This window comes from Streptomyces sp. NPDC086147 (assembly GCF_040702165.1).
Classification (GTDB): domain Bacteria; phylum Actinomycetota; class Actinomycetes; order Streptomycetales; family Streptomycetaceae; genus Streptomyces.
In genome coordinates this window covers 846,034-958,947 of the sequence record NZ_JBFBJO010000001.1, presented here as the reverse complement: position 1 = coordinate 958,947, position 112,914 = coordinate 846,034, and the positions used below count along the sequence as shown (strand labels likewise).

Annotated in this window: 105 protein-coding genes, 5 tRNA genes, 2 pseudogenes and 1 riboswitch (2 of these 113 cut by a window edge); of the genes and pseudogenes, 29 read left to right on the top strand and 83 right to left on the bottom strand. The window is 72.1% G+C overall.

Features of this window, described 5'->3' with window-relative positions:
• From AB0398_RS04530 to AB0398_RS04500, 7 genes are all read right to left on the bottom strand, one after another.
• Window positions 1–479 carry the 5' portion of a hypothetical protein gene (locus AB0398_RS04530; RefSeq protein WP_366372258.1) on the bottom strand. The gene continues 1 nt to the left of window position 1, outside the view, so the window shows 479 of its 480 coding nt (coding positions 1–479); it begins with the start codon at window positions 477–479; only part of the stop codon is in view: it crosses the left edge, with 2 bases visible at window positions 1–2.
• 128 nt (window positions 480–607) lie between these two features.
• On the bottom strand, window positions 608–2,026 hold the full coding sequence (locus AB0398_RS04525) for an FAD-binding oxidoreductase (protein ID WP_366372257.1): 1,419 nt from the start codon (window positions 2,024–2,026) through the stop codon (window positions 608–610).
• A gap of 36 nt (window positions 2,027–2,062) precedes the next feature.
• Complete coding sequence (locus AB0398_RS04520; RefSeq protein WP_366372256.1) at window positions 2,063–2,860, bottom strand: ABC transporter permease; 798 nt, start codon at window positions 2,858–2,860, stop codon at window positions 2,063–2,065.
• Window positions 2,860–3,792, bottom strand: coding sequence for an ABC transporter permease (locus tag AB0398_RS04515; protein WP_366372255.1), 933 nt, complete (start codon window positions 3,790–3,792; stop codon window positions 2,860–2,862). The genes AB0398_RS04520 and AB0398_RS04515 overlap by 1 nt, the downstream gene beginning before the upstream one ends.
• The gene (locus AB0398_RS04510) at window positions 3,789–4,976 is read right to left on the bottom strand and encodes an ABC transporter ATP-binding protein (RefSeq protein WP_366372254.1); all 1,188 of its coding nucleotides are present in this window, start codon (window positions 4,974–4,976) and stop codon (window positions 3,789–3,791) included. Before AB0398_RS04510 ends, AB0398_RS04515 begins: the two co-directional genes overlap by 4 nt.
• A 44-nt stretch (window positions 4,977–5,020) precedes the next feature.
• Window positions 5,021–6,268 (bottom strand): spermidine/putrescine ABC transporter substrate-binding protein, encoded by a 1,248-nt coding sequence (locus tag AB0398_RS04505; protein ID WP_366372253.1) that lies wholly within the window; start codon window positions 6,266–6,268, stop codon window positions 5,021–5,023.
• A gap of 49 nt (window positions 6,269–6,317) precedes the next feature.
• Window positions 6,318–7,832: a gamma-aminobutyraldehyde dehydrogenase gene (locus AB0398_RS04500; RefSeq protein WP_366372252.1), complete on the bottom strand. Its 1,515-nt coding sequence runs from the start codon at window positions 7,830–7,832 to the stop codon at window positions 6,318–6,320.
• Window positions 7,833–8,007: 175 nt separating this feature from the next.
• Here AB0398_RS04500 and AB0398_RS04495 point away from each other — a divergent pair, with 175 nt between their 5' ends.
• Window positions 8,008–8,556, top strand: a complete 549-nt coding sequence (locus AB0398_RS04495) for an NADAR family protein (RefSeq protein ID WP_366372251.1) — start codon at window positions 8,008–8,010, stop codon at window positions 8,554–8,556.
• A 98-nt stretch (window positions 8,557–8,654) separates the two neighbouring features.
• Here AB0398_RS04495 and AB0398_RS04490 read toward each other — a convergent pair whose 3' ends face one another.
• Complete coding sequence (locus AB0398_RS04490) at window positions 8,655–9,368, bottom strand: DUF4190 domain-containing protein (protein WP_366372250.1); 714 nt, start codon at window positions 9,366–9,368, stop codon at window positions 8,655–8,657.
• Between the two features lie 75 nt (window positions 9,369–9,443).
• On the opposite strand from AB0398_RS04490, the gene AB0398_RS04485 reads away from it, so the two are divergent.
• The 3 genes from AB0398_RS04485 to AB0398_RS04475 all read left to right on the top strand — a co-directional run bounded on the left by AB0398_RS04485 (window position 9,444) and on the right by AB0398_RS04475 (window position 12,038).
• Window positions 9,444–10,475, top strand: a complete 1,032-nt coding sequence (locus AB0398_RS04485) for an adenosine deaminase (protein WP_366372249.1) — start codon at window positions 9,444–9,446, stop codon at window positions 10,473–10,475.
• A 71-nt stretch (window positions 10,476–10,546) separates the two neighbouring features.
• On the top strand, window positions 10,547–11,233 hold the full coding sequence (locus AB0398_RS04480) for a glycerophosphodiester phosphodiesterase (RefSeq protein WP_366372248.1): 687 nt from the start codon (window positions 10,547–10,549) through the stop codon (window positions 11,231–11,233).
• A 1-nt stretch (window position 11,234) separates the two neighbouring features.
• A complete protein-coding gene (locus AB0398_RS04475; RefSeq protein WP_366372247.1) occupies window positions 11,235–12,038 on the top strand; it encodes an SAM-dependent methyltransferase in 804 nt (267 codons plus the stop codon).
• 28 nt (window positions 12,039–12,066) lie between these two features.
• Here the strand turns inward: AB0398_RS04475 and AB0398_RS04470 are convergent, their stop codons facing one another.
• Window positions 12,067–12,717, bottom strand: a complete 651-nt coding sequence (locus AB0398_RS04470) for a nitroreductase family protein (RefSeq protein ID WP_366372246.1) — start codon at window positions 12,715–12,717, stop codon at window positions 12,067–12,069.
• A gap of 73 nt (window positions 12,718–12,790) precedes the next feature.
• Here AB0398_RS04470 and AB0398_RS04465 point away from each other — a divergent pair, with 73 nt between their 5' ends.
• Window positions 12,791–13,477: an IclR family transcriptional regulator C-terminal domain-containing protein gene (locus tag AB0398_RS04465; protein WP_366372245.1), complete on the top strand. Its 687-nt coding sequence runs from the start codon at window positions 12,791–12,793 to the stop codon at window positions 13,475–13,477.
• Here AB0398_RS04465 and AB0398_RS04460 read toward each other — a convergent pair.
• The 3 genes from AB0398_RS04460 to AB0398_RS04450 form a co-directional block, all read right to left on the bottom strand.
• Window positions 13,434–13,979: a hypothetical protein gene (locus AB0398_RS04460; protein ID WP_366372244.1), complete on the bottom strand. Its 546-nt coding sequence runs from the start codon at window positions 13,977–13,979 to the stop codon at window positions 13,434–13,436. The two genes, AB0398_RS04465 and AB0398_RS04460, sit on opposite strands and share 44 nt — an antisense overlap.
• Before the next feature lie 176 nt (window positions 13,980–14,155).
• Window positions 14,156–15,322, bottom strand: coding sequence for an extracellular solute-binding protein (locus tag AB0398_RS04455; protein WP_366372360.1), 1,167 nt, complete (start codon window positions 15,320–15,322; stop codon window positions 14,156–14,158).
• A 145-nt stretch (window positions 15,323–15,467) separates the two neighbouring features.
• The gene (locus AB0398_RS04450; protein ID WP_366372243.1) at window positions 15,468–16,904 is read right to left on the bottom strand and encodes a gamma-aminobutyraldehyde dehydrogenase; all 1,437 of its coding nucleotides are present in this window, start codon (window positions 16,902–16,904) and stop codon (window positions 15,468–15,470) included.
• A 205-nt stretch (window positions 16,905–17,109) separates the two neighbouring features.
• Between AB0398_RS04450 and AB0398_RS04445 the strand changes: the two genes are divergently transcribed.
• The 4 genes from AB0398_RS04445 (at window position 17,110) to AB0398_RS04430 (ending at window position 21,040) form a co-directional block, all read left to right on the top strand.
• The gene (locus AB0398_RS04445; protein WP_366372242.1) at window positions 17,110–17,601 is read left to right on the top strand and encodes an Lrp/AsnC family transcriptional regulator; all 492 of its coding nucleotides are present in this window, start codon (window positions 17,110–17,112) and stop codon (window positions 17,599–17,601) included.
• Window positions 17,586–18,965, top strand: coding sequence for an aspartate aminotransferase family protein (locus AB0398_RS04440; RefSeq protein WP_199837082.1), 1,380 nt, complete (start codon window positions 17,586–17,588; stop codon window positions 18,963–18,965). The genes AB0398_RS04445 and AB0398_RS04440 overlap by 16 nt, the downstream gene beginning before the upstream one ends.
• A 213-nt stretch (window positions 18,966–19,178) precedes the next feature.
• A complete protein-coding gene (locus AB0398_RS04435) occupies window positions 19,179–19,907 on the top strand; it encodes an ATP-binding cassette domain-containing protein (protein ID WP_366372241.1) in 729 nt (242 codons plus the stop codon).
• Window positions 19,889–21,040: a hypothetical protein gene (locus AB0398_RS04430; protein WP_366372240.1), complete on the top strand. Its 1,152-nt coding sequence runs from the start codon at window positions 19,889–19,891 to the stop codon at window positions 21,038–21,040. Before AB0398_RS04435 ends, AB0398_RS04430 begins: the two co-directional genes overlap by 19 nt.
• Before the next feature lie 25 nt (window positions 21,041–21,065).
• On the opposite strand, the gene AB0398_RS04425 is transcribed toward AB0398_RS04430, so the two are convergent.
• The 10 genes from AB0398_RS04425 to rpsB all read right to left on the bottom strand — a co-directional run bounded on the left by AB0398_RS04425 (window position 21,066) and on the right by rpsB (window position 31,538).
• Window positions 21,066–21,713, bottom strand: coding sequence for a dihydrofolate reductase family protein (locus tag AB0398_RS04425; protein ID WP_366372239.1), 648 nt, complete (start codon window positions 21,711–21,713; stop codon window positions 21,066–21,068).
• Between the two features lie 96 nt (window positions 21,714–21,809).
• Window positions 21,810–22,838, bottom strand: a complete 1,029-nt coding sequence (locus AB0398_RS04420; protein ID WP_366372238.1) for an ABC transporter ATP-binding protein — start codon at window positions 22,836–22,838, stop codon at window positions 21,810–21,812.
• Window positions 22,838–24,451, bottom strand: coding sequence for an iron ABC transporter permease (locus tag AB0398_RS04415; RefSeq protein WP_366372237.1), 1,614 nt, complete (start codon window positions 24,449–24,451; stop codon window positions 22,838–22,840). The genes AB0398_RS04420 and AB0398_RS04415 overlap by 1 nt, the downstream gene beginning before the upstream one ends.
• Window positions 24,452–24,489: 38 nt before the next feature.
• Window positions 24,490–25,584, bottom strand: coding sequence for a thiamine ABC transporter substrate-binding protein (locus tag AB0398_RS04410; protein ID WP_366372236.1), 1,095 nt, complete (start codon window positions 25,582–25,584; stop codon window positions 24,490–24,492).
• Window positions 25,585–25,665: 81 nt separating this feature from the next.
• A riboswitch (TPP riboswitch) is annotated at window positions 25,666–25,776 on the bottom strand.
• Between the two features lie 29 nt (window positions 25,777–25,805).
• A complete protein-coding gene (gene rlmN, locus AB0398_RS04405) occupies window positions 25,806–26,912 on the bottom strand; it encodes a 23S rRNA (adenine(2503)-C(2))-methyltransferase RlmN (RefSeq protein ID WP_056566000.1) in 1,107 nt (368 codons plus the stop codon).
• A gap of 80 nt (window positions 26,913–26,992) precedes the next feature.
• Window positions 26,993–28,096: a phosphatidate cytidylyltransferase gene (locus AB0398_RS04400; protein ID WP_366372235.1), complete on the bottom strand. Its 1,104-nt coding sequence runs from the start codon at window positions 28,094–28,096 to the stop codon at window positions 26,993–26,995.
• Window positions 28,096–28,653 (bottom strand): ribosome recycling factor, encoded by a 558-nt coding sequence (gene frr / locus AB0398_RS04395; RefSeq protein WP_053646719.1) that lies wholly within the window; start codon window positions 28,651–28,653, stop codon window positions 28,096–28,098. The genes AB0398_RS04400 and frr overlap by 1 nt, the downstream gene beginning before the upstream one ends.
• A gap of 93 nt (window positions 28,654–28,746) precedes the next feature.
• A complete protein-coding gene (pyrH, locus tag AB0398_RS04390) occupies window positions 28,747–29,511 on the bottom strand; it encodes a UMP kinase (RefSeq protein WP_030217948.1) in 765 nt (254 codons plus the stop codon).
• A gap of 163 nt (window positions 29,512–29,674) precedes the next feature.
• A complete protein-coding gene (tsf, locus tag AB0398_RS04385) occupies window positions 29,675–30,511 on the bottom strand; it encodes a translation elongation factor Ts (RefSeq protein ID WP_366372234.1) in 837 nt (278 codons plus the stop codon).
• 109 nt (window positions 30,512–30,620) lie between these two features.
• Window positions 30,621–31,538, bottom strand: coding sequence for a 30S ribosomal protein S2 (rpsB, locus tag AB0398_RS04380; RefSeq protein ID WP_366372233.1), 918 nt, complete (start codon window positions 31,536–31,538; stop codon window positions 30,621–30,623).
• Between the two features lie 253 nt (window positions 31,539–31,791).
• Between rpsB and AB0398_RS04375 the strand changes: the two genes are divergently transcribed.
• Window positions 31,792–32,256, top strand: coding sequence for a M23 family metallopeptidase (locus AB0398_RS04375; RefSeq protein ID WP_366372232.1), 465 nt, complete (start codon window positions 31,792–31,794; stop codon window positions 32,254–32,256).
• 131 nt (window positions 32,257–32,387) lie between these two features.
• On the opposite strand, the gene AB0398_RS04370 is transcribed toward AB0398_RS04375, so the two are convergent.
• The 17 genes and pseudogenes from AB0398_RS04370 to AB0398_RS04290 form a co-directional block, all read right to left on the bottom strand.
• Complete coding sequence (locus AB0398_RS04370; protein ID WP_366372359.1) at window positions 32,388–32,954, bottom strand: helix-turn-helix domain-containing protein; 567 nt, start codon at window positions 32,952–32,954, stop codon at window positions 32,388–32,390.
• Window positions 32,955–33,007: 53 nt separating this feature from the next.
• Window positions 33,008–33,844: an RNA polymerase sigma factor WhiG gene (gene whiG, locus AB0398_RS04365; protein WP_030223055.1), complete on the bottom strand. Its 837-nt coding sequence runs from the start codon at window positions 33,842–33,844 to the stop codon at window positions 33,008–33,010.
• A gap of 245 nt (window positions 33,845–34,089) precedes the next feature.
• Window positions 34,090–35,448, bottom strand: a complete 1,359-nt coding sequence (dprA, locus tag AB0398_RS04360) for a DNA-processing protein DprA (RefSeq protein WP_366372231.1) — start codon at window positions 35,446–35,448, stop codon at window positions 34,090–34,092.
• Window positions 35,445–37,058 carry a YifB family Mg chelatase-like AAA ATPase gene (locus AB0398_RS04355; protein ID WP_366372230.1) on the bottom strand — a complete coding sequence of 538 codons (1,614 nt, stop codon included), beginning with the start codon at window positions 37,056–37,058 and terminating at the stop codon, window positions 35,445–35,447. Before AB0398_RS04355 ends, dprA begins: the two co-directional genes overlap by 4 nt.
• Before the next feature lies 1 nt (window position 37,059).
• Window positions 37,060–37,422 (bottom strand): annotated as a pseudogene (locus AB0398_RS04350) (YraN family protein); the annotation flags it as partial.
• Window positions 37,423–37,689: 267 nt separating this feature from the next.
• Window positions 37,690–37,998: a DUF2469 domain-containing protein gene (locus AB0398_RS04345; RefSeq protein WP_005311352.1), complete on the bottom strand. Its 309-nt coding sequence runs from the start codon at window positions 37,996–37,998 to the stop codon at window positions 37,690–37,692.
• Window positions 37,999–38,053: 55 nt separating this feature from the next.
• The gene (locus AB0398_RS04340) at window positions 38,054–38,611 is read right to left on the bottom strand and encodes an NUDIX hydrolase (protein ID WP_366372229.1); all 558 of its coding nucleotides are present in this window, start codon (window positions 38,609–38,611) and stop codon (window positions 38,054–38,056) included.
• Window positions 38,608–39,402, bottom strand: a complete 795-nt coding sequence (gene lepB / locus AB0398_RS04335) for a signal peptidase I (protein ID WP_366372228.1) — start codon at window positions 39,400–39,402, stop codon at window positions 38,608–38,610. The genes AB0398_RS04340 and lepB (AB0398_RS04335) overlap by 4 nt, the downstream gene beginning before the upstream one ends.
• Window positions 39,403–39,455: 53 nt before the next feature.
• Window positions 39,456–40,376, bottom strand: coding sequence for a signal peptidase I (gene lepB, locus AB0398_RS04330; protein WP_366372358.1), 921 nt, complete (start codon window positions 40,374–40,376; stop codon window positions 39,456–39,458).
• A pseudogene (lepB, locus tag AB0398_RS04325) lies at window positions 40,345–41,329 on the bottom strand (signal peptidase I). The gene lepB (AB0398_RS04330) and the pseudogene lepB (AB0398_RS04325) overlap by 32 nt, the downstream one beginning before the upstream one ends.
• Entirely contained in the window at window positions 41,322–42,269 is a 948-nt protein-coding gene (gene lepB, locus AB0398_RS04320; protein ID WP_366372227.1) for a signal peptidase I, read from the bottom strand. The pseudogene lepB (AB0398_RS04325) and the gene lepB (AB0398_RS04320) overlap by 8 nt, the downstream one beginning before the upstream one ends.
• A 69-nt stretch (window positions 42,270–42,338) precedes the next feature.
• Window positions 42,339–42,689 (bottom strand): 50S ribosomal protein L19, encoded by a 351-nt coding sequence (rplS, locus tag AB0398_RS04315; RefSeq protein WP_030223083.1) that lies wholly within the window; start codon window positions 42,687–42,689, stop codon window positions 42,339–42,341.
• Window positions 42,690–42,817: 128 nt separating this feature from the next.
• Complete coding sequence (gene trmD / locus AB0398_RS04310; protein WP_366372226.1) at window positions 42,818–43,639, bottom strand: tRNA (guanosine(37)-N1)-methyltransferase TrmD; 822 nt, start codon at window positions 43,637–43,639, stop codon at window positions 42,818–42,820.
• Entirely contained in the window at window positions 43,636–44,232 is a 597-nt protein-coding gene (gene rimM / locus AB0398_RS04305; protein ID WP_366372225.1) for a ribosome maturation factor RimM, read from the bottom strand. Before rimM ends, trmD begins: the two co-directional genes overlap by 4 nt.
• Window positions 44,233–44,340: 108 nt before the next feature.
• A complete protein-coding gene (locus AB0398_RS04300) occupies window positions 44,341–44,580 on the bottom strand; it encodes an RNA-binding protein (RefSeq protein ID WP_020868149.1) in 240 nt (79 codons plus the stop codon).
• A 2-nt stretch (window positions 44,581–44,582) separates the two neighbouring features.
• Complete coding sequence (gene rpsP / locus AB0398_RS04295) at window positions 44,583–45,026, bottom strand: 30S ribosomal protein S16 (protein ID WP_366372224.1); 444 nt, start codon at window positions 45,024–45,026, stop codon at window positions 44,583–44,585.
• 154 nt (window positions 45,027–45,180) lie between these two features.
• Window positions 45,181–45,774 (bottom strand): hypothetical protein, encoded by a 594-nt coding sequence (locus tag AB0398_RS04290; protein ID WP_030223094.1) that lies wholly within the window; start codon window positions 45,772–45,774, stop codon window positions 45,181–45,183.
• Between the two features lie 476 nt (window positions 45,775–46,250).
• On the opposite strand from AB0398_RS04290, the gene AB0398_RS04285 reads away from it, so the two are divergent.
• Window positions 46,251–46,982 (top strand): methyltransferase domain-containing protein, encoded by a 732-nt coding sequence (locus AB0398_RS04285; protein ID WP_366372223.1) that lies wholly within the window; start codon window positions 46,251–46,253, stop codon window positions 46,980–46,982.
• Window positions 46,983–47,039: 57 nt separating this feature from the next.
• On the opposite strand, the gene ftsH is transcribed toward AB0398_RS04285, so the two are convergent.
• From ftsH to AB0398_RS04255, 6 genes are all read right to left on the bottom strand, one after another.
• The gene (ftsH, locus tag AB0398_RS04280; RefSeq protein WP_366372222.1) at window positions 47,040–48,998 is read right to left on the bottom strand and encodes an ATP-dependent zinc metalloprotease FtsH; all 1,959 of its coding nucleotides are present in this window, start codon (window positions 48,996–48,998) and stop codon (window positions 47,040–47,042) included.
• Between the two features lie 133 nt (window positions 48,999–49,131).
• On the bottom strand, window positions 49,132–50,685 hold the full coding sequence (ffh, locus tag AB0398_RS04275) for a signal recognition particle protein (RefSeq protein ID WP_366372221.1): 1,554 nt from the start codon (window positions 50,683–50,685) through the stop codon (window positions 49,132–49,134).
• Between the two features lie 132 nt (window positions 50,686–50,817).
• Complete coding sequence (locus tag AB0398_RS04270; RefSeq protein WP_366372220.1) at window positions 50,818–53,286, bottom strand: [protein-PII] uridylyltransferase; 2,469 nt, start codon at window positions 53,284–53,286, stop codon at window positions 50,818–50,820.
• 20 nt (window positions 53,287–53,306) lie between these two features.
• A complete protein-coding gene (locus AB0398_RS04265) occupies window positions 53,307–53,645 on the bottom strand; it encodes a P-II family nitrogen regulator (RefSeq protein ID WP_053644524.1) in 339 nt (112 codons plus the stop codon).
• Window positions 53,642–54,991, bottom strand: coding sequence for an ammonium transporter (locus AB0398_RS04260; RefSeq protein ID WP_366372219.1), 1,350 nt, complete (start codon window positions 54,989–54,991; stop codon window positions 53,642–53,644). The genes AB0398_RS04265 and AB0398_RS04260 overlap by 4 nt, the downstream gene beginning before the upstream one ends.
• 364 nt (window positions 54,992–55,355) lie before the next feature.
• Entirely contained in the window at window positions 55,356–56,831 is a 1,476-nt protein-coding gene (locus AB0398_RS04255) for a hypothetical protein (protein ID WP_366372218.1), read from the bottom strand.
• Between the two features lie 425 nt (window positions 56,832–57,256).
• Between AB0398_RS04255 and AB0398_RS04250 the strand changes: the two genes are divergently transcribed.
• Entirely contained in the window at window positions 57,257–57,910 is a 654-nt protein-coding gene (locus AB0398_RS04250; RefSeq protein WP_366372217.1) for a bifunctional DNA primase/polymerase, read from the top strand.
• A gap of 91 nt (window positions 57,911–58,001) precedes the next feature.
• On the opposite strand, the gene ftsY is transcribed toward AB0398_RS04250, so the two are convergent.
• From ftsY to AB0398_RS04220, 6 genes are all read right to left on the bottom strand, one after another.
• Entirely contained in the window at window positions 58,002–59,228 is a 1,227-nt protein-coding gene (gene ftsY, locus AB0398_RS04245) for a signal recognition particle-docking protein FtsY (RefSeq protein WP_366372216.1), read from the bottom strand.
• A gap of 212 nt (window positions 59,229–59,440) precedes the next feature.
• On the bottom strand, window positions 59,441–60,874 hold the full coding sequence (locus tag AB0398_RS04240) for a sugar porter family MFS transporter (RefSeq protein WP_366372215.1): 1,434 nt from the start codon (window positions 60,872–60,874) through the stop codon (window positions 59,441–59,443).
• 226 nt (window positions 60,875–61,100) lie between these two features.
• On the bottom strand, window positions 61,101–64,679 hold the full coding sequence (gene smc, locus AB0398_RS04235) for a chromosome segregation protein SMC (RefSeq protein WP_366372214.1): 3,579 nt from the start codon (window positions 64,677–64,679) through the stop codon (window positions 61,101–61,103).
• A 234-nt stretch (window positions 64,680–64,913) separates the two neighbouring features.
• Complete coding sequence (locus AB0398_RS04230; protein WP_053644539.1) at window positions 64,914–65,132, bottom strand: hypothetical protein; 219 nt, start codon at window positions 65,130–65,132, stop codon at window positions 64,914–64,916.
• A 387-nt stretch (window positions 65,133–65,519) separates the two neighbouring features.
• Window positions 65,520–65,801, bottom strand: a complete 282-nt coding sequence (locus tag AB0398_RS04225; RefSeq protein WP_366372213.1) for an acylphosphatase — start codon at window positions 65,799–65,801, stop codon at window positions 65,520–65,522.
• A 226-nt stretch (window positions 65,802–66,027) separates the two neighbouring features.
• Window positions 66,028–66,558: a hypothetical protein gene (locus tag AB0398_RS04220; protein ID WP_366372212.1), complete on the bottom strand. Its 531-nt coding sequence runs from the start codon at window positions 66,556–66,558 to the stop codon at window positions 66,028–66,030.
• 10 nt (window positions 66,559–66,568) lie between these two features.
• On the opposite strand from AB0398_RS04220, the gene AB0398_RS04215 reads away from it, so the two are divergent.
• The gene (locus AB0398_RS04215) at window positions 66,569–67,018 is read left to right on the top strand and encodes a CAP domain-containing protein (protein ID WP_366372211.1); all 450 of its coding nucleotides are present in this window, start codon (window positions 66,569–66,571) and stop codon (window positions 67,016–67,018) included.
• A 19-nt stretch (window positions 67,019–67,037) separates the two neighbouring features.
• Here the strand turns inward: AB0398_RS04215 and mutM are convergent, their stop codons facing one another.
• The 9 genes from mutM to AB0398_RS04170 all read right to left on the bottom strand — a co-directional run bounded on the left by mutM (window position 67,038) and on the right by AB0398_RS04170 (window position 76,234).
• Window positions 67,038–67,901: a bifunctional DNA-formamidopyrimidine glycosylase/DNA-(apurinic or apyrimidinic site) lyase gene (mutM, locus tag AB0398_RS04210; protein WP_366372210.1), complete on the bottom strand. Its 864-nt coding sequence runs from the start codon at window positions 67,899–67,901 to the stop codon at window positions 67,038–67,040.
• A gap of 148 nt (window positions 67,902–68,049) precedes the next feature.
• Window positions 68,050–68,856, bottom strand: coding sequence for a ribonuclease III (rnc, locus tag AB0398_RS04205; protein WP_366372209.1), 807 nt, complete (start codon window positions 68,854–68,856; stop codon window positions 68,050–68,052).
• Window positions 68,857–68,876: 20 nt separating this feature from the next.
• Window positions 68,877–69,050 carry a 50S ribosomal protein L32 gene (gene rpmF, locus AB0398_RS04200; protein WP_015036448.1) on the bottom strand — a complete coding sequence of 58 codons (174 nt, stop codon included), beginning with the start codon at window positions 69,048–69,050 and terminating at the stop codon, window positions 68,877–68,879.
• Window positions 69,051–69,052: 2 nt separating this feature from the next.
• The gene (locus AB0398_RS04195) at window positions 69,053–69,706 is read right to left on the bottom strand and encodes a DUF177 domain-containing protein (protein WP_366372357.1); all 654 of its coding nucleotides are present in this window, start codon (window positions 69,704–69,706) and stop codon (window positions 69,053–69,055) included.
• A gap of 150 nt (window positions 69,707–69,856) precedes the next feature.
• Window positions 69,857–70,930 (bottom strand): cell division initiation protein, encoded by a 1,074-nt coding sequence (locus AB0398_RS04190; RefSeq protein WP_366372208.1) that lies wholly within the window; start codon window positions 70,928–70,930, stop codon window positions 69,857–69,859.
• A gap of 110 nt (window positions 70,931–71,040) precedes the next feature.
• Complete coding sequence (gene coaD, locus AB0398_RS04185) at window positions 71,041–71,520, bottom strand: pantetheine-phosphate adenylyltransferase (protein WP_366372356.1); 480 nt, start codon at window positions 71,518–71,520, stop codon at window positions 71,041–71,043.
• 26 nt (window positions 71,521–71,546) lie between these two features.
• Window positions 71,547–72,131, bottom strand: coding sequence for a 16S rRNA (guanine(966)-N(2))-methyltransferase RsmD (rsmD, locus tag AB0398_RS04180; RefSeq protein ID WP_366372207.1), 585 nt, complete (start codon window positions 72,129–72,131; stop codon window positions 71,547–71,549).
• Between the two features lie 69 nt (window positions 72,132–72,200).
• Entirely contained in the window at window positions 72,201–74,393 is a 2,193-nt protein-coding gene (recG, locus tag AB0398_RS04175; RefSeq protein WP_366372206.1) for an ATP-dependent DNA helicase RecG, read from the bottom strand.
• Window positions 74,394–74,452: 59 nt separating this feature from the next.
• Window positions 74,453–76,234, bottom strand: coding sequence for a DAK2 domain-containing protein (locus AB0398_RS04170; RefSeq protein WP_366372205.1), 1,782 nt, complete (start codon window positions 76,232–76,234; stop codon window positions 74,453–74,455).
• 237 nt (window positions 76,235–76,471) lie between these two features.
• On the opposite strand from AB0398_RS04170, the gene rpmB reads away from it, so the two are divergent.
• Window positions 76,472–76,657: a 50S ribosomal protein L28 gene (rpmB, locus tag AB0398_RS04165; protein WP_003957616.1), complete on the top strand. Its 186-nt coding sequence runs from the start codon at window positions 76,472–76,474 to the stop codon at window positions 76,655–76,657.
• 151 nt (window positions 76,658–76,808) lie between these two features.
• On the opposite strand, the gene thiD is transcribed toward rpmB, so the two are convergent.
• Entirely contained in the window at window positions 76,809–77,606 is a 798-nt protein-coding gene (gene thiD / locus AB0398_RS04160) for a bifunctional hydroxymethylpyrimidine kinase/phosphomethylpyrimidine kinase (RefSeq protein WP_366372204.1), read from the bottom strand.
• Entirely contained in the window at window positions 77,603–78,565 is a 963-nt protein-coding gene (locus AB0398_RS04155) for a thiamine-phosphate kinase (RefSeq protein ID WP_030220601.1), read from the bottom strand. The genes thiD and AB0398_RS04155 overlap by 4 nt, the downstream gene beginning before the upstream one ends.
• A gap of 233 nt (window positions 78,566–78,798) precedes the next feature.
• On the opposite strand from AB0398_RS04155, the gene AB0398_RS04150 reads away from it, so the two are divergent.
• Both AB0398_RS04150 and AB0398_RS04145 read left to right on the top strand, forming a co-directional pair.
• The gene (locus AB0398_RS04150; RefSeq protein WP_366372203.1) at window positions 78,799–79,032 is read left to right on the top strand and encodes an Lrp/AsnC ligand binding domain-containing protein; all 234 of its coding nucleotides are present in this window, start codon (window positions 78,799–78,801) and stop codon (window positions 79,030–79,032) included.
• Between the two features lie 23 nt (window positions 79,033–79,055).
• Window positions 79,056–79,550, top strand: coding sequence for a DUF3515 domain-containing protein (locus AB0398_RS04145; protein WP_366372355.1), 495 nt, complete (start codon window positions 79,056–79,058; stop codon window positions 79,548–79,550).
• A gap of 55 nt (window positions 79,551–79,605) precedes the next feature.
• Here AB0398_RS04145 and AB0398_RS04140 read toward each other — a convergent pair whose 3' ends face one another.
• The 3 genes from AB0398_RS04140 to AB0398_RS04130 form a co-directional block, all read right to left on the bottom strand.
• Window positions 79,606–80,745 carry a D-alanine--D-alanine ligase family protein gene (locus AB0398_RS04140; protein ID WP_366372202.1) on the bottom strand — a complete coding sequence of 380 codons (1,140 nt, stop codon included), beginning with the start codon at window positions 80,743–80,745 and terminating at the stop codon, window positions 79,606–79,608.
• A gap of 82 nt (window positions 80,746–80,827) precedes the next feature.
• A complete protein-coding gene (locus tag AB0398_RS04135; protein ID WP_366372201.1) occupies window positions 80,828–81,829 on the bottom strand; it encodes an NAD(P)H-dependent glycerol-3-phosphate dehydrogenase in 1,002 nt (333 codons plus the stop codon).
• Entirely contained in the window at window positions 81,826–82,578 is a 753-nt protein-coding gene (locus tag AB0398_RS04130) for a lysophospholipid acyltransferase family protein (RefSeq protein ID WP_366372200.1), read from the bottom strand. The genes AB0398_RS04135 and AB0398_RS04130 overlap by 4 nt, the downstream gene beginning before the upstream one ends.
• 126 nt (window positions 82,579–82,704) lie before the next feature.
• On the opposite strand from AB0398_RS04130, the gene cofC reads away from it, so the two are divergent.
• A complete protein-coding gene (gene cofC, locus AB0398_RS04125) occupies window positions 82,705–83,352 on the top strand; it encodes a 2-phospho-L-lactate guanylyltransferase (RefSeq protein ID WP_366372199.1) in 648 nt (215 codons plus the stop codon).
• A gap of 10 nt (window positions 83,353–83,362) precedes the next feature.
• Window positions 83,363–83,572: a hypothetical protein gene (locus AB0398_RS04120; RefSeq protein WP_366372198.1), complete on the top strand. Its 210-nt coding sequence runs from the start codon at window positions 83,363–83,365 to the stop codon at window positions 83,570–83,572.
• A gap of 175 nt (window positions 83,573–83,747) precedes the next feature.
• Here AB0398_RS04120 and AB0398_RS04115 read toward each other — a convergent pair whose 3' ends face one another.
• The 4 genes from AB0398_RS04115 to leuC all read right to left on the bottom strand — a co-directional run bounded on the left by AB0398_RS04115 (window position 83,748) and on the right by leuC (window position 86,952).
• Window positions 83,748–84,452, bottom strand: coding sequence for an HU family DNA-binding protein (locus tag AB0398_RS04115; protein WP_366372197.1), 705 nt, complete (start codon window positions 84,450–84,452; stop codon window positions 83,748–83,750).
• A 143-nt stretch (window positions 84,453–84,595) separates the two neighbouring features.
• Window positions 84,596–84,823: a hypothetical protein gene (locus AB0398_RS04110; RefSeq protein WP_015036430.1), complete on the bottom strand. Its 228-nt coding sequence runs from the start codon at window positions 84,821–84,823 to the stop codon at window positions 84,596–84,598.
• Between the two features lie 104 nt (window positions 84,824–84,927).
• On the bottom strand, window positions 84,928–85,521 hold the full coding sequence (gene leuD, locus AB0398_RS04105) for a 3-isopropylmalate dehydratase small subunit (protein ID WP_366372196.1): 594 nt from the start codon (window positions 85,519–85,521) through the stop codon (window positions 84,928–84,930).
• 6 nt (window positions 85,522–85,527) lie between these two features.
• Window positions 85,528–86,952 (bottom strand): 3-isopropylmalate dehydratase large subunit, encoded by a 1,425-nt coding sequence (leuC, locus tag AB0398_RS04100; RefSeq protein WP_366372195.1) that lies wholly within the window; start codon window positions 86,950–86,952, stop codon window positions 85,528–85,530.
• A gap of 140 nt (window positions 86,953–87,092) precedes the next feature.
• Here leuC and ndgR point away from each other — a divergent pair, with 140 nt between their 5' ends.
• Window positions 87,093–87,809: an IclR family transcriptional regulator NdgR gene (ndgR, locus tag AB0398_RS04095; RefSeq protein WP_005311436.1), complete on the top strand. Its 717-nt coding sequence runs from the start codon at window positions 87,093–87,095 to the stop codon at window positions 87,807–87,809.
• A gap of 131 nt (window positions 87,810–87,940) precedes the next feature.
• Here the strand turns inward: ndgR and AB0398_RS04090 are convergent.
• The 9 genes from AB0398_RS04090 to AB0398_RS04050 all read right to left on the bottom strand — a co-directional run bounded on the left by AB0398_RS04090 (window position 87,941) and on the right by AB0398_RS04050 (window position 92,018).
• A tRNA-Glu gene (locus tag AB0398_RS04090) sits at window positions 87,941–88,013 on the bottom strand.
• Window positions 88,014–88,052: 39 nt separating this feature from the next.
• Window positions 88,053–88,124: transfer RNA gene (locus AB0398_RS04085), tRNA-Gln, on the bottom strand.
• A gap of 14 nt (window positions 88,125–88,138) precedes the next feature.
• Window positions 88,139–88,211, bottom strand: a tRNA-Glu gene (locus AB0398_RS04080).
• An 84-nt stretch (window positions 88,212–88,295) separates the two neighbouring features.
• A tRNA-Glu gene (locus AB0398_RS04075) sits at window positions 88,296–88,368 on the bottom strand.
• Between the two features lie 42 nt (window positions 88,369–88,410).
• Window positions 88,411–88,482, bottom strand: a tRNA-Gln gene (locus AB0398_RS04070).
• Window positions 88,483–88,574: 92 nt separating this feature from the next.
• Window positions 88,575–89,297 (bottom strand): HAD family hydrolase, encoded by a 723-nt coding sequence (locus tag AB0398_RS04065; RefSeq protein WP_366372194.1) that lies wholly within the window; start codon window positions 89,295–89,297, stop codon window positions 88,575–88,577.
• Between the two features lie 87 nt (window positions 89,298–89,384).
• A complete protein-coding gene (gene gltX / locus AB0398_RS04060) occupies window positions 89,385–90,857 on the bottom strand; it encodes a glutamate--tRNA ligase (protein WP_366372193.1) in 1,473 nt (490 codons plus the stop codon).
• Window positions 90,850–91,653 carry a fumarylacetoacetate hydrolase family protein gene (locus AB0398_RS04055; protein WP_366372192.1) on the bottom strand — a complete coding sequence of 268 codons (804 nt, stop codon included), beginning with the start codon at window positions 91,651–91,653 and terminating at the stop codon, window positions 90,850–90,852. The genes gltX and AB0398_RS04055 overlap by 8 nt, the downstream gene beginning before the upstream one ends.
• A gap of 161 nt (window positions 91,654–91,814) precedes the next feature.
• Window positions 91,815–92,018 carry a hypothetical protein gene (locus tag AB0398_RS04050; protein WP_366372191.1) on the bottom strand — a complete coding sequence of 68 codons (204 nt, stop codon included), beginning with the start codon at window positions 92,016–92,018 and terminating at the stop codon, window positions 91,815–91,817.
• 571 nt (window positions 92,019–92,589) lie between these two features.
• On the opposite strand from AB0398_RS04050, the gene AB0398_RS04045 reads away from it, so the two are divergent.
• The 8 genes from AB0398_RS04045 (at window position 92,590) to AB0398_RS04010 (ending at window position 103,240) form a co-directional block, all read left to right on the top strand.
• A complete protein-coding gene (locus AB0398_RS04045; RefSeq protein WP_366372190.1) occupies window positions 92,590–96,429 on the top strand; it encodes a nitrate- and nitrite sensing domain-containing protein in 3,840 nt (1,279 codons plus the stop codon).
• 9 nt (window positions 96,430–96,438) lie between these two features.
• Window positions 96,439–96,852 (top strand): roadblock/LC7 domain-containing protein, encoded by a 414-nt coding sequence (locus AB0398_RS04040; RefSeq protein WP_053644606.1) that lies wholly within the window; start codon window positions 96,439–96,441, stop codon window positions 96,850–96,852.
• 165 nt (window positions 96,853–97,017) lie between these two features.
• Window positions 97,018–97,422 (top strand): DUF742 domain-containing protein, encoded by a 405-nt coding sequence (locus AB0398_RS04035; RefSeq protein WP_121834079.1) that lies wholly within the window; start codon window positions 97,018–97,020, stop codon window positions 97,420–97,422.
• Complete coding sequence (locus AB0398_RS04030; protein WP_161374012.1) at window positions 97,403–97,984, top strand: ATP/GTP-binding protein; 582 nt, start codon at window positions 97,403–97,405, stop codon at window positions 97,982–97,984. The genes AB0398_RS04035 and AB0398_RS04030 overlap by 20 nt, the downstream gene beginning before the upstream one ends.
• Before the next feature lie 339 nt (window positions 97,985–98,323).
• Complete coding sequence (locus AB0398_RS04025) at window positions 98,324–101,602, top strand: nitrate- and nitrite sensing domain-containing protein (RefSeq protein ID WP_366372189.1); 3,279 nt, start codon at window positions 98,324–98,326, stop codon at window positions 101,600–101,602.
• Between the two features lie 7 nt (window positions 101,603–101,609).
• Complete coding sequence (locus tag AB0398_RS04020) at window positions 101,610–102,023, top strand: roadblock/LC7 domain-containing protein (protein ID WP_026057603.1); 414 nt, start codon at window positions 101,610–101,612, stop codon at window positions 102,021–102,023.
• Between the two features lie 106 nt (window positions 102,024–102,129).
• Entirely contained in the window at window positions 102,130–102,678 is a 549-nt protein-coding gene (locus tag AB0398_RS04015) for a DUF742 domain-containing protein (RefSeq protein ID WP_366372188.1), read from the top strand.
• Window positions 102,659–103,240 carry an ATP/GTP-binding protein gene (locus AB0398_RS04010; protein WP_015036414.1) on the top strand — a complete coding sequence of 194 codons (582 nt, stop codon included), beginning with the start codon at window positions 102,659–102,661 and terminating at the stop codon, window positions 103,238–103,240. Before AB0398_RS04015 ends, AB0398_RS04010 begins: the two co-directional genes overlap by 20 nt.
• 164 nt (window positions 103,241–103,404) lie before the next feature.
• On the opposite strand, the gene AB0398_RS04005 is transcribed toward AB0398_RS04010, so the two are convergent.
• The 3 genes from AB0398_RS04005 to AB0398_RS03995 form a co-directional block, all read right to left on the bottom strand.
• A complete protein-coding gene (locus tag AB0398_RS04005; RefSeq protein ID WP_161374056.1) occupies window positions 103,405–103,608 on the bottom strand; it encodes an acyl-CoA carboxylase subunit epsilon in 204 nt (67 codons plus the stop codon).
• Window positions 103,609–103,624: 16 nt separating this feature from the next.
• The gene (locus AB0398_RS04000) at window positions 103,625–105,208 is read right to left on the bottom strand and encodes an acyl-CoA carboxylase subunit beta (RefSeq protein WP_366372187.1); all 1,584 of its coding nucleotides are present in this window, start codon (window positions 105,206–105,208) and stop codon (window positions 103,625–103,627) included.
• Between the two features lie 259 nt (window positions 105,209–105,467).
• Window positions 105,468–109,358, bottom strand: a complete 3,891-nt coding sequence (locus tag AB0398_RS03995; protein WP_366372186.1) for an endo-alpha-N-acetylgalactosaminidase family protein — start codon at window positions 109,356–109,358, stop codon at window positions 105,468–105,470.
• Window positions 109,359–109,636: 278 nt separating this feature from the next.
• Here AB0398_RS03995 and AB0398_RS03990 point away from each other — a divergent pair, with 278 nt between their 5' ends.
• Window positions 109,637–110,248 carry a YceI family protein gene (locus AB0398_RS03990; RefSeq protein WP_366372185.1) on the top strand — a complete coding sequence of 204 codons (612 nt, stop codon included), beginning with the start codon at window positions 109,637–109,639 and terminating at the stop codon, window positions 110,246–110,248.
• A gap of 106 nt (window positions 110,249–110,354) precedes the next feature.
• On the opposite strand, the gene AB0398_RS03985 is transcribed toward AB0398_RS03990, so the two are convergent.
• Entirely contained in the window at window positions 110,355–111,512 is a 1,158-nt protein-coding gene (locus AB0398_RS03985; RefSeq protein ID WP_366372184.1) for a serine hydrolase domain-containing protein, read from the bottom strand.
• 168 nt (window positions 111,513–111,680) lie between these two features.
• On the opposite strand from AB0398_RS03985, the gene dnaN reads away from it, so the two are divergent.
• On the top strand, window positions 111,681–112,784 hold the full coding sequence (gene dnaN, locus AB0398_RS03980) for a DNA polymerase III subunit beta (protein WP_366372183.1): 1,104 nt from the start codon (window positions 111,681–111,683) through the stop codon (window positions 112,782–112,784).
• Window positions 112,785–112,837: 53 nt separating this feature from the next.
• On the opposite strand, the gene AB0398_RS03975 is transcribed toward dnaN, so the two are convergent.
• Window positions 112,838–112,914: the 3' end of a hypothetical protein gene (locus AB0398_RS03975; protein WP_366372182.1), read on the bottom strand. Its footprint extends 1,270 nt past the window's final position; the window shows 77 of its 1,347 coding nt (coding positions 1,271–1,347); the start codon falls outside the window, past its right edge; its stop codon occupies window positions 112,838–112,840.

Here is a 112,914-nt window from a genome sequence, read left to right as displayed (position 1 = left end):
CAGCCCCCGTCCACCACCCCCTCCCCCCGGGCCAGTCGGCCCGCCGCCTCGTGCATCGCCAGCTCCAGGAGCGGGGCGTCGGTGAGGGTTCCGGTGCCGTCCGGGACCACCAGCCAGCGCACCGCGCCGGACGCCCGGCCCGGGTGCGGGACGACGATCCAGGTCCCGGCGCCCGCGCTGCGAATCCCGGTGCCGAGCCAGCGGGCGGCGGTGCCCGGCGGGACGAAGAAGCCCATCCGGGCGTCGCCGAAGTCGGCCAGGACCGGACCAGGCCGGCCCACCAGGCGGGTCAGCACGTCGAGCGTGGGATAGCCGAGTCCGGCCGGCAGGATCAGCACGTCCCACCGCACGCCGGCGGGCAGCAGCGCGACCCCGTGCGGACCGCGCTCCCACTCCCAGCGGCACGCGTCGGGATCGGGCGCGGCCGAGAGCAGCCACTCCACCGCACTCCTGGCGCCCGTGGCCCCCGTACCAGTCATCGCGACCTCCTCCTTCCGTGTGGACACGGTGTCCACACGGAGAGAGCGCGGAGGGCGGCTTCTCTTACGCGGCTTCGACTACCCGCTGGTTGTGACGTACGTCACCCGGACGCGCGTCACGCGAGCGGTCAGCTGTCGAAGCCCAGGCCCAGGCGGTCCATCGCCTTCAGCCACAGGTTCCGCCGGCCGCCGTTCTCGTCGGCGCGGGCGAGGGACCACTTGGTGAGGCCGATGCCGGCCCAGGCGACCGGCTCGGGCGGGAACGGCAGCGGCTTGGAGCGGACCATCTCCAGGTCGGTGCGCTCGGTGCGCTCCCCCGCGAGCAGGTCGAGCATCACGTCGGCGCCGAAGCGGGTGGCGCCGACGCCGAGGCCGGTGAACCCGGCCGCGTACGCCACCTTCCCCTTGTGCGCCGTGCCGAAGAAGGCCGAGAAGCGGGAGCAGGTGTCGATCGCGCCGCCCCAGGCGTGGCTGAAGCGGAGCCCTTCGAGCTGCGGGAAGCAGTGGAAGAAGTGCTCGGCCAGCTTGAGGTACGTCTCCGGGCGGTGGTCCCGCTCGGCGCTGACCCTGCCGCCGAAGGGGTAGATCGCGTCGTAGCCGCCCCACAGGATCCGGTGGTCGGCGGTGATCCGGAAGTAGTGGAACTGGTTGGCGGAGTCACCGAGCCCCTGCCGGTTCTTCCAGCCGATCGAGGCGAGCTGCTCGGCGCTGAGCGGCTCGGTCGTCAGGGCGTAGTCGTAGACCGGGACCGTGTAGGCCCGGACCCGCTTGACCAGGGACGGGAAGACGTTGGTGCCGAGCGCGACCCGGCGGGCGAGGACCTTGCCGTACGGGGTGCGCACGCCCGTGCCGGCGCCGACGGAGACCAGGTCCAGGCCGGGGGTGTTCTCGTAGATCCGGACGCCCAGGCCCAGACAGGCCCGCTTGAGGCCCCAGGCCAGCTTGGCGGGGTTCAGCATGGCGACGCCGCGGCGGTCCCAGAGGCCGCCGAGGAAGGTCGGCGAGTCGACCTCGGCGCGCACCGCGTCCCGGTCGAGGAGGTCGACGCCGTCGGCGAGGCCGAGCCGGTCGAGCTCCCCGTACACCTGGTGGAGCTCCTCCACCTGGTACGGCTCGGTGGCCACGTCGATCTCGCCGGTGCGCTCGAAGTCGCAGTCCAGGGAGTAGCGGGCGACGGCCTCCTCGATGGCGTCGAGGTTCCGCTCGCCCAGCTCCTCCAGCTTCTCCAGCTCGCCCGGCCAGCGGGCGAGCCCGTTGCCGAAGCCGTGGGTGAGGGAGGCCGCGCAGAAGCCCCCGTTGCGGCCCGAGGCGGCCCAGCCCACCTCGCGCCCCTCGATCAGGACGACGTCCCGGGAGGGGTCGCGCTCCTTGGCGAGGAGCGCGGTCCACAGTCCGCTGTAGCCGCCGCCGACCACGAGGAGGTCGCACTTCTCGGTGCCGGTGAGGGCGGGCAGGGCTCCGGGCTTGCCGGGGTCTTCCAGCCAGAAGGGGACGGGCTGGGCGTCGGAGAGAGATTGGGCGGCGAGACGCATGGCGACTGGGGCCATGGTTTCCAACTCCTTCGGTGCCTGGGCGGCCTTCGCTCAGGCTGTTGCTGTTTTCTTGCGCCGGTTCGTAATGATTTGCCCGGCCACGACCACCAGTACCGCGAGGACGAACATCGCGGTGCCGATGACGTTGATCTGAACGGGTGTGCCACGCTGCGCCGAGCCCCAGACAAACATGGGGAAGGTGACCGTGGAGGGTCCCGCGTTGAAGTTGGTGATGATGAAGTCGTCGAACGAGAGCGCGAAGGCGAGCAGCGCGCCGGCGGCGATGCCGGGGGCGGCGATCGGCAGGGTGACGCGCAGGAAGGTCTGCGCGGGCCCCGCGTAGAGGTCGCGGGCGGCCTCCTCGAGACGCGGGTCCATGGACATGACCCTGGCCTTGACCGCCGTCACGACGAACGACAGGCAGAAGGTGATGTGGGCGATCAGGACCGTCCAGAAGCCCAGCTCGATCCCCATGTTGAGGAAGAGGGTGAGCAGCGAGGCGGCCATGACGACCTCGGGCATCGCCATCGGCAGGAAGATCAGCGAGTTGATCGCGCCGCGCGCCCGGAAGCGGTAGCGGACCAGCGCGAAGGCGATCGCCGTGCCGAGGACGACGGCGCCGAGGGTGGCCCAGGCGGCGAGCTGCAGCGAGAGCGACAGCGACTGGCACATGTCGGCGACGCCGCAGGGGTCCTTCCAGGCGTCCAGGGAGAACTTCTGCCAGGAGTAGTTGAAGCGCCCGTTCGGCTTGTTGAACGAGAACGCCATCACGACGAGGTTCGGCAGGATCATGTACGCGAGCGTCAGCAGGCCCGCGACGACGACGAGATTCTTGCGGATCCAGCGCATCAGACGAGGTCCTCCGTTCCGGCGCGGCGGATGTAGACGGTGACCATGACCAGGACGATCGCCATGAGGATGAAGGAGAGCGCGGCGGCCGTCGGGTAGTCGAGGACCCGCAGGAACTGCGACTGGATGACGTTGCCGACCATCTTGGTGTCGGTCGAGCCGAGCAGTTCGGAGTTCACGTAGTCGCCGCTCGCCGGGATGAAGGTGAGCAGGGTGCCGGAGACGACGCCGGGCATCGACAGCGGGAAGGTCACCTTGCGGAAGGTGGTGGCCGGGGAGGCGTACAGGTCCTGCGCGGCCTCGTGGAGCCGCCCGTCGATCCTCTCCAGGGAGGTGTAGAGGGGCAGGATCATGAAGGGCAGGAAGTTGTACGTGAGGCCGCAGACGACCGCCATCGGGGTAGCGAGCACCCGGTCGCCCTCGGTCCAGCCGAGCCAGCTCGTCACGTCGAGGACGTGCAGCGCGTTCAGCGCGTCGACCACGACGCTGTCGTCCGCCAGGATCGTCTTCCACGCCAGGGTCCGGATGAGGAAGCTGGTGAAGAAGGGGGCGATGACCAGGACGAGGATCAGATTGCGCCAGCGGCCGGCCCGGAAGGCGATCAGGTACGCGAGCGGGTAGCCGAGGAGCAGGCAGAGGACGGTCGCGGTCCCGGCGTAGAGCAGGGAGCGGACGAACTGCGGCCAGTACTCCTGGAGGGCCTCCCAGTAGGTCTGGAAGTGCCAGGTGACCTGGAAGCCGGCTTCGAGGGAGCCGGTCTGGACCGAGGTGGAGGCCTGGTAGACCAGCGGCAGCGCGAAGAAGACGAGCAGCCAGACGATGCCGGGGAGCAGCAGCCAGTAGGGGACGAGCCGCTTGCGGGTGGGGGGCTTGCGCAGAACCGGTTCCTCCACCGATTCGGGCGCCTCTTTCGTCAGGGTCGGGGCGCTCATCCGGCGTCCTCCACGCTCTCCACACCGGCGTCGCCCACTGTCCCCGCAAGCAGGGACTGGTCCGCGTCGAGCCCGAACGTGTGGGCCGGGTTCCAGTGCAGGACCACCTCGGCGCCCGGGACGAGCCGGGTGTCGCGCTCGATGTTCTGCTCGTACACCTGGAGTTCCGCGCCCGCCGGGCTGTTCACCACGTACTGGGTGGAGACCCCGATGAAGGAGGAGTCGGCGATCCGGCCGGTGACGCGGTTGCGGCCGTCGGCTATCGCGCCGGCGTCGTCCGCGTGCGTGAGGGAGATCTTCTCGGGGCGGACGCCCACCAGCAGCCTGCCGCCCGCGCGGACGGCGGGGGTACAGCGGTCGCCGGGGACCCGGAGCTTGCCGCCGCCCGCCGCGACGAGCACCTCGGAACCGGTCTCCAGGACCTCGGCCCCGATGAGGTTGGAGGTGCCGAGGAAGTTGGCGACGAAGGTGGTCCGCGGGTTCTCGTACAGGTCGGCGGGGGCGCCGAGCTGCTCGACCCGGCCGCCGTTCATCACCGCGACCTGGTCGGCCATGGTCATGGCCTCCTCCTGGTCGTGGGTGACGTGCACGAAGGTGATGCCGACCTCGGTCTGGATCCGCTTGAGCTCCAGCTGCATCTGGCGGCGCAGCTTGAGGTCGAGGGCGCCGAGCGGCTCGTCGAGGAGGAGGACCTGCGGGTGGTTGATGAGGGCGCGGGCCACGGCGACGCGCTGCTGCTGGCCGCCGGAGAGCTGGTGCGGCTTGTGGCGGGCCTTGTCGCCGAGCTGGACGAGCTCCAGCATCTCGTCGACCTGCTTCTTCACCGACTTGATGCCCCGGCGGCGCAGGCCGAAGGCGATGTTCTCGGTGATGTCCATGTGCGGGAAGAGCGCGTAGGACTGGAAGACGGTGTTGACCGGCCGCTTGTAGGGCGGGAGGTCGGTGACGTCGGTGTCGCCGAGGAAGACGGTGCCGGTGCTGGGGTCCTCCAGGCCGGCGATCATGCGCAGGGTGGTGGTCTTGCCGCAGCCGGAGGCGCCGAGGAGGGCGAAGAAGGAGCCCTGCGGGACGGTCAGGTCGAGCGGGTGGACGGCGGTGAAGGAGCCGTACGTCTTGCTGATCCCGGTGAGACGGACGTCGCCGCCGCCCGTGTTCTTTCCGGTGTGAGCAGTCTTGTCAGTCATGGGTCGTGGTCCCAGGGGAGTGAGAGGGGTGGACGAGGCCGGACTCAGGCGCCGATGAGCTTGGCGAACTTCTCCTCGTACGCCGTCTCCTCCGCGCCGGTGAGCGAGCGGAACGCGCGCGACTTCTTCGCCATGGCCTTGTCGGGGAGGATCAGCGTGTTGTCCGCGAGTTCGGGGTCGATCCTGGCGAGCTCGTCCTTCACCCCGTCGACGGGGCAGACGTAGTTGATGTACGCGGCGAGCTGCGCGGCGACGGGGAGCTCGTAGTAGTGGTCGATGAGCTTCTCGGCGTTGGACTTGTGCCGGGACTGCGCGGGGACGAGCAGGTTGTCGGTGGAGGTGATGTAGCCGGCCGCCGGTATGGCGTAGCGGATGTCGGGGTTGTCCGCCTGGAGCTGGATGACGTCGCCGGCCCAGGCGAGACAGGCGGCTATGTCGCCCTTGTCGAGGTCGGAGGTGTAGTCGTTGCCGGTGAAGCGGCGTATCTGCTTCTTGTCGACGCCCTTCTGGAGGCGTCCGACCGCCGCGTCGAAGTCGGCGTCCGTGAAGGCGCCCGGGTCCTTGCCGAGGTCGAGCAGGGTCATGCCGACGGTGTCGCGCATCTCGGTGAGGAAGCCGACCCGGCCCTTGAGCGAGGGGTCGTCCAGGAGCTGGGTGACCGAGTCGACCTTCTTCCCGCCGGTCGCCTTCACGTTGTACGCGATGACGGTGGAGATGCCGGTCCAGGGATACGAGTGGGCGCGGCCCGGGTCCCAGTCGGGGTTGCGGAACTGGGCGGAGAGGTTGGTGTAGGCGTGGGGGAGGTTCGAGGGGTCGAGCTTCTGCACCCAGCCGAGCCGGATCATCCGGGCGGCGAGCCAGTCGGTGACGCATATGAGGTCGCGGCCGGTGTCCTGGCCGGCGGCGAGCTGCGGCTTGATCTTGCCGAAGAACTCGACGTTGTCGTTGATGTCCTCGGTGTACTTGACCTTGATCCCGGTGCGCTTCTCGAACGCCTCCAGGGTGGGGCGGGACTTCTCGTCCTCGCTGACGTCCATGTACTCGGTCCAGTTGGAGAAGGCGACCGTCTTCTCCTTGGCCGAGTCGTCGGTGGAGGCGGTGCCCTGGCCCTCCCGCTTGGCGGGCGGGATGCCGCAGGCGCTCAGGGACGCGAGGCCGCCGGCGGTGAGCGCGCCGACGCCGCCCGCGCGCAGCACCGAACGGCGGCTGAGAGTGCCCCGGCCGCTCGTCATGCTGCGGCGTATCGCCGCGAGCTGCGCGGCGGACAGGCGGTCGGGCTCGTACTGCTCCATGCGCTGTGCCCTTTCGGGAGGGTTGCGTCGCCGGTCGGGCGACGGTCGGCTATCGGTCCCCGAAGATCGTGCGGTGCCAGTCCTTCGCGGCGACCGCGGTGTTGTCGTACATGACGTGCTTGACCTGCGTGTACTCCTCGAAGGAGTACACCGACATGTCCTTCCCGTAGCCCGAGGCCCGGGTTCCCCCGTGGGGCATCTCGCTGATGATCGGGATGTGGTCGTTGACCCAGACGCAGCCGGCCTTGATCTCCCGGGTGGCCCGTCCCGTCCGGTAGACGTCGCGGCTCCAGGCGGAGGCGGCGAGGCCGTAGGGGGTGTCGTTGGCGAGCCGGATGCCCTCGTCGTCGGTGTCGAAGGGCAGGGCCACCAGGACCGGGCCGAAGATCTCCGACTGCACGACCTCGCTGTCCTGCGCGGCGCCGGTGATCAGGGTCGGTCGATAGTACGCACCGTCCTTCAGGTCCCCGCCGGGTGCTTCGCCGCCGGTGACGACGGTGGCGTAGCCGCGGGCGCGGTCGACGAAGCCGGCGACCCGGTCGCGCTGGGCGTGGCTGATCAGCGGGCCGAGGTCGGTGTCCGGGGCGAAGGGGTCGCCGAGCCGTACGGACTCCATGAGGGCGGCGACGCGGGCGGTGAAGGCGTCGAAGAGCGGGCGCTGGACGTACGCGCGCGTGGCGGCGGTGCAGTCCTGGCCGCTGTTGATGAGGGAGGCGGCGACGGCGCCGTGGGCGGCGGCCTCCAGGTCGGCGTCGTCGAAGACGACGAAGGGGGCCTTGCCGCCGAGTTCGAGGTGGAGGCGCTTGACGGTGGCGGTGGCGATCTCGGCGACCCGCCTGCCGACCGGGGTGGAGCCGGTGAAGGAGGTCATGACGACGTCGGGGTGGCCGACGAGGTGCTCGCCGACGGTCCGGCCGGCGCCGTTGACGATGTTGATCACGCCGTCGGGGATGCCGGCGTCGGTCGCGGCCTGCGCGAACATCAGGGAGGTGAGCGGGGTGAGTTCGGCGGGCTTCAGGACGATCGTGTTGCCGGCGGCGATCGCCGGGAGGATCTTCCAGGCGGCCATCTGGAGGGGGTAGTTCCAGGGGGCGATGGAGCCGACGACGCCGAGGGGCTCGCGCCGTACGTAGGAGGTGTGGTCGCCGGAGTACTCGGCGGCGGCCTGGCCCTGGAGGTGGCGGGCGGCCCCGGCGAAGAAGGCGGTGTTGTCGACCGTGCCGGGCACGTCGAACTCGGTGGTGAGCTTGAGCGGCTTGCCGCACTGGAGGGACTCGGCGCGGGCGAAGTCCTCGGCCCGCTCGGCGAGGACGCCGGCGAAGCGGTGCAGGGCGTCGGAGCGCTCGCCGGGGGTGGCGCCCGCCCAGCCCGGGAAGGCGGCCTTGGCGGCGGCGACGGCCGCGTCCACGTCGGCGGTGGAGGCGAGCGCGTAGGTGTAGACGGTCTTCCCGGTCGCCGGGTCGATCACATGGTGGTCCTCGCCGGACGTTCCGGGGCGGAGCTCGCCGCCGATGTACTGTGCGCCGTCCGCGAAGCGGTCCGTCACCTGGAAGCGGTTGCCCATGACGCTCTCCGTTGTCCCAGCTCGAATTGAGTGCCGATCCTGACAGAGGGACGACTACCCAACAAGTGATTCCGTTGTTGCCTTTTGGTTACGCGACGGATTCGGTCGACCATGTGTCGAGGCCGCCGGAAAATCTCCGTACGGAGTGTCCGTGGCGAATGCCAGACTCGCATGCATGAGCGCGATCGAGGAGCTGACACAGCAGGTCAGCAGGGGTGACAGGGTGAAGTGGCTGCACTTCTGGGGTCACCGTCCGCACCCGGACGGGCACCTTTCGGCGAGCTGTCTGAGCCAGTGGTGGCCCTCCCCCTTCACGGTCGACGGGGTGGCCTACGCGACCGCCGAGCACTGGATGATGGCGGCCAAGGCCCGGCTCTTCGGGGACGCGGACGCCGAGCGGGCCGCACTGGCCGCCCGCACCCCGGCGGAGGCCAAGAACGCGGGCCGGCTGGTGCGGGACTTCGACGACGCGGTGTGGACGCGGGAGCGGTTCGGGATCGTCGTCGAGGGCAGCGTCCACAAGTTCTCGTCGAGCGACGCCCTGCGCGCGTATCTGCTCGGCACCGGTGACCGCGTTCTGGTGGAGGCCAGTCCGGTGGACCGGATCTGGGGCATCGGACTCGCCGCGACCGACCCCGGCGCCCACGACCCGGCCCGCTGGCGCGGCCTCAACCTCCTGGGCTTCGCCCTCATGGAGGCGCGGGAGCGGCTCCGGAACTCCTGACGCCTGAGAAGGGGAAGGGCTACGGGACTTCTGACACCCAAGGAGAAGGGCCCCGTACCGGAAGCCGGTGCGGGGCCCTCGTCCGTATGTACGGGTCCTCAGCGGGTGATCTCCAGCACCAGGGACGACGCGAACGGGTCCTCGTCGTAGCTGCCGGAGTCCTCCAAGGTCGAGGGGTCCTGGTTGATCGCCCAGATGAGGAAGCCGAGGAAGACCGCGCCGATCAGGGTGCCGATGGCGCCGAGCACGATGCCGGCGACCGCCATGCCCCGGTTCGTCGCCTCGCCCCGGCCCGCCTTCTTCACCCCGATGATGCCGAGGATCAGGGCCAGGATGCCGAGGAGCGCCCCCAGGCCGTACAGGCAGAAGCCCGCGACCGAGATGATGCCGAGCACCATCGCCGCCGTGCCCATGCCGTTGGAGGGGGGCTGCTGCCAGCCGGGCTGGCCGCCGTATCCCGGGTATCCGGGGTAGCCGTACCCGGAGGTCGTCATGGGCGTCGGGGCGCCGGGGGCCGCCGGGTAGCCGTAGCTCCCGGCGGAGGTGTCGGCCGGGTGGCCGTAGCCCCCGGAGGTGTCCGCCGGATAGCCGTACGCGCCGGGCGCCGCCGGGCCGCCGGGCGCGACCGGGGGCGGCGGGACGTCGCCGCCGGGGCCGGGCGCCGCCGGCATGGACGTGACGGTCTGCTGGTCGTGCACCGGCGGGGGCGACGGCGCCGCCGGCTTGCTCAGTTCCACCCCGTCGCGGTTCGGCGGAGCCCACGGGTCCGCCGGGTCGTAACCGCCCGGCTGCTGGTCTCGGTTGTCAGACATGGGCCTCCCCCATCGTGGTCACGTCATGCTACGGCCTCACTCCTGCGGGGGAACCGTCCGGCCTACGATGACCCGATGACCGATCTGCACCCCTTCATCGCGGGCCTCCCCAAGGCCGAGCTGCACGTCCACCACGTGGGCTCCGCCTCCCCCCGGATCGTCGCCGAGCTCGCGGCCCGCCACCCGGACTCCAAGGTCCCCACGGACCCGGAGGCCCTGGCCGACTACTTCACGTTCACCGACTTCGCGCACTTCATCGACGTCTACCTGTCGGTCGTCGACCTGGTCCGCACCCCCGAGGACGTCCGGCTGCTGACCTTCGAGGTCGCCCGGGACATGGCCCGGCAGAACATCCGCTACGCCGAGCTGACCATCACCCCCTACTCCTCCACCCGCCGCGGCATCGACGAGAACGCGTTCATGGACGCGATCGAGGACGCCCGCAAGGCGGCCGAGGCCGAGTTCGGCACGGTCCTGCGCTGGTGCTTCGACATCCCCGGCGAGGCCGGGCTCGAAGCCGCCGAGGAGACCGCGCGGCTCGCCACGACCGAGGGGCTGCGCCCGGAGGGCCTGGTCTCCTTCGGCCTCGGCGGCCCGGAGATCGGGGTCCCGCGCCCGCAGTTCAAGCCGTACTTCGACCGGGCCCGGGCGGCCGGCCTGCGCTCCGTCCCGCACGCGGGCGAGACGACCGGCCCGGAGACCGTCTGGGACGCGATCCGCGACCTGGGCGCCGAGCGCATCGGCCACGGCACCAGCTCCGTCCGGGACCCGGAGCTCCTGGCGTACCTGGCCGAGCACCGGATCGCCCTGGAGGTCTGCCCGACCTCCAACATCGCCACCCGGGCCGTCGCCACCCTGGACGAGCACCCGATCCGGCGGATGGTGGACGCGGGGGTCCTCGTCACCGTCAACAGCGACGACCCGCCGATGTTCGGCACCGACCTGAACAACGAGTACGCGGTCGCCGCCCGGCTCCTCGACCTCGACGAGCGCGGTCTCGCCGCCCTCGCGAAGAACGCCGTGGAGGCCTCCTTCCTGGACGAGGCGGGCAAGGCCCGGATCGCCGCCGAGATCGACGCGTACACCGAGGGCTGGACGGCGCGCTGAAGCGCTGACGACACGGGCCGTCGGCCCCCGCGCCGACGACACCGGCGGCCGTCCCCGGCCACAATGGCCCCATGCGATCCGTCACTGTCGTAGGTCACCGCGGCGACCCGTACCGCTTCCGCGAGAACACGCTCCGTTCGGTCTCCTCGGCGATCGAACGGGGCGCGGACGCGGTCGAGGTCGACGTCCGGCTGACGAGGGACGGGGTGCCCGTCCTCCTCCACGACGACACCCTCAAGCGCCTGTGGGGCCCGGACCGGGCGCTCTCCGCGCTCACGCACGCGCAGGTGGAGGAGGTGACGGCGGGCGGGGTGCCGACCCTGCGGGAGGCGCTGCTCGCCGCCGGGGACCACCGGCTGATGCTGGACCTGCCGGGCGGGAACGAGCACTCGGTCCGGAAGATCGTCGGCACGGTCCGCGAGTGCGGGGCCGGGGAGCGGGTCTACTACTGCGCCGGGACCGTCGCCATGCTCCAGGTGCGGGCCGCCGACCCGGCCGCCGAGATCGCCCTGACCTGGACCTCGCTCGCCCCGCCCCGGCCGGTGCTCCTCGACGCCGTGCGCCCGCGCTGGCTCAACTACCGCTTCGGCCTGGTGAGTCGGGAGCTGGGCGAGCGGGTGCACCGGGACGGGCTGCTCCTGTCGGCCTGGACGGCGGACACGAAGCGCACGATGCGTAAGCTGATCATGAACGGGGCGGACGCGATCACCACGAACCGCGTCGACGCCCTCGCCGCCGTCCTGCGAGAGGACTCCTGAGGTGAACGACAGCGTGCACGACAACGTCAACGACCGGATCCGCACCGACATCGCCCACAACGCGCGCGTGTGGAACTACTGGCTGGGCGGCAAGGACAACTACCCGGTGGACCGCGCGGTCGGCGCGCAGGTCACCGGCTTCTACCCGAGCATCGGCGAAGTGGCGCGCGCGGACCGGGCGTTCCTCGGCCGGGCGGTGACCCATCTGGCCGCCGAGGAGGGCGTCCGGCAGTTCCTGGACATCGGCACCGGCCTGCCGACCGCCGACAACACCCACGAGGTGGCGCAGCGGGCCGCCCCCGGCGCCCGGATCGTCTACGTCGACAACGACCCGATCGTCCTCACCCACGCCCGCGCGCTCCTGACGAGCGCGCCGGAGGGCGTCACCGAGTACGTCGACGCCGACGCGCACGACCCGGAGCGGATCCTCGCGGCGGCCTCGGCCACCCTGGACCTCTCCCGCCCGGTCGCGGTGATGATGCTCGGCATCCTCAACTTCGTGATGGACACGGACGAGGCCCGCTCCATCGTGCGGACCCTGATGGCCGCCGTCCCCTCCGGCAGCTTCCTGGTCCTCACCCACCCCACCCTGGAGCCGGAGCTCGGCGGCGAGGGCAACAAGGCCGCGATGGCCTTCTGGAACGAGAACGCGACCCCGCCGATCACCGCCCGCACCCGCGCCGAGTTCGCCTCCTTCCTGGACGGCCTCGACCTCCTCGCCCCGGGCATCGTCTCCTGCTCCCGCTGGCGCTCCGAGGAGGGCGACGTGGTGGCGCAGCTCGGCGCGGTGGGCCGCAAGCCGTAGGGGTGCGAGGGGGCCGCGGACGGCCCCGTCACCACCCGTCCCAGTGGAGGACCCGCTCGCGCGGGATGCGCCGGGCGGGCCGGAAGTCGGTGCCGATCGTGTACGCGACGGGGATGAACGCGGCCTGCATGACCTCCTCGTACGGGATGCCGAGGAAGCGGGCGAACTCCCGTTCCAGGGGCAGGTTCCCGGTGGTCCACACGGTGCCGAGGCCGCGCTCGCGGGCGGCGAGCATGAAGCTCCAGGCGGCGGGCAGGATCGAGCCCCAGGTGCCGGCCTGGTGGATGACGGAGGCGCCCTCGGTCCGCCCCTCGACGCAGGGGATGACGTAGGCGGGCACCTCGTGCAGGTGCCGGTGCAGGTGGCCGACGCCCGAGTACACCCGGTCCATCACGCCGGGCGCGACCTCGGCCCGGCGCACGTCCCGGTCCGGCAGCGGCTGGTGGGCGCCGGGCACGGCGAGGGAGGCCCGCCACAGGTCGGCGAGGACGGCGCGGCGGGCCGGGTCGGTGACGATGACGAAGTGCCAGCGCTGCCGGTTGCGGCCGGTGGGGGCCTGGACGGCGAGGTCGACGCACTCCTCCAGGAGCGCCCGGGGCACGGACCGGGTGAGGTCGAGCCGGTGGCGGACGGCGCGGGTGGTGGAGAGCAGGGTGTCGGAAGCGAGACCGAGGTTCATGCGTTGAGCCTCGTAGGGCTTCCGTACGGGCGGGAAGTCCGGGCTTCCACTGAGTGAAAGGCACGGCGACGGCATGGGCGAGAGCGTGGCGGGTCGGCTCTTCTCGGTCCTCGACGCCTTCGACGGCGGGGACCCGGTGGCGCTCAGGCTCACCGACATCGCGGCGCGGACGGGGCTCCCGGCCCCGACGGCGCTGCGCATGGTGCGGGAGCTGGTGGCCTGGGGCGGTCTGGAGCGGGGCGCGGACGGCACGTACCGGCTGGGGCTCCGGCTGCGGGCGCTGGGCGCTGCGGCGCCCTGTCCGCGCGGACTCCTGGACGCGGCGCTGCCCGCGCTGCGGGCCCTGGGGGCGCGGACGGGCGGTCACGCGGACGTGGCGGTGCTCCAGGGTCCGCCGGCCGGCGGGGTGCTGTGCCTGGTGAGCGGGGAGCGGCTGCCGGCCCACGCGACGGCGTACGGGAAGGTGCTGCTCGCCGCTCCCCCGCCGAACCTCCCCCGCCTCACCCGCCACACGGTCGTGGTGCCGGGGGTTCTGGCCGGGCAGCTGGAGCGGGTCCGCGCGACGGGCCTCGCGGTCTGCGCCGAGGAGCACCGCCTGGGCGAGGTGACGGTGGCGGCCCCGCTGCGCGGTCCGGCCGGGACGGTCGCCGCGCTCGGCGTGACCGTCCCCACCGGCGTACCCCTGGACCGGGTGGTGGCGGCGGTCCGCGCGGCGGCTACGCGGGTACGGCCTCCGGAGCCGCCGTCGCCGTCGCCGTGACGGCCTCCAGACGCTTGATCAGGCGCCGTACGAGGAGCAACGGCAGGATCCCGAAGACGCCGAAGGACATGTCGACGACCGACCACCAGAAGGGGATGTCGCGGATCGGGCCGCAGATCAGGGCGAGCGGGACGATGCCGACGCAGGCGATCATGCCGAACTCGACGACCCAGACGTTGCGGACGGGGTCGCGCCAGACGCCGTGGAAGGCGACGGCGATGACGAGGTGGGCGAAGGCCAGCCAGTCGTTGCCGTAGAGAAGGTAGGGGGCGTCCCGGTCGGCGGCCTCCAGGCCGCCCCGCACCCGGTGGATCCACTCGGCGAGCCCGGGGAGCGCGTCGGCGACGGGCGCGACCCAGCCGGTCAGGGCCGAGTCGAGGAGGCGGAGTTCGGTGACGAGCGGGAAGGCGGTGAGCCCGCTCAGGACCAGACAGACGACGAAGAGGACCAGCCAGGTGCGGATGCGCTTGAGAAGGGCTCTCGGCCCGTTCGTGTCGCTCATGGGGACAGCGTACGCCCGATCTGAACGTGTTCAAAAGTCGGGGGGCCGCTTTTTGGAACACGTTCAAAAAGCATGGGCGCCCGGCGACGGCGGCGCCCGTCACCCCCACGACCACGAGGGGAAAACCCTTACGTGGCGAGGAAGTCGAGGCGCGCGCCCGTCATGCCCGGACCGGCTCAGAGCCCCACGATCGCGTTCCACTTCTTCGCGAAGGTGAGGCGCTCCTCGGCGGTGACGTCCCGGGCGATGGCGAGCCGGCTCCGCATGGCCGGGTCCGGGAAGATCAGCGGGTCCTCGGCGAGCGCGGCGAGCTCCTCGTCGCCGGAGTCCGCGAGGACCCGCTGCGCGGCCGGCACGGGACAGACGTAGTTGACCCAGGCGGCGAGTTCGGCGGCGACCTCGGGCTCGTAGTAGTGGTCGACCAGCTTCTCGGCGTTGGACTTGTGCCGGGCGAGGTCGGGGACCATGAGGGACTCGGCCCAGAGCTCGGCGCCCTCCTCGGGGACGACGAACTCGATGTCCGGGTTGTCGGCCCGCAGCTGGATGACGTCGCCGGAGTACGCCTGGCAGGCCAGGACGTCGCCGGAGGAGAGGTCCTTGATGTAGTCGTTGCCGGTGAAGCGGCGGATGTGCTTGGCGCGGACGAGCCGCTCGATCCGCTCGCACAGGGCGTGGAAGTCGTCCTCCTTCCAGCGGGTCACGTCGACGCCCTCGCCCATCATCAGCAGGGCGAAGGACTCGTCGAGCCCGGACAGCAGGGTGACCTTCCCGCGCAGGTCGTCGGCCCACAGCTCCTTCACGGAGCGCAGCTCCCGGCCCAGCTTGCGGCGGTTGTAGGCGATGCCGGTGATGCCGGACTGCCAGGGGACGGTGTGCAGCCGGCCGGGGTCGAAGGCGGGCGAGCGCAGCTGCGGGTCGAGGTGGGCCGCGACGTTCGGCTGGGCGGCGCGGTCCATCTCCTGGACCCAGCCGAGCCGGACGAAGCGGGCGGCCATCCAGTCGCTGAGGACGATCAGGTCCCGTCCGGGGTCCTGGTGGTTCATCAGGGAGGGGCCGATCTTCCCGAAGAACTCGTCGTTGTCGTTGATCTCCTCGGTGTAGCGGACGGATATCCCGGTCCGCTTCCGGAAGGCGTCCAGGGTGGGGCGGCGGGACTCGTCGTCCTCGTCGGTGTCGATGTAGAGCGGCCAGTTGGCGAAGTCGAGGAACCGGTCGCGGGCCGAGAGGTCCCGGGCGGCGGCCCGGTCGCCCTCCTCCACGAAGGCGGCGGGCACCCCGCACCCGGCGAGCAGGGCGGCGGTCCCGGCACCGCCGATGCCGCGCAGCAGGGACCGGCGGGACATGTTCTTCCTGGCTGTCGCTCTCATCCGGGCAGCATCCCGGCCGGTCGCCGTCCACGGCAATGGACGCTCCGTCCGGGCGACGCGGCGCGGCCCCGACACCCTGTCGAGCGGGGTGTCGGGGCCGCGTGGCGGGCCGGTCGGCGGATCAGCCGAGGGAGGTCATGACGTGCTTGATCCGGGTGTAGTCCTCGAAGCCGTAGCCGGAGAGGTCCTTGCCGTAGCCGGACTTCTTGAAGCCGCCGTGGGGCATCTCGGCGACCAGCGGGATGTGGGTGTTGATCCACACGCAGCCGAAGTCGAGGGACTTGGACATGCGCATCGCGCGCGCGTGGTCCTTGGTCCAGACGGAGGACGCGAGGGCGTACTCGACGCCGTTGGCGTACTCCAGGGCCTGGGCCTCGTCCGTGAAGGACTGGACGGTGATGACCGGGCCGAAGACCTCGTTCTGGACGATCTCGTCGTCCTGCTTGAGGCCGGAGACGACGGTCGGGGCGTAGAAGTAGCCCTTGTCGCCGACGCGCCGGCCGCCGGCCTCGACCTTGGCGTGGGCCGGGAGGCGGTCGATGAAGCCGGAGACCTGCTTGAGCTGGTTGGCGTTGTTGAGCGGGCCGTACAGCACGTCCTCGTCGTCCGGCTGCCCGGTCTTGGTCGCGGCGGCGGCCTTGGCGAGGGCGGAGACGAACTCGTCGTGGATCGACTCGTGGACGAGGACGCGGGTGGCGGCCGTACAGTCCTGGCCCGCGTTGAAGAAGCCGGCCAGGGAGATGTCCTCGACGGCCTTCTCGATGTCGACGTCCTCGAAGACGACGACGGGGGCCTTGCCGCCCAGCTCCAGGTGGACGCGCTTGACGTCCTTGGCGGCCGACTCGGCGACCTGCATGCCGGCACGGACGGAGCCGGTGATGGAGGCCATGGCGGGGGTCGGGTGCTCGACCATCGCGCGGCCGGTGTCGCGGTCGCCGCAGACGACGTTGAAGACGCCCTTGGGGACGATCTGCCCGATGATCTCGGCCATCAGGACGGTCGACGCGGGGGTCGTATCCGAGGGCTTGAGGACGACGGTGTTGCCCGCGGCGAGGGCCGGGGCGAACTTCCAGACGCCCATCATCATCGGGTAGTTCCAGGGCGCGACCTGGGCGCAGACGCCGACGGGCTCGCGGCGGACGATGGAGGTGAGGCCCTCCATGTACTCGCCGGCCGAGCGGCCCTCCAGGAGCCGGGCGGCACCCGCGAAGAAGCGGATCTGGTCCACCATCGGCGGGATCTCCTCGCTCGCGGTGAGGGCGATCGGCTTGCCGGTGTTCTCGACCTCGGCGGCGATCAGGTCCTCGGCGCGCTCCTCGAAGGCGTCCGCGATCTTGAGGAGTACCTTCTGGCGCTCGGCCGGAGTGGTGTCGCGCCAGGCGGGGAAGGCGGCCGCGGCGGCCTCCATGGCGGCGTCGACGTCGGCCTGGCCGGAGAGCGGGGAGGTCGCGTACGCCTCGCCGGTGGCCGGGTTGATCACGTCGATCGTGCGGCCGTCGGCCGCGTCGCGGAACTCCCCGTTGATGTAGTTACGCAGCCGGCGCAGCTCGGTGGTCACTTGCCACCCCTCCTGTCACGTTCTGACTTCGCACGTCCTCGTGCGCTGTCCCGATGGGTGAGACACCCCAGCCTAATCGCTCGGCTGACGGTTTCAACAGGCCCGACCCCCCACAACTTCGGATTCGGTGAGATCAGGAGCCTTTAACAACGAATTACATCGCTCCCGGGTTGCGAAACCGACGAGTCTCGGTGCAGAGTGAGGTGTGGCCAGTCGAAGCGCAGACTCCAGAACCGGAACCGGTTCGTCCCCGACGATCGACGCCGTCTCCCTGGCGATCATCGAACAGCTCCAGGAGGACGGTCGCCGTCCCTACGCGGCGATCGGCAAGGCCGTCGGCCTCTCCGAGGCCGCCGTGCGGCAGCGCGTCCAGAAGCTGCTCGACCAGGGCGTCATGCAGATCGTCGCCGTCACCGACCCGCTCACCGTGGGCTTCCGGCGGCAGGCGATGGTCGGCATCAACGTCGAGGGCGACCTCGATCCGGTTGCGGAGGCGCTGACGTCCATGGCCGAATGCGAGTACGTGGTGATGACCGCGGGCTCCTTCGACCTCATGGTGGAGATCGTCTGCGAGGACGACGACCACCTGCTGGATGTGATCAACAAGCGCATCCGCACCCTCCCCGGCGTGCGCTCCACCGAGAGCTTCGTCTACCTCAAGCTCAAGAAGCAGACCTATATGTGGGGAACCCGATAGCCGTGAGCAAGGACCTCTCCAAGACCGCGTACGACCACCTGTGGATGCACTTCACCCGCATGTCGTCGTACGAGAACTCGCCCGTTCCCACCATCGTGCGTGGTGAGGGCACCTACATCTTCGACGACAAGGGCAAGCGCTACCTCGACGGCCTCGCGGGCCTCTTCGTGGTCAACGCCGGACACGGCCGCAAGGAGCTGGCCGAGGTCGCGTACAAGCAGGCCCAGGAGCTCGCGTTCTTCCCCGTGTGGTCGTACGCGCACCCCAAGGCCGTCGAGCTGGCCGAGCGCCTCGCGGACTACGCCCCGGGCGACCTGAACAAGGTCTTCTTCACCACCGGTGGCGGAGAGGCCGTCGAGACCGCCTGGAAGCTCGCCAAGCAGTACTTCAAGCTGCAGGGCAAGCACACCAAGTACAAGGTCATCTCGCGCGCCGTCGCCTACCACGGCACCCCGCAGGGCGCCCTGTCCATCACCGGTCTGCCGGCCCTCAAGGCCCCCTTCGAGCCGCTGGTCCCCGGCGCGCACAAGGTGCCGAACACCAACATCTACCGCGCCCCGATCCACGGCGACGACCCCGAGGCCTTCGGCCGCTGGGCCGCCGACCAGATCGAGCAGCAGATCCTCTTCGAGGGCCCCGAGACCGTCGCGGCCGTCTTCCTGGAGCCGGTGCAGAACGCCGGCGGCTGCTTCCCGCCGCCGCCCGGGTACTTCCAGCGGGTCCGCGAGATCTGCGACCAGTACGACGTGCTGCTCGTCTCCGACGAGACGATCTGCGCCTTCGGCCGCCTCGGCACGATGTTCGCCTGCGACAAGTTCGGCTACGTCCCGGACATGATCACCTGCGCCAAGGGCATGACCTCGGGCTACTCCCCGATCGGCGCCTGCATCGTCTCCGACCGCATCGCGGAGCCGTTCTACAAGGGCGACAACACCTTCCTGCACGGCTACACCTTCGGCGGCCACCCGGTGTCGTCGGCGGTCGCCATCGCCAACCTCGACATCTTCGACAAGGAGGGCCTCAACCAGCACGTCCTGGACAACGAGGACGCCTTCTTCTCGACGCTGAAGAAGCTGCACGACCTGCCGATCGTCGGCGACGTCCGCGGCAACGGCTTCTTCTACGGCATCGAGCTCGTCAAGGACAAGGTCACCAAGGAGTCCTTCACGGACGAGGAGACCGAGCGCGTCCTGTACGGCTTCCTGTCCAAGGCGCTGTTCGAGAACGGCCTGTACTGCCGTGCCGACGACCGCGGCGACCCGGTCATCCAGCTGGCCCCGCCGCTGATCGCCGACCAGGGCACCTTCGACGAGATCGAAGGCATCCTGCGCTCGGTGCTCACCGAGGCGTGGACCAAGCTGTAGCGGGACCTCACGCCGCCCTCACGGCGTGACACCACGGCCCGGGTCTGCCCGCCATCCGAGTGGATGGCGGCGGCCCGGGCCGTGTGCTGTCCCTACGAACCGATCCGAATACTTACGGTGCCGAGTGACCGACAGGCCCGCCCTTCGTTCACCCGTACGGGGGAAACCCCCTCCGCGCGGGGGACACAGATCGGATCGACAGAGGTGTACGCCATGGCCCCACCGGACAACGACGTGCTCTGGGCGCGTTCCCTGCACTGCTCCCTGGGCGGCTCGGAGGCCCTCAGCGGCGTCTCCCTCGGCGTCCGCGAGGGCGAGATCCTCGCCCTGACCGGCCCCCGGGGCAGCGGCAAGACCACCCTCCTGCGCTGTCTCTCCGGCCAGCTCGTCCCCCGGGAGGGCGAGGTCTGGTTCAACAGCGGCCCCGTGCACACCCTGGGCCCCGCCCAGCGCGAACGGCTCCGCCGCGAGCGCTTCGGCTGGATCGGCCCCGAGCCCGACCTCGTCCCCGAACTCACCGGCTGGGAGAACACCGCCCTGCCCCTGCTGCTGCGCGGGGTCTCCCGCCGCGCCGCGAAGACCGCGGCCCTGGAGTGGCTGGACCGGCTCGACGCCGGGGCCTGCGCCCGCAAGCGCCCGGGCGCCCTCACCCGGTCGCAGGGCCAGCGGATCGCCGTCGCCCGCGCCCTCGTCACCACTCCCCCGGTGCTCTTCGCCGACGAGCCCACCGCCTGCCTGCACCGCGCCGACGGCGCCCAGGTGCTGCGCACCCTGACGGCCGCCGCCCGCTCGCACGGCATCACCATGCTGCTCGCCACCCACGACGCCGAGGTCGCGGCGCTCGCCGACCGGACGGTCGCGCTCCTCGACGGGCGCCGGGCCGGCACCGTACCCCCGGCGACCGGGGCGGAGGGCGTCGCCGCGTGCTCGCTCTCCGTCTGACCCGGGGCACCCACCCCCTCGTCCTGGCGCGCCGGCTGCTCGTCGCCGCCGCCTCCGCCGGGGTGGGCTTCCTCCTGCTCTGCACCCTCGGCCACGCCCTCGGGCACCCGGAACAGGCCTCGGCGCTCCGGCTCCTCTGGTGCGTCCTGCCGCTCGCCGCCACCGTCCAGTTCGCGGTCGCGGTGGCCCGGACCGACCCCAGCACCCGGCCGCGCCCCGGACTCTCCGCGATCGGCGTCGGACCGGCCCGGCTCACCCTGCTCGCCGCCGCCTCGACGGCCGTCACCTGCACGCTCGGCTCGGCGGTCGCGCTCCTGCTCTACCTGCACCTGCGCGGCGACCTCACGGGCCTGCCCTTCGACGGGGCGGCCTCCGGGCTGCTCGCCGCCGACCAGCCGGTGCCGCTCGCGGCCGTCCTCACCCTGCTCGCGGCCGTCCCCATGACCGCCTCCGCGGCCGCGGCCCTGGCCCTGCGCCCGCGCCCCGCGCCACCCGCGGAGGACGTCGAGGGCGAGGACGAGGGCATGCCGTCCGGACTGCCGTGGGGCGTCGCCCTGGTCGCGATCGGCCTCGCGGTCGAGACGTACGCGGGCCGGGGCGGCGGCGGGGACGGCCTCCCGCTGCCGGGCCGCTTCGACGGCGGCCCGGCGGCCGTCCTGGCCGGCTGGGTCCTCACCGCGATCGGCCTCGCGACGGCGGGCCCCGCCCTCGTGCACGGCTGCGGACGCCTCCTCCAGGCGGTCCGCCCGGGTGCCGTCCGGCTGCTCGCGGGCCGCGTCCTGATGACCGAGTCCCGCCGCATCGGCCGGCCGCTCGGCGTGGTCTGCGCGGTGCTCTCCGGCCTGCTCGCGGCGGCCTCGCTGTACGGGTCGGACAAGGGCTCCGACGCCTTCGGACCGCTCACCGGCCTGGGCGCCACCCTGATCCTGGCCTGCACCTGCGCCACGCTCCTGACCGCGGCCCTGGAGTCCCGGCAGGGCCGCGCCCCGGTCACCGGGTCCCTCCTCCAGGTCGGCGCCCCGCCCGCGACCCTCCGCACGGCGGCCCTCGTGCGCACCGGCGTCCTGCTCGCCGTCTTCCTCCCGCTGACGTGGGCGGTGGCGGAACTGGCGGCGCTGCCCCTCAAGGGCTGACGGAGGAACGGTCCGGGCCCCGCGCTCACCTCCGCCAGAACAGGTGGTGCGTGACCGTGCCGCCCGGGCTGGGCACGACGTCGCGGTGGTAGCGGTCGAGGAGTTCGTCGGACGACTCCCAGAGCCGCGATCCGCCGCCGAGCGCCACTGGCGAGACGGCGACGTGCAGGGTGTCGACCAGACCGGCGTCGAGGAACGCGCGGACGGTGGCGGCCCCGCCGCCGAGCCGCACGTCCTTGCCGTCCGCCGCCTCCCGCGCGGTCGCGAGGGCGGTGGCCGGGTCGGCGTCGAGGAAGTGGAACGTGGTGTCGCCGAGCGCGATCGAGGGGCGCGGGTGGTGGGTCAGGACGAACACCGGGGTGTGGAACGGCGGCTCGTCGCCCCACCAGCCGCGCCACTCGTGGTCCCGCCAGGGCCCGCGCTGGGGCCCGAACTTGTTGCGGCCCATGATCTCGGCGCCGATGTTCCGCCCGTAGTCCCGCGTCAGGTAGTCGTCGAGACCCCGGCTGCCGCCGGGGTCGGTGCGCCGGGGCCAGCTCGCCGTGGCACCGGCCCAGGCGAACATCGCCTCCGGATCCGCGTGCCCGAAGGGCCGTTCGAGGGTCTGGCCCTCCCCGGCGCCGTACCCGTCGGACGAGACGTTGAAGTTCTGGACTCTGAGCAGCTGGGCCATGGTGGTTCCTCCCGTGCGGGACGTGCGTGCGGCGAAGACGCCGTACGCACGGGAGACTCCCCCGGCGGGCGGAACTCATCGCGCCCGCGAGGCTCGCTACGGCGTGTCGTCGCCCAGCACCACCACGTCCTCCGTCCGGAAGGCGACGCCCGTCTCCGCGCCCTCCTCCGGCGCGTCCCGCAGCGGCAGCTCGGCCTCAAGGTGCGGGCCGTCGGCCGGGCGGAGCCGTACGACGACGTGGCTGCCCCGGAAGGTCCGGGACTCCACCGTCCAGACCGGCCCGTCGCCGGCGGGGACCGGACGCACCCCGCCGGGGCGCACCAGGAGCCGCCGCTCGCCCTGCGGGGAGCCCTCCGGCACCGGCACCCTCCCCCAGGCGGTCTCCGCGACCGTCCCGGTGACCCGGGCGGCCACCACGTTGTCGAAGCCGAGGAAGCGGGCGACGAACTCGGAGGCCGGGCGGCGCCACACCTCGACGGGCGTCCCCGACTGGGCGATCCGCCCGTCCCGCATGACCACGACCCGGTCGGCGAGCGCGAAGGCCTCGCCCTGGTCGTGGGTGACGGCGAGGACCGTCGTCCCGAGCCGCCCGAAGAGCTGCCGCAGCTCCACCACGAGCCGCTCCCGCAGGCCCCGGTCGAGCTGGCCGAGCGGCTCGTCGAGCATGAGGAGCCGGGGCCGGGGCGCGAGCGCCCGGGCCAGCGCCACCCGCTGCTGCTCGCCGCCGGAGAGCGCGGCGACGGACCGCCCCCCGGCGCCCGGCAGGCCGACGAGGTCGAGCAGCTCCCGCACCCGCTCGGTCCGCTCGGCCTTCCCGTCCCCCCGCATCCGCAGGCCGAAGGCGACGTTGCCGCCGACGTCCCGCTGCGGGAAGAGCTGGTGGTCCTGGAACATCAGCCCGACGCCCCGCCGGTGCGTCGGCACCCCGGTCTGGTCGGCGCCGTCGAGGAGCACCCGGCCGCCGTCGAGCGGCTGGAGGCCCGCGACGGCCCGCAGCAGCGTGGACTTGCCGCTGCCGCTGGGGCCGAGCACGCACACGGTCTCGTGGTCGGCGACCTCAAGGTCCACGGCGTCGAGCACGGCCCGCGCCCCGAACCGTACGGTCGCCCCGTCGAGTCTCAGCATCAGAACTCCCCGGAGGTCCGGTCGGTGCGGAGCCGTTCGAGCAGCAGCAGGGACACCGCGCACACCACCATCAGAATCGTCGAGAGGGCCATCGCCTGGCCGTAGTTGAGCTCGCCGGGCCGGCCGAGCAGCCGGGCCACCGCGACCGGCAGCGTCGGGCTGTCGGGCCGGGCGATGAACACGGTCGCGCCGAACTCGCCGAGCGAGACCGCGAACGCGAACCCGGCCGCGATGAGCAGCGCCCGCCGCACCAGCGGCAGGTCCACCTCCCGCCAGGCCCGCCACGGGGAGGCGCCGAGCACGGCCGCCGCCTCCCGCAGCCGCTCGTCGACCGCGCGCAGGACCGGCAGCATCGTCCGGACGACGAAGGGGACGCCGACGAGGGCCTGCGCGAGCGGGACGAGGATCCAGCTGGCCCGCAGGTCGAGCGGCGGCTCGTCGAGCGTGATGAGGAAGCCGAAGCCGACGGTGACGGCGGAAACCCCCAGCGGCAGCATCAGCAGCGCGTCGAAGCCCCGGACGAGCCGTCCGGCCCGCCGGGTGAGCGCCGCCGCCGCGAGGCCGCCGATCACGACGGCGACGGCGGTGGCGGCCACCGCGTACCGCAGCGAGTTCCCGATCGCCTCCAGCGGCGGCACCAGGAAGGTCCCGCTCTCGTCGAGCGAGCCGAGCGCCCGGTAGTAGCCGAGCCCGTACCCCCCGGGACCGGCGAACGACCGCTCCACGAGCACGCCGAGCGGCAGCAGGATCAGCAGGGCCACCGAGAGGAGGACGCCGCCGAGCAGCGCCCACTGCCCGGCGCCGCGCGGCCGGCGCGCGGTCCGCTCCGGCGGTACGAGCCGCAGCGCGGCCTCCCGCCGCCGTACCGTCCACGCGTGCACAGCGAGGATCGCGCCGACCGCGACGAACTGCACCAGGGTCAGCACCGCCGCCGTCGACAGGTCGAGCAGCCGGGCGGTCTGCCGGTAGATCTCCGCCTCCAGGGTCGTGTACGCGTCCCCGCCGAGGATCTGCACGACGCCGAAGGAGGTGAAGGTGAAGAGGAAGACCATCAGGGACGCCGCCGACACGGCCGGGACGAGCGCGGGCAGCGTCACCGTCCGCCAGGCCGTGAAGCGCGAGGCGCCGAGGACCCGGGCGGCCTCCTCCTGGCGCGGGTCGAGCTGCGACCAGAGGCCGCCGACGGTCCGGACGACGACCGCGTAGTTGAAGAAGACGTGGGCGAGGAGGATCGCCCACACGCTCGTGTCGAGCCGCAGCCCCCACAGCTCGTCCGTGAGCCCGTTCCGGCCGACCAGGGCCAGGAACGCCGTGCCGACCAGGACGGTGGGCAGCACGAACGGCACCGTGACCACGGCCCGCAGGACGCTCTTGCCGGGGAAGTCGAAGCGGGCGAAGACGTACGCGCCGGGCAGGGCGACGAGCAGGGTGAGACCGGTGGAGGCGAGCGCCTGCCAGGCGGTGAAGCCGAGCACGTCCAGGACGTCCGGCCGGGACAGCACCTCGCCGATCCGGCCGAACCGCCAGTCGCCGCCGGGCCGCAGGCCCCGGTCCACGATGGACACGACGGGCCACGCGAAGAACACCGCGAAGAACGCGACAGGCAGGGCCATGAGCCCGAGCCGCGCCGCGTTCCCGCGCGGGTCGCGCCTTACTTCAGGACGAGCGACGACCACTGCTGGATCCACGCGTCACGCTTCTCGGCGATCTTCCCGGGCTCCATCGTCTCCGGCTTCTCCACGACCACGCCGTGCTTCGTGAACAGCTCTGGCAGCACCGCGCCCTTCGCCACCGGGTTCACGAACATCTGGAGCGGCATGTCCTCCTGGAACTTCTTCGAGATCAGGAAGTCGATCAGCGCCTTGCCGCCCTCGGGGTTCTTCGCCCCGTTCAGCAGGCCCGCGAACTCGGTCTGCCGGAAGCAGGTGCCGGTGGAGACGCCGGTGGGCGCGACCTTCGGCTGCGGCTCGCCGTACAGCACCTCGACCGGCGGGCTGGAGGCGTACGACACGACGAGCGGCCGGTCGCCCTTGGCCTGCTTGCCGCCGGCCGAACCGGAGAACTCCTGGTTGTAGGCGAGCTCCCAGCTGTCGACGGTCTTCACGCCGTTGGCCTTGAGCTTCTTCCAGTAGTCCTGCCAGCCGTCGTCGCCGTACTTCGCGGCCGTGCCGAGGAGGAAGCCGAGGCCCGGGGAGGACCGCTCCGGGTTCTCGACCACCAGCAGGTCCTTGTACTCCGGCTTCGCCAGGTCGTCGAAGGTCACCGGCGGCGCCAGCTTCTTGTCGGCGAAGTACTTCTTGTCGTAGTTGACGCAGATGTCGCCGGAGTCGATCGGGGTGACCCGGTTCTCCTTGTCGAGCCGGTACTCCGCCGGGATCCCGTCCAGGCCCTTCGCCTCGTACGGCACGAAGATGCCGTTGTCGAGGGCGCGGGACAGGAGGGTGTTGTCGACGCCGAAGAAGACGTCGCCCTGCGGGGAGCCCTTGGTCAGGATCTCCTTGTTGACCGCCTCGCCGGCGTCGCCGGCCTTGAGGACCTTGACGGTGAACCCGGTCTGCTTCGTGAACTCGGCCAGCACCTCCTTGGAGGCGTTGAACGAGTCGTGGCTCACCAGCGTCACGGTCTTCGGCGCGGGCGTGCCGGTCTTGCCGGCGGCCTCGCGGGCGTCGTCGGTGCCGCAGGCGGCGAGGGTCGTGACGCCCAGCGCCGCGACGAGCGCGACGGCGGCCGTCTTCTTGATGCTCACTGAGATTCCTCCTGGGGGTGACCAGGAAGAGACGCGGCCCCGCCCGCGGCCGGCGGACCGGGCGCGGGCAGGGCGCAACAGCTTGAGTTACGACCGAACTTCCTACCCAGAATGACCTGGGCGAGGTTCAGAGGGTCTGCGGTCTGACGGACACCGCACTCTCAGCGCTGTGGCGCTCCCCTGTCGGAATATGGAGATGTGTTCGAGCTCAGGGTACAAGCTCAGCGCTCGGCGGCGGCCAGCTGTCCACAGGCACCGTCGATCTCCTGACCTCGGGTGTCCCGCACGGTCACCGGCACGCCGTGGCGGGCGATCGCCTCCACGAAGGCCTTCTCGTCCTCTGGGCGCGACGCCGTCCACTTCGACCCGGGCGTCGGGTTCAGCGGGATCAGGTTGACGTGGACCCGCTTGCCCTTGAGCAGCCGGCCGAGCAGGTCGCCGCGCCAGGCCTGGTCGTTGATGTCCCGGATGAGGGCGTACTCGATGGAGATCCGGCGCCCGGACTTCTCCGCGTACTCCCAGGCGGCGTCGAGGACCTCCCGGACCTTCCAGCGCGTGTTGACGGGCACGAGGGTGTCGCGCAGCTCGTCGTCCGGGGCGTGCAGGGAGACCGCGAGCCGGCACTTGAAGCCCTCGTCGGCGAAGCGCAGCATCGCGGGCACGAGTCCGACGGTGGAGACGGTGATGCCGCGCTGGGACAGGCCCAGGCCGTCCGGCTCGGGGTCGGTGAGGCGGCGGATGGCGCCGACGACCCGCTTGTAGTTGGCGAGCGGCTCGCCCATGCCCATGAACACGATGTTCGACAGGCGGGCCGGGCCGCCGGGGACCTCGCCGTCGCGCAGGGACCGCATGCCGTCGACGATCTGGTGCACGATCTCGGCGGTCGACAGGTTCCGGTCGAGACCGGCCTGTCCGGTCGCGCAGAACGGGCAGTTCATCCCGCAGCCGGCCTGCGAGGAGATGCACATGGTGACCCGGTCCGGGTAGCGCATGAGCACCGACTCCACGAGCGTGCCGTCGTGCAGCCGCCACAGGGTCTTGCGGGTGGTGTCGTCGTCGCACGAGATGTGCCGCACCACGGACATCAGGTCGGGCAGCAGCTCCCCGGCCAGCTTCTCCCGCGAGGCGGCCGGGATGTCGGTCCACTCGGCGGGGTCGTGCGCGTACCGCGCGAAGTAGTGCGTGGACAGCTGCTTGGCGCGGAAGGGCTTCTCGCCGATCGCGGCGACGGCCTCCTTCCGCTCGGCGGGCGTGAGGTCGGCGAGGTGCCGCGGCGGCTTCTTGGCTCCGCGGGGGGCGACGAAAGTGAGTTCTCCGGGCTTGGGCATGGTGCTACCAGTGTCGCAGAGATACGAAGAGGGACCCGCCGTCCTGTGGACAACGGGCCCCTCGACCGAGGAAACGCAGGTCAGCCGGTGCCGACGAACAGCGCGAGCAGCAACCACACCACCGGCGCCGTCGGCAGCAGCGAGTCCAGCCGGTCCATGATGCCGCCGTGGCCGGGCAGGAGCGTGCCCATGTCCTTGATGCCCAGGTCGCGCTTGATCATCGACTCGCCGAGGTCGCCGAGCGTCGCGCTCGCCGCCACCGCGAGACCGAGGATCAGGCCCTGCCACCAGGATCCGTCGTCGATCAGGAACTGCATGCACAGCGCGCCCGCCGCCATCGCGAACGCCACCGCGCCGACCAGACCCTCACGGGTCTTTCCGGGGCTGATCCTCGGCGCCAGCTTGCGCTTGCCGAAGCGCCAGCCGACCGCGTACGCCCCGGTGTCGCTGACCACCGTCAGGAGCAGGAAGGTGAGGACCCGCTCCGGACCGTCGTCCGCGGCGAGCAGCAGCGACACGAACGTCGCCAGGAACGGCACGTAGAACGCGGCGAACACGCCCGCCGTGACGTCCTTCAGATAGCCCTCGGGCGGCTCCGTCATCCGCCACACCAGGACCGCAAGCGCCGTCAGGGCCATCGCGACCCAGGCGCCCTCGGCCCCGCGCACGTACCCGGCGACGACCATCGCCGCGCCGCCGACCGCGAGCGGCACCAGCGGCGCCTTGATCTGCTTGCGCTCCTGGAGCCGGGAGGTCAGCTCCCACAGCCCGACCACCACGGCGACCGCGACCACCCCGACGAAGGCCGCCTTCCAGATGAACAGCGAGGCGATGATGACGGCGCCGAGACCGACCCCGACCCCTATGGCCGCGCCCAGGTTCCGCCCCGCGGTCTTCTTCTGCCGTGGCGCCGGCGGCGCGGGCGGCGGAGGCGGGGTGCGGCTGGACATGGGCTCCTGCGGGTGCTCGTGCGGGGTCTCGTCGCGGAACAGGGGACCGCTCGGGTGAGCGGCCCCCCGGCCGTGACCGTCCTGGAATCCGCCGGCGGGAACGTCGGGCACGATGGGCATGGGGCGAGTCTGCGCCGCCGGGCGCCCCTCGTGGGCGGGACCCGCCGGGGCGGGCCCCTGGTGGGGTCCCCCCCGGCCGGAACCGGCCGGGGCATCCCAGGAAGAGTCGTTCATCAGACCTCGAGCAGCTCGGCTTCCTTGTGCTTGAGCAGCTCGTCCACCTGCGTGACGTACTTCGCGGTGGTGTCGTCGAGCTCCTTCTCCGCGCGACGGCCCTCGTCCTCGCCGACCTCGCCGTCCTTGACGAGCTTGTCGATGGACTCCTTGGCCTTGCGGCGCACCGAGCGGATCGAGATCTTCGAGTCCTCGGCCTTGCCCTTGGCGACCTTGATGTACTCGCGGCGGCGCTCCTCCGTCAGCTCGGGGAACACCACCCGGATGATGTTGCCGTCGTTGCTCGGGTTGACGCCGAGGTCCGAGTCGCGGATCGCCTGCTCGATGTTGCGCAGCGCGCTCTTGTCGAACGGGGTCACCACGGCCATCCGCGGCTCCGGGACGGAGAAGGAGGCCAGCTGGTTGATGGGGGTGATGGCGCCGTAGTAGTCCGCCACGATCTTGTTGAACATCGCCGGGTGCGCACGGCCGGTGCGGATCGCGGCGAAGTCCTCCTTGGCGACCACGACGGCCTTCTCCATCTTCTCCTCGGCCTCGAGGAGGGTCTCTTCGATCACCACTTGCTCCTGCGTGTCGTCGCGTTGTGTCCTGCACGGTGTACGACCGGCAGGGCTCTGTCCATCCCCTCGCGGGGCGGTTCCCGGTTCGGGTCAGGCCCGGGTGCCCTGGTCGCTCACGAGCGTGCCGATCTTCTCACCCTTCACCGCGCGCGCGATATTGCCCTCGGCGAGCAGTTCGAAGACGAGGATCGGGAGGTTGTTGTCCCGGCACAGGGTGACGGCGGTGGCGTCGGCGACCTTGAGGTCGCGGGCGATCACCTCGCCGTACTCGAGCGCGTCGAACTTGACCGCGTCGGGGTTCCGCTTCGGGTCGGAGTCGTACACGCCGTCGACGCCGTTCTTGCCCATCAGCAGGGCCTCGGCGTCGATCTCCAGGGCGCGCTGGGCGGCGGTGGTGTCCGTGGAGAAGTACGGCATGCCCATGCCCGCGCCGAAGATGACCACGCGGCCCTTCTCCAGGTGGCGCACGGCCCGCAGCGGGATGTACGGCTCGGCGACCTGGCCCATGGTGATGGCGGTCTGGACGCGGGAGTCGATGCCCTCCTTCTCCAGGAAGTCCTGGAGGGCGAGGCAGTTCATCACGGTGCCGAGCATGCCCATGTAGTCGGAGCGGGCCCGGTCCATGCCTCGCTGCTGGAGCTCGGCGCCGCGGAAGAAGTTGCCCCCGCCGATCACGATCGCGATCTCCGCGCCGTCGCGGACGACGGCCGCGATCTCACGCGCGATGGCGTGCACGACATCGGGGTCGACGCCCAGGCCGGTACCGCCGGAGAAGGCTTCTCCGGACAGTTTCAGCATGTAGCGGCCGGCCTTTTTGCCGTTGTTGTCGTCGCCCTGTACGGCGCCCTGATTCATGGAGCTCTCCTCGTGCACATACGAAGGAGGCCATTGCCCTGGGTCCTCGCGGTATCCCGTGCGGCAATGGCCTCCTCGTCAGATCTGCGGTCGTCCTGCGCGGGCGCGGACGACTGCTTCAGACCCTACCGGGGTCCGGTGTCCGTCGCGTTCGCGACCGGACTCAGATGCCGACCTTGATGCGGCTGAAGCGCTTCAGGGTGACGCCGGCCTCGTCCAGGATCTGCTGGACGGACTTCTTGTTGTCCAGGGCGTACGGCTGGCCGAGCAGCGTGGCGTCCTTGAAGAAGCCGTTGACGCGACCCTCGACGATCTTGGCGATCGCGGCCTCGGGCTTGCCCTCGGCGCGGGTGGTCTCCTCGGCGATGCGGCGCTCGGACTCGACGACCTCGGCCGGGACGTCCTCACGGGTGAGGTACTTCGGCGCGAAGGCGGCGATGTGCTGGGCGACGCCCTTGGCGACGGCGGCGTCGGCCTTGTCGAACTCGACGAGGACACCGATCTGCGGCGGCAGGTCGGGCATCGTGCGGTGCATGTACGCGAAGACGAAGCCGTCGGCGTACTGCGTGAAGCGGTCGAGGACGATCTTCTCGCCGAGGTTGGCGTTGGCCTCGTCCACGAAGGCCTGCACGGTCTTGCCGGGCTCGATCTCGGAGGCGAGCAGCGCCTCCAGGTCGGCCGGGGCGGTGGCGGCGACGTGCGCGGCCAGCTGGTTGGCGACGGCCTGGAACTTGTCGCCCTTGGCGACGAAGTCCGTCTCGCACTTCAGCTCGACGAGGACGCCGGAGGTGTTGTCGTCGGCGATGAGGGAGACCACGGCGCCGTTCTCGGCGGAGCGGCCCTCACGCTTGGCGACACCCTTCTGGCCCTTGATGCGCAGGGCCTCTACGGCCTTGTCGACGTCGCCGTCGGCCTCGTCCAGGGCCTTCTTGCAGTCCATCATGCCGGCGCCGGTGAGCTCGCGGAGCTTCTTGACGTCAGCGGCGGTGTAGTTCGCCATGAGTCTGTTTCTCTCTCGAAGTCTGAAAGATCGGGCGGATCCACGGGAGGACGGCGGGGGCTTCGTGGGCCCCCGCCGTCGTCACCCGAAGGACCTGGGTCCTGAAGGGTCAGGCCTGCTCGGCGGCCTCGGCCGGAGCGTCGGCGGCCTCGGCGTCCGCGACCTTCTCGGTCTCGGCGGAGGTCTGGACCTCGGCGGCCTCGGCCTCGGCGGCGGCCGGAGCCGGGGCCTCGGTCTCGTCGGCCTTCTTCTCACCCTCGAGCAGGTCGCGCTCCCACTCGGCGAGCGGCTCGCCCTGGGCCTTCTCGCCCGGCTTCGAGTCGCCGGTCGCGGCGCCGGAACGGGCGATGAGGCCCTCGGCGACGGCGTCGGCGATCACGCGGGTGAGCAGGGTGACGGAGCGGATCGCGTCGTCGTTGCCCGGGATCTTGTAGTCGACCTCGTCGGGGTCGCAGTTGGTGTCGAGGATCGCGACGACCGGGATGTGGAGCTTGCGCGCCTCACCGACGGCGATGTGCTCCTTCTTGGTGTCGACGATCCAGACGGCGCTCGGCACCTTCTGCATCTCGCGGATACCACCGAGGGTCTTCTCCAGCTTGGCCTTCTCGCGCGAGAGGACCAGGAGCTCCTTCTTGGTGAGACCCGAGGCGGCGACGTCCTCGAAGTCGATCTGCTCGAGCTCCTTGAGGCGCTGCAGACGCTTGTAGACGGTGGAGAAGTTGGTGAGCATGCCACCGAGCCAACGCTGGTTGACGTACGGCATGCCGACGCGCGTCGCCTGCTCGGCGATGGCCTCCTGGGCCTGCTTCTTCGTACCGACGAACATGATGGAGCCGCCGTGCGCGACGGTCTCCTTGACGAACTCGTAGGCGCGGTCGATGTACGACAGCGACTGGAGCAGGTCGATGATGTAGATGCCGTTGCGCTCGGTGAAGATGAAGCGCTTCATCTTCGGGTTCCAGCGACGGGTCTGGTGACCGAAGTGGACGCCGCTCTCCAGCAGCTCCCGCATCGTGACGACGGCCATGGCCGTATCTCCTTGGGTTTCTCGGTTGTGTTCCTGACGCCCCGGCGCGCCATGCCCACGAGGGACCGAAAGGCGCTGCCACCGCCTGAGGACCGTGGCGGGGCGTGCGAAGTCGACCCGGTGACCCGAGTCGCCATAGGAAGTGTACGGGACCCCGGGGGCAGCGGGTGACGGCCCTGTCCACAACCGGTGAGTAGTCCACAGAAACCGTCCACGAGCCCTACGAACCGGACGCCCGGGAGAACCTTCCCCCATGTACTTCGCGACGACCTGCCTCACGACCCTGCTCCTGGCCCTCGGCCCCTTCTGGCCGGTGGGCGGCCCGCCCCCGCCCGAGATCGTCCGCGGCTGGCAGCCCCCGCCGGGCCCGTACGCCGCGGGTCACCGCGGCGTCGACCTCGCCGCACCGCCGGACACACCGGTCCTGGCCCCCACGGCCGGCACGGTCACCTTCGCGGGCCCGGTCGGCGGCCGGGGCGTCCTCACCCTCACCCTCCCGGGCACGGGCTCTCCCCCACTGCGCACGACCTTCTCCCCGGTGACCCCGCTGGTCCCGGCCGGCACCACCGTCGCCGCCGGCACCCCGATCGCCCGGGTCGCCCCCGGCACCCACTGCCCGGAGACCTGCCTCCACTGGGGCCTCCTCAGAGGCGACCGGTACCTGAACCCGCTGCTCCTGACGAAACGGGGGCCGTCGCGGCTGCTGCCGCTGGGGTGAGTTCGGAGTGGGTTCGGGGCGGGGGTGGAGGGGGGCTGGAGCGGGGGTGGGGGCGGAGGGGGTGAGGGGTGGGTGGGGAGGGGGGAGGGAGGGGGCGGGGGAAGGGAAGCCCCCGGATTTTCTTCGAGCGGTCAGGCCGGGGAGCCGTTGACCCCGTGGAGGGCCATCGTGACCGCCGCCTCGGTGATCTCCGCGGGGTCCTCGGCCGCGCCGAGTTCGAGGCGGCGGACGGCCGCGTCGACGACGCCCTGGAGGAGCATGGCGCCCAGGCGGGGCCGGGACTGTCCCAGGGCGGCGAGGGCTTCGACGACCATGGAGACGAGGCCGCCGTGGGCGGCGCGGATCTTCTCGCGGGCGCCGTCGTCCAGCTCGCCGGCGGAGATGGCGACGACCGCGCGGTGACGCCGGTCCCCGACCAGTTCCAGCTGCTTGCGGACGTACGCCTCGACCTTGCCCTGGGGCGTCTCCGCGTCGGCCATGGCCAGCTCGACCTCGGCGGCCCAGACCGGGAAGTCGACGGCGCACAGCTCCTCGACTACGGCGGCGCGCGATCGGAAGTACTCGTAGACCGACGAGCGGGCGAGGCCCGTGCGCTCGGCGAGTGCGGGGAAGGTCAGCGCCTCCGTCCCGCCCTCGGACAGCAGGGAACGCGCGGCGTCCAGCAGGGCGCCGCGCTGCATCGTCCGGTGCTCGGCCACGGAGGCCGCTCGAATCCTGGGCACGGCTCCACTGTACGACCGGACCGCGGCGCTCAGCGTCCTACGTCGGCCAGCTTGGCCCGGAGCTGGAGGACGGATTTGGTGTGGATCTGGCTGACGCGGCTCTCGGTGACGCCGAGGACGTGGCCGATCTCGGCGAGCGTGAGGCCCTCGTAGTAGTAGAGGGTGACGACCGTCTTCTCGCGTTCGGGGAGCGTGTTGATGGCGCGGGCGAGCAGCCGGCGCAGCTCGCGGTCCTCGGCGATCTCGACGGGGTTGTCGGCTGCCGTGTCCTCCAGCGTGTCCATCAGGGAGAGCCGGTCGCCGCCCTCGCCGCCGACGTGCAGCAGCTCCTCCAGGGCGACCACGTTGGCCAGGGACAACTGGCTGAAAACCGAGTGCAGTTCCTCCAGTGTGATGTCCATCTCCGCGGCGACCTCGCTCTCGGAGGGGGTGCGGCGGAGCTGGGCCTCCAGGGTGGCGTAGGCGCGTTCGACGTTGCGCGCCTTCTGGCGGACGGAGCGCGGGATCCAGTCGAGGGCGCGGAGCTCGTCGATCATGGCGCCGCGGATGCGGGTGATGGCGTACGTCTCGAACTTGATGGCGCGCTCGACGTCGAACTTCTCGATGGCGTCGATGAGGCCGAAGACTCCGGAGGAGACGAAGTCGGCCTGTTCCACGTTGGACGGCAGCCCGACGCTGACCCGTCCCGCGACGTACTTGACGAGGGGCGAGTAGTGCAGGATCAGCTGCTCCCGCAGCCGCTCGTCGCCCGTGTCCTTGTACGACCGCCACAGCTCGTCGAGGGAGGTCGGTGCGGGCGGTCGCACGGTGCCCCGGGCCGCTGGGGGCACCGCAGCGCGGTCAGACCCGGAGGTGTGCTGGGGCATGCGTTGCCTTGAGCCGTTCTGCTGTCGGGTGTGTCGGGGCGGGTGCGGGTGTCGTGGAGGGAATCCCGGTGAGCGTAGCGTGAGTGTGCCGTCGCGGTGAGCGAACACCGGTGGATCGCGCCGCTCCGGGTGGACGCCGTCGACCGCATCTTCGAACGGGGGCCGTGGCGCGGGTCGGCCCCTCGGGTGCGGCCGAGAGGGCTCGGTCGTTCATCGCCTTCACCTTTTCACCCGAATGCTCCGGGTCAAGTACCGCCTCGCCGCGCGTTCGACGCTTGTGTGGCGGTGTTCGTCAACCGCCATCCGTCTCCGTACCGTTCGACGAAGCCGAGGGAGTGGAGTTCGTACAGCTTGGCGAGGGTCTCGTCGGGGTGGGTGCCGGCGCGGCGGGCGATGGCGGTGGTGGAGGTGGGGCCGCGGGCGGGCACGGCCTCCAGGACGTGTGCCGTGGCGGGGGCGAGGAGGTCCCGGGGAAGGACGGGTCCTCGGCGCGCCGGAGCGAGCTGGCCCATGTCCCCGACGAGTTCGACGATCTCCTCGGCGTCGGTGACGAGGGTGGCGTCGCCGCGCAGGAGTTCGTGGACGCCCGCGGAGAGCGCGCTGGTGACCGGTCCGGGTACGCCCATGGTGTGGCGGCCGAGCCGGGCGGCGGCACGGGCGGTGGAGAGGGAGCCGCTGCGGTGCTGCGCCTCGACGACGACGGTTCCGCGGGTGAGGGCGGCGATGACGCGGTTGCGAAGGATGAAGCGGCTGGGGGTCGGGTGGCTTTCGGGCGGCAACTCTCCTACGACGAGGCCCTGTTCGGTGATGCGCCGGATGAGCCGGTCGTGGCCCCGGGGGTAGGGGACGTCGACGCCGCAGGCGAGGACGGCGACGGTGGCGCCGTCGGCGGCGAGGGCTCCCCGGTGGGCGGCGCCGTCGATGCCGTAGGCGGCCCCGGAGACGACGACCCAGCCCTTTTTCGCGAGGCCGGTGGCGAGGTCGGTGGCGGTGTGGGCGCCGTAGGGGGTGCAGGCGCGGGCGCCGACGAGGGCGACGGAGCGCAGGGCCCAGGTGCGCAGGTCGGCGGGGCCCCGGAGCCAGAGGCCGATGGGGCGGGCGTCGCCGAGGTCGTCGAGTTGCCGGGGCCATTCGGTGTCGCCGGGGACGAGGAAGCGGCCGCCGAGGGCGTGGACGGTGTCGAGGTCGCGGGCGGGTTCAGCGGCGGTGGCGCGCAGGCGCCAGGAGGCGACGCGTTTGCGGCCGGTGCCGGGGAAGGGGTCTCCGCCGGGCCGGGCGCCTCCGGGGCAGGTGCCGTCGGGACGGGCGCCGTCGGCGGGGTGGGGGGCGTCTTCGAGGTGGGTGCCGTCTTCGGAACGGGTGCGGTCACCGGTACGGATGCCGCCGTCAGTACGGATGCGTTCGTCGGGGCAAGTGTCGTCGCCGGTAAGGATGTCGTCGTCGGGCCGGAGGAGCCGTTCGAGGAAGCCGACGGCTCCGTACCGGCGGATCCAGCGGCCGGCGTGTTCGTCGCCGGGTTCGACGGCGCGGGTGAGAACGGCGCGGGCGAGCCGTTCGTCCATGGGTGCGGTGGAGGGCAAGGCGGCGGGCGCGGTGGGGATCATGCGCGGCCCCCCGTTCCGACGGGCACGCCGCGGGCGACGCCGGTGCGCATCTCCAGGGCGAGGGCGACGTCACGGGCGTCGGGCCGGTCGTGTCCGGCCAGGTCGGCGACGGTCCAGGCGACGCGCAGGACGCGGTCGAGGCCGCGGGCGGTGAGGAGTCCGCGTTCGATGTCGCGTTCGGCTTCGGCGAGGGCTCCGGGCGCGGTGTGGTAGCGGGTGCGGAGCTCATGGCCGGGGATCTCGCTGTTGACCCTCCAGGGGGTGTCGGCGAGACGGGTGGCGGCCCGGTCGCGGGCCTCGCGGACGCGCGCGGCGACGGCGGCGGTGGTCTCTCCCCGGCCGCCCTGCCCGAGGAGGTCGGCGCGGGTGACGGGCTCGGCCTCGACGCGGAGGTCGACCCGGTCGAGCAGGGGCCCGGAGAGGCGCGCCTGGTAGCGGCGGACGAGCGCGGGCGGGCATTCGCAGCCGGCGCCGTGCAGGGTGTGCCGTCCGCAGGGGCAGGGGTTGGCGGCGAGGGCGAGGAGGAAGCGGGCGGGGAGGCGGACGACGCCGGCGGCGCGGGCGATGACGACGTGCCCGGATTCGAGGGGCTGGCGGAGCGCGTCGAGCGCCTTGCCCGAGAATTCGGGGGCTTCGTCCAGGAAGAGGATGCCGCGGTGGGCGAGGGAGACGGCGCCGGGCCTGGGGAGGCCGTTTCCGCCGCCGACGAGGGACTGCATGGTGGCGGAGTGGTGGGGCGCGCAGTAGGGGGCGCGGCGGACGAGGGGTTCGCCGGGCGGGAGGATGCCGGCGACGGAGTGGACGGCGGTGACTTCCAGGGACTCCTGTCGGCTGAGGGGCGGGAGGATGCCGGGGAGGCGTTCGGCCAGCATGGTCTTTCCCGCTCCGGGCGGTCCGGAGAGCAGGAGGTGGTGGCTGCCGGCGGCGGAGATCTCCAGGGCGCGGCGGGCGTGGTGCTGGCCGGCGACGTCGGCGAGGTCGGGGCCTTCGGCGGGGTCGGCGGAGAGTCCGGTGCCGATGCCGGCGCCGGGGACGAGGAGGCCGGCGAGCATGGCGTCGGGCCGTCCCTCCTCGGTGGGTTCCTCGTCGGGGACGGGTTCGTCGGTGAGGACGGCGATCAGCTGGCGGAGGCTGCGGACGCCGAGGACGGAGACGCCGGGGACGAGCGAGGCCTCGCCGGCGGTCTGTTCGGGGACGACGACCTGCCGGTATCCGGCGTCGGCGGCGGCGAGGACGGCGGGCAGGATGCCGCGGACGGGGCGGACGCGGCCGTCGAGTCCGAGTTCGCCGATGAGGACGAGGTCGGCGATGGTGCGCGGGTCGATGCGCTCGGCGGCGCCGAGGACGGCGGCGGCGACGGCCAGGTCGAAGCCGCTGCCGCCCTTCGGGACGGATGCCGGGCTGAGGCCGACGGTGAGTTTCTTCTGGGGCCATTCGGCGCCGGAGTTCACGACGGCGGCGCGGACGCGGTCGCGGCTCTCGGTGAGGCTCTTGTCGGGGAGGCCGACGAGGGCGAAGGCGGCGACGCCGGGTTCGAGGTCGGCCTGTACTTCGACGACGACGCCCTCGACGCCGACGAGGGCGACGGAGCAGGTGCGGGCGAATCCCATCTCAGGCCACCCCCTGGGCGTGGGTGAGGACGGGGGCGCCCCGGCGGGGCAGGACGACGCCGACGAGGTCGATGCGGACGCCGCCGGCGGGTGCCGGGGTGCCGCTGCGGTCGAGCCAGCAGTCGGCGAGGCGGCGGAGCCGTTCGGCCTTGCGGGGCGTGACGGCGGCCATCGGGTGTTCGTAGGCGCCGTGGCGCCGGGTCTTGACCTCGCAGATGACGAGGGTGTCGCCGTCGCGGGCGACGATGTCGATCTCGCCGGTCCGGCCGCAGCGCCAGTTGCGGGCGAGGACGTGCATGCCGGTCGCGGTGAGCCGGCGGGCCGCCAGCTCCTCTCCGTACCGTCCGAGCGCGCGGGTGGCGCTGCTCTTGCCGGTCGTACCGGTCGTACCGGTCGTGCCGCCGGTCGTATCAGCGGTACCAGTCGGGTCAGTCGTATCAGTCGTGCCGGTCGTGTTCATACGGACCACCTCCGTCACCGACTGTGACGGGGCGGCGCGTTCCGTGTGCGGCGCTGTGGACGGGCGAGAGGCTGTGGAGAACTCCCTCACCCGTGGGGGTGAGCCGCGAGGGGGTGACCCGCGAGAGGGGCCCGCGGAGGTGGTCTTCCCGCAGCGCTCCTGCCGCCGCCCTCAGCTGCCGGGGAGTTCGAGGTCGCTCTTGTTGAGCTCCTCGATGTTCACGTCCTTGAACGTGAGGACGCGGACCTGCTTGACGAACCTGGCCGGCCTGTACATGTCCCAGACCCAGGCGTCGGCCATGCTGACCTCGAAGAAGACCTCGCCCTGCACCGAGTGCACCTGCATCTCGTAGTCGTTGGTGAGGTAGAAGCGTCGCTCGGTCTCGATCACGTATTTGAACAGGCCGACGACGTCGCGGTACTCCCGGTAGAGCTTCAGCTCCATCTCGGTCTCGTACTTCTCGAGGTCCTCGGCGCTCATGGCATGTTCCCCTTCAGCCGTGCGTCCCCCCATTGTGCGCCAGTCGTACGCGTCCCTAGACGATTTCCGGGGCGAGGACGACCGGTGCGGGCGGAGGTCCCTCGTCGAGCAGCGTGCGCAGCAGCTCGGCGAGTCTGGTCGGGTACACCGTCTCACGGGCGGCCGACAGTTCGGCGGAGGTCCACCATCTCAGGCCCGAGAGGCTGCGGGTCTCCAGTTCCGTGAGGGTCTGCGGACCGGGCGCGGCATCGGTCCTGCGGGTGCGGGCGAGGTAGTACCACTCGTCCTGGTCCCAGCGGCGTCCGTCGAAGGGGAAGGAGCAGTGCCGGGTCCAGAGGACGGGTCCGAGGTCGACGTCGGTGATGCCGGTCTCCTCCGCGAGTTCGCGCAGTGCCGCCTTCTCCCGGGTCTCGTCGCCCTCCAGGCCCCCGCCGGGGGTGAACCACCAGGAGAGGCCGGGGTCGTCGGGCTCGTGTCCGTGCAGCAGCAGGACGCGGTCGTCGGGGTCGAGCAGGACGACCCGCGCGACCTTCCGCACCACGGTCCCCGCGTCCGCCCGAACCTCGATTTCCCCCTCCGGACCCGTCCCCGCGCCCCGCCCCCGCTCCGTCATGCCCCTGTCCTCTCCCCGGGACCGGCCCCGGCATCAGCCCTGGCCCCGACCCCGGCCCCCCGTCCGCCCGGTCGCCGGCCCAGGAGCCGTGCCACCGGCCCGTACGCGGCCCCCGCGAAGACCAGTATGCCGCCGGCCGCGATCACCGCGAGGAGGGTCGTGAACGGTCCCGGCTCCGAGAGGCCGCCCGGGAGGTCGGCGAAGGCGGCCGGGCGGTCCAGGAGGCCCTTGGCGGGCCAGACGACGGCGTCGACCCGGGCGACGACCGTGGAGCGGGGCACCGAGCCCTGGCCGGCCTCTTCGAGGTGGGTGCGGGAGTCGAGGGAGGTGTGCCGGTCGTCGCCGAGGAGGAAGAGGCTGTCCCCGGGGACCGTCACGGAGAACTCCTTGTCGGAAGCGATCTTCCGGCCGTCCATGCCCGGCCCGAGGTACGGCTCGTCGACGGCCCTGCCGTTGACGGTGAGCCGCCCGCCCCCGTCGCAGCAGGCGACGGTGTCGCCGCCGACGGCCACGACGCGCTTGACCATGGGCGAGGAGCCCCACAGGGGGTCGTTGAAGACGACGACGTCGCCGCGCTTCACCTCGGTCCCGTCGACCCGCTCGGCGAGCACGCGGGAGTTGACGTCGAGGGTGGGGGTCATGGAGTCGGTGGGGACGGTGTACGGCCGGTAGACCAGGGCTCCCCAGACGAACCCGCCGAGGAAGAGCGCACAGCCGACGGCCACGGCCAGCCCCGACAGCACGCTGCCGAGGCGGCCGTGGCCGTCCTTGGTCCCTATGGTTCCGCTCATGTGCACCCCAGAGGTCTGTCGACGGTCCGGGACGGCACACTACCCGCGGGTCGTTACTCGGCGGTATGCCGCGCGAGCTGCTTCTTCCGGCGCCACAGCACCAGCGGGAGCGCTCCGGCGACGCTCGCCGCGCCGAGCGGGGCGGCGGCCGCCGCCTTGTTCAGGGCGGGGTTGTCGAAGATGCCGGGCACGGGGAGCGTGGCCCAGCGGGTGACCGGCCAGGCGACGACGACGGCGCGGCCCACGACCAGGTCCTCGGCGACGGTGCCGCCACCGGGGAGCTCCTGGTGGAAGCGGGAGTCCAGGGAGTTCTGGCGGTTGTCGCCCATGACCCAGATGCGGCCCTCGGGGACCTTGATCGGACCGAAGGAGTCCTGGCAGGGCACGGAGCCGGGGTAGAGGTACGAGGTCTCGTCGAGCGGCACCCCGTTGAGGACGACCTTGCCGCCCTCCTTGCAGGAGACGGTGTCGCCGCCGACCGCGATGACGCGCTTGATGAGGTCCTTCTCCTCGGCGGACGGCATGAGGCCGATGAAGCTGAGGAACTTCTGCACGACGTTCGGCTTGGGCGTCTCCGCGGTCTCCAGCCAGCCGCCCGGGTCGTGGAAGACGACGACCTCGCCGCGCTCGGGCTCGGAGCCGAACCACGGCGTCAGCTTGTCGACGAGGACCCGGTCGCCCTTCTTGAGGGTGTTCATCATCGATTCCGAGGGGATCGAGAACGCCTGCACCAGGAAGGTCTTGATCAGCAGCGCGAGCACCAGTGCGATGCCGACGAGGAGGGGCAGTTCCTTCCAGAAGGAACGCTGCTTCTTGGGGGCCCTGCCGGACCCGCCCGCCTCGTCGTCGCGCGGCGCGCCATCGCCGTGCGGCACCCTGTCACCCGTCACGTCGTCACCCGTCACGTCGTCGCCCCTGGCCTCGTCGGCCCTCTTCTCGGGCTCATCGTGTCCGGATCGTGCGCCGACGGCCAAATCCCCCACATCCACTCCTCAAGTCCGTGCGAACGCCCGCCCCGGAACAGGGACGAGCCCACCACTCCCATAACGAGCAGAAGTTCCGCAGGGGTCGGGAGCCCGGGCAATCCGTTCAGATTCCGCTGGGACACACTATGCGACGGACCGGACGCCTCACCGGAACCCGCACGGGCGTCCGGAACTCCGGCGAAGGTGTCCCGCTCCTCCAGGCCCCGCCAGTGGCCGATGGGCCAGGCGATCACCACGGCACGCCCCACGACCTGCTCCTCCGCGACGGTGCCGTGGTCCTTCTCGTCGAGGTGGAAGCGGGAGTCGGCCGAGTCCGAGCGGTGGTCGCCGAGGACAAAGATCCGGCCCTCGGGGACCTTCACCTCGAAGGGGATGGTGGACGGCGCGTTCCCCGGGTGCAGGTACGGCTCGTCCAGCGGTACGCCGTTGACGGTGAGCCGCCCGTCCTCGCCGCAGCAGCGGACGGTGTCGCCGCCGACGGCCACGACCCGCTTGATGAGGTCCTGCTCGTCGGCGGAGGGCAGCAGTCCGATGAAGGTCAGGGCCTGCTTGGCCTGTTTGACGCCGACGGGGTCGTCGGCGGGCGGCACGGGGTCCTGGTGGAGCCAGTTGCCGGGGTCCTTGAAGACGACGACGTCGCCGCGCTGCGGGCGGGAGCCGAACCAGGGGGTGAGCTTGTCGACGAGGACCCGGTCCTGGATCCGGATCGTCTGCTCCATGGAGCCGGAGGGGATGACGAACGCCTGGACGAGGAAGGTCTTGAGGACGAGGGCGATGAGCACGGCGACCGTGACCAGGATCGGGATCTCCCGGATCGCCGAGCGCTGCCGGCGCCGCTTGACCTTGCGGGCGAGCTTGCGCCGCTCGGCCCGGCCGGGCAGTACGGACCCCTGCTCGGGCGCGTGGGCGGCCCGGCCGGCCGGCCGGCCCCGGCTACCCACGGCTCCCCGTTCCCGGGGCCGCCGGCCCCGTCGGGTGTCCGCCGGCCGGTGGCGCCGGTACGGCGTCGAAGGCGTCCGTGCCCGCCACGCCGCTCCAGCGGCCGAAGGGCCAGGCGATCCAGTCGGCGCGTCCGACGACCTTGTCGACGGGCACCATGCCGCCGCCGGGGCTGCCCAGGTGGTCCCGGGAGTCGCTGGACTGGCTGCGGTGGTCGCCCATCACCCAGAGCCGGTCCGGGGGGACGACGATGTCGAAGGGCACGCTGGAGGGCTGGTCGCCGGGCATCAGGTGACGCTCCACGACGACGGTGCCGTTGACGGTGAGCCGGCCGTCCTCGTCGCAGCAGACGACCCGGTCGCCGCCGGTGCCGACGACCCGCTTCACGAAGTCGGTCTCGGCGGGCTCGGCGAGTCCGAGGGCGGCCGCCCCGTCGCGCAGCAGGCCGGTGACGGGGTCGCCCTCGGGCTCCTCCCGCACGAAGGAGCCGGTGCCGTCGAAGACGACGACGTCGCCGCGGCGCGGTTCGTCCCCGAAGCGGTACGCCAGTTTGTTCACCAGGATCCGGTCGCCGACCCGGAGCGTCGGCTCCATGGAGCGGCTGGGGATCAGGAACGGCTGCGCCACGAAGTGGCTCAGGAGCAGCAGGAAGACCACGCAGGCGCCGCCCACGAGCGCCGTGCGCCGCCAGGAGGGCGCGCCGTCGGAGGCATCGGCGGACTCGGGGTCCTCGGAGTCCTCGACGGGCTCGGGGCCCTCGGAGCGTTCGGAGGGCTCGGAGCCCTCGGAAGTCCCGGAGGCGCCAGGGAGTTCGGGTCCCGCGAAGCCCCCGGAGCCCCCGGAAACGCGCGCGGAGCGCGGCCCTTCCCCCGTACCGGAAACCCTGTCGGGTTCCGCGTCGGGGGAAGGGCCGCGCTCCGTGTGCTGTGCTTCGGTGTCCATCGCCGGACAAGCCTATCCGGCCTGTCTGTGAGGGGAACCGGAAGCGCGGTGCGTGCCGGGAGCCGGGGCTCAGCGGTCGCGCTTCTCCTTGATCTTGGCGGCCTTGCCGCGCAGCTCGCGGAGGTAGTAGAGCTTGGCACGGCGCACGTCACCGCGGGTCACGAGCTCGATCTTCTCGAAGATCGGGCTGTTGACCGGGAAGGTGCGCTCGACGCCGACGGAGAACGAGACCTTGCGGACCGTGAAGGTCTCGCTGACGCCCGAGCCCTGGCGGCGGATGACGACGCCCTTGAACTGCTGGATACGGGAGCGGTTGCCCTCGATGACGCGGACGTGCACGTTGACGGTGTCGCCCGGGCGGAAGGCGGGGAGGTCGGAGCGGAGCGAAGCCGCGTTGACCTGGTCGAGCAGGGAGGCCATGGAGGTCTCTTTCCTCGCTGATGCCACAGGTCATCAGCGGTACGTTCGAAGTGGTTTCGAGGACCGTCCGCTCCTGGCGGCGTCGTTCCCCCTGTGGCAGGGGCGCGCGCCGGACGGACGGCAGCGGCCTATTCTTCCACGCCCTCGACCCTGCGCCAAAATCGGCCGCCGGGCTCGGGGGCCCACCCCATCATGGAGAGGATCTCCCGGTCCTTCTTGTCGAAGGCGGCCGGGTCGCAGCGCTCGATGAGGTCGGGCCGGTGGGCGGCGGTACGGCGGAAGGCCTCGTCGCGCCGCCAGCGGGAGATCTTCCCGTGGTGGCCGCTGACGAGGACGTCGGGGATGCCGCGGCCGCGCCACTCGGGGGGCTTGGTGTAGACGGGGCCCTCCAGGAGGTTGGCCATGGCCCCGGGGGCGAAGGAGTCGTCCCGGTGGGACTCGGCGTTGCCGAGGACGCCGGGCAGGAGGCGGGCGACGGCCTCGGTGACGACGAGGACGGCGGCCTCTCCGCCGGCCAGGACGTAGTCGCCGATGGATACCTCGTAGACCGGCATCCGGGTCGCGTACTCGTCCATGACCCGGCGGTCGATGCCCTCGTAGCGGGCCGGGGTGAAGATCAGCCAGGGCCGCTCGGAGAGTTCGACGGCCAGTTCCTGGGTGAAGGGGCGGCCGCTGGGGGTGGGGACGACGAGGACGGGGCCGTGGGCGCCGCCCTCGTAGCCGTCGGCGAGGGTCTGGTCGAGCGCGTCGCCCCAGGGCCCGGTCTTCATGACCATGCCGGGGCCGCCGCCGTACGGGGTGTCGTCGACCGTGTTGTGCCGGTCGTACGTCCACGCGCGCAGGTCGTGGACGTGGACGTCGAGCTGTCCGCGCGCGCGTGCCTTGCCGACGAGGGAGACGTTCAGCGGTTCGAGGTACTCGGGGAAGATCGTGACGACGTCGAGCCTCATGCCCGCTCCTCGCCGGACTCCTCGGAGGAGCCGGACTCCTCGGAGGAACCGGCCTCGTCCTCGCGGGAGGAGGCGATCTCGGCGCGGTCGTCGATCAGGCCGGGCGGCGGGTCGATCACGGCCCGCTGCTCCTCCAGGTCGATCTCGGTGACGATCTCCCCGACGAAGGGGACCATCAGCTCGGTGCCGTCAGGGCGTTCGACAATGAAGAGGTCCTGGGACGGCAGGTGGGAGATCTCGGTGATGCGCCCGATCTCGGTGCCGTCGGCGAGGACCACGTCGAGGTCGATGAGCTGGTGGTCGTAGTACTCGTCCTCCTCCTCGGGCATCTCCGTGGGGTCGACCTCGGCGATGAGGAGGGTGTTGCGCAGGGCCTCGGCGCCGGTGCGGTCGCGGACGCCCTCGAAGCGCAGCAACAGGCGGCCGCTGTGGACGCGACCGGTCTCGATGGTCAGCGGCCCGGTGGAGGCCGGGTCGGTGAGCAGGACGGCGCCGGGGCCGAGCCTGAGCTCGGGCTCGTCCGTGCGCACCTCGACGGTGACCTCGCCCTTGATGCCGTGGGCGCGCCCGATCCGCGCGACTACCAACTGCACTGCTTCACTCTCTCCTGTCACACAGCTCGTACGACAACGGGCCGGGGCGGGCTCGTAAGCCCTCCCCGGCCCGTGCCGGCACAACTCAAGGTGATGCTGCCGACCTTCTCAGCGGACCTGGTCCACGTCGACGAGGTCGACCCGGATCCCACGGCCGCCGATGGCCCCCACGACGGTGCGCAGCGCACGCGCGGTGCGGCCGTTGCGGCCGATCACCTTGCCGAGGTCGTCGGGGTGGACCCGGACCTCCAGCACGCGGCCCCGGCGCAGGTTGCGCGAGGCGACCTGCACCTCGTCGGGGTTGTCGACGATGCCCTTCACGAGGTGCTCGAGAGCCTCCTCGAGCATGATCAGGCCTCGGTCGACTCGGTGGACTCGGCCTCGGCCTCGTCCGCCTTCTTGTCGGCCTTCTTGGCCTTCGGGGTGATGGCCTCACCCTTGTCGTCGCCGCCCTCGAGGGTCTTCGCGAACTCGTCGAACGAGGCGCGCTTCGCCTCCTTCGTGGCGGGGACGAGCAGGGCCTTCTCGGGGGCCGGGAGGCCCTTGGCCTTCTGCCAGTCGCCGGTGAGCTTCAGGATGGCGAGGACCGGCTCGGTCGGCTGGGCGCCGACGGACAGCCAGTACTGCGCACGCTCGGAGTCGACCTCGATACGCGACGGGTTGTACGTCGGGTGGTAGAGGCCGATCTCCTCGATCGCGCGACCGTCACGACGGGTGCGGGAGTCGGCGACGACGATGCGGTAGTGCGGCTGGCGGATCTTGCCGAGGCGCTTGAGCTTGATCTTGACTGCCACTGGAGTGGTGTCTCCTGGTCTTGACGTGGTTGGGCACTTGAGATGCCACGTGGGGTTGCGGTACTCGGATGCCCGATGGACGCGTCAGCCGGAGGAGAGAGGGGTCCTGTGCGACTGTCGAGTACAGCTAGCCATTGTGCCACACGCCGCGGGGTCAGTTGGCGGCGCCCACCGTCTCCGGGATGCGGAAGGGCTTGCCGCAGCCGCCGCAGACGATCGGGGCCTGGGCGAGCACCGACGGGACCACGCGCACGTTGCGCCCGCAGTCGCAGACGGCCTTGACCCGCACGCCGCCGCCCGAGGATCCGTGCCGGGCGGCCGGTCCGCGGAAGGAGCGCTTGGTGTCGGCGGCCGTGGCGACCGTGTGGGCCTTGAGGGCGCGCTGGAGCCGTTCGATGGTGGGCCGGTAGCGCCGCCTGGCCTCCGCGTTGAGCGTGACCAGGGAGAAGCCGCTGCTGGCGTGCGGCTCCTCGGGGTGGTCGAGGCCCATCTCCTCGGCGATCGCGAGGAAGCGGCGGTTGTGGTAGCGGCCGGCGCGGGAGGTGTCGCGGACGCCTCTGGCGGCGGCGATGCCGTGGACCGCCTCGTGGAGGAGTCGTTCGAAGGAGAGCTCGGCGCCGCAGGCGGACGAGGACTCTCCGATGAGGGATTCGGGCGCGGCAAGGTCGGGCAGCTCGGGGTGGTGCCGCTGAATGTCGGCCCACGCCTGTGCCAGCTCTGCGGCGAGAACAGGTGGTGTCGTGCTCACGTCGGGTACAACGAGCCGGAGTGCCCCCGGGTTCCATTCCGGGGCATCCCAAATATTTTGCACTTACCAGTCAGTTTGCGATTGATGCGTCCCGACGAGGGCCAGTGCGCCGAACTGCGGAGAAGCCGCGCGGGAGGCGTCAAGCCCGTACGTAGTGACGCATACGCCCCGGAGTGCGGGCCGCCTACGCACGCCCCTCGCCCGAAGGGCCCCGGCGCGCGGGACCTCCTTCGTTCGAAGGGTCCGCGCGCGTGCGCCCTCCCCCGTTCGAAGGGGCCGGGCGCGTGGGCCCCTCCGTCCGGAGGTCCGGAGCGGGTACGAAGTGTTGCGGGGAGATTACCGGGTGCGCGTGCGCGGGCGCACACCGCCCCTCCCCCGGACGAATCGGTCGGCCCCGACCACTGGACGCGGCCCCCGATGCGCAGTTCCCTGACTACGGGGGGCTGTCGTCCGAGCACTGATTGGGGCGCTTATCCATGACACCTACGCTCGTCCCGCACCACCCGGCGCGCGACTGGGCCGAGATCCAGGAACGGATGCTCGTCCCCCTCTACGACGCGGTGTACGACCGCCTCGGCGTGGGCGGGAACTCCCGGGTCCTGGGCCTGGGCTGCGGCTCGGGCCTGGCCCTCCTCATGGCGGCCGCGCGGGGCGCCCGGGTGGCCGGCGCGGACCGGGACCACGCGCGCGTGGAGCTGGCCAGGGAGCGGCTCCCGGAGGACGTCGTCGTCACCGACGGGCCGCCGGAGTGCGCCCCGTACGACGTGGTCACCGCCTTCCACGCGACGGACGCCCTGCTCCCGGAGCTGACGGCGGTCACCCGTACGGCCCAGCCGGGCACGACCGTCGTCCTCGCCGGCTGGGGGCCGCCCGAGCGGTGCGCCACGGAGCCGGTCCTGCGGGTCGCGGCCCGGCTCGCCGACCGCCGCCCCTCCTCGGGCCTCGGGCCCGACCTGGACGCGCTCGCGACCGCGGCGGGGCTGCGCCCGGCCGGTTCGGGCCGGGTGGCCTGCCCCTTCGGATACGCCGACGAGGGCAGCGCGGTGCGGGGCCTGCTGTCGACGGGCGCCTTCGACGAGGCGGTCCTGGCGACCGACCCGTCCCAGGTGGAGAAGGAGATCGAGGAGGCGCTCGCCCCGTACGTCCGCCCGGACGGGACGGTGTGGATGCCGAACGTCTTCCGGTACGTGATCGCCCGCACGCCCTGAGGCCCGTCCGACCCCGGTCCGCCGGACGGGCCCTGGGGCCCGTGCGCGCCGCTCCCGTCACGCCCCCGGCCGCTCCGGGTTCGGGCCCACGCCCGGCTCGGGGCCCGGGGACGGGCGGGCGATGCCCGCCGCGCGGTAGGCCGCGCCCTCGTCCAGGGTCTCGTTCGCGAGGAGGGCCTCGGCCAGGGCGTCCAGCCTGTCCCGGTGGTCGTCGAGCTGCCGCAGCGCCACCTCGTAGCACTCGTCGACGATCCGCCGCATCTCCCGGTCGACGGTGTCCAGGGTCGCGGGGGCCGCCGACAGGCCGTACGCCTGCTGGGCGTCGCTCGGGATGGCGGTGAGGCGGCCGACGCTCTCGCTCATGCCCCACCGGCCCGCCATGCCCCGGGCGATGTTGGTGACCTGCTCCAGATCGCTCTCGGCACCGGTGGTGATCACCCCGAAGACGATCTGCTCGGCCGCCATCCCGCCGAGGGCCCCGACGATCCGGCCGCGCAGGTACTCCTCGGTGTAGGCGTACTTGTCGGCGTCGGGGGTCGACAGGGTGACGCCCAGGGCCCGGCCGCGCGGCACGATGGTGACCTTCCGGACCGGGTCGGCGCCGGGCTGGAGCATGCCGAGCAGGGCGTGGCCGCTCTCGTGGTACGCGGTCCGCCGCCGCTCCTCCTCCGGCATCACGAGGGGCCGTTCCGCGCCGAGCTGGACCTTCTCCAGGGCGTCGGACAGATCGGACTGCGTGACGGCCTTCTGCTCGCGCTTGACCGCCAGGAGCGCGGCCTCGTTGGCGAGGTTGGCGAGCTCGGCACCGGTCATGCCGGGGGTCGTGCGGGCCACCTGCTCCAGGTCGACGTCCTTGGCGAGCGGGATCTCCCGGGTGTGGATGCGCAGGATGGCCTCGCGGCCGCCCCGGTCCGGCGGGTTGACGTGGACGATCCGGTCGAAGCGGCCGGGCCGGGTGAGGGCGGGGTCCAGGACGTCGGCGCGGTTGGTGGCGGCGAGGACGACGACCCCCTCGGAGCCGGTGAAGCCGTCCATCTCGGTGAGGATCTGGTTGAGGGTCTGCTCGCGCTCGTCGTGGCCGCCCATCCCGGAGCCGCCGCCCCGGGCCCGGCCGATGGTGTCGATCTCGTCGATGAAGACGATCGCCGGGGCGACCTTGCGGGCCTCGGCGAACAGTTCCCGCACCCGGGAGGCGCCCACGCCCACGATCATCTCGATGAACCCGGAGGCGGAGGCCGAGAAGAACGGCACCCCGGCCTCGCCGGCGACGGCCCGCGCGAGGAGCGTCTTGCCGGTGCCGGGAGGCCCGGCGAGGAGCACGCCGCGGGGCATCTTGGCGCCCATCGCCCGGTAGGCGTCCGGGTTCCTGAGGAAGTCGACGACGTCGTTGAGCTCGCCCTCGACCTCGTCGATGCCGGCCACGTCGGCGAAGGTGGTGCGCTTCCCGGTCTCCAGCTCCACCGGCTTGGGCGGCTGTTTGCGGCCCAGCATGCCGCCGGCGCCGCCCATGCCCGCGCTCATCCGGCGGGCGATGAACACCCAGAGCAGGACGAGCAGCAGCATCGGGGCGAGCGAGAGGAGCAGATTGGCGAGGAAGCTGCGCTCCTGGACGACCGGCTCGGCCGTGACCACGACGTTCTGCCTGGTCAGCTGTGCCCATAGGTCGTCGTCGGCGAAGGCGGGCCGCTGGGTGGTGAACTTGGTGTAGTCGCCCTCGCCGTCGGGGACGGGCCGCTTGTCCTTCAGCTGCCCCTGGATCGCGTCGCCCTTGGAGTAGATCTTGGTGACGTTCCCGGCGGCGACCTGCTTGTCGAACTCGGTGTACGAGATCGTCGGGCCGTCGCCGTCGTTGAAGAACGACAGGACGATGTTGGTGATCAGGTACACGACGAGGGCGGTGAGGATCAGTCCGCCCCAGCCGCCCGGCATCCGCTTCTTCGGCGACGGGGGCGGCGGGGCCCCTTCCGAGCGCCAGGGCTGGTCGGTCCGGTCGCGCGGGGGTGCGGGGTCGGCCACGTGACTCTCCTCGGGGCGGCAGTGGCCCCAGTATCGAAGAGCGGGAGGAACCGGGCATCACGGGCGGTCCGGAGGGATGAAAAGGGGCCCGGGGCGGTTTTCCACCACCCCGGGCCCCTTCTCGTACGGGATGTCAGCCCATGAACTTCTTGAACTCGTCCGGCAGCTCGAAGTCCTTCGGGGTCTGGCCCGCCCCGGGCAGGCCGAAGGCGCCGCCCTGCTGCGCCTGCTCGCGGCGCTCGGCGGCGGCCTGCTCCTCGGCCTTCCGCTTCATCGGGTTGCCGCTCTTGCGCTTGCCCTTGGCCTGCTTGATTTGCTTCTTCTGGCGGCCGGGGCCGCCGCCCATGCCGGGGATGCCGGGCATGCCCGGCAGGCCGCCGCCCTGGGCCATGCGGGACATCATCTTGCGGGCCTCGAAGAACCGCTCGACCAGACCCTTGACCGCGCTGACCTCGACGCCGGAGCCCTTGGCGATGCGGGCGCGGCGGGAGCCGTTGATGATCGTCGGGTCCTGGCGCTCGGCCGGGGTCATCGACTTGATGATGGCGGCCGTGCGGTCGACGTCCTTCTCGTCGATGTTGTTGATCTGCTCCTTCATCTGGGCCATGCCCGGGAGCATGCCGAGGAGCTTGGAGATGGAGCCCATCTTGCGGACCTGCTCCATCTGGGCCAGGAAGTCGTCGAGCGTGAACTCCTGGCCCTTCTTCGACGCGAGCTTCGAGGCCATCTTGGCGGCCTCTTCCTCGTCGAAGGTCTGCTGGGCCTTCTCGATGAGGGAGAGCATGTCGCCCATGCCGAGGATGCGGGACGCCATGCGGTCCGGGTGGAACGCGTCGAACTCGTCCAGCTTCTCGCCGTTGGAGGCGAACATGATCTGCTTGCCGGTGACGTGCGCGATAGAGAGCGCGGCGCCGCCGCGGGCGTCGCCGTCGAGCTTGGAGAGCACGACGCCGTCGAAGCCGACGCCGTCGCGGAAGGCCTCGGCGGTGTTGACCGCGTCCTGGCCGATCATGGCGTCGACGACGAAGAGGATCTCGTCGGGAGAGACGGCGTCGCGGATGTCCGCGGCCTGCCGCATCAGCTCCTGGTCGATGCCGAGGCGGCCGGCGGTGTCGACGATGACGACGTCGTAGAGCTTGGTGCGCGCGTAGTCGATCGAGTCCTTGGCGACCTGGACCGGGTCGCCGACGCCGTTGCCCGGCTGGGGGCCGTAGAAGGCCACGCCCGCGCGGTCGGCGACGACGGAGAGCTGGTTGACGGCGTTGGGGCGCTGGAGGTCGCAGGCGACGAGCAGCGGGGAGTGGCCCTGGCCCTTGAGCCAGAGGCCGAGCTTTCCGGCGAGGGTGGTCTTACCGGCGCCCTGGAGACCGGCGAGCATGATCACGGTGGGCGCGGTCTTGGCGAACCGGAGGCGGCGGGTCTCGCCGCCGAGGATGGCGACCAGCTCGTCGTTGACGATCTTGATGACCTGCTGGGCCGGGTTCAGGGCCTGGGAGACCTCGGAGCCGGTGGCGCGCTCCTTGACCTGCTTGATGAAGGACCGGACGACCGGCAGGGCGACGTCCGCCTCGAGCAGGGCGATGCGGATCTCACGGGCGGTGGCGTCGATGTCCGCCTCGGACAGACGGCCCTTGCCACGGAGGTTCTTGAAGGTCGCTGCAAGGCGGTCGGAGAGGGTATCGAACACGGCGGTCGCGGATCCTCGGGTGTCGGGGGCGTTCGGATTGCCCTCCAGAGTATCGGGCTGGTCGAAGTGTGTGCCCCCGCCCGCCGATATACGGCGCGCGGGGGCGGACGGGACGGGCCGGCGGCCGGGAGGTCACCCCAGCGCCGTCTCCAGCGTCCTCGCCAGGTCCACCGCCTCCTCCGGGGGCAGCAGGGAGCCGTCCGGGCGGGTCACGTACAGGGTGTCGACGGCGTTGGCGCCCAGGGTGGAGACGTGGGCGCTCCTGACCCGTACCGCCGCTCCCTCCAGGGCGCGGCCGATGCGGTGGAGGAGGCCGGGCGCGTCCTGGGCGCGGACCTCGATGACGGTGGCGAGGCGGGAGTCGGCGGCGGCGACGGTGACGCGGGGCGGCGGGGCGGTGAGGCCCCGGCGCCGGGGGTAGGCCGCCTCGCGTTCGGCGAGGCGGGCGGGGATGTCGAGGGAGCCGTCGAGGGCGCGGACGAGGTCGGCGCGGAGCCGGGTGGCCTCGGGCAGGGAGCCGTATTCGGCGGCGACGCGCCAGTCGAGGACGAGGACGGAGCCGGTGCCGAGGCCGGTGGGGAGGTCGACGGCGCGCAGGTCGGCGGCGCGGACGGTGAGGCGGTGCAGGGCGAGGACGCCGGCGACGGCGGGCAGGACGCCGGGCTGGTCGGGCAGGGCGATGACGAGTTCGACGCCGACGGGCTCGGGGGCCGTGTCGTCCTCGTCGCCGTCCGTCCGCCGCTCGGCCTGGGTGTGGAGGGCGAGGACGGGTTCGCCGGTGCGCAGGGCCTCGATGGCGAGGCGTTCCTGTTCGGCGCTGGGCGCGGCGGCCTCGGGGTCGGGCAGGGGTTCGCCGGCGAGGACGCCCGCGACCCGTTTGACCAGGTCGGCGACGAGCGAGGCGCGCCAGGAGGACCAGGCGGCGGGGCCGGTGGCGAGGGCGTCGGCCTCGGTGAGGGCGTGCAGGAGCTCCAGGGTGCCGAGAGTGCCGACGGCGGCGGCGACGGCCTGGACGGTGGCGGGGTCGTCGAGGTCGCGCCGGGTGGCGGTCTCGACGAGGAGGAGGTGGTGGCGGACGGCGGTGGCGACGGTGGCGGTGTCGGTGCGGTCGAAGCCGACGCGGGCGGCGAGGTCGCGGGCGATGGTCTCGCCGGCGACGGAGTGGTCGCCGGGCCAGCCCTTGCCGATGTCGTGGAGGAGGGCGGCGACGAGGAGGAGGTCGGGGCGGCCGACGCGGCGGGTGAGCGAGGCGGCGCGGACGGCGGTCTCGACGAGGTGGCGGTCGACGGTCCAGGTGTGGACGGGGTTGCGCTGGGGGCGGCAGCGGACGCGTTCCCAGTCGGGGAGCAGCCGGGTGACGATCCCCTCGGCCTCCAGGGCCTCCCAGACGGGGACGGTGGCCTCGCCGGCGCCGAGGAGGGTGACGAGTTCCTCGCGCGCCTCGGCGGGCCAGGGCAACGGGAGGGGTTTGGCGGTGGCGGCGAGCCGGCGTACGGCGTGCGGGGAGAGCGGCAGGCCGGACTGGGCGGCCGCAGCGGCGGCGCGCAGGGGCAGGACGGGGTCGCGTTCGGGTTTGGCGGTGAGGGCGAGGACGACCTCGCCGTCCATCTCGACGACGCCCTCGGCCAGCGGGGTGCGCTCGATCGGGGGTTTGCCGCCGGAGCGGCCTCCGGTCCGGCCGAGGAGGGACCGGAGCCGGGGGCGGGCCGAGCGGGCCTTGAGGACGCGGTTGACCTCGCGCCAGGTGACGTCGGTGGCGTACGAGATGGTCCGGGCGGCCTCGTACACCTCGCGGAGCAGGGTGTCGGCGTCGAGGAGGCCGAGTTCGGCGGCGACGGCGTCCTGTTCCTGGAGGGCGAGCCGGTCGGTGGCGCGGCCGGTGGCCAGGTGGAGGGCGTCGCGGGCGTCGAGGAGGGCGCGGCGGGCGCGGTCGAGGCCTTCGCGGGGCGCGTCGGCGAGCCAGGAGGCGGCGACGGCGCGGAGGGCCTGGGCGTCGCGCAGTCCGCCGCGGGCCTCCTTGAGGTCGGGTTCGAGGAGGAACTGGAGCTCGCCCATGCGTTCGGCGCGCTCGCGGCAGAGCTCGTCGAGTTCGGGGAGGCGTTTGGGGGCCTGGTTGCGCCAGTCGGCGAGGACGGTGGTGCGCAGGGCGGCGACGAGTCCGGCGTCTCCGGCGAGGGGCCGGGCGTCGAGGAGGCCGAGGTGGACCTTGAGGTCCTCGGCGGCGGTGGTGCGGGCCTCGGCGGGGGTGCGGACGGAGTGGTCGAGGGCGAGGCCGAGGTCCCAGACGGGGTACCAGATCCGGTCGGCGAGGGCGGCGATCGCGGCCTTGTCGGCGGTGCCGTCGTGGAGCAGGAGGAGGTCGAGGTCGCTGCGGGGGGAGAGTTCGGAGCGGCCGTAGCCGCCGACGGCGACGAGGGCGGTTCCGCGGGGCGGCGCGGCGGCGGCGAAGAGGCCGGCCAGCCAGTCGTCGGTGAGGCGGGCGAGGGCGGTACGGCGCGGCGGCCCGGACCGCTCCTTCTCGTGGAGGAGGAGCAGCCGGGCCGCCGCGTAACCGCCGGGTCCCGAATCTTCGTTCTGTGCGCTGACTTCGAGGCTCGTCACCCGGCGGCTCCTTCGTGTGCTTACAGTGCGTCCGGACCGCGCTCGCCGGTGCGGACCCTTACGGCGGTCTCGACCGGCACGCTCCACACCTTGCCGTCTCCGATCTTGCCGGTTCGGGCGGCCTTGACGACGACGTCGACGAGCTGTTCGGCGTCCTCGTCCTCGACGAGGACCTCGATGCGGATCTTGGGGACCAGGTCGACGGTGTACTCGGCGCCCCGGTAGACCTCGGTGTGGCCGCGCTGGCGGCCGTAGCCGCTGGCCTCGGTGACGGTGAGGCCGTGGACGCCGAACGCCTGGAGGGCCTCCTTGATCTCGTCGAGCCGGTGCGGCTTCACGACCGCGGTGATGAGCTTCATGCGTCCACCTTCTTGTTCTGCGTGACGGCCGGGGCGGGGGCGGCGGCGGTGGTGCGGGAGGAGGTGCCGCCGCCGGCGCCGCTGAAGTCGTACGCGGTCTCGGCGTGCTCGACCTGGTCGATGCCGGAGACCTCGTCGTCCTCGCTGACCCGCATCCCGATCGTCTTGTCGACGATCAGGGCGAGGATTGCGGAGACGATCAGAGAGTAGGCGAGGACCGCGAAGACGCCGACGGCCTGCTTGCCGAGCTGCTCCAGGCCGCCGCCGTAGAAGAGGCCCTTGGCGTCGGACTGGACGCCGCCGGTGGCGAAGAAGCCGACGAGGAGGGAGCCGACGACACCGCCGACGAGGTGGACGCCGACGACGTCGAGGGAGTCGTCGTAGCCGAACTTGTACTTGAGGCCGACGGCCATGGCGCAGAGGAGGCCGGCGACGGCGCCGACGGCGATCGCGCCGAGGGGGCTGACGGAGCCGCCGGCGGGGGTGATGGCGACGAGACCGGCGACCGCGCCGGAGGCGGCGCCGAGGGTGGTGAAGGAGCCGTGGCGGATCTTCTCGTAGGCGAGCCAGGCGAGCATGGCGGCGGCGGTGGCGACCTGGGTGTTGACGAACATCACGGCGCCGACGCCGTCGTCGTTGCCGAGCCAGGAGCCGGCGTTGAAGCCGAACCAGCCGAACCAGAGGAGGGCGGCGCCGAGCATGACCAGCGGGAGGCTGTGCGGGCGCATCGGGTCCTTCTTGAAGCCGACGCGCTTGCCGATGACGAGGATGACGCCGAGGGCGGCGGCGCCGGCGTTGATGTGGACGGCCGTGCCGCCGGCGAAGTCGATGACGCCCATCTCGAAGAGCCAGCCGCCGGAGCCCCAGACCCAGTGGGCGACCGGGAAGTACACGATCGTGACCCAGAGGGTGATGAAGAGGACCCAGGCGGTGAACTTGACGCGGTCGGCGAGGGCGCCGCTGATGAGGGCGGGGGTGATGATCGCGAACATCAGCTGGAAGACGGCGAAGACGTAGACGGGGATGGTGTAGCCGTCCCACAGTTCGGTGATGCCGATGCCGCTGAGGCCGACGTAGTCGGAGGACCAGCCGACGACCGAGCCGACGTCGGTGCCGAAGGCGATGCTGAAGCCGTAGAGCACCCACAGGATCGTGACGATCCCGAGGCTGACGAAGCTCATCATCAGCATGTTGAGGGTGGACTTGACGCGGACCATGCCTCCGTAGAAGAAGGCGAGTCCCGGGGTCATCAGCATGACCAGGGCGGAGCAGATGAGCATGAACCCGGTGTTGGCGGCGGACAGCGCGGGGGCGTCTGCGGCCAGGGTCGTGATGGCTGGTGCCATCGGCGTCTCCTCGTCGTCGGTACGGCCTGTGCGGGGCGGGGCCGGAGAGCGGCCGGCCGTGAGGGATGGCCGGTTATGGGCCAGAGATTCGCGCAGCGCGGTTTCCGGCGGTGCCGCTCGATGTTTCGGAGCCGTGACGAAGGGGTGGGGCGTGTTACGTGACCGTGAACACGCGGGTCACGGGCAGGTAACGGCGTACTCTCCGCGCGTACGGCGCCGGGCGGGCGTCCGGTACGGGGCGGGGGACGCGAACCGGCCGCGCCGGCGTCCGTGTGTCCGTGCGGCGGGGGAGCCGAGTCGGGCAGTACGGGACGTCCGGCGCGGCCGGGGTCCGGGCGGGCCCCGGGGGCCCGGGCGGGAGGGGTCAGACGGCTTCGGCGGCCTCGGGGAGGAGCTGGGCGAGCCGGTCGGTGAGCTGGACGACCTCGGCGACGTCTCCGAAGCCGCGGGCGGCGTGGTCGACGGTCTTGCGGAGCCGGGTGTTGACCCGCTCGGAGCGGATGCTGCGGGCGACGCCGAGGGCCTTCTCGGCGAGGACGACGGACTGCTCGGGCTCGCGCTTGAGGAGGTGGACGGTGGCGAGGCCGATCAGGTTGAGGGCGTACGAGCGCTGGTGGTCGGTGTCCTTCTCGAAGAGCTCGACGGCCCGCTCCATGAGGGGTTCGGCGAGGGAGGCGTAGGTCGGGGAGCGTCCGGCGACGTAGGCGAGGTCGCGGTAGGAGTGGGAGTTCTCGCCGTTGAGCTCGGCCTCGGAGAAGAACCCGATCCAGTCGGGCTCGGGCTCGCCCTCCAGGCCGACGTCGGCGAAGGTGTCCTCGGCCATCCGGACGGCCCGCTTGCACTTGGAGGGCTGGCCCATGTTGGCGTAGGCGCGGGCCTCCATCGCATACAGCATGGCCTGGGTGCGGGCGGTGGCGCAGTCCCGGCTGCCGTACTGGGCGAGGTGGATGAGTTCGAGGGCGTCGTCGGGCCGGCCGAGGTGGATCATCTGGCGGCTCATGGACGACAGGATGTACGAGCCGAGGGGCTTGTCGCCGGCTTCCTTGGCGGCGTGCAGGGCGAGCACGAAGTACTTCTGGGCGGTGGGCTGGAGGCCGACGTCGTAGCTCATCCAGCCGGCGAGTTCGGCGAGTTCGGCGGCGCAGGTGAAGAGGCGCTTGGAGACGTCGGCGGGGTGGGGCTCCTGGAGGAGGTCGGTGACCTCGTGGAGCTGTCCGACGACGGCCTTGCGGCGCAGTCCGCCGCCGCACTGGGCGTCCCACTTGCGGAACATGGCGGTGGTGGACTCCAGGAGGTTGAGCTCGACCTCGGAGAGCCGTTGGGGGCGGCGGGCGTCGGCGAGGGGGACGGGCCGCTCGGCCTCGCCGGCCGGGGTGGGAACGAGCCAGCGCTGCATCGGTTCGATGAGGGCGGGTCCCGCGGCGAGGGAGAGGGAGGAGCCGAGGAAGCCCCGGCGGGCGAGCATGAGGTCGCTGCGGGAGAACTCGCTGAGCAGGGCGACGGTCTGGGGACCGGCCCAGGGGAGGTCGACCCCGGAGACGGAGGGCGACTGGTGGGCGGCGCGCAGGCCGAGGTCCTCGACGGCGACGACGGATCCGAAGCGCTCGGAGAAGAGCTCGGAGAGGATCCGCGGGATGGGCTCGCGGGGCTGCTCGCCGTCGAGCCAGCGGCGTACGCGCGAGGTGTCGGTGGAGATGTGGTGCGCGCCCATCTGGCGCGCCCTGCGGTTCACCTGGCGCGCCAGTTCGCCCTTGGACCAGCCGCTGCGCACGAACCACGAGCCCAGCCGCTCGTTCGGGCGCTTGCCGGCAGTCGTACCGTCTGCGCCGTTGCCGCCCACTGGAACGCCCCCATCCACCTGATTGCCTGTCGTGCGAACGCTTATCAGAATGCCGTCTCTCGCGGCGTCCGTCCGGCGTTCGCGCTCCTTCGAACTGGAAACCGGGTTGCCACCGGCATACCCACACGTGCAGTGCGTCCCGCGGTTCGAGTACCGAAAGTAACCCTACGATCACCCCTCTACGAGGGGGATACAAGAAACGCCACCATTCGCCACCCCTTCGAATGAACCCACCACCCGTGGAACGCGCTTGACTTGACATGCGACGAACCGGAATCGGCGGACGGGTGCGCGGAGAGGCGCGTGTCGCGGTCCGCGCCACCCCCCGCACGACCGTGCGCCGCCCTCGGCGACAGAGCGTGACGGGGCGTGACGGCACTGCTCCCGGTCGTAACCACCGGCGCGCTCGACCCGTTGGAGGGGACATGGGTTTCACGATCGGCGGCATTCGTGAGATGCGGTCCGGCGCACGCCGCCGCGTACGCGCCACGGAGTGCACAGCGGTGGCGGAGTACACGGGGCTGTGGGGCTGGGACGTGGTCCCCGGGGCGCGGGCCGTCTCCGGTCGGTGCTCCTGCGGCGATCCGGTGTGCGCGGCGCCCGGGGCGCACCCGCTGTCCTTCGCGGAGCCGGTCCCGGCGGGCGCCGGTCTGGACGACGCGGCCAAGGCGTGGTCGGAGTACCCCGGCGCGGCGCTGCTGCTCCCGGTGGGCAAGGCCTTCGACGTGATCGAGGTGGCGGAGGCGGCGGGCCGGCGGGCCCTGGTCCGCCTGGAGCGCATGGGCCTTCCGCTCGGCCCGGTGTGCGCGACCCCGACCGGCCGGGCGCGGTTCTTCGTGGCGCCGGGGGCGGCGTCCGAGCTGCCGCGGCTCCTGTACCGGATGGGCTGGGACGACGCCGATCTGGACCTGCGCTGTCTGGGCCCCGGCTCGTACGTCACCGCTCCCCCGTCGGACCTGGGCGGCCTCGGGCCGGTGCGCTGGCTGCGGCCCCCGACCCTGGACACGGCGGGCGCGCCGCCGCAGGCGCGGCTGCTGCTCGGCACCCTGGCGTACATCTGCCACCGCACGCACTACTGACGGCTGTACGCACTTCTGACGCCCGTACGGGAAAGGACCCCCGCCGGGGATCGGCGGGGGCCCTTCACGCGTGCGCGTGGACGACGCGCGGTCAGTCGCCGATCAGGGCGTCGACGAAGGCGCCCGGTTCGAAGGGGGCCAGGTCGTCCGGGCCCTCGCCCAGGCCGATGAGCTTGACCGGGACGCCCAGCTCGCGCTGGACGGCGATGACGATGCCGCCCTTGGCGGTGCCGTCGAGCTTGGTCAGGACGATGCCGGTGATGTCGACGACCTCGGCGAAGACGCGGGCCTGGATCAGGCCGTTCTGCCCGGTGGTGGCGTCGAGGACGAGGAGGACCTCGTCGAGCGGGCCGTGCTTCTCGACGACGCGCTTGACCTTGCCGAGCTCGTCCATGAGGCCGGTCTTGGTGTGGAGGCGGCCGGCGGTGTCGATGAGGACGACGTCGGCACCTTCCGCGATGCCCTCCTTGACCGCGTCGAAGGCGATCGACGCCGGGTCGCCGCCCTCCGGGCCGCGGATGGTGCGGGCGCCGACGCGCTCGCCCCAGGTCTGGAGCTGGTCGGCGGCGGCGGCGCGGAAGGTGTCGGCGGCGCCGAGGACGACGGACTTGCCGTCGGCGACGAGGACGCGGGCCAGCTTGCCGGTGGTGGTGGTCTTGCCGGTGCCGTTGACGCCGACGACCATGACGACGCCGGGGACGTCCGCGGGGCTCTCGGTCTTCACCGCGCGGTCGAGGTCGGGGCCGAGGAGGGTGATCAGCTCCTCGCGGAGCAGACCGCGCAGCTCGTCGGGGGTGCGGGTGCCGAGCACCTTCACGCGCTCGCGCAGCCGCTCGACGAGCTCCTGGGTGGGGGCGACGCCGACGTCGGCGGTGAGGAGGGTCTCCTCGATCTCCTCCCAGGTGTCCTCGTCGAGGTGCTCGCGGGACAGGAGCGTGAGCAGCCCCTTGCCGAGCGAGTTCTGGGAGCGGGCGAGGCGGGCCCGGAGCCGTACGAGACGGCCGGCGGTGGGCTCGGGAACCTCGATCACGGGGGCCGGGGGCTCGGCGACGACCGGGTCCTCGACGGCGGTCGGCGTCCCGGTGGCCTCCTCGGCCGTGGGGAGCTCGACCTCCTCGACCGTGCGGCGTGGTTCTTCCCGCGGTGTCTCCGCCTCCTCGCCGACGCGCGGCTCGGCGGGCGGAGCGGTGATGGTCGGCGGGGCGGACGGCGGCTCGGCCGGGGGCAGCTGCTTCTTCTTGCGGCCGCTGACCACGAGCCCGCTCGTCACGGCGACCACGACGACCAGAGCGATGACTACAGCAAGGATGAGTTCCATAACGGGTCCAGTATGGCGTCACCCCGTCCCCGTCCCTCGTACTCCCCGTGGGGCACGCCCCCGCGGCCGGACCGGTCCGCCGTTCGGCGGTGCCGCACACGGGAACCGCCCCGGTCCGGGGCGCGGGGCCTCGGACCGGGGCGGTCTCGATGAGCGAGGAGAGAGGGCAGCGGGGGTGGGGCCTTTTCGGCCCTGATCCGCCGCACAGGCCCCTAGCCCATCTCCTCCAACGCCTTGCCCTTGGTCTCCTTGACGTACCGGAGCACGAAGGGGATCGAGAGCACGGCGAAGACCGTGTAGATGATGTAGGTGCCGGAGAGGTTCCAGTCCGCGAGGGACGGGAAGCTGGCGGTGATGGCCCAGTTGGCGATCCACTGGGCGGAGGCGGCGACGCCGAGGGCGGCGGCGCGGATCCGGTTGGGGAACATCTCGCCGAGGAAGACCCAGACCACCACGCCCCACGAGAGGGCGAAGAAGAGCACGAAGACGTGGGCGGCGACGAGGGCCACGACGCCCTGGGTCTCGGGCAGCTTGCCGTCGACGAGGTCGGCGGAGAAGGCCCAGGCCTCGAAGGCGAGGGCGATCGCCATGCCGACGGAGCCGACGAGGGCGAGCGGCTTGCGGCCGACCCGGTCGACCAGGACCATCGCGATCACGGTGCCGATGATGTTGATGATCGACGTGGTGAACGAGTAGAAGAACGAGCTGGACGGGTCGATGCCGACGGACTGCCAGAGGGTCGCGGAGTAGTAGAACGCGACGTTGATGCCGACGAGCTGCTGGAAGACCGAGAGGCCGATGCCGACCCAGACGATGGGCAGCAGCTTGAAGCGGCTGCCGTTGGCGAACAGGTCCCAGAAGGTGGACTTGTGCTCGCGGCGCATGGCCTGCTCGATCTCGTTCACCCGGTGGTCCAGGTTCACGTCCTTGCCCTCGACCTCGGCGAGGACCTCCTTGGCCTTGTCGATCTTGCCGACGGAGATCAGGAAGCGGGGGGACTCGGGGATCGCGAAGGAGAGCAGGCCGTAGAGGAGGGCGGGGACGACCATCACGCCGAGCATCCACTGCCAGGCCTCCAGGCCGCCGATCTTGCCGCGCTGGTCGCCGTCGGCGAGCTGGAGGATGCCGTAGTTGACCAGCTGGGAGATGGCGATGCCGATGACGATGGCGGCCTGCTGGAAGGAGCCGAGGCGGCCCCGGTACGCGGCGGGGGCGACCTCGGCGATGTAGGCGGGGCCGATGACGGAGGCCATGCCGATGGCGAAGCCGCCGATGATCCGCCAGAAGGCGAGGTCCCAGAGGGCGAAGGGCAGGGCCGAGCCGACGGCGCTGACGGTGAAGAGGACGGCGGCGATCTGCATGCAGCGGATGCGGCCGATGCGGTCGGCGATCCGGCCGGCGGTGGCGGCGCCGATGGCACAGCCGATCAGGGCGATGGCGATGACCTGGGCGAGCGTGCCGGAGCCGATCTCGTACCGGTCGCGGATCGCTTCCACGGCGCCGTTGATGACGGAGCTGTCGTAGCCGAAGAGGAAACCGCCCATCGCGGCGGAGGCCGTGATGAAGATGACGTGACCGAGGTGGTCCGGGTGGGCGGCGCGGCCTTCGGAGGGGGGCGGCGTGGACGCCGGCTCAGTGCTGGTCACATGGACTCCTGGATGCTCCGGCAGCGTTGTCGGGGCGTGGGGGGCGAGCCCTTCCAGTGGCGCACAACTTCACGCCGCCCACCACTTGAAGGTAAAAGCAACGTTGCAGAGACTATGCGTTCAAGTTTCGAAGTCAAGGGTTCCCATCCTGTGAATTTGAGGGCAGGGTCATACCCATTTGGTTCAACTCTTGAAGACGGCTCGACAGTGGTCGGGCGCGGATCCGCTAACGCAGCCTTTGACTGATGACCTTGGATACCCCGTCGCCCTGCATGGAAACGCCGTACAGCGCGTCCGCGACCTCCATGGTCCGCTTCTGGTGCGTGATCACGATCAGCTGCGAGGACTCCTGGAGCTCCTGCATGATCCGGATCAGCCGCTGGAGGTTGGTGTCGTCGAGCGCCGCCTCGACCTCGTCCATCACGTAGAACGGGCTGGGCCTGGCCTTGAAGATGGAGACGAGCAGCGCCACGGCCGTCAGCGAGCGCTCGCCGCCGGAGAGCAGCGAGAGCCGCTTGACCTTCTTGCCGGGCGGGCGGGCCTCCACCTCGACGCCGGTGGTGAGCATGTCGTCCGGGTCGGTGAGGACGAGACGGCCCTCGCCGCCCGGGAAGAGGCGCGAGAAGACGCCCTCGAACTCGCGGGCCGTGTCCCGGTACGCCTCGGTGAAGACCTGCTCGACGCGCAGGTCGACCTCCTTCACGACCTGAAGCAGGTCGGCCCGGGTCTTCCGCAGGTCCTCCAGCTGCTCCGAGAGGAACTTGTGCCGCTCCTCCAGGGCGGCGAACTCCTCCAGGGCCAGCGGATTCACCTTGCCGAGCTGGTGGTGGGCCCGTTCGGCGGCCTTCAGCCGCTTCTCCTGCTCCGAACGGACGAACGGCCGGGGCGCGGCGGGCTCCCCGTCCTCCTCCCCCTCGACCGCGGGCGGCGGGGGAACGGGCTGGTCGGGGCCGTACTCGGCGACCAGGGCGGCCGGCCCGACGCCGAACTCCTCCAGGGCCTTCGTCTCCAGCTGCTCGATCCGCAGCCGCTTCTCGGCGCCGAGGACCTCGCCCCGGTGGACGGAGTCGGTCAGCTTGTCCAGCTCGGCCTTGAGGTCCCGGCCCCGGGCCCTGGCCGCCGTGAGCCCCCGCTCCCGGTCGGCCCTGGCCGCCTCGGAGACCGCCCGCTCCCGCTCGGCGCGGGAGAGCGAGACCTCGACGTGGGCCAGGAGCGTGCGGGCCCCGGCGGCGACCGCGCCGGCGACCTCCGCCTCGTGGCGGAGCCGGACCCGGCGCCGCTCGGCACGCGCGCGTGCCTCCCGTTCCGCGCGGGCGGCCCGGTCGAGGGAGTCGGCCCGTCCGGCGAGCCCCCTGACCCGCTCCTCATGGGTACGGACCTGGAGCCGGGCCTCCATCTCGGTCTGGCGCGCCCGGGAGCCGTCAGCCGCGAGCCGGTCGCGCGCGGAGGTGTCGGGCTCCTCGTCGCCGCCCTCGTCCGCGGCGGCCTCCTCGGCCACCAGGAGCCGTTCGGCCAGCTCCTCGGCGTCGGCGGTGGCCCGCTCCAGGGCCTCCTGGGCGCGGGCGGCGGCCACGGCGGCGCGCTCGGCCTCCCCCGCCGCTCCCCTGGCCTGCCCGGCGAGCCGGCCGAGCCGCTGGGCGACGGCGGACTTCTCCCGCTCGGCGGTACGGCGGCGGGCGTCGAGTTCCTCGACGAGCGCGGCGGCGATGCGGCGGCGCTCCCCGGCCTCCTCCCGGGCGGCGGACAACTCCTCGCACCGCACGCCCAGTTCGTCGAGTTCGGCGGCGGCCTCGGTGACGGAGGCCTGGACTTCGAGGAGGCTGGGGGCGCCGGCCGAGCCGCCGTGCGCGACGTGCGCGCCGAGCAGGTCGCCCTCGGTGGTGACGGCGGTCAGCGCGGGCCGGGTCCTGACCAGGTCCGCGGCCTCGTCCAGGTCGTCGACCACGACGACGCCGGTGAGCAGTCGGCGGACGGCGCCCATGAGCTCGGCGGGGCCCCGGACGAGGTCGGCGGCGTACGGGTGCCCGCCGGGCGCGGGACCCACCGGGCCGGGCCCCCGGCCCGGGTCGTGGTCCGGGTCGTGGTCCGGCTCCCGGGCCCCGGTGAGGAGCAGGGAGGCGCGGCCCGCGTCCTGCTTGCGCAGCAGGCGGAGGGCCTCGACGGCGGCGGAGGGTCCGGCGGCGACCGCGTCGGCGGCCGTGCCGAGGGCGGCGGCGACGGGGACCTCGTAGCCGGGGGTGATCGTGAGGAGGTCGGCCGCCGGGCCGAGGAGGCCGGCGAGTCCGGCGGTGAGCAGGGCGCCGGTGCCGTCCTTGCGGCGCAGTCCGAGGGCGAGGGTGTCGTGGCGGGCGCGGGTCGCGGCGCGGCGGCGCTCGGCGGTATCGAGGGCCTCGCGGGCGGCGCCCAGGGCGGCTTCGGCCTCGGCGAGCCCGCGGCGGGCGGCCTCGTGCCGTTCGGCGTGCTCGGTGTCCTCGGCGTCGAGGCCGTCGACCTCGTCCTTGAGCTGTTCGTACTCCTCCTGGGCGGCGGCGGCCCGTTCGGCGGCCTCGTCCCGGGCGGCGGCGAGCCGGTCGATCTCGGCCCCGGCGGCGGAGGCGCGCGAGCGGGCCGCGCCGACCTGGCCCTGGAGGCGGGCGAGGCCCTCGCGCCGGTCGGCGAGGGCGCGGGCCGCGTCCTTGAGGCGGCGCTCCTCGTCGGTCAGGGCGCGCTCCAGGTCGGAGCGGTGGGCGACGGCGTCCTCCAGGGCGCGTTCGGCCGCCTCCAGGGCGGCTTCGAGCTCGGCCTCCTGTTCGCGGACGCGGGCCGCCTCGCGCTCCAGGTCCTCGGGGTCGCGGCCGCGCCGCTCCTCGGGGGGCGCGGTGGTGGCGCTCTTCACGCGCGCGTCGGCCAGGGAGACGGTGCCCCGGACGCGTTCGGCGAGCCGGGAGAGGTCGTACCAGGTCTGCTGGGCGCCTTCCAGACGGGGCACGAGCGCGCGTGCCTCCGCCTCCAGGGCGGCCTCCCGGGCGAGGGCGGCTTCGAGCTCGGCCTCGGTGGCCTCCTTGCGGGCGAGGAGGGCCGCTTCGTCGGCGACCTCGGCGGTGAGCGCCGTCCTGAGGTGGACGAGGTCGTCGGCGAGGAGGCGGAGGCGCGCGTCGCGCAGGTCGGCCTGGATGACGACGGCCCGGCGGGCGACGGCGGCCTGCCGGCCGAGCGGCTTGAGCTGCCGGCGCAGTTCGTCGGTGAGGTCCTGCACGCGCGCGAGGTTGGCCTGCATCGCGTCGAGCTTCCGCAGCGCCTTCTCTTTCCGCTTGCGGTGCTTGAGGACGCCTGCGGCCTCCTCGATGAAGGCGCGGCGGCCCATCGGGTCGGCGTGCAGGACGGAGTCGAGCTGTCCCTGTCCGACGATGACGTGCATCTCGCGCCCGATGCCGGAGTCGGAGAGCAGGTCCTGGAAGTCGAGCAGGCGGCAGGTGTCGCCGTTGATCTGGTATTCGCTGCTGCCGCCGCGGAACATGATCCGGGTGAGGGTGACCTCGGCGTAGTCGATGGGCAGGGCGCCGTCGGAGTTGTCGATGGTCAGCGAGACCTCGGCGCGGCCGAGCGGGGGGCGCCCGGTCGTGCCGGCGAAGATGACGTCCTCCATCTTGCCGCCGCGCAGCGACTTGGCGCCCTGTTCGCCCATGACCCAGGAGAGGGCGTCCACGACGTTGGACTTGCCCGAGCCGTTGGGGCCCACGACACAGGTGATTCCCGGTTCGAACCTCAGTGTGGTGGCCGAGGCGAACGACTTGAATCCGCGGAGCGTCAGGGCCTTGAGGTGCACGTCGGGGACTCTACCGGGGCCCGCGCGTTTCACCCGCGAACGTGCAGGGCAGATCCTCGGATGAGGAAGGGGGAGACATGGGGGACTCCGGGGAAACAGCGGGTGAAAGCAAGAAGGGACGCCGAAGCGCCCCTTGCGTGTTCAGCCGACATGTGTCGAGTTCCATATGCGGCTGTGTGGCGGTCGGCCGCGCCGACCTGTCTGTTTCCCACCTGGCCCCTCGGGGCTGGGCTGTCAGGTGAGCGCAGGCTCCGCCTGGGGTACGTCGAGGTCGATGCTGTCGAGCAGCGACTCTCCCTGGTGATGAGCGGCGGCAGCGGCGAGCGCGTCGTTCTCGGACTGGATCCGTACCAGCTCGGATTCGAGGTCCTGGACGCGCTGCTGGAGCCGTCGCATCTCGGCGAGGAGTCGCGGGTCGGAGCCGCCGACGTAACCGAGAAGCGCCTTTGCCATGATGGATGGTCCTCCACAATGAGTGACCGACCGAAGCGGTGTGGGTCGTGAGGGATTCGCACCCGCGGTGTTCGGCAGTGACTTGTTGTGCCGGTTCCACTGCCCCACAGCCAAGGTGCGCGGGGCTTCCAGAGTCTCACCAAAAAGTTTGACGGTCAACACGATCACGCCCCGTCCGAAGGGACGACCGGGGAGTCCACGGCCGCTCAGGGGGCGGGCGCGCCTCTCGACCCGGCGCTTCGGGGCGTCGCGCTCGATCTCATCGCGCAGCCTTCCACGGCGGGCGATTCTTGGCAACCACCAGGGGCTTTCCCCTTCACACGCCCGTCACGGCGCGTTCGTACGAGGCCCCTCCGGGTCACCGGGAGGGGTCTCGGAGAGTGATCGTCAGCGGATGGCGAATCCGTTGTAGCCGCCGCGCGGGGTGTCCCAGATCTCAGTGACTCCGTCCACGCGTCCGGGTGTGTCGTCGGAGTGGAGCCAGTCGAGCAGACGGTGGCAATTCTCACGCGTTCCTTCGGCCACGACCTGCACCCGGCCGTCGTCGAGATTGAGGGCGAAGCCCGTCAGGCCGCCGATCTCCAGGGCGTTTGCCCTGGTGAACCAGCGGAAGCCCACTCCCTGTACCCGGCCGCGCACCCAGGCGGTCATCCGTACGTCGTCGCTCATGGCTGCACGCTAACGGGCATCCCGTCCGACGAGCACATCGCCCCCCGCTTCCCACTCGCGTACAGTCCCGACGAACGCGTCCCACCCGTTCGGGCGCGCACCGTTCGACTGTCGGACCTCGACGGTACCGACCGCAAAGATCAGCAAAGATCCGCAGGAAAGACCAGCAGGAGGGCAGAGCAATGGGACGCCACCGTCGCTCCGGCGCCGCACCCGCCGCAGAAGACTACGCGGCCGGTACGGACCGCCGGCACCGGGGTGACCGCCGCAGGCGGTCCGTGCGCACCGGTCTGCTCGGTGCCTCCGCGGCGGTCGCGGTCGGCGCGGCCCTGGTCGCCTCGGGCCTCCTGCCCGGCGGGGACACGCTCACGGTCGGCGGCACCGACACGGCCGGGCACCAGTCGGCGTCCCGGCAGGCCCCGCAGCTGACGACGCAGGGCGGGGCGACGGGCCCGGCGACCACGGGCACGAGCGCGGGTACGGGCTCGGACTCGGCCTCGGGTTCGGGTTCGGGCGAGAGCGGCGGAAAGCCGTCCTCCACGGCGCAGAAGCCGAGCACGAAACCGGGTGCGAAGCCGAGCCCCAAGCCCTCGAAGACCACCGCCTCCTCCGGTGCGAAGCCCAGCGCGAAGCCGAAGCCGAGCGCGACCCAATCGGCCGGGGCGAAGCCGAAGGCCGCGAAGACGGCGGCCCCCCGGCCCACGAAGACGGCGAGCGCGAGGCCCGCCGCTCCGAAGACCTCGGCCGCGCCCACCACCGAGGCGCCCGTGTCGAAGCCGAAGCCGAAGCCGGCCGCTCCGGCGCCGACCCGGAAGGCCGCCGCCCCCACCGCGAACCGGGGCAACGCCGCCGAGGCGCAGGTCCTGCGCCTGGTCAACGCCGAGCGCGCCACGGTGGGCTGCACCCCGGTGACCGCCGACGCGCGGCTCGCGTCGCTGGCGGGCGCGTTCAGCGCGGACATGGCCGCCCGCGGCTTCTTCGACCACACGGACCCCGACGGGGACACCCCGTGGGCGCGCGCCCAGCAGGCGGGCGTCTCGAACCTGGCCGGCGAGAACATAGCCCGCGGCCAGGTGGACGCGGCGGCCGTGATGAAGTCCTGGATGAACAGCGACGGCCACCGCGCCAACATCCTGAACTGCGACTTCAAGACGATGGGCGTGGGCGTGCACTTCGGCGCCGGCGGCCCCTGGTGGACCCAGGACTTCGGCTACTGAGCACCCGCCGGGGCCCCGCTCACGCCGTGACGACGCGCGGCGGGCGCTGGCAGCGCGGGCAGAAGTAGCTGGAGCGGTTCATCCAGGCGCGGCGGCGCATCGGGGTGCCGCAGCGGCGGCAGGGTTCGTCCTCGCGGCCGTAGGCGTCGAGGGAGCGGTCGAAGTATCCGGACTCGCCGTTGACGTTCACGTACAGGCTGTCGAAGCTGGTGCCGCCGACGGCGAGCGCCGCGTTCATCACGTCCCGGACGTGGCCGAGGAGTTCGGCCGAGCGCGGCCGGGTCAGGGTGGCGGTCGGCCGGTCGTAGTGCAGCCGCGAGCGCCAGAGCGCCTCGTCCGCGTAGATGTTGCCGACGCCGCTGATCAGCGACTGGTCCAGGAGGGCCCGCTTGATCGTCGTACGGCGCAGGCGCAGCGCGCTCTGGAAGGCGGCGTCGTCGAACTCCGGGTCCAGCGGGTCGCGGGCGATGTGCGCGATGACGTCCGGGAGGCCGTCGGGGCTCTGGTCGTGGAGCGAGAGCCCGCCGAAGGTGCGCTGGTCGACGAAGCGGAGTTCGGTGCCGGCCGTGTCGTCGAAGCGGACCCGGATCCGCAGGTGCTTCTCGTCGGGGGCGTCGTGCGGCTGGACGAGGAGCTGCCCGCTCATGCCGAGGTGTCCGAGCACGGCCGTCCCGGTGTCGGCCAGCGGCAGCCAGAGGTACTTGCCGCGCCGCCGCGCGCCCTCGACCCGCTGCCCCTTCAGCCGGGCCGCGAAGTCCTCGCCGCCGGCCGGGTGGCGGCGCACGGCCCTGGGGTGCAGGACCTCGACCCCGGTCACGGTCCGGCCGGCGACCCAGCGCTCCAGACCGCGCCGTACGACCTCGACCTCGGGCAGCTCGGGCACGGTGTTCCTCCGGAGTTCTTCGCCGTCTCACGGCTTCTTGGGCAGCCTGATCCACCCTACTGCCGCCCGGACGGGGTGCGGAAAAGACGGGAACCCCGCCCTGGGGGCGGGGTTCCCTGAAGGCTCGGAAGGCGAGCGGGACGAAGGATCAGGCCGAGGCCCGGTCCTTGGCAGGAGAGGGGTCGGCGACCGCTCCCGCCTCGGCCGCGGCCTTCGCCGCCGCCACGCGCTCGTCCGCGGCCGCGCGGATCGCGCGCCACGCGGACTCCGCCGCCTGCTGTTCCGCTTCCTTCTTGCTGCGGCCGGTGCCGGTGCCGTACGAGACACCACCGACGCGGGCGGCAGCGGTGAAGGTCTTCTCGTGGTCCGGGCCCTCCTCGGAGACGAGGTACTCCGGGACGCCCAGGCCCTCGGCCGCGGTGAGCTCCTGGAGGCTGGTCTTCCAGTCCAGGCCGGCACCGAGGTTCGAGGACTTCTCGATCAGCGGGTCGAAGAGCCGGTGCACCAGCTCGGACGCCGCGTCGAGGCCCTGGTCGAGATAGACCGCGCCGATCACCGCTTCGAGGGTGTCGGCGAGGATGGACGCCTTGTCCCGTCCGCCCGTGCCCTCTTCGCCCCGGCCGAGCCGGATGAAGGAGCCGAGTTCGAGTCCGCGGCCCACGTCCGCCAGCGCACGAGAGTTGACCACCGCGGCCCGCAGCTTGGCCAGCTGGCCCTCGGGCAGGTCGGGGTGGGTGCGGTACAGCGTGTCGGTGACCACCAGGCCGAGCACGGAGTCCCCGAGGAACTCCAGGCGCTCGTTGGTGGGCAGACCGCCGTTCTCGTACGCGTACGAACGGTGGGTCAGCGCACGCACCAGAAGGGCGGACTCGAGCCGGTAGCCGAGCCGCCCTTCCAGAAGCGTGTGGGACGAGGCATGGTCCGTCTTGTCGTCCGTCTTGCGGGACTCAGACATTGCGCCTCTCACCAGCCCAATCAGACCGAGAGGACCTGGCGCTTGTTGTAGGTGCCGCAGCTCGGGCACGCGATGTGCTGCAGCTTCGGCTCCTGGCAACGCTCACACGAAACCAGGGTGGGGACCGCAGCCTTCCACTGCGACCGGCGGTGGCGCGTGTTGCTGCGCGACATCTTCCGCTTCGGAACAGCCACGGCTACTTCTCCTGCTTCTCGGCGGCGCTTCGGACGTCCCCGTCAGAGGCTTTGCCGCTCATGTTGTCCTTCTCATCGGTTCCCAGCGAACCGGCGAGTCCCTGCAGTGCCGCCCAACGGATGTCGACGGCGTCGTGGTGGTGGTCCGGGTTCTCGTTCAGGTTGGTCCCGCACTCGGAACACAGACCCGCACAGTCCTCCCGGCACACCGGCTGCATCGGCAGTGCGAGCACCACCGCATCGCGCAGCACGGGTTCGAGGTCGAACATGCCGTCCTCGAGGGGGATCATGTCCTCGCCTTCCTCGGCTTCGTCGTCCGCGGCCGCCCTGGAGCGGCCCCGGTCGTCGGAGTCGGGGTACGAGAACATCTCCTGGAAGTCCACGTCGAGCTCCAGCTCGACGGGCTCCAGACACCTTACGCACTCCCCCTCGGCCGACGCACGGGCGGTGCCTGTGACAAGCACCCCTTCCATGACCGACTCAAGACGGAGATCGATGTCGATCGGTGCGCCCTCGGGCACTCCGATCACTCCTTCGACGCCCATGGCCGCGGGGGCCTCGACCGATCGCGAGATCCGCTGGAGGGCACCAGGACGCCGCCCCAGCTCGTGTGTGTCGAACACGAGGGGGTTGCGGTGGTCAAGGCGCGTACTCAGGGCTCTTCCTGCTTTCGGATCGTTCTGCGTCGTGGAAGGTTCGTGGGCTGCCGGTCGCGGGCAGCACGGGTCACGGGCATACGCGTGACCGAAGAGCCAGGATACTGGACGCTTCGCCCAGGGCCCAATCCGGGCCCTTCGCCCGTTCCCCTACTGCTGCTGCCCCTGGTCGTACTGCTGCTCGTACCGGCGCAGCTGGTCCAGGTCGATCATGCTCGTGTCGAAGAAGCTGGTCTCGTCGAGCGCGGCGGCCTGCTGGGGCTGGTGGGCCGGCGGGGCGGGCTGCTGGTACGCGTAGGGGTCCTGCTGCTGGTAGGCGTACGGATCGGCCTGCTGCTGGTAGGCGTACGGGTCCGGCTGCTGCTGGACCTGCTGGTACGCGTAGGGGTCCTGCTGCTGGTACCCGTACGGGTCGGGCTGGTGCTGCGGCGGGGCCGGGACCTGCGCCTGGGCCTGCGCCGGGATCTGGGGGGCGGGCGTCTGCGCGGGCTCGGGGTCGGAGAGCTCCGCGAGGCCGGCCAGGTAGTCGGCGTCGCTGGTGTGGACCGTGCCGCCGAGCCCCTCCTGGGCGGCCATGTGCTCGCCGAGGGCGTCGCTGGCGATCCGGCCGTGCAGCTTCTGCCGGCCCCGCCCGACGGCCTCCAGGGTCTTGCTGAGGACCGCCTCGAAGGCGCCCAGCTTGGCGTCCACGTACTCGTCCGCCCGGTGGATCAGCGTCTGCGGATCGGCGCTGTATTCAGGGGCGTCCTCGTCGGCGTACCCGTCCGGCCCGAGCCCCGGGCCGCGGCCGAGGAGCTTCTCGCGGCCCCGGTCGACGGAGCCGATGGTCTTGTTGAGGACGACCTCGAAGTTGGCGAGCTTGGAGTCGACGTAGTCGTCGGCCTCGGCGCGGACCTCCTCGGCCTCGCGTCGGGCCTCGGAGAGGATCCGGTCGGCCTCCTCCTGCGACTCCCGGGCGACCTGGGAGTCGGAGACGATCGAGCCGCGCTCGGCGTGGGCGGCCTCGATGATCCGCCCGGCCTCCTGGCGGGCCTGCTCGACCATCTGCTCGCGGCCGCCGATCAGCTCCCGGGCCTGGGCGAGGGAGCCGGGCAGGGCCTCCCGCACCTCTTCGAGCAGGGCGAGCAGCTCGGCGCGGTTGACCACGCAGGATGCCGACATGGGCATGGAGCGGGCGCCCTGCACGGTCGCCACGATCTCGTCGAGCTTCTTCTGCACGTCCACCTGGTGCTCGCCACTCTCTACAGCCGGTTGGAGAAGGACGGGACGACTGTAAGGGCAGTCGGTGCCCGTCCGACACCAGGTGACGGAGCGTCAGCCGCGGTGGCCGCGCGTCACTTCTGCGCGAGCCGCTCGGTCAGCTGCCCGAGGACCAGCGGCGGGACCAGGTGGGAGACGTCGCCGCCCCAGGCCGCCACCTCCTTGACCAGCGAGGAGGAGAGGAAGCTGTACGTCGGATTGGTGGGGACGAAGAGGGTCTCCACGCCCGAGAGGCCGTTGTTCATCTGGGCCATCTGGAGCTCGTAGTCGAAGTCGCTGACCGCGCGCAGGCCCTTGACGATGGCGGGGATGTCGCGCTGCTTGCAGAAGTCGACGAGCAGGCCGTGGAAGGACTCCACCTCGACGTTGCCGAAGTCGGCGGTGACCTGGCGGATCAGCTCGATCCGCTCGTCGACCGTGAAGAGACCTTTCTTCGACTGGTTGATCATCACGGCCACGTGTACGACGTCGTACAGCTTGGAGGCGCGGGCGATGATGTCGAGGTGTCCGTTGGTGATGGGGTCGAATGACCCGGGACAGACGGCGCGGCGCAACTTGGGTCCCTCGCTCTCCGGTCCGGTCATCGTGCGTCTTCGCACGTAGAGGCGGCGCGACCGTACCAAAACGTTCCCTCGCCGTAACGACGGGCCCGCAGTGGCTCGAAACCGGCCGGCCAGCCGAACTCCCCGCCTCGGGTGCTGCGCTCCACGGTGACGAGGGCATCCTCGCTCAGCCAGCCCTCCACGCGCAGTGTGAGGAGAATCTCCCGGAGGTCCGCGTCCCCGACGGCGTACGGCGGGTCGAGGAAGACCAGGTCGTACGGGTCGGCGGGGGCCGGTCCGGTGACGACCTGCTCGGCCTTGCCGGTGCGGAGCTCCGCGCCCGGCAGGCCGATCGCCCGGACGTTGTCCCGGATGGTCCTGGCGGCGCGGGGGTCGGCCTCGACGAGGAGGGCGTGGGCGGCGCCCCGGGAGAGCGCCTCCAGGCCGACGGCGCCGGAGCCCGCGTACAGGTCGGCGACCCTGGTCCCGTCGAGGGTGCCGTGGAGCGCCTCCCAGGTGGAGAAGAGGCCCTCGCGCGCCCGGTCGGAGGTGGGGCGGGTGCCGTTGCCGGGCGGCACGGCCAGGCGCCGGCCGCCGGCCGTACCGGCGATCACGCGGGTCATCGGTGTCCTCGTCCTGCGTCGTCCAGTGCGTACGTCTCAGGATATGGCCGCGGGGGGACCGGTGGGCGGTCAGCCCTTCTCCAGGTACTCCTCCCGGTCCTTGTCGAGGAGGGCGTCGAGGGCGGTGCGCAGGCCCGGCTGGGTGGTGAGGTCCGGGTCGGCGAGGACGAGGGCGGTGGCCTCCTCGCGGGCGGCGGCGATGACCTCCTCGTCGTCGATGACGGTGAGGACCCGCAGGGAGGAGCGGACGCCGGACTGGGCCTGGCCGAGGACGTCGCCCTCGCGCCGCTGTTCGAGGTCGATGCGGGAGAGCTCGAAGCCGTCGAGGGTGGAGGCGACGGCGCCGAGGCGCTGCCGGGCGGGGCTCGCCTCGGGCATCTCGGTGACGAGGAGGCAGAGGCCGGGGGCGGAGCCGCGGCCGACGCGGCCGCGGAGCTGGTGGAGCTGGGAGACGCCGAAGCGGTCCGCGTCCATGATCACCATGGCGGTGGCGTTCGGGACGTTGACGCCGACCTCGATGACGGTGGTGGCGACGAGGACGTCGAGGTCGCCGGCGGCGAAGCGGCGCATGACGTCGTCCTTGTCGTCCGGGTGCATGCGGCCGTGCAGGACGGCGATCCGCAGGCCGGCGAGGGGGCCGGTGCGGAGCTTCTCGGCGACATCGAGGACGGCGAGCGGGGGCCGCTTCTCGGCGTCGTCCCCCTCGGACGCCCCGGGCTTCTTCTTCTGGTCCTCCTCGTCGCCGATGCGGGGGCAGACCACGTACGCCTGGTGCCCGTTCTCGACCTCCTCGCGGACCCGTTCCCACGCGCGCGCGAGGAAGTGCGGCTTGTCGGCGGCGGGGACGACGTGGCTGGCGATCGGGGAGCGGCCGGCGGGCAGCTGGTCCAGGACGGAGGTCTCCAGGTCGCCGAAGACGGTCATGGCGACCGTGCGCGGGATGGGCGTCGCGGTCATGACGAGGAGGTGCGGGGGCTGCTTGCCCTTGCCGCGCAGGGCGTCGCGCTGCTCGACGCCGAAGCGGTGCTGCTCGTCGACGACGACCAGACCCAGGTCGTGGAACTGGACCTTGTCCTCGATCAGGGCGTGCGTGCCGATGACGAGCCCGGCCTCGCCGGTGACCAGGTCGAGCAGGGCCTGCCGGCGGGCGGCGGTGCCCATGGAGCCGGTGAGCAGGACGACCTTGGTGGCCCGGTCCGCGCCGCCGAGCATCCCGCCCTCGGCCAGCTCGCCCATCATCTCGGTGACGGAGCGGTGGTGCTGCTGGGCGAGGACCTCGGTGGGCGCGAGCATCGCGGCCTGTCCCCCGGAGTCGACGACGGCGAGCATGGCGCGCAGGGCCACCATGGTCTTCCCGCTTCCGACCTCGCCCTGGAGGAGGCGGTGCATGGGGTGGTCGGTGGCGAGGTCGTCGAAGATCTCCTTCGAGACCTTCCGCTGGCCGTCGGTGAGGGTGAAGGGGAGCTTGGCGTCGAAGGCGTCGAGGATGCCGTCGGGGGCGGGGCGCCGGGGGACGGCGGGCAGTTGGGTGTCGGCGTGCCGGCGGCGGGCGAGGGCGACCTGGAGGACGAAGGCCTCGTCCCACTTGAGCCGCTCCCGGGCGGCGGCGATGTCGGCCTTGGTGCGGGGCCGGTGGATCATCCGCAGGGCGTCGGGCAGTTCGGCGAGGCCCCGGCCCTCGCGCAGGGCGTCCGGGAGCGGGTCGACGGCGTCGACGGCGCCCGGCAGGACCGCGTCGACGGCCTTGGCGATCTTCCAGGACTCCAGCTTGGTGGTGGCCGGGTAGATCGGGATGAGGGCCCCGGCCCAGACGTCCACGGCCTCCTCGCGGTCGCCGCGCAGGAGTTCGTACGAGGGGTGGGCGAGCTGGAGGCGCCGGTTGAAGAGCGAGACCTTGCCGGCGAACATCGCGCGGGTGCCGGGCAGCAGGTCCTTGTGCGGCTTGTGGACGCCCTTGCCGAAGAAGACGAGCTGGAGGCGGCCGCTGCCGTCGGTGATGGTCACTTCGAGGCGCTGGCCGCGCCCCTTGGAGCCGTTGAAGGTCAGCACGCGGGCGTCGGCGACCTGCGCGACCACCGTGACGTGCTCGTCGAGCGGCAGGTCGGAGAGGGTGGTCAGCTCCCCGCGCTCGGCGTACCGGCGGGGGTAGTGGTGCAGCAGGTCCCCGACCGTGTGCAGGTCGAGCGCCTCGGCCATGACCTTGGCGGTGGCGGGGCCGAGGGACTTCTTGAGTGGTTCGTCGAGCGCGGGCACGCGTTCCATTGCACACCACGGGACCGACAGCCGGGGCGAGGGCTGTGGACAACCCCGGGGATCGGCGCCTATTCCACCCCGATGAGCAGCGGCGGGGCCTCTGCGCCCGCGTGGTACGTGGTGGTGTCGACGGCCAGGTAGCCGTGGCGGACGTGGCGTTCGAGGTCGGCGGCGAGGCCGGGCGGGGTGTCGTCGGCGACGACGAGGGTGACGAGTTCGCCGCCGGCCGAGAGCATCCGGTCCAGGACGGTGCGGGCGGTCTCGGTGAGGTCCTTGCCGATGACGGCGACGTCGCCCTCGATGAGGCCGAGGACGTCGCCGGCCTGGCAGACGCCGGCCGAGGTGAAGGACCGGTGTTCGGCGACGGCGAGTTCGGCGTAGCGGGTGGCTCCGGCGGCGGCCGTCATGGCGACGACGTCCTCGTCGAAGCGCCGGCCGGGTTCGTGGACGGCGAGGGCGGCGATGCCCTGGACGGCGGCCCGGGTGGGGATGAGGGCGACGCGGACGCCCTCGGCCCTGACGCGTTCGGCGGCCGCGGCGGCGGTCTCGCGCAGGTCGGTGTCGTTGGGCAGGAGGACGACCTCGCGCGCGTGCGCCCGCCGGACGGCCTCGACGAGCTCGTCCTCGGCGGGGGGTTCGCCGGGGCGGGTCCGCACGGTGGTCGCGCCGGCCTCGGCGCAGAGCCCGGCGAGGCCCTCGCCGGGGACGACGGCGACGATCGCGCGCGGGACGCGTTCCCCGCGTGCGGCGCGCACGGCGTCGTCGTCGGTGCCGCACGCGTGCGCGTACCCGTCGCTCCCGGCACCGCACGCATGCGCGTGCCCGTCGCCCTCGGTCCCGTACCGGTCCCCGTGAGCGCCGTCGGTCCCGTACCGGTCGTCGGCCCCGCTCCCGGCCCCCTGTGCGGCGCCGCGTCCCGGCGCCGACGGCGCGGTGGACGCGAAGTGGGTGATGCGGATGCGGTGGGGCCGGCCGGCCTCGACGCCGGCCTCGACGGCGGCGCCCGCGTCGTCCACGTGCACGTGGACGTTCCAGAGCCCGTCGCCGCCGACGACGACCAGGGACTCCCCCAGCGCGTCGAGGCGGGAGCGCAGCAGTTCGACGGCCGGTTCGCCGGCCTCCAGGAGGTAGATCACCTCGTAGGCGGGGCCGTCCTCGCCGGCGCAGTCCTCGCGGGGGGCGGCCGGCGGGAGCGGCGCGGCCTGGGGGCGGTCCGGGGTCCGGCCGGTGACGGTCTCCAGGAGGGCGCCGAGGACGGCCACCAGGCCCCGTCCGCCCGCGTCCACGACCCCGGCGCGTTCGAGCACGTCGAGCTGGCCGGAGGTGGCCGCCAGGGCGGTCACGGCCCCCTCGTGGGCGGCGCGGGCCACCTCCACGAGCGTGCCGCCCGCCGCGCAGGCCTCGGCGGCGGCGCTCGCCACGGTGAGGATGGTGCCCTCCACGGGGCGTGCGACGGCCTGCCGGGCCTCGCGCGCGGCCTCGGCGAGGGCGCGGGCGAGGTGATCACCGTCACATCCGTCGGCGAGGACGGTCGCCATGCCGCGCAGGAGCTGGGAGAGGATGGTCCCGGAGTTGCCGCGGGCGCCGAGGAGGGCGCCGCGGGCCATGGCCCGTACGGTCTCGGCCGTGTCCGGACCGGAGGCGGAGGCCGCTTCGACGGCCCGGTGGGCGGCTTCCGCCGTCAGGTAGAGGTTGGTGCCGGTGTCCCCGTCCGCGACCGGGTAGACGTTGATCGCGTCGATCTCCTCGCGCTCCCGCCCGAGGGCGTCGAGGGCCCTCGCGCACCAGGTCCGGACCGCTTCGGCGTCGAGCTCGACGAGCTCCTCGTCAGGCTGAAGGGCTCGCGACAACGGGGGGTCCTCCTTCGGCGGTGAGCTCACCGCAGGGTAGACCGGAGGTGTCCCGGGCGTGACCGGGGCCCGGGGCGGAGCCGGCGGGGAACATGGTAGTTTCGTTCCACCGAGGCAGTCGTTGTATGCTGCTTCGGTTGCCCGGTTCAGTCCGGGCCGTTCCCCGGCAAGCCACTTCAGACTCCTGATTCCGGTGCGCCGGATTTCACTGTAATTCTGAAGTCTTTGGAGTGACCCGTGGCTGCCAACTGCGACGTCTGCGGCAAGGGGCCGGGCTTCGGCAACAACATTTCGCACTCGCACCGCCGTACGTCCCGTCGCTGGAACCCGAACATCCAGCGCGTGCGTGCCGTGGTCGGTCGGACGCCGAAGCGGCTCAACGTCTGCACCTCGTGCATCAAGGCCGGCAAGGTCTCGCGCTAACCGCGACGTTCCGTCGTAGCGCAGCCCCTGCGGTTGCCTTGAGAGGCCGGTCCACCTCGGTGGACCGGCCTCTTGCCATGCCCGGAAACAGGTCCGGGAACGGGTCCGGGGGCGTGTGACACCCCCGAACCGACTCGGCCCCCGGACCGGCTCAGTCCCTGAACCGCCAGCCGTGGTCGACCGGGCCTATGCCCGTGCCCAGCGCGAATCCCGCGCCGATGGCCCCGGTCACGTACTCCTTGGCCTCCCGCACCGCCTCCGGCACCGTGCGCCCCTTGGCGAGCCCGGAGGCGATCGCCGAGGCGAGCGTGCAGCCCGTCCCGTGGGTGTGCCGGTTGTCGAGGCGCGGGGCGCGGAACCAGTGCTCCTCCTCGCCGTCCGTGAGCAGGTCCACCGCCTCCCCGCCCGTGGGCAGATGTCCGCCCTTGATCAGGACCCAGTCCGGTCCGTACGACAGGATCCCCTCGGCGGCCTTCCGCATGTCGCCCTCGTACACGACGTGCACGTCGACGAGCTGCGTCACCTCGTCCAGGTTGGGCGTGGCGACGGTGGCGAGGGGCAGCAGCTCGGTGCGGACGGCGTCGAGCGCGGACGCGGCAAGGAGCGGGTCGCCGTGCTTGGAGACCCCGACCGGGTCGACGACGACGGGCGCGCCGCCGGTGTCCGCGAGGAGTTCCGCGACGGTCTCCACGAGCGGGGCGGTGGCCAGCATGCCGGTCTTCACGGCCTGGACGCCGATGTCGTCGACGACGGACCGGTACTGGGCGCGCACGGCCTCCACGGGCAGCTCCCAGACGCCCTGGACGCCCCGGGAGTTCTGCGCGGTGACGGCGGTGAGGACGCTCATGCCGTGGACGCCGAGCGCCAGCATCGTCTTCAGGTCGGCCTGGATGCCCGCGCCGCCGCCGGAGTCGGACCCGGCGACGCTGAGCACGAGCGGCGGCCTCACTCCGTCTCCCCGAAGTGGTCCCAGCCGCCGGCCGCGTGCCAGGGCGCGCCGTCCACGGTGACCTGGGGCAGCGCCGAGGGGTTGAGGACCTCGCCGATGACCTTCCAGCGGGCGGGGAGCTTCACGTCCGGCGGGAAGGTGGCGACGATGGCGTGGTCCTCTCCCCCGGTGAGCACCCACTGCATGGGGTCGACGCCGACGGCCTGGCCGATGTCGTTCATCTGGGTGGGGATGTCGATGAGCCCGGAGCGCAGGTCGATGCGGACCTTGCTGGCCTCCGCGATGTGGCCGAGGTCCGCGATGAGGCCGTCGCTGACGTCGCACATGGCGGTGGCGCCGAGGCCGGCGGCGGCCGGGCCCGCGTGGTACGGCGGTTCGGGCCTGCGGTGGGCCTCGACGAAGGCGCGCGGGGAGCGGAAGCCGCGCGAGAGGACCGCGTATCCGGCGGCGGACCAGCCGAGCCAGCCGGTGTAGGCGACGACGTCGCCGGGCTGGGCGCCGCCCCGGGTGACCGGGTCGTGGTTGCGCAGGTCGCCCAGGGCGGTGATGGAGACCATGATCGTGTCGCCGCGCACGACGTCGCCGCCGACCACGGCCGCACCCGCGACCTGACATTCGTCGCGCAGGCCGTCCATGAGTTCGGTGGGCCAGGTGACGGGGAGTTCGGCGGGGACGACGAGGCCGAGGAGGAGGGCGGTGGGGACCGCGCCCATGGCGGCGATGTCGGCGAGGTTCTGCGCGGCGGCCTTGCGGCCGACGTCGTACGCCGTCGACCAGTCGCGGCGGAAGTGACGTCCTTCGAGCAGGATGTCCGTGCTGGCCACCACGCGCCGGTCGGGGGCGGAGACGACCGCGGCGTCGTCGCCGGGCCCGATCCGTACCGCCGGGGTGGAGGTGAGCCGGGACGTGAGCTCTCTGATGAGCCCGAACTCGCCCAGCTCTCCGACTGTGCCCTTCACCGCGTCTCACCTCGTGTCTTCGTGCCGGCCGGCGGGCGGGGGCGCGTCTGGGCGCGCCGCGGGTCGCGGGCCGTCACCGTGCTGGGTACCGTCAAGTAGACCGTCAACTTCTGTCCTGCGTACGCCACGCCCCGGGCGCCCCCGGACGCGCGGGTCTCCCCGCGGCCCGCGGCGACGCGGTACCGTGGCGTCCCTTTCTCCCACAAGATCCTCGTGGTCGCCCTGGAGGTTCCGTGGTTCAGGCGTACATCCTCATCCAGACCGAGGTGGGCAAGGCGTCGGTCGTCGCCGACACCATCTCCAAGATCCCGGGGGTGCTCCAGGCCGAGGACGTGACCGGTCCGTACGACGTGATCGTGCGCGCGCAGGCGGACACGGTCGACGAGCTGGGCCGCATGGTGGTCGCCAAGGTCCAGCAAGTGGACGGCATCACGCGCACCCTCACCTGCCCGGTCGTTCATCTGTAGCCCCCGTCTACGCTTGGCCGGTGATGTCTTCCCACCGGCCCTTCGGCCTGCCCGCCGCCGTCGCGGCCGCCGTGCTGCTGCTGGCGTCCGCGGGCTGCTCCCCGTCGGGCGCCTCGGCGTCCGTCGCGGTCCCCAGCCCTCCGGCGGAGGAGGCCGCTCTCTGCCAGGCGCTGGCGAAGGAGCTGCCCGACACCGTGGCGGGGCTGGAGCGGAGTGACCCGGAGCCCGGCTCCGAGTTGACCGCCGGGTGGGGTGACGGTGCGATCGTACTGCGCTGCGGGGTCCCCCGGCCCGAAAAGATGAGCGACGCGAAGGCGCAGGGCGTCTCCGCGAATGGCGTGCGCTGGATGCTGGAGCGGCCGGAGGGCTCCGGCCCCCGGTTCACCTCGGTGTACCGCGAGACGTACGTCGAGGTGAGCCTCGACGCGCGGTACGAGCACGACGCCGGACCGCTCGCCGATCTCGCCGCCCCCGTGGCGGAGTCGGTCCCGTGCGCGCTCGAACCGGAGTGCTCCTAGGCGCCGTGCGGGGCCGGTCGCGTCCCTACGCGGCCGGCCCCGGGCACCGGCTCGGCTAGCGCAGGCCCGTGGAGCGGGTCAGCGCGGCCTGGAGGAGGCGGTCGACCAGCTCGGGGTAGTCGACGCCGCTCTCCTGCCACATGCGCGGGTACATGGAGATGGGCGTGAAGCCGGGCATGGTGTTGATCTCGTTGATGACGAAGTCGCCGTCCTCGGTGAGGAAGAAGTCGGCGCGGACCAGGCCCTCGCAGGAGACGGCCTCGTAGGCGGCGACGGCCAGGCGCTGGATCTCGGCGGTCGCCTCGTCCCCGATGGGGGCGGGCACGATGCCGGAGGCGGAGTCGATGTACTTCGCCTCGAAGTCGTAGAAGTCGTGGTCGGTGACGGGCGGGATCTCGGCCGGCACGCTGGCGCGCGGGCCGTCCTCGAACTCCAGGACGCCGCACTCGATCTCGCGGCCGCAGAGCAGCGCCTCCACGATGATCTTGGGGTCGTGGCGGCGGGCCTCCTCGATCGCCTCGTCGAGGCCGGAGAGGTCGTCGACCTTGGTGATCCCGACGGACGAGCCGCCGCGGGCGGGCTTCACGAAGAGCGGCCAGCCGTGGTCGGCGGCGAACTCGACGATCTTCTTGCGGGCGGCGGCCGGGTTCTGCTCCCACTCGCGCGGCCGGACGACCTCGTAGGGGCCGACCGGGAGGCCGAAGGAGACGAAGACCCGCTTCATGTACTCCTTGTCCTGGCCGACGGCGGAGGCGAGGACGCCCGCGCCGACGTAGGGGACGCCGGAGAGTTCCAGGAGGCCCTGGAGGGTGCCGTCCTCGCCGTACGGGCCGTGGAGGACGGGGAAGACCACGTCGACCTCACCGAGGGCGCGCGGCACGGCGCCGGGCTCGGCGAGGACGACCTCGCGGTTGGCGGGGTCGACGGAGAGGACGACGCCGCCCTGCTCGGACTCGGCCAGGTCGGCGACGTTCGGCAGCGCGCGGTCGGTGATGGCCATCCGCTCCGGGGCGTCGGCGGTGAGCGCCCAGCGCCCGTCCGTCGTGATGCCGATGGGCAGCACGTCGTACTTGTCCCGGTCGATGGCGCTCAGGACGGCGCCGGCCGTGACGACGGAGATGGCGTGCTCGGAGCTGCGTCCGCCGAAGACGACGGCCACGCGCGGCTTGCGGGGGCTCTGGGTGTTCTCGCTCATATCGCGATGAGGGTACCTTGCGGTTCCCGAACTCCTGAGCGCCCCGCCGCGCGCGCGTCCGGGTCGCCCGGACGCGCGGGGCTCAGCGGCGTTCGGGCTTCGCCGAGCGCGACATGAGCTCCTTGAGGGCGACGACCGGGGGCTTGCCCTCGTGGACGATGGAGACGACGGTCTCGGTGATGGGCATGTCGACGCCGTGGCGGCGCCCCAGATCGAGCACCGACTCGCAGGACTTGACGCCCTCGGCGGTCTGCTTGGTGGCCGCGATGGTCTCCTGGAGGGTCATCCCGCGGCCGAGGTTGGTGCCGAAGGTGTGGTTCCGGGAGAGCGGCGAGGAGCAGGTGGCGACGAGGTCGCCGAGGCCCGCGAGGCCGGAGAAGGTGAGCGGGTCGGCGCCCATGGCGAGGCCGAGTCGGGTGGTCTCGGCGAGGCCGCGGGTGATGAGCGTGGCCTTGGAGTTGTCGCCGAGTCCCATGCCGTCCGTGATGCCGACGGCGAGGCCGATGACGTTCTTGACGGCGCCGCCGAGCTCGCAGCCCACCACGTCGGTGTTGGTGTACGGGCGGAAGTACGGGGTCAGGCAGGCGGTCTGGAGCCGCTGGGCGACCGTCTCGTCGACGCAGGCGGCGACGGCGGCGGCGGGCTGCCGGGCGGCGATCTCCTTGGCCAGGTTGGGCCCGGTGAGGACGGCGACGCGCTCGGCGGGGACGTCCGCGACCTCGGTGATCACCTCGCTCATCCGCTTGGCGGTGCCGAGTTCGACGCCCTTCATGAGGGAGACGAGGACGGTGTCGGGGGCGAGGAGCGGCGTCCAGGCGGCGAGGTTGCCGCGGAGGGTCTGGGAGGGGACGACCAGGACGGTGAAGTCGGCGTCCGCGGCGGCCTCGGCCGGGTCGGCGGTGGCCGTGACCGCTTCGGGGAGTTCGACCCCCGGCAGGTAGTCCGGGTTGACGCGGGTGGTGTTGATCTCCTTCGCGAGCTCGGCGCGGCGGCCCCAGAGGCTCACCTCGCAGCCCGCGTCGGCGAGCACCATGGCGAAGGCGGTGCCCCAGGATCCGTTGCCGAAGACGGCTGCCTTGGTCACTTGGTGCCCCCTTCGGCGGCCTTGCGCCGTTGTTCCAGACGGGCCCTGCGGTGGTCGTACGGTTCGGCGGGCGCCTTCTCGCCGCGGACCTCCTCCAGGAGGGCGGTGATGGCGGCCATGATGGTCTCGGTGGCCTCGCGCAGCACCTCGGGCGTGGGGTCGAGCCCGTAAAAGCGGGAGAGGTCGACCGGCGGTCCGGCCTGCACGGTCAGCGTCTTGCGGGGGAACAGCCGGAACTTGTTCTCCCTGGCGTACGGCGGCATGGCGAGGTTCGCACCCCACTGCGCCACCGGGATGACGGGGGCCTTGGTGAGCAGCGCGACGCGGGCGGCGCCGGTCTTGCCGGCCATGGGCCACATGTCGGGGTCGCGGGTCAGGGTGCCCTCGGGGTAGAAGGCGACGCACTCGCCGCGCTCGATGGCGTCGACGGCGGCGCGGAACGCGTCGAGCGCGTCGGTCGTCTCGCGGTAGACGGGGATCTGTCCGGTGCCGCGCAGCATCATGCCGACGAAGGGGGCCTTGAAGAGGCCCGCCTTGGCGAGGAGGCGCGGGACACGGCCGGTGTTGTACTGGTAGTGCGCGTAGGAGAGCGGGTCCAGGTAGGAGTTGTGGTTGACCGCGGTGATGAATCCGCCGTCGGCCGGAATGTGCTCCATGCCGCGCCAGTCCCGCTTGAACAGAACCACCAGGGGGGGTTTGGCGATGACCGCCGCGAGGCGGTACCAGAAGCCGATTCTGCGGCGGGGCACGCGGACACCTTTCTCCGGGACGGGCTGGCAGGGGGTCAGTGTCGCCCCATGCTCCTGCGCTGTCGAGTGACACCGTACGCCCCGGCCCCTCCGGCGGGCCGCACGGGCGGGACAGAATGGTCGGCGATGAACACCGATGCGGACGACGGCTGGTCCCTCGTCGTACCCCTGAAGCCCCTTGCCCTGGCGAAGAGCAGGCTGGCCGCGGCGGCGGGCGCGCGGCTGCGCCCCCGGCTCGCGCTCGCGTTCGCCGAGGACACCGTGGGAGCGGTGCTGGACTGCGCGCGCGTGCGGGAGGCGGTGGTGGTCACCGACGACCCCGCGGCCGGCGGGGTCCTCGCGGCGCTGGGGGCGCGGATCGTGCCGGACGCGCCGGCGGCGGGGCTCAACGCGGCGCTCGCGCACGGGGCGCGGGCCGTGCGGGCCCGGCGTCCGCACGCGCGTGTGGCGGCGCTCAACGCGGACCTCCCGGCGCTGCGCCCGGCGGAGCTGTCCCGGGTCCTGGACGCGGCCCGGGCATTTCCGAGGGCATTTCTCGCGGACGCCGCCGAAATCGGTACGACATTCCTCTCGGCTGCTCCGGGAGTGGAATTGGCACCGGCATTCGGGGGTGCGTCGAGGCTGCGGCATTTGTCGTCGGGGGCGGTGGAAATCCGGCTCGCGGGGGTGGATTCCGTACGCCGGGACGTGGACACCGGGGAGGACCTGGCGGCGGCCGGGGAGCTAGGGCTCGGCCCGCGGACGGCCGCCCGGTGGCTGCCGGCGGCCGGATAGGCTGCGGTCCATGCAGGCGACCGCGTACACGTACGACCCCGAGACCCGCAGCGGCAGCGTGCTGCTCGACGACGGCACCCCGGTGGAGTTCGGGGCGGAGGCCTTCGCGGCGGGCGGGCTGCTGCTGCTGCGGCCGGGCCAGCGCGTACGGATCGAGACGGAGCCGGGCGGCCCGGGGGCCGGCCCGCGGATCACACTGGTGACGCTCCAGACCTTCTAGGGCCTACGGGCCTCCGGGTCCTCGGGTTTTCAGGTCTTCAGGCCTCCGGCCCCCCGGGCCCGCACGGGATCTCCCGGCCCCACACCGGATCTCCCGGTTCCTCACGAGCCTCCAAACACGCCGCGGGCCGGGCTCCTCGGAGGGAGCCCGGCCCGGCGGATCGTTCCCGCACGTCCTACTTCTTGGCGGCGGTCTTCTTGGCGGTGGTCTTGCGCGCCGTCGTCTTCTTGGCGGGCGCCTTCGTCGCCGTGGCCTTCTTCGCGGCCGGCGCGGTCTTCTTGGCGGTGGTGGCCTTCTTGGCCGAGGCGGCCGTGGTGGTCTTCTTCGCGGCGGCGGAGGTCTTCTTCGCGGCGGCGGTGGTCGCGGTCTTCTTGGCGGGGGTCGCCTTCTTGGCGGCCGCCGTGGTGGTGGTCTTCTTCGCCGGGGTCGCCTTCTTGACGGCGGCCGCGGTGGTCTTCTTGACCGGGGTCGCCTTCTTCGCGGCGGCCTTCTTGGCGGTGGTGGCCTTCTTGGCGGCGGCCTTCTTCACCGTCGCGGAGGCACCGCCGGTGAGGCTGCCCTTGGGGGCCTTCTTGACGGAGACCTCGCCGCCCTTGGGGAGCTTCTTCGAGCCGCTGACCAGGTCCTTGAAGCCCTGACCGGCGCGGAAGCGGGGGACGGAGGTCTTCTTCACGCGCACCCGCTCACCCGTCTGCGGGTTGCGGGCGTAGCGGGCCGGCCGGTCGACCTTCTCGAACGAGCCGAAACCCGTGACGGAGACCCGGTCGCCGCCGACCACGGCGCGCACGATGGCGTCGAGCACGTGGTCGACGGCTTCGGCGGCCTGCTGGCGACCGCCCATCTTGTCGGCAATCGCTTCTACGAGCTGCGCCTTGTTCACGTCTTCCCCTTCGGAGACATTGCCAGAACGAAAGTGTTCAAGCTTTTTCGCACGTTAGGCATGTATATACCGCAAATCAAACACGAAACGGGCTAATCACCCTAGTGCCGCAACGCGGAAGAGCCGTTGCGGAGTTCCTGGTGTCAGTCGTCCTCTGGGAATCGGCCCTCGTCGAGGTCCTTCATCAACCGGTCCAGACGCGTCGCCGCGTCCTTGAGATCGTGCTTCGCCGCGGCCGTCACGACCAGCAGCTTCCGGGACAGCGCCATCCTTACGCCCTCCGGGACTTGCAGTGAGCGCACCCTTGTGTGCGCTTCCTTCAATCGGGCGGCGACTGCCTCGTAGAGCTCGAGTTGGCTGTCGCGTTCCATGCACCGATTGTGCCATCTAGGGCGAGTTGTCGCCCGACAGGGGCCCAACAAGCGACTGCGCCCCCCACCGGAAGGTGGGGGGCGCAGTCTTGGAAAAGCGCTGCTCAGACCGTAATTGTACGGGGTTTGTAGGAGGGCCTGGCTGCCTCGTAGGCCGCGATGTCGGCTTCGTTCTGAAGGGTGAGGCTGATGTCGTCGAGTCCGTTCAGGAGGCGCCAGCGGGCGTTCTCGTCGAGCTCGAAGTCGGCGTCGATCCCGGCGGCCAGGACCTTGCGGCGCTCCAGGTCGACGGTGACCTCGGCGGTCGGGTCGGCCTCGGTCAGCTCCCAGAGCGCGTCCACCGTCTCCTGCGGGAGGACGACGGTCAGCAGGCCGTTCTTCAGCGAGTTGCCGCGGAAGATGTCGGCGAAGCGGGAGGAGATCACGGTCTGGAAGCCGTAGTTCTGGAGCGCCCAGACGGCGTGCTCGCGGGAGGAGCCGGTGCCGAAGTCGGGGCCGGCGACCAGGACCGTGGCGCCCTGCCGCTCGGGGCGGTTGAGGACGAACTCGGAGTCCTTGCGCCAGGCCTCGAAGAGGCCGTCCTCGAAGCCGTCGCGGGTGACCTTCTTCAGCCAGTGCGCGGGGATGATCTGGTCGGTGTCGACGTTGCTGCGGCGCAGCGGGACGGCCCGGCCGGTGTGCGTGGTGAAAGCTTCCATGGTTCCTCAGACCCCCGCGGTGGTGACGGCGTCGGACAGGTCGGCCGGGGAGGCCAGATGGCCCAGTACGGCGGTGGCGGCGGCGACCTGGGGCGAGACCAGGTGGGTCCGGCCGCCCTTGCCCTGCCGGCCCTCGAAGTTGCGGTTGGAGGTGGAGGCGGAGCGCTCGCCGGGGGCCAGTTGGTCGGGGTTCATGCCCAGGCACATCGAGCAGCCCGCGTGCCGCCATTCGGCGCCGGCCTCCTTGAAGACCTTGTCCAGTCCCTCCTCGACGGCCTGGAGGGCGACCCGGACGGAGCCGGGGACGACCAGCATCCGGACGCCGTCGGCGACCCTGCGGCCCTGGAGGAGGTCGGCGGCGTTGCGCAGGTCCTCGATGCGGCCGTTGGTGCAGGAGCCTACGAAGACGGTGTCGACCTTGATGTCGCGCAGCGGCTGTCCGGCGGTCAACCCCATGTACTCCAGGGCCTTTTCGGCGGCGAGGCGCTCCGAAGCGTCTTCGTACGAAGCCGGGTCGGGGACGTTCGCCGAAAGCGGTGCGCCCTGGCCGGGGTTGGTGCCCCAGGTGACGAACGGCGCCAGGGAGGCGGCGTCGATGACGACCTCGGCGTCGAAGACGGCGTCCTCGTCGGACCTCAGCGTCTTCCAGTACGCGACGGCGGCGTCCCAGTCCTCGCCCTCGGGGGCGTGGGCGCGGCCCTTCAGGTAGGCGAAGGTCGTCTCGTCGGGGGCGATCATGCCCGCGCGGGCGCCGGCCTCGATCGACATGTTGCAGACGGTCATCCGGGCCTCCATCGAGAGCTTCTCGACGGCGGAGCCGCGGTACTCCAGGATGTAGCCCTGGCCGCCGCCGGTGCCGATCCTGGCGATGATCGCCAGGATCAGGTCCTTGGCGGTGACGTCCTCGGGCAGCTCGCCGTCGACCGTGATGGCCATGGTCTTCGGGCGGGCGAGCGGCAGGGTCTGGGTGGCGAGGACGTGCTCGACCTGGCTGGTGCCGATGCCGAACGCCAGCGCGCCGAAGGCGCCGTGCGTGGAGGTGTGGGAGTCGCCGCAGACGACCGTGGTGCCAGGCTGGGTCAGGCCCAGCTGGGGACCCACGACGTGGACGACGCCCTGCTCGACGTCGCCCAGCGGGTGCAGGCGGACGCCGAACTCGGCACAGTTCTTGCGGAGGGTCTCCAGCTGCGCGCGGGAGACGGGGTCGGCGATCGGCTTGTCGATGTCGAGGGTCGGGGTGTTGTGGTCCTCGGTGGCGATGGTGAGGTCGAGGCGCCGCACCTGCCGGCCGTTCTGGCGGAGGCCGTCGAAGGCCTGCGGGCTGGTCACCTCGTGCAGCAGGTGCAGATCGATGAAGAGGAGGTCGGGCTCGCCCTCGGCGCGCCGGACGACGTGGTCGTCCCAGACCTTCTCCGCGAGTGTCCTACCCATCGCTTTCCCTCCGGCCGACGTCTACGCCGGCACAACTAGAGACCCGTTTCGCGGGCCGTTGTGCGGCCGCCTCACCAGAGTGACAAGTTCCCCGGGAAATTGAACTTGCGTTTCACAGAGTGAGACGCGAATATCGTTGCATGGACAACTCTAGCGGCGTAGGCGTTCTCGACAAGGCAGCCCTTGTCCTGAGCGCCCTGGAGTCCGGTCCGGCCACCCTCGCAGGACTGGTCGCGGCGACGGGACTCGCACGACCCACGGCACATCGTCTCGCCGTGGCACTGGAACACCACCGGATGGTGGCGCGCGACATGCAGGGCCGTTTCATCCTCGGCCCGCGCCTGGCGGAGCTCGCCGCCGCGGCCGGCGAGGACCGCCTCCTCGCGACCGCGGGCCCGGTGCTCACGCATCTGCGCGACGTCACCGGCGAGAGCGCCCAGCTCTACCGGCGCCAGGGCGACATGCGCATCTGCGTGGCGGCGGCCGAGCGGCTCTCGGGCCTCCGGGACACGGTCCCGGTCGGCTCGACGCTGACCATGAAGGCCGGCTCGTCGGCGCAGATCCTGATGGCCTGGGAGGAGCCCGAGCGGCTGCACCGCGGCCTCCAGGGCGCCCGCTTCACGGCGACGGCCCTGTCGGGCGTGCGGCGCCGCGGCTGGGCCCAGTCGATCGGCGAGCGGGAGCCGGGCGTCGCGTCCGTCTCCGCGCCCGTGCGCGGCCCCTCGAACCGCGTGGTGGCCGCCGTGTCGGTCTCGGGCCCCATCGAGCGCCTGACGCGCCACCCGGGCCGCATGCACGCCCAGGCGGTCATCGACGCCGCCGCCCGTCTCTCCGAGGCGCTCCGCCGCAACGGCTGACGTTTCCCTTTTCCCGTTCGTCCCGGCCCACCGCTCCAACGCCGCAGCGGTGGGCCGGAGTTGTGTCCGGAGCCGTACGGCGGGGAACAGCGAAGAAGCCCTCCCCCGAAGGGAAGGGCTTCTTCGTCTTGTACCCCCGACCGGATTCGAACCGGCGCTACCGCCTTGAGAGGGCGGCGTGCTAGGCCGCTACACAACGGGGGCCTTACGGATCAGATCCGCGGTGCAGATGAGCTCTGCGAGCTGGCCTACCTGGACTCGAACCAAGAATGACGGTACCAGAAACCGTAGTGTTGCCAATTACACCATAGGCCATGGTGGTTACACCGTACCCCCGACCGGATTCGAACCGGCGCTACCGCCTTGAGAGGGCGGCGTGCTAGGCCGCTACACAACGGGGGCCCTAGCGATCCCACCCGGCCGGAGCCGGGTGATGTCACCGCAGATCCACCGGGAGCTACCCAAGTGATCTACAGGATGGATCTGTACCCCCGACCGGATTCGAACCGGCGCTACCGCCTTGAGAGGGCGGCGTGCTAGGCCGCTACACAACGGGGGCCTTGCGGATCAGATCCGCGGATTGCAGATAAAGCTCTGCGAGCTGGCCTACCTGGACTCGAACCAAGACTAACGGAACCAGAAACCGTCGTGCTGCCAATTACACCATAGGCCACCGGGGCAGCTTCCCCGCCAGGGGGATCCTGCTCGGCTTGCGCTTTCCGGGTTCTTGCCTTTCGGCTTGCTCCCCTCGGCGCAGGAAGAACATTACCCGAAGGTGGACTGCGCTCCAAAACGGGTAGCCGAGCGCAGCAGGTCGGGGAGCTGGCTCAGCTCCGTGATCCGCTCCAGCTCGGGCCGGCCGCCGGTGTCCGCGCGGTCCAGCCAGACGCCCATGAGCCCCGCCTCCACCGCGCCCCGGGCGTCGATGTCCGGCTGGTCCCCGACGTACGCCACCTGGTGCGGGGGCAGGCCGAGGGCGGTGCAGGCGGCGTGGAAGGCCTCCGGGGCGGGCTTGGCCACGCCGAGCTCGGCGGCGCACAGGACGGCCTCGAAGCGGTCCCGGATGCCCAGGACGCGGAGCTTGCGCTCCTGGTTGTGGATGCTGGAGTTCGACAGGACCGCGTGACGGTAGTCACGGGCGAGCAGGTCGAGCACGGGCACGGTGTCGGGGAAGAGCGCCCAGGCCGCCTCGTAGTGGACGACGTACCGGTCGAACCAGGCGTCGGCCTCGGCGGAGGTGAGCTCCGGCCGGCCGAGGAAGTCGCGGACCCGGTCGCGCCGCTGGTCCAGGAAGTCGCCGCCCTCCCGCTCGAAGCGGCGCCAGTGGAGGGCGGTGAGCTCCCGCCACCGGTCGAGGGCCGCCTCCACCGTGCCGAACCCGTCGAGGAGCCCCTCGGCCGCGAGGTGGCCGCGCATCCCGGCCGTGTCGGCGGTGGCGTAGTCGAAGATCGTGTCGTCGATGTCCCAGAGGACCGCCCGGATGGTCATGGGGCCACGGTACCCACGGCGGGGGTGCGCCGGAGGGCGGCGACCGGATCCGGTCGCCGCCCTCCGGCGTCGTACGAGAGGCGGTGCCTACGCGGCGAGCTTCGCCAGGGCCGCGTCGATGCGGGCCAGGGTCTTCTCCTTGCCCAGGATCTCCAGGGACTCGAAGAGCGGCAGGCCGACCGTGCGGCCGGTGACCGCGACGCGGACCGGGGCCTGGGCCTTGCCGAGCTTCAGGCCGTGGGCCTCGCCGGCGGCCAGGACGGCGTTCTTGAGGGACTCGGGGTCGCTCCAGTCGGCGCCGTCGAGCTTCTCCCGGGCGGTGGTGAGGAGGGCCGCGGGCTCGCCCTTCATCGCCTTGTCCCACGAGGGCTGGTCGAAGACCGGCTCCGGCAGGAAGAGGAAGTCCACGTTGGCCGTGATGTCCGAGAGGACGGTGACGCGGGTCTGGGCGTGCGGCGCGATGGCCTCCCAGGCGGCCCGGTCGAAGTCCTCGGGGGCCCAGTTGGCGAAGGGGGCCCGCAGCCAGGGCTCGCAGGCCTCGGCGAACGCCTTCACGTCCAGCATGCGGATGTGGTCGGCATTGATCGACTCGGCCTTCTTGAGGTCGAAGCGCGCCGGGTTGGCGTTCACGTCGGCGATGTCGAACGCGGCCACCATCTCGGGGATGGTGAAGATGTCCTGGTCGGCCGAGAAGGACCAGCCGAGGAGCGACAGGTAGTTCAGCAGGCCCTCGGGGAGGAAGCCGCGCTCCCGGTAGAGGTTGAGGGAGGCCTCCGGGTCGCGCTTGGAGAGCTTCTTGTTGCCCTCGCCCATGACGTACGGCAGGTGCCCGAAGGAGGGGATCTGCTTGGCGACGCCCAGCTCGATGAGCGCCTTGTAGAGGGCGACCTGGCGAGGGGTGGAGGAGAGCAGGTCCTCGCCGCGCAGGACGTGGGTGATCTCCATCAGGGCGTCGTCGACCGGGTTGACCAGGGTGTACAGCGGGGCGCCGTTGGCCCGGAGGATGCCGTAGTCCGGCACGTTCTCCGGGGTGAAGGTGAGCTCGCCGCGGACCAGGTCGGTGAAGGTGATCGGCTCGTCGGGCATCCGGAAGCGGACGATCGACGCGCGGCCCTCGGCCTCGTACGCGGCCTTCTGCTCCTCGGTGAGGTCACGGCAGTGGCCGTCGTAGCCGGAGGGGCGGCCGGCGGCGCGGGCGGCGGCGCGGCGCTCGTCGAGCTCCTCGGTGGTGCAGTAGCAGGGGTACGCGTACCCGCCGGCGAGCAGCTTGTCGGCGACGTCCTTGTAGATGTCCATCCGCTGCGACTGGCGGTACGGGGCGTGCGGGCCGCCGACCTCCGGGCCCTCGTCCCAGTCGAGGCCGAGCCACTTCAGGGAGTCGAGCAGCTGCTCGTACGACTCCTCGGAGTCGCGGGCGGCGTCGGTGTCCTCGATGCGGAAGACCATGGTGCCCTGGTTGTGCCGGGCGAAGGCCCAGTTGAAGAGGGCGGTGCGGACCAGGCCCACGTGGGGATTGCCGGTCGGCGAGGGACAGAAACGGACGCGGATCGCGTTAGCCACGCTTGATCACCTTATTGGTGAGAGTGCCGATGCCTTCGATGGTGACGGCGACCTCGTCGCCGACGTTGAGGGGGCCGACCCCGGCCGGGGTGCCGGTGAGGATGACGTCGCCGGGGAGGAGCGTCATGGCCTCGGTGATGTGGACGACCAGGTCCTCGATGGAGCGGACCATGTCGCTCGTGCGCCCGAGCTGGCGCTGCTCGCCGTTGACCGTGGCCTGGACGGTCAGGTCACCGGCCTGCGCGAGGCTGAGGCCGGTCTCGACCCAGGGGCCCAGCGGGCAGGAGGTGTCGAAGCCCTTGGCGCGGGCCCACTGCTTCTCGCGCTTCTGGACGTCGCGGGCGGTGACGTCGTTGGCGCAGGTGTAGCCGAAGATCACGTCCTTGACGCGCTCGCGGGGCACCTCGCGGCACATGCGGCCGATCACCACGGCCAGTTCGGCCTCGTGGTGCAGCTCGTCGGAGAAGGAGGGGTACTCGATGGCGTCGCCGGGGCCGATCACCGAGGTGGTGGGCTTGAAGAAGGCGACGGGGACGTCGGGGACCTCGTTGCCGAGTTCGGCGGCGTGCTCGGCGTAGTTGCGGCCGATGGCCACGACCTTGTTGGGGAGCACGGGGGGCAGGAGCCGCACCTTGCTCAGCGGGACCTTGGTGCCGCTGAGTTCGAAGTCGGTGTACGGGATGCCCTTGATGATGTCGAGGACGAGGCCGCCGGACGCGGCGGACTCGGCGGGTCCCTCGCCCTCGACGGCGCCGAAGGCCACGTTGCCGTCGATGGAGAATCTGGCGATGCGCACGAGTGCTGTCGCCCCTCACTTGGTACTGGCTGGAGTCTGACGCTCCAGGCTAACGCGGCGAGGGGCCGCCGAACGGCGGGATGCGGGCGTACGGGCCGGTGGGAGCGGGGGCGGGGGGCCGGTTCCCCGGATCCGTCCGGCCCCGGTCCGCCGGACGGGTCCTAGCGCGCGACGGTGGCGTACGGGGCGGGCTCGTACGGGGCCGGGGCCTGCATGAGGACGGTGCGGCGCGGGTTGGCCGTCCGGCCGGGCAGCTCGGCCGCGTACTCCGGCTGGGCGCCCCGGCCGAGCTGTGCGGCGTCCACGAGGTGGACGAGGGTGGAGCGGCGGGGGTTGGCCGTGGTGCGGAGCGTCGTCTTGTTCATCGCGGTGATCAGACCTTGTTCCGGGACGGGCGCCCGTGCGGGCGCGTAAGGGGCGTAAAGCGTCAGGCTAAACATGGGATCCCCTTCGAATGCATGGCTGAGACATCGATCCGCGTGTGAGTTTGCTCACCAATGACGGCACATTCCAGGCATTACGGACGGTGGCCTGTCGGCACGGAAAGGGGCATTTCGCCATTGAATGCTCCATTCCGCTCCTGATCATGTCGACTGGGACACACGGGGATGCCGTGTCATTGGCACGGAAAAGTCCGAATCCTCCGTGATCATCTTCTACATGGGGTGACACGCCGTGCACACGTTGTCATAGCCTTCGCGGCGCGACACGCGGCCCTTGTTGGAGATCCGGCACTGTGCTGGAATTCCCGCACCGCCGCGGGTTTCAAGCCGGCGCGCAGGAGGCGCGACGCAGCGCCGGCCGAGTGGCGGGACGAAGGGGGAACTGCGCCGGTCACCGACGACCACCTGGGGTGCTCCACAACACCCCGATCGACACCGACACCGTCCTCTCCGTTCACCCGGAGGGACGCCTGGTCCAGAGGTTGCGACGCTAGTGCAGGGACGTTTCAAGAGGGATGGCTCGGGGTCTCCCCAGGCCCGTCAGGGCCGAGCGGATGCTCCGGCGGAGCAGGAACCGCGTGCCGGGACCGACCGCGGTCCCTCGGCCTCGCACACCCCGAACCAGGGTCAGGGTCCGTCCGGCGAGGGCGGTGACGGCGGCCGTCGCGCGGGCGCCGGGGCCTCCCCGGCCGAGCCGTCCGCCGCGCCCGCGCCCAAGGCCGAGAACGAGGTCGGCCCCCGAATAGCGCTCCGCAACTGGCGCATCTCCACGCGTCTGGTCGCGCTCCTCACCCTCCCCGTGGTCGCCGCGACCGCCCTGGGCGGCATCCGCATCAGCGAGTCGCTCCAGGACATGGAGCAGCTCGACCACATGCAGCTGCTCACCAAGCTGACCCGTGAGGCCACCGACCTCGCCAAGGCCCTCCAGGCCGAGCGCGACCACTCCGCCGGCCCGCTGGCCAACGGCCGCCCGGTCAGCGACTACCAGGTCTCCAACCCGCGCCGGAAGACGGACCTGGAGCTCAAGGCCTTCCTCGCCGCCACCGAGGAGATCCCCTCCTCCGAGGGCGACGAGTCGCTGCGCAGCATCCGCCAGAACGTCAGCCAGATCGCCTCGCAGGTCACCGAGCTCCACGCCATCCGGAGCAGCGCGTACAAGAAGGACGTCTCCAACTCGGTGACGGTCGAGGCGTACAGCCGTCTCATCCGCTCGCTCCTGAGCCTGTCCCAGGACATGGCGCAGGCGACCAGCAACCCCGAGATGATCAAGCGGACCCGCGCGCTCGCCGCGTTCTCGTCCGCCAAGGAGTACGCCTCCATCCAGCAGGCGATCATCGCGGCGGCGCTGCCCCCGAGCGACCGGACGCGCGGCAAGATCGAGCAGGGCGACCGGCTGTACGGCGAGGCCGCGCTCAACAGTGAGAACGTCGAGCTCAAGTCCTTCCAGGCGATCTACAAGTCGACCGGCGGCGACGCCGACGACCTGACGTCGACCCTGAACCGGGGCAACCCGTCCATCACCGCGGCCGACAAGTACGCCGAGCGCGTGCTGACCTCGGACAAGGCGATGGAGAACGCGAACACCAACCCTCGTGGCCACCTGAACTTCACCGACGAGTACGGCACCAAGATCGCCGCCATGGACCGCATCGAGAGCGTCCTGCTCGGCGACATGGAGTCCATGGCCCGTGAGCTGCGGCAGGAGTCGCAGCGCGAGGCCATCATCAACGGTGCGCTGATCCTGCTCGTCCTCGGCGTCTCGCTCGTCGGCGCCTTCGTCGTGGCGCGGTCCATGATCCGCTCGCTGCGCCGCCTCCAGGACACCGCGACCAAGGTCGCCCAGGAACGCCTGCCCGAGCTCGTCAAGCAGCTCTCCGAGTCCGACCCGCAGGATGTCGACACCTCCGTCGAGTCCGTCGGCGTGCACTCCCGGGACGAGATCGGCCAGGTGGCCGCGGCCTTCGACGACGTGCACCGCGAGGCCGTCCGCCTCGCCGCCGAGCAGGCCCTCCTCCGGGGCAACGTCAACGCGATGTTCACCAACCTCTCGCGGCGTTCCCAGGGCCTCATCCAGCGCCAGCTCTCGCTCATCTCCGAGCTGGAGTCCCGCGAGGCCGACCCGGACCAGCTCTCCTCGCTGTTCAAGCTCGACCACCTCGCGACCCGTATGCGCCGGAACGGCGAGAACCTCCTCGTCCTGGCCGGCGAGGAGCCGGGCCGCCGCTGGACCCGCCCGGTCCCGCTGGTCGACGTCCTGCGCGCCGCCGCCTCCGAGGTGGAGCAGTACGAGCGCATCGAGCTGGCCGCGGTCCCGGCGACCGAGGTCGCCGGCCGGGTCGTCAACGACCTCGTGCACCTGCTCGCCGAGCTCCTGGAGAACGCCACCTCGTTCTCCTCCCCGCAGACCAAGGTCCGGGTCACCGGCCACGCGCTGCCCGACGGCCGGGTGCTCGTCGAGATCCACGACACCGGCATCGGCCTCTCCCCCGAGGACCTCGCGGCGATCAACGAGCGGCTCGCCTCGCCGCCCACCGTGGACGTCTCGGTCTCCCGCCGCATGGGTCTGTTCGTGGTCGGCCGCCTGTCCCTGCGACACGGCATCCGCATCCAGCTCCGCCCCTCCGACTCGGGCGGCACCACCGCGCTCGTCATGCTCCCGGTCGACGTCGCCCAGGGCGGCAAGAAGCCCATGCCCAAGCAGGGTCCGGGCGGCCAGGGCGCGATGCCTCCGGGCTCCTCCGCCCCGGGCGGCCGGCTGCCCGGCGGCCCCGGCGCGGCCGGCGGCTCCGGCGGACGTCCGGGCCAGGGCGGCGCGCCGTCCTCGGCGGCCGGGCGCCTCGGCGCCGGTGCCAGTGCCGCGCGCGGCCAGGTCGGCGCGGGAAGCGGCCCCCGGGCCGCGCTGCCCGCCCGCGACGGCGCCCCGCTCGCCGGCGGCCCGCAGGGCGCGCCGCAGTCCCGCACCCCGCAGCCGCAGAACGCGCAGTCGGAGCAGACCGGCCGGCTGCCGCAGGTCCCCCAGAACCCGCAGGCGCCCCAGGCCCCCGAGGCCCCGCGCCCGGGCGGTGGCGGCCTCATCGGCGGCGCCGCGAGCGCCATCCCCTCCCGTACGGACGTGTGGGGCGGCCAGGGCGCCCCGCAGGCCGGTCCCGGCGCGCAGCAGCAGGCGCCGCAGGGCGGGTACGACTTCCCGCGCGCCGAGCTGCCGGGCGGCAACCCGCAGCAGCAGCAGCAGCGTCCGCAGGCCGCGAGCTGGGGCAACGAGCAGGCGCAGCAGCAGCCGGTGCGCCGTCCGCAGCAGGAGATGTCCCCGCTGGACGCCCCGCGCGGTCACGAGGACCCGGAGACGACGGGCCGGTTCGCGGCCCCGCAGGGTCCCGGTGTCACCGGCCAGTTCCCGGGCCCCGACTTCGGCGCCCCGCAGCAGGGCCGGCAGCAGCAGGCTCCGCAGCAGCCGCAGCAGCCCCAGATCCCGCAGGGCTACCAGGGCGGTGCGCAGGACCCGACGTCCACGGCGCAGTTCCCGCGCCCGGACTTCGGCGCTCCGCAGCAGGGCCCCGGCGCCACCGGCCAGTTCGCCCGCCCCGACTTCGGCGGCCGGCAGGCCCCGCAGCAGCAGGCGCCGCAGCAGCCCCAGACCCCGCAGGGGTACCAGGGCGGCCAGCAGCAGCAGTTCGGCGGGCAGCAGCCCTTCGCGCCGCAGCCGCAGGCCCCGCAGCCCCCGGCGCCGCGTCAGCGGACCGGCGGGAACGACTTCGGCGCCCCGCGTCCGGCCGAGCCGGGCCGTCAGCAGCCGCAGCAGCCGCAGCTCCAGCAGCCGCGCCGTCCGGAGGCCCTGCCGCCGGCGGGCGGCGCGGGCGACGGCCGCACGCCGCTGTACGACACGCTGGAGACCAACTGGTTCCACCAGGAACAGGCCCAGCAGTCCCAGGCCCAGGACCCGGCGCGGACGGGGCAGGCCCCGGTCGTGCCGCGCGCGCCCGCCCCGGCCCCCCACCAGGGCGGCGACCAGGGCGGCGACGCCCGCCAGAACGGCGGGGCCGCCTGGCGGACCTCGCCCAACGACGAGCTGGTGCGCCAGGCCGAGCGGGTCCGCAAGCCCGCGGCCGGCGGCGTCACCACCTCCGGCCTCCCCCGGCGCGTGCCGAAGGCCAACCTCGTACCCGGGACCGCGCAGGAGCAGGCCAACACGGCCGGCCCCCAGGTCTCGCGTGCACCCGACGACGTCCGCGGCCGGCTCACCAATCTGCGCCGCGGCATTCAACAGGGCCGTCAGGCCGGTAACTCGACCACGGGTAATCACCACCTCGGTCCGAACCATCAGCAGGAGCGTTAGTTGAACGCGATGAGCCAGGCGGCGCAGAATCTGAACTGGTTGATCACCAACTTCGTGGACAACACCCCCGGGGTGTCCCACACGGTGGTGGTCTCCGCCGACGGACTCCTGCTGGCGATGTCCGAAGGATTCCCCCGCGACCGTGCCGACCAGCTGGCGGCGGTCGCGTCCGGACTGACCTCGCTGACCGCGGGTGCGTCCCGGATCTTCGAGGGTGGTCCGGTCGCGCAGACCGTCGTGGAGATGGAGCGCGGCTTCCTCTTCCTCATGCAGGTCTCGGACGGCTCCTCGCTGGCCGTGCTCGCCCACCCCGAGTGCGACATCGGCCTCGTGGGCTACGAGATGACGCTGCTGGTCGACCGGGCCGGCAGCGTGCTCACCCCGGACCTCCGCGCGGAGCTCCAGGGCAGCCTGCTCCACTAGCGACGGGACCCACCCGGACCTCCCGACGACCCCGCACCGAATGACCGACAGGGCGGTACGCCCCTCCGTACCGCCCTGGAAACCGTTCACCGTCCGGCCGCCCCACCCGGCCCCCCACCGGCCCCATCAGACGGCAGAAGTCTTGCTGTCACGCCCGGAGGATTCATGACCCCGCCCCCCGCCTCTCACGATCCGTACGGCTCCTCAGTCGACGAGTACGGGCACGAGGGCGACCAGCCGCTGGTCCGTCCGTACGCGATGACCGGCGGCCGGACCCGGCCGCGCTACCAGCTCGCCATCGAGGCGCTGGTCAGCACCACGGCCGACCCGGCGCACCTCGCCACGCTGCTCCCCGAGCACCAGCGGATCTGCCACCTGTGCCGCGAGGTCAAGTCGGTGGCCGAGGTGTCGGCCCTCCTGTCGATGCCGCTCGGCGTCGCCAGGATCCTCGTCGCCGACCTGGCGGAGGCCGGCATGGTGGCGATCCACCAGCCGGGCAACGGAGAGACCGGCGGCACGCCGGACGTGACTCTGCTCGAAAGGGTGCTCAGTGGACTTCGCAAGCTCTAGCGGCGGTGCGGCCCGGTCGACCACCAGCGCGAAGATCGTGGTGGCGGGTGGCTTCGGCGTGGGCAAGACCACGTTCGTCGGCGCGGTCTCGGAGATCAATCCGCTGCGTACCGAGGCCGTGATGACGTCCGCCTCGGCGGGCATCGACGACCTCACCCACACGGGTGGCAAGACGACGACGACCGTCGCCATGGACTTCGGCCGCATCACCCTCGACCAGGACCTGATCCTGTACCTGTTCGGCACCCCCGGACAGGACCGCTTCTGGTTCATGTGGGACGACCTCGTCCGCGGCGCCATCGGCGCCGTCGTCCTCGTCGACACCCGCCGCCTCGCGGACTGCTTCCCGGCGGTCGACTACTTCGAGAACTCGGGCCTGCCGTTCGTCATCGCCCTCAACGGCTTCGACGGCAGCCAGCCCTACCAGCCGGAGGAGGTGCGCGAGGCCCTGCAGATCGGCCCCGACACCCCCATCATCACCACCGACGCCCGCCACCGGGCCGACGCCAAGAGCGCGCTCATCACCCTCGTCGAGCACGCCCTCATGGCCCGGCTCAAGTAGGAGAACGGGCCGGGCCGTTGTCCCGCGCCGCCGCCGGGGGCGGTCTGTGTCGTTCGACACGACCGCCTCCGTGTTCATAACGTTTCGACAGAGAATTGGGGCGCCTCGGACACCCGACGCATCCGATCGGTGTCACTGCGCTCACATGAGCCCCGCTTTTTGGCGGGGCTCGCTCTTTATGCCCGTTTTATTCGCGGTCCGGACCACTGAAAGTAGCGGTGTCCCAGTGTTTGGAAGGGACCCCCTTCACGTGCTGCAATTCATGAACTCCCGAGTAGTACGGCCCTGAACGAAACACCGGCACAACGTAGGTGCCGACGCCGAGAGGTTGTTGGTCGAGTGAGGCGAAGCAAGGAAAGCTCCGCGGAGCAGGAGACGCGGGGCAACTTCACGCCGCCGTCGCGCACAGCGGTGTCGCCCGCGGACGTGCCCGTGACCCCTCCGCCGCCCGTCCAGGCGGCCGAGGGGAGCTCCAGCAAGCTGTCGCCCCGCAACTGGCGGGTGCCCACCCGGCTGAACGCGATCCTCCTCATACCCGCGCTGGTCGGCCTCGTCATGGGCGGCTTCCAGGTCAAGGGGTCGATCGACACCTGGCAGGAGGCGCAGGACGCCGAGAAGACGGCGCTCATCGTGCGCGCCGCCTCGGAGTACAGCACCGCGCTGCTCAACGAGCGGGACCTCACCGCCGCCCCGCTCCTGGTCGTCAAGAACGACGAGGACCGCAAGGCCGACGAGGTCGTCCGGGCGTACGCCGCGACCGACGCCGCCCGTCTGAAGTTCGACGAGGCCGTCAAGAACATGCCCTCGGGCCAGGGCCTGGAGCGCCGGCTGCGCCTGTTCAAGGACGAGGAGCCGAAGCTCGCGGCGCTCCGCAAGGACGCGTACGCCCGCTCCTACGACCCGGTGAACACCCAGCTCGCCTACACGGGCGTCCAGCACTACCTGAGCGAGTTCTCCAACGAGCTCGGACTGGGCACCGGAAACGTCACCGCGTACGGCCGCAGCGTCTACGCCATTCAGCTCTCCAAGGGCGCCGAGTCCCTCCAGCGGTCCATCGGCACCCAGCTGCTCGTCCGGCCCAGCAGCAAAGAGGAAGTCTTCGCCCAGCAGTCCGTGGCGTTCAACTCGTACAACTACCTGGAGCAGATCGCCCTCGGCGAGTTCAGCTCCGGCGGCATGCCCGAGGACGTCGAGCTCCTCAAGAAGGTCATGGCCGGCAAGGCCGCCGAGGGCGCCAAGCAGATGCAGGCCGCCGACGTCGAGCTGCCCAAGGGCAAGGACGGCTCCGTCTACTCCGGCGCGGCCACCGCGATCGGCACGGCCAAGAGCCCCGCGGGCATCAAGGCCCTGAAGGCCAGGGGCATCACGCCCGAGAGCTGGATGGCGATCGCCACCGCCAAGTTCGAGGGCTACAGCGAGGTCGAGAAGACCCTCGTCGACAAGGCCGTGAACGAGGCCGTCAAGATCTCCGACGACGCCAAGTCCGACGCCTGGCTGAACGGCGCCATCGTCGTGATCGCGCTGCTCGCCGCCTTCGTCCTCGCCGGAATGATGGCCCGGCAGATGAGCCGCTCGATGCTGACCCTGCGGACCGCCGCCTTCGGCATCGCCGAGCAGCGCCTGCCGATGCTGGTCGACCAGCTCTCCCGCACCGAGCCGGGCCGGGTCGACACCCGCGTCCAGCCGATCCCGATCGACTCCCAGGACGAGATCGGCGAGGTCGCCCGCGCCTTCGACCAGGTCCACCGCGAGGCCGTCCGGCTCGCCGCCGAGCAGGCCATGCTCCGGGGCAACGTCAACGCGATCTTCACCAACCTCTCGCGCCGCAACCAGTCGCTGATCGAGGGCCAGCTGACCCTCATCACCGACCTGGAGAACAACGAGGCCGACCCGGACCAGCTGGAGAACCTCTTCAAGCTGGACCACCTGGCGACCCGCATGCGCCGCAACGGCGAGAACCTCCTCGTCCTCGCCGGCGAGGAGCCCGGCCGCCGCTGGGACCAGCCGGTGCCGCTGGTCGACGTCATGCGCGCCGCCTCCTCCGAGGTGGAGCAGTACGAGCGCATCGAGCTGGCGGGCGTCCCGGAGGCCGAGATCCACGGCCAGGCCGTGACCGACCTCGTGCACCTGCTCGCCGAGCTTCTGGAGAACGCCACCACGTTCTCCTCCCCGCAGACCAAGGTCCGCGTCACCGCGACCCGTCTCCCCGACGGCCGCGTGATGGTCGAGATCCACGACAAGGGCATCGGCCTCACCGCCGAGGACTTCGCGGACATCAACCACAAGCTGGCCAACCCGCCGACCGTGGACGCCGCCGTCTCGCAGCGCATGGGCCTCTTCGTGGTCGGCCGGCTCGCCGACCGGCACGGCGTCCGGGTCCAGCTCCGCCCCTCGGGCGAGCAGGCCGGCACGACCTCGCTCGTCATGCTGCCGGACGCGATCACGCACGGCGGTGGCGGCGAGCAGCCGATCCAGGGCGACTTCACCGTCTCCCAGATCATCCCCGAGCAGCAGCAGGCGCAGCAGCAGCCGCAGAACGCCTTCGGGAGCGCCCCGGCGCAGCCGATGCTGACCGCGGCCGACCTCGGCTTCGACGACTCGCGCTACGAGCAGCAGCCGGACGGGGAGCAGCGGAGCCTCGACCCGGTCGACCGCTCGCTGCGGCGCGAGGGGCGGCGCGCCGCCCTGGAGGACCGGGCGCAGAGCGGCGACCGCCCGCTCTTCCGCGACGAGGCGGAGCAGCGGCAGGAGTACGGCCAGGAGGCCGCCCCGGTCCAGGAGTACGCCCAGGGGCAGCAGCAGGGCCAGGAGTACGCGGCGGAGTACGCCCCCGCGCAGGAGTACGGGCAGCAGCCGCAGCAGCAGGCCCAGGAGTACGGCCAGGAGTACGCGGCCGGCTACCCGCAGCAGGACGGCTACGCCGGAGGCTACGGGGAGCAGCAGCAGGGCTACGAGGCCTACCCGCAGCAGGGCTATGCGGAAGCCTCGTACGACACTCCCGTAACCGAACACCAGCAGTACGACAATGCGTTCGACCCCCAGTCCCACCAGGCACAGTGGCCGGATCAGAACGCCTACCAGGGCGGTTACGCGCAGGAGTACCGCGCGGAACCGGAATCTGCTCAGGCCGCTCCCGAACAGGCCGCCGACCGCGTAGGCTTCGACCGTCCGGGTCCGACTCCGAATCCCGCCCCGGACGCCGGCCACGCGCTGACCGACGCCGGACTGCCGCGCCGCGGCGGCGTCGCCCCGCCGACGCAGCGGACGCCGCAGCCGGCCGGGCCCGCGCAGCCGGAACAGCAGCAGAGCGAAGCCGAAGGTTCCGACGCGTGGCGCTCGACCAACGACGAGCGCTGGCAGCGGGCCGGAAAGCTCAAGGACCCGAAGGCGGGCGGGGTCACCTCGTCCGGTCTCCCCCGACGCGTCCCGAAGGCCAACCTGGTCGAGGGAACGGCTGAGCAGACCCCGCAGGGCGGCCCCCAGGTCTCCCGCGCACCCGAGGACGTACGGGGCAGGTTGAGCAACCTGCGCCGGGGCGTTCAGCAGGGGCGCAACGCGGGAACGGACACGAACGGATCGGGCCTCGGCCCGGGCAGTACCTACAACCAGGAGCGTTAGTGTGAGCATGAGCCAGGCGGCGCAGAATCTGAACTGGTTGATCACCAACTTCGTGGACAACACCCCCGGGGTGTCCCACACGGTGGTGGTCTCCGCCGACGGACTCCTGCTGGCGATGTCCGAGGGCTTCCCCCGGGACCGCGCCGACCAGCTGGCGGCCGTCGCCTCCGGACTGACCTCGCTGACCGCGGGCGCGTCCCGGATCTTCGAGGGCGGTGCGGTCAACCAGACCGTGGTGGAGATGGAGCGCGGCTTCCTCTTCATCATGTCGATCTCGGACGGCTCCTCGCTGGCCGTGCTCGCCCACCCCGAGGCGGACATCGGCCTCGTGGGCTACGAGATGGCCCTGCTCGTGGACCGCGCGGGCACCGTCCTGACCCCCGACCTCCGGGCGGAACTCCAGGGCAGTCTTCTTAACTAACAGTTCTCAACCAACAGACGGACAGTGCGTTTCGCGCCACCGCCCCGTAAGGTGCGGTGGCGCGGCTCCAAGGGACATGGACCGCGAGGCAGTCGGAGGAGGAAACGTGGGAACACCCCCGGGCGCGAGCCCCTACAACGGTTATGACGCGCACCAGGCACCGCTGGGCGACACCGCGCAGAACCGGTTCAACTTTCCCTCCGCACCGAGCGGACAGGGCGTGTCGCAGCCCTATCGGCAGCCGCACGCCCCGGCGGCGCCCGCCGGACCGTCCGCCTCGCGCGGCCCGTCCGCGTCGGGCGGTTCGGGCGGGCACAACCCGCTGGTGCGTCCGTACGCGATGACCGGCGGCCGGACCAGGCCGCGTTACCAGCTCGCCATCGAGGCGTTGGTCAGTACGACGGCCGATCCGTCCCGGCTGCAGGGGCAGTTGCCCGAGCACCAGCGGATCTGCCGGCTCTGCTTCGAGATCAAGTCGGTCGCCGAGATCTCGGCACTTCTCTCCATCCCCCTCGGCGTCGCCCGAATCCTCGTCGCCGACCTGGCCGAGGCCGGACTCGTCGCCATCCACCAGCCCGGCGGCGACGAGGCCGCCGGCGGTCAGCCAGACGTGACACTGCTCGAAAGGGTGCTCAGTGGACTTCGCAAGCTCTAGCGGCGGCGCGGCCCGTTCAACCACCAGCGCGAAGATCGTGGTGGCGGGTGGCTTCGGCGTGGGCAAGACCACGTTCGTCGGCGCGGTCTCGGAGATCAATCCGCTGCGTACCGAGGCCGTGATGACGTCCGCCTCGGCGGGCATCGACGACCTCACCCACACCGGCGACAAGACGACGACGACCGTCGCCATGGACTTCGGCCGCATCACCCTCGACCAGGACCTGATCCTGTACCTGTTCGGCACCCCCGGACAGGACCGCTTCTGGTTCATGTGGGACGACCTCGTCCGCGGCGCCATCGGCGCCGTCGTCCTCGTCGACACCCGCCGCCTCGCCGACTGCTTCCCGGCGGTCGACTACTTCGAGAACTCGGGCCTGCCGTTCGTCATCGCCCTCAACGGCTTCGACGGCAACCAGCCCTACCAGCCCGAGGAAGTCCGCGAGGCCCTGCAGATCGGCCCCGACACCCCCATCATCACCACCGACGCCCGCCACCGGGCCGACGCCAAGAGCGCGCTCATCACCCTCGTCGAGCACGCCCTCATGGCCCGGCTGCGGTAGCTGTCCCCAGGCGTTCCGTTCTCCCCCGCTCGTCCCGAAGGCCGCGCTCCCCGGAAGGGGGGCGCGGCCTTCGGCGTGCGGGCAGCGCGAAGGGCCGGAACCCGGTGATACCGGGTTCCGGCCCTTCGCGGTGCGTCACGGGGCCCCTGCGGGCCCGTGGCGGGTCAGCGCCAGCTGTGCGGGGCGCGGAAGCCGTGCTCGCGCTCCAGACGGCGCCAGCCGGCCGCGCTGCGGCCCCGGTGGGCGCCGGCGGTGTCGGCGGAGGGCTGGGCGGCGGCGCGGGCGAGGAGGACCGCGGTGATGGCGGCGAGCTCCTCGGGGTCGGCGTGACCCTTCTCGACGCGCAGGAGATTGGCGGGAGTGCTCATGGGAAGGGGGCTCCTCTTACTGCGGCGGGTTGCCGTGCTTGCGGGAGGGCAGGTCGGCGTGCTTGGTGCGGAGCATGGCCAGGGACCGGATGAGGGTCTGGCGGGTGTCGGCGGGGTCGATGACGTCGTCGACCAGGCCGCGCTCCGCGGCGTAGTAGGGGTGCATCAGTTCGGCCTTGTACTCCTTGACCATGCGGGTGCGCATGGCCTCGGGGTCCTCGGCCTCGGCGATCTGCTTGCGGAAGATCACGTTGGCGGCGCCTTCGGCGCCCATGACGGCGATCTCGTTGGTGGGCCAGGCGTACGTCAGGTCGGCGCCGATGGACTGGGAGTCCATCACGATGTACGCGCCGCCGTACGCCTTGCGCAGGATCAGGCTGATCCGGGGCACGGTCGCGTTGCAGTAGGCGTAGAGCAGCTTGGCGCCGTGCCGGATGATCCCACCGTGCTCCTGGTCGACCCCGGGAAGGAAGCCGGGGACGTCCAGAAGGGTGATGATCGGGATGTTGAAGGCGTCGCACATCTGCACGAACCGGGCCGCCTTCTCGGAGGCCTCGATGTCCAGGACGCCGGCCAGGGTCTGCGGCTGGTTGGCGACGATGCCGACGACCTGGCCGTCCAGGCGGGCAAGGGCGCAGATGATGTTGCGGGCCCAGCGCTCGTGGATCTCCAGGTAGTCGCCGTCGTCGACGAGCTCCTCGATGACCTGGTGCATGTCGTACGGGCGGTTGCCGTCGGCCGGGACCAGGTCGAGCAGGACGTCGGAGCGGCGGTCGGCCGGGTCCTCGGAGGGGACGGCCGGGGGGTTCTCGCGGTTGTTCTGCGGGAGCATCGACAGGAGGTAGCGGACCTCCGCGATGCAGGTCTCCTCGTCGTCGTACGCGAAGTGCGCCACGCCCGAGGTGCCGGCGTGGACGTCGGCGCCGCCCAGGCCGTTCTGGGTGATCTCCTCGCCGGTGACCGCCTTGACGACGTCCGGGCCGGTGATGAACATCTGCGAGGTCTCGCGGACCATGAAGACGAAGTCGGTCAGGGCGGGGCTGTAGGCCGCGCCGCCGGCGCACGGGCCGAGCATCACGCTGATCTGCGGGATGACGCCGCTCGCGCGGGTGTTGCGCTGGAAGATGCCGCCGTAGCCGGCGAGGGCGGAGACGCCCTCCTGGATGCGGGCGCCGGCGCCGTCGTTGAGGGAGACCAGCGGGGCACCGGCCGCGATGGCCATGTCCATGATCTTGTGGATCTTGGTGGCGTGGGCCTCGCCGAGGGCGCCGCCGAAGATCCGGAAGTCGTGGGCGTAGACGAAGACCGTGCGGCCGTCGACCGTGCCCCAGCCGGTGATGACGCCGTCGGTGTACGGCTTCTTCGCCTCCAGGCCGAAGCCCTGGGCGCGGTGCCGGCGCAGCTGCTCGACCTCGTTGAAGGAACCAGGGTCGAGCAGCAGCTCGATGCGCTCACGGGCGGTCAGCTTGCCCTTCGCGTGCTGCGCCTGGGTCGCCCGCTCGCTCGGGCCGCTCAGGGCCTGCTCGCGCAGGACGTGCAACTCGGCCACCCGGCCACGGGCGTCGGTGGGCTCGCTCGGGATCTGGTCCACAACGGTCATGTACCGACCCTACGAAGTCGGACAAGAAAAACTTGCCGTCGACTCCGTACAGTCTCGCGTGTCGATTCCTGGCGGGGGCGGACAGAACCGTGTCCCGTACGTCCCGAGTCAACAGCCGGACACCCCCTGTGTTTGTAGGGTTTCGACATAGACCTCGGTGAAGATCACGCGTCCGCGGGCGGCACCCAGGGTACCGGGGTGCCGCCCGCGTTCTTCGCTTCCCTACAAGGGCCCCTCCGTCGAAGGGGACCGTACGGGTTCAGCCGCCGCAGTGGAAGCGGGCGCCGCCCCAGTCCGCGTGGTCGTTGCCGTTGCCGTCGCCGCCGTCGTCGACCACCAGGTCGACGTAGGCCGCGCCGGTGACGTCGGCGGTGAGGGACCAGGCCGGGTCCACGGCCCTGAGGACCGGGGACTTCACCTTCTCCGCGCCGTCGGCGAGGACGGTGAACCGGACGCTGCCCCGGCCGGTCTGGGCGTCGTCCACGCCGACCTCGGCGGTGAAGGAGGCGCACCGGCCGCCGAGGTAGTAGCGGACGGTGGCGGGGGCGTGGGTGCCCAGGCCCTTGGCGTACGCCACTCCCCCGATCCGCAGCGGGGAGCCGTCGCCGGCGGCGGTCCCGCCGTTGGAGAGGTCCCGCTCGACGGGCCCCCAGCCGCTGGCCGCCGAGGTCCAGTCGTGGTCGCTCGCCCAGGTGTCGGCGGTGGGCGGCGGGGGCAGGGTGCGGACGGTGGCGGCGGCGGTCAGCCTCCGCTCTCCCCCGCCTACGGTGTACGTGAGGGAGGCGTTCAGCGGGTACGACCGGTAGGCCGCGTCCACCGGCGGGGTCACCTGCCAGGTGGCGGTGGCCTTCGCGCCCGCCGCGACCGTGCCGAGGTCGACGGGCGCGGCCGGTTCGGCGGTCCAGCCCTCGGGCAGGGCAAGGACGGCCCGCGCGCCGGTGGCCTCGGCGGCCTCGTCGTTGCCGAAGGCGACGGTGACCCGGTTCGGGCGGCCGGGCTCCAGGGTCTCGGGCGCGCCGACGGCGAGGGTGCCGCAGGCGGCGCGCTCGGGGGCCGGGCCGAGGTCGGTCACGGTGAAGCCGTCGAGGACGAAGTCGGCGCCGTCGGGGGCGTCGGCGCGCTTGCGCAGCCCGGTCCAGGTGTCGCCGCAGCCCGCCGTGACGGTCTCGGTGAAGTGCCCGGTGGTGCGCTGCTCCCCGATCGGGGTGCGCCGGGTCTCGACGGCCGCTCCGGTGCCGCTCGTGCGGTCGTAGCCGGTGACCCACTCGTACGCGCCCGCGTGGCTGGACTGGTAGGCGTACTCGACGCGGTACCGGTGGCCGTCCTTCATCGGGACGGTCCAGGGCGCGGTCCGGTAGACGAGGCCGCTGTTCTCGTCGTGCGACTTGAGGGACTCGGCGCCGCCGATGACGTCGTCGACGAGCTTCCCGTTCCAGCCGGCCTGGGTGTAGGGGGCGTGGAGCTGGGCGATGTGGGTGCGCGGGTCGTTCGTCCCGCCGGAGTCGCCCTTGAGGAAGGGGCCCCAGCCCTGGTCGACGGCCTCGAAGTCCTCGTACGCCGTGGTCCCGGCCTTGGTGGCGGTGTCGTTCGGGACGATCCGGACGTCGTCGATCCGGACGGCGGCGGCGCTGCCGCCCGCGGCCTCGATCTTCAGGGCGGCGGCGCCGCGCGGCGCGGTGAAGGTGACCTTGGCGCGCTGGAGGTGGGTGCCGTTCCAGTCGGAGGCCGCGATCCGGTTCTGAAGCGGGGAGCGCTCGACGGTGACGGACGCGCCGCCGACGGAGAGGACGGTGGGGCGGGTCTTCCCGGGCTCGACCTCGATCAGGGCGGAGGCGGTGTACCGCCCGCCGGGGGTGAGGCCGGTGATCCGCTGGCCGACCGAGGCGGCGGCGGTGCCGGTGAGCTTCGCGCTGTTGCGGCCCCGCTCGTCGGTGTCACGGGCGACGGTGCCGGTCTTCGTCCAGCCGGTGAGCTCCGCGTCGTTGAAGCCGGGGTCCTTCACCGGGGTGCCCCGGCCCCACTGCGGGTCGGCCTGGGCGGGGGCCTTGTCGGGGTGGAGGACGTAGGCCTGTCCGGCGGCGGCCTCCAGGGTGACCTTCCCGCCGACGGGCCGTACGGTGGCGGTCTTCACGCGCCCGTTGTCGGTGAGCTTGTACACGGTGTACGAGCGGGTTCCGGCCGGGACCTGCCAACTGGTCGTGCCGCCGGTCCTGTTGTAGTGGTAGAGCTTCTTGCCGCCGTCCCAGGGCAGCAGGTAGGTGTCGCCGTCGAGGACCTTGCGGCCGTTCTCGTAGAAGGTGCGGCGGCCGTTCTCGACGGTGCCGCGGACGCCGCCGGTGAAGGCGATGTCGTCGCCGTTCCAGCGGGTGATCGTCTGCCGCTGGAGGTACTTGGCGGGCAGGTTCCGCTGCCAGACGTTGGCGGTGAAGGCGTTCCAGTCGGTCTCGCCGGTCCAGCCCTCGAAGTCGACGAGGGCGGTCTGGCCGAGGACCGGGTGGTCGTTCCAGACGTCCTTCTCACCGTTGCGGATGAAGCGGATGATCTGCGAGTTGAGGCCCTTGTTGGTGGCGCCGCCGTAGTCGAGGTCGTTGGCCCAGTGGGACCAGAGGGAGGAGCGCTCGAACTTGTCCGCCCACTCGGTGGCGACGTTCCAGCCCTGCGCCTGTACGGCCCGCATCGTCTTGTCGGCGATCCAGCCGTGCGTGTAGTAGACGTCGATGTAGAGCGCGGAGAGGTTGGGGTCGGTCTCGTCGCGGAGCTGCTGGAAGCGGCGGGCGAGGTCGCCGCTGTTGATGTCCCGGCGCTGGTCGATGTAGTAGCTCTGGTTGAGCCAGTTCCAGCCGGGCTTCGTCCTGTCGACGAGGGTCTCGCTGAAGTTCTTCGCCTCGGGGTACGACTCGGTGGCGTTCACGTGGACGCCGAAGCCGGCGTTCCACTTCCTGCCCTCCTTGAGGAGGGTGTTGAGGTCGGCGAGGCCGCCGGCGCGCTTGTTGTAGTTGCCGCCGTAGTCGGGGTGGGCGGAGTCGTGGCCCTCGGAGCCGTATCCCTTGAGCAGCGCGAACTGGCCGAGTCCGTCGGTGGCGAGCGAGATCCGCTTGACGTCGTCGAGGGTGCGCAGGAAGGGGTGGGTGGCCTGGGAGGCGAAGTTGAACGGGATGTGGGCGACGACCCGGCCGGGGGTCTGCTCGCTGCCGGGGGCCTTGATCCCGATCGTGCGGAAGGCGATGGCGCCGTCCTGCCAGTCGACGGTTCCGTCGGCGTTGGCGTCGGGGGTGACGACGACCTTCGCCCAGGGCAGGTCGTCGCCGCTCTCGGGCTTCGGGGCGCCCTCGCCGCGGTGGGTCCACTGGCCGGACCAGACGCCGACGCGGGTCTCGGCGCCGTTCTTGCGGGCCTGGTGCCAGAAGCGGGAGCCGTCGCGGGCGGAGGCGCCGGAGGGCTTGTCGTAGCTGGAGTTGGACTCGACGGCGGCAGCGAGGCGGCCGGTGCCGACGATCGCGTAGGTGGCGCCGACGGGGTTCGCGTCGGCCGGGGTGGCGTCGGTGACCCGCGCGAAGACGTCGGCGGTGCGGGTGGAGTCCGGGTCGAGGCGGGTGAAGGCGGTCGAGGCGCCGCCGGTGTCCGAGGAGCCGACGGAGACCAGGTCGTGGCCGGGTATGTCGATCGTCCCGACCCGGAAGTCCCCGGTGTCGCGGACGGCGGTGATCCGGAAGGTGGTGGTCCGGCCCTCGACGCCGAGCCGCGCGTCGATCTCGACGCCGGGCAGGTCGGGGAAGACGAGGGTGTACGCGGCGGAGGCCGGCTTCAGGACGGGGTCGCCCTTGGTCCGGACGGTGCGGGCGGTGCCGTTGAGGACCACCTGGGTGACCGGGGCCGTACTGCCGAGGATCCGGGCCCCGCTCGCGCGGTCGGTGTACGAGAGGACGCGGGGGAAGTCCCGGGCGACGGCGACGGAGAGCTGCCGGGAGGAGAGGACGGCCTCTGGGACGGCGGTGTCCGCGGTGGCGGTGTCGGTGGCGCCCGTGGCGGTCCCGGTGAGCGGGCTCCGGGCGTCGGCGGGCCCGGCCAGGGCGAACACGGCGGAGGAGGCGACGGCGAGCGCGCAGGCCGCACGGATCCTGCGGCCTCGTGGCGAGTGAGGGAGGGGCATGCGCACCAGTTGGCCCCGGCCCGGCGGCACCGTCAACGAGATCGCGCCGCGCGGGCCCCTCCAGTCCAAGAACCCCCTTCGGTTAGTCCAAGTGGACGACGAGGGGGGTTCGTGGGCTTTCTTCCGGGTTGCCGACGGGGTCGGCGGCGGTCGCGGTTGTGGTCGCAGTCGTGGAAGGCCACGCCCAGGAACATCTCCCATAGATGTTGAATGTTGAACGGAATAGGGTTACAGTCGTTCTCGTTGAAGGTTCAACCAATTCCGAGCAAGGAGCAGTCATGGGTCTCTTCGGCCGCAAGAACACCGAGTCCGCCACCGCCGTCGCCACCCTCCCGGTGGACCCGGCCCTGGCCGCCCTGACCGGCGACTACACCATCGACCCCGCCCACAGCAGCATCGGCTTCACCGTCCGCCACGCCATGGTCACCAACGTCCGCGGCGGCTTCGCCGAGCACGAGGGCACGCTGAAGCTGGACGGGACGGACCCCGGCGCCTCCACCGCCTCGATCGACGTGAGGATCGCCTCCGTCGACACCGGCATCGCCGACCGCGACGCCCACCTGCGCGGCGGCGACTTCTTCGACGCCGAGCAGTTCCCGCTGATGTCCTTCCGCTCCACCCGGGCCGAGCAGCTCGGCGGCGACAAGTACCGGATCACCGGCGACCTGACCATCAAGGACGTCACCCGCCCGCTCTCCATCGACCTGGAGTTCAACGGCACCGCGACGGACGTCTACGGCAACGAGCGCGTCGGCTTCGAGGGCTCCGCCGAGATCCTGCGCTCCGAGTGGGGCCTGACCTGGAACGCGGCCCTGGAGACCGGTGGCGTCATGGTCAGCGACAAGGTCAAGCTGACCTTCGACATCTCCGCGATCAAGAACGCCGCCTGATCCCTTCCCGGCCGTACGGCCCCACGAGCGCGCCCGCTCGTCCGCCTCCCCCCGGCGGACGGCGGGCGCTCGGCGTTTCCGGGCCCGGGTCCGGAACCGGTGGGCGTCAGGCCGTCTTCGCCGCCGCCTCCACCACCGCCGGGACCAGCCGGTCGTTCTCCGGCGCGCCCGGGCCCGCCATGAAGGCGAAGCGGCGGCGGGCGTAGCTGTAGGCGAGGCCGGCGGCCGGGTCGGCGAAGGCCTGGGAGCCGGGGGCGCCGCTGTGGCCGACGGCTCCGGCGCCCAGCGACGGGTAGCGGGTGCCGAGCGGGACGAAGCCGAGGCCGAAGGCGTTCCGCGAGCCCGTGACGAGGTCGGTGCCCTCGGAGTGGATCCGGGCGAACTCGGCGAGGGTGCCGGGGGCGAGGAGCGGGGGCCGGCCGTCCAGCTCGCCCGCGATCGCCGCGTACATCCGGGACAGGCCCCGGGCCGAGCCGACGCCGCCGCCGGAGAGCGGCGCTTGGACGTGCACGGCACGGCTGTTGCCGTACTCGACCATGTCCAGCGGCGGATCGGTGCGGAGACCGAAGGCGACGGCCGCCAGGCTGTCGGGCGGGAGCGGGTTCGCGGCGAGGAACGCCTCCTCCTCGGCGGTGGGGACCAGGGGCAGGGCCGGGCGGAAGCGGGGTTCGAGCTCCTCGGGCAGGCCCAGGTAGTAGTCGAGGGCGTACGGGGCGCGGACCCGCTCCTCGAACAGCTCCTGGATCGTCCGGCCGGTGGCCCGCAGGACCACCTCGCCGACCAGGGCGCCGATGACGAGGCCGTGGTAGCCGTGGCCGGTGCCCGGCTCCCAGTAGGGGCGGCCGCCCGCGAGGCGGGCGGCGGTCCTGCGGTCGTCGGCCAGCTCCTCCAGGGAGAGGCCCTCGTCCGTGCCGATCAGCCCGGAGCGGTGGGAGAGGAGCTGGCGCAGGGTGGTCTCCCCCTTGCCCTCGGCGGCGAACTCGGGCCACCAGGAGGCGACCGTGCGGTCGAGGTCCAAGGCGCCGTCCTGCACGAGGAGGGCGGTGACCAGGGCCATGGCGCCCTTGGAGGAGGAGTAGAGGGCGAGCAGGGAGTCCCCGTCGACGCCGTCACCGCCCCAGAGGTCGACGACGAGGCGGCCCCGGTGGTAAACGGCGAGCTGCGCGCCGCCGTCCCGCGCCTCGTGCGCGGCGATCTCCGCGAACACCTCCCGCACGGGCTCGAAACCGGGCTCCACCGTGCCGTGGACGTGGACGTCGTTCATCGCGTCTCCTCACCCTGCGCGCCGCCGCCGCGGCAGTGTTCGTGGGTCGTTCCGGTCGTCGTCCACGACGTTAACGGCCGCCACTGACAACGGAGTCGGGGAAGCGGGGACCGGTCCGGAACCCGCAGGTCGGAGGCGTTGTCAGTGGGGGCCGTTAGCGTCGGCGGCATGGAATTCCGTATCGACAGCGCCGTGTTGACCGATGCCGTGGCCTGGGCCGCGCGCGTCCTGCCGGCCCGCTCCCCGATGCCCGTCCTCGGGGGGCTGCTCCTGGAGGCGACGGGGGACGGGCTGCGCGTCTCGGGGCTCGACCACGAGGCCTCGGCGCGGATCGAGGTGGAGGCCGAGACGGTCGCGGCGGGCCGGGCGCTGGTCCTGGGCCGGCGGCTGCTCGACATCTGCAAGGTGCTCCCCCGGGGCCGCGCCGAGCTCGCCGTGGAGGGCGCCCGCCTCTCGGTGACCTCGGGCGACGCCCGGTTCGGCCTCTCGCTGCTGCCGCTCGACGACCACCCGGCGCCGCCGCCGCTGCCCGAGGTGCTCGGTCTGGTCGACGGGGACGCCTTCGCGGCGGCGGTCGGCCAGGTGGCGGTGGCGGCGGGCCGGGACGACTCGCTGCCCGTCCTCACCGGGATACGGCTCTCCCTGGACGGGACGGTCATGACACTGGCCGCCACCGACCGCTACCGGTACGCGGTCCGCACCCTGGAGTGGAAGCCCGGGGCCGACGCGGCCGCGGCGGACGCCGACGTGGTCGTCCCGGCCCGGCGCCTCACCGAGATCGCCCGCTCCCTCGCCGGCGGGGGTCCGGCCCGGCTCGCGCTCGACTCCGGCTCCCTGGGCTTCGAGAGCGGCGGCATGCGCACCACCACCCGGCTGCTCGACGGCCGCCTCCCCCGCCACGACAAGCTCTTCGACCTCGGCGCGCACGCCCTCGCGGTCACCGACCGGGTGCCGCTGACCGAGGCCGTGAAGCGGGTCGCGGTCGTCGCGGAGGGCGACAGCCCGGTCCAGCTGGCCTTCTCCGCCGAGGGCCTGCACCTGCGGGCGGGGTACGAGGACGACGTGGCGTCCCAGCGGCTGCCGGCCTCCCTCGCCGGGGCGGACTCCGTGGCGGTCGCCTTCAATCCCGGCTACCTCCTGGACGCCCTGGCGTCCCTGGACAGCCCGGAGGTCCGCTTCCACCTGCTGGGTCCCGGCCAGCGGGCCCTGCTCACCGACGGCCCGGACCCGGCCCACCGCCATCTGCTGATGTCGGTGAAGCCGCTGGTCTGAGAGCGGGGCCCGGGGGCGCGCCGTACAAGCCGACCGGGGCCCGGGTGCGCGTCCTAGAAGCCGCCTCCGCCGTCGAAGCCGCCGCCCCCGCCGAAGTCCCCGCCGCCGAAGCCGCCCCCGCCGTCGAAGC

Bases quoted from the DNA above. Each gene is read 5' to 3' on its own strand.
- AB0398_RS04525 (WP_366372257.1), bottom strand. From the start codon at position 2,026: ATGGCCCCAGTCGCCATGCGTCTCGCCGCCCAATCTCTCTCCGACGCC.
- AB0398_RS04520 (WP_366372256.1), bottom strand. From the start codon at position 2,860: ATGCGCTGGATCCGCAAGAATCTCGTCGTCGTCGCGGGCCTGCTGACG.
- AB0398_RS04515 (WP_366372255.1), bottom strand. From the start codon at position 3,792: ATGAGCGCCCCGACCCTGACGAAAGAGGCGCCCGAATCGGTGGAGGAA.
- AB0398_RS04510 (WP_366372254.1), bottom strand. From the start codon at position 4,976: ATGACTGACAAGACTGCTCACACCGGAAAGAACACGGGCGGCGGCGAC.
- AB0398_RS04505 (WP_366372253.1), bottom strand. From the start codon at position 6,268: ATGGAGCAGTACGAGCCCGACCGCCTGTCCGCCGCGCAGCTCGCGGCG.
- AB0398_RS04500 (WP_366372252.1), bottom strand. From the start codon at position 7,832: ATGGGCAACCGCTTCCAGGTGACGGACCGCTTCGCGGACGGCGCACAG.
- AB0398_RS04495 (WP_366372251.1), top strand. From the start codon at position 8,008: ATGAGCGCGATCGAGGAGCTGACACAGCAGGTCAGCAGGGGTGACAGG.
- AB0398_RS04490 (WP_366372250.1), bottom strand. From the start codon at position 9,368: ATGTCTGACAACCGAGACCAGCAGCCGGGCGGTTACGACCCGGCGGAC.
- AB0398_RS04485 (WP_366372249.1), top strand. From the start codon at position 9,444: ATGACCGATCTGCACCCCTTCATCGCGGGCCTCCCCAAGGCCGAGCTG.
- AB0398_RS04480 (WP_366372248.1), top strand. From the start codon at position 10,547: ATGCGATCCGTCACTGTCGTAGGTCACCGCGGCGACCCGTACCGCTTC.
- AB0398_RS04470 (WP_366372246.1), bottom strand. From the start codon at position 12,717: ATGAACCTCGGTCTCGCTTCCGACACCCTGCTCTCCACCACCCGCGCC.
- AB0398_RS04465 (WP_366372245.1), top strand. From the start codon at position 12,791: ATGGGCGAGAGCGTGGCGGGTCGGCTCTTCTCGGTCCTCGACGCCTTC.
- AB0398_RS04460 (WP_366372244.1), bottom strand. From the start codon at position 13,979: ATGAGCGACACGAACGGGCCGAGAGCCCTTCTCAAGCGCATCCGCACC.
- AB0398_RS04455 (WP_366372360.1), bottom strand. From the start codon at position 15,322: ATGTCCCGCCGGTCCCTGCTGCGCGGCATCGGCGGTGCCGGGACCGCC.
- AB0398_RS04435 (WP_366372241.1), top strand. From the start codon at position 19,179: ATGGCCCCACCGGACAACGACGTGCTCTGGGCGCGTTCCCTGCACTGC.
- AB0398_RS04425 (WP_366372239.1), bottom strand. From the start codon at position 21,713: ATGGCCCAGCTGCTCAGAGTCCAGAACTTCAACGTCTCGTCCGACGGG.
- AB0398_RS04420 (WP_366372238.1), bottom strand. From the start codon at position 22,838: ATGCTGAGACTCGACGGGGCGACCGTACGGTTCGGGGCGCGGGCCGTG.
- AB0398_RS04415 (WP_366372237.1), bottom strand. From the start codon at position 24,451: ATGGCCCTGCCTGTCGCGTTCTTCGCGGTGTTCTTCGCGTGGCCCGTC.
- rlmN (WP_056566000.1), bottom strand. From the start codon at position 26,912: ATGCCCAAGCCCGGAGAACTCACTTTCGTCGCCCCCCGCGGAGCCAAG.
- AB0398_RS04400 (WP_366372235.1), bottom strand. From the start codon at position 28,096: ATGAACGACTCTTCCTGGGATGCCCCGGCCGGTTCCGGCCGGGGGGGA.
- pyrH (WP_030217948.1), bottom strand. From the start codon at position 29,511: ATGAATCAGGGCGCCGTACAGGGCGACGACAACAACGGCAAAAAGGCC.
- tsf (WP_366372234.1), bottom strand. From the start codon at position 30,511: ATGGCGAACTACACCGCCGCTGACGTCAAGAAGCTCCGCGAGCTCACC.
- rpsB (WP_366372233.1), bottom strand. From the start codon at position 31,538: ATGGCCGTCGTCACGATGCGGGAGCTGCTGGAGAGCGGCGTCCACTTC.
- AB0398_RS04375 (WP_366372232.1), top strand. From the start codon at position 31,792: ATGTACTTCGCGACGACCTGCCTCACGACCCTGCTCCTGGCCCTCGGC.
- whiG (WP_030223055.1), bottom strand. From the start codon at position 33,844: ATGCCCCAGCACACCTCCGGGTCTGACCGCGCTGCGGTGCCCCCAGCG.
- dprA (WP_366372231.1), bottom strand. From the start codon at position 35,448: ATGATCCCCACCGCGCCCGCCGCCTTGCCCTCCACCGCACCCATGGAC.
- AB0398_RS04355 (WP_366372230.1), bottom strand. From the start codon at position 37,058: ATGGGATTCGCCCGCACCTGCTCCGTCGCCCTCGTCGGCGTCGAGGGC.
- AB0398_RS04345 (WP_005311352.1), bottom strand. From the start codon at position 37,998: ATGAGCGCCGAGGACCTCGAGAAGTACGAGACCGAGATGGAGCTGAAG.
- AB0398_RS04340 (WP_366372229.1), bottom strand. From the start codon at position 38,611: ATGACGGAGCGGGGGCGGGGCGCGGGGACGGGTCCGGAGGGGGAAATC.
- lepB (WP_366372228.1), bottom strand. From the start codon at position 39,402: ATGAGCGGAACCATAGGGACCAAGGACGGCCACGGCCGCCTCGGCAGC.
- lepB (WP_366372227.1), bottom strand. From the start codon at position 42,269: ATGGACACCGAAGCACAGCACACGGAGCGCGGCCCTTCCCCCGACGCG.
- rplS (WP_030223083.1), bottom strand. From the start codon at position 42,689: ATGGCCTCCCTGCTCGACCAGGTCAACGCGGCTTCGCTCCGCTCCGAC.
- trmD (WP_366372226.1), bottom strand. From the start codon at position 43,639: ATGAGGCTCGACGTCGTCACGATCTTCCCCGAGTACCTCGAACCGCTG.
- AB0398_RS04300 (WP_020868149.1), bottom strand. From the start codon at position 44,580: ATGCTCGAGGAGGCTCTCGAGCACCTCGTGAAGGGCATCGTCGACAAC.
- AB0398_RS04285 (WP_366372223.1), top strand. From the start codon at position 46,251: ATGACACCTACGCTCGTCCCGCACCACCCGGCGCGCGACTGGGCCGAG.
- AB0398_RS04265 (WP_053644524.1), bottom strand. From the start codon at position 53,645: ATGAAGCTCATCACCGCGGTCGTGAAGCCGCACCGGCTCGACGAGATC.
- AB0398_RS04260 (WP_366372219.1), bottom strand. From the start codon at position 54,991: ATGGCACCAGCCATCACGACCCTGGCCGCAGACGCCCCCGCGCTGTCC.
- AB0398_RS04250 (WP_366372217.1), top strand. From the start codon at position 57,257: ATGGGTTTCACGATCGGCGGCATTCGTGAGATGCGGTCCGGCGCACGC.
- ftsY (WP_366372216.1), bottom strand. From the start codon at position 59,228: ATGGAACTCATCCTTGCTGTAGTCATCGCTCTGGTCGTCGTGGTCGCC.
- AB0398_RS04230 (WP_053644539.1), bottom strand. From the start codon at position 65,132: ATGGCAAAGGCGCTTCTCGGTTACGTCGGCGGCTCCGACCCGCGACTC.
- AB0398_RS04225 (WP_366372213.1), bottom strand. From the start codon at position 65,801: ATGAGCGACGACGTACGGATGACCGCCTGGGTGCGCGGCCGGGTACAG.
- rnc (WP_366372209.1), bottom strand. From the start codon at position 68,856: ATGTCTGAGTCCCGCAAGACGGACGACAAGACGGACCATGCCTCGTCC.
- rsmD (WP_366372207.1), bottom strand. From the start codon at position 72,131: ATGACCCGCGTGATCGCCGGTACGGCCGGCGGCCGGCGCCTGGCCGTG.
- recG (WP_366372206.1), bottom strand. From the start codon at position 74,393: ATGGAACGCGTGCCCGCGCTCGACGAACCACTCAAGAAGTCCCTCGGC.
- AB0398_RS04145 (WP_366372355.1), top strand. From the start codon at position 79,056: ATGTCTTCCCACCGGCCCTTCGGCCTGCCCGCCGCCGTCGCGGCCGCC.
- AB0398_RS04140 (WP_366372202.1), bottom strand. From the start codon at position 80,745: ATGAGCGAGAACACCCAGAGCCCCCGCAAGCCGCGCGTGGCCGTCGTC.
- cofC (WP_366372199.1), top strand. From the start codon at position 82,705: ATGAACACCGATGCGGACGACGGCTGGTCCCTCGTCGTACCCCTGAAG.
- AB0398_RS04120 (WP_366372198.1), top strand. From the start codon at position 83,363: ATGCAGGCGACCGCGTACACGTACGACCCCGAGACCCGCAGCGGCAGC.
- AB0398_RS04110 (WP_015036430.1), bottom strand. From the start codon at position 84,823: ATGGAACGCGACAGCCAACTCGAGCTCTACGAGGCAGTCGCCGCCCGA.
- leuD (WP_366372196.1), bottom strand. From the start codon at position 85,521: ATGGAAGCTTTCACCACGCACACCGGCCGGGCCGTCCCGCTGCGCCGC.
- leuC (WP_366372195.1), bottom strand. From the start codon at position 86,952: ATGGGTAGGACACTCGCGGAGAAGGTCTGGGACGACCACGTCGTCCGG.
- ndgR (WP_005311436.1), top strand. From the start codon at position 87,093: ATGGACAACTCTAGCGGCGTAGGCGTTCTCGACAAGGCAGCCCTTGTC.
- AB0398_RS04065 (WP_366372194.1), bottom strand. From the start codon at position 89,297: ATGACCATCCGGGCGGTCCTCTGGGACATCGACGACACGATCTTCGAC.
- AB0398_RS04050 (WP_366372191.1), bottom strand. From the start codon at position 92,018: ATGAACAAGACGACGCTCCGCACCACGGCCAACCCCCGCCGCTCCACC.
- AB0398_RS04040 (WP_053644606.1), top strand. From the start codon at position 96,439: ATGAGCCAGGCGGCGCAGAATCTGAACTGGTTGATCACCAACTTCGTG.
- AB0398_RS04035 (WP_121834079.1), top strand. From the start codon at position 97,018: ATGACCCCGCCCCCCGCCTCTCACGATCCGTACGGCTCCTCAGTCGAC.
- AB0398_RS04020 (WP_026057603.1), top strand. From the start codon at position 101,610: ATGAGCCAGGCGGCGCAGAATCTGAACTGGTTGATCACCAACTTCGTG.
- AB0398_RS04005 (WP_161374056.1), bottom strand. From the start codon at position 103,608: ATGAGCACTCCCGCCAATCTCCTGCGCGTCGAGAAGGGTCACGCCGAC.
- AB0398_RS04000 (WP_366372187.1), bottom strand. From the start codon at position 105,208: ATGACCGTTGTGGACCAGATCCCGAGCGAGCCCACCGACGCCCGTGGC.
- AB0398_RS03995 (WP_366372186.1), bottom strand. From the start codon at position 109,358: ATGCCCCTCCCTCACTCGCCACGAGGCCGCAGGATCCGTGCGGCCTGC.
- AB0398_RS03990 (WP_366372185.1), top strand. From the start codon at position 109,637: ATGGGTCTCTTCGGCCGCAAGAACACCGAGTCCGCCACCGCCGTCGCC.
- AB0398_RS03985 (WP_366372184.1), bottom strand. From the start codon at position 111,512: ATGAACGACGTCCACGTCCACGGCACGGTGGAGCCCGGTTTCGAGCCC.
- dnaN (WP_366372183.1), top strand. From the start codon at position 111,681: ATGGAATTCCGTATCGACAGCGCCGTGTTGACCGATGCCGTGGCCTGG.